This is a genomic window from Paenibacillus sp. OAE614 (genome assembly GCF_040546645.1).
In the GTDB taxonomy this organism is placed as follows: domain Bacteria; phylum Bacillota; class Bacilli; order Paenibacillales; family Paenibacillaceae; genus Paenibacillus_AQ; species Paenibacillus_AQ favisporus.
The window spans coordinates 2,953,736-3,069,078 of record NZ_JBEPOD010000001.1 but is presented as its reverse complement, the minus strand read 5'-3'; the positions used below and the strand labels follow the sequence as shown (position 1 = coordinate 3,069,078).

At 52.3% G+C, this 115,343-nt stretch carries 88 protein-coding genes and 3 pseudogenes (2 of these 91 running past the window's edge); 17 read left to right on the top strand and 74 right to left on the bottom strand.

Going from position 1 to position 115,343, the window contains the following annotated elements; translation table 11 throughout:
- The 12 genes from ABIE48_RS14145 to ABIE48_RS14090 form a co-directional block, all read right to left on the bottom strand.
- Nucleotides 1-132 carry the start of a FecCD family ABC transporter permease gene (locus ABIE48_RS14145; RefSeq protein WP_354519106.1) on the bottom strand. 948 nt of this gene lie to the left of the window's left edge, so 132 of the gene's 1,080 nt are visible here — the first part of the coding sequence; it begins with the start codon at nt 130-132; the stop codon falls past the left edge of the window.
- Nucleotides 133-360: 228 nt separating this feature from the next.
- Nucleotides 361-2,424 (bottom strand): glycoside hydrolase family 65, encoded by a 2,064-nt coding sequence (locus ABIE48_RS14140; RefSeq protein ID WP_192714176.1) that lies wholly within the window; start codon nt 2,422-2,424, stop codon nt 361-363.
- A 15-nt stretch (nt 2,425-2,439) separates the two neighbouring features.
- Entirely contained in the window at nt 2,440-3,984 is a 1,545-nt protein-coding gene (locus tag ABIE48_RS14135; RefSeq protein WP_192714177.1) for an extracellular solute-binding protein, read from the bottom strand.
- Between the two features lie 65 nt (nt 3,985-4,049).
- Nucleotides 4,050-4,916 carry a carbohydrate ABC transporter permease gene (locus ABIE48_RS14130; protein ID WP_145019638.1) on the bottom strand — a complete coding sequence of 289 codons (867 nt, stop codon included), beginning with the start codon at nt 4,914-4,916 and terminating at the stop codon, nt 4,050-4,052.
- On the bottom strand, nt 4,916-5,848 hold the full coding sequence (locus ABIE48_RS14125) for an ABC transporter permease (protein WP_260869159.1): 933 nt from the start codon (nt 5,846-5,848) through the stop codon (nt 4,916-4,918). The genes ABIE48_RS14130 and ABIE48_RS14125 overlap by 1 nt, the downstream gene beginning before the upstream one ends.
- A 192-nt stretch (nt 5,849-6,040) precedes the next feature.
- Complete coding sequence (locus ABIE48_RS14120) at nt 6,041-8,338, bottom strand: helix-turn-helix domain-containing protein (RefSeq protein WP_192714178.1); 2,298 nt, start codon at nt 8,336-8,338, stop codon at nt 6,041-6,043.
- 305 nt (nt 8,339-8,643) lie between these two features.
- On the bottom strand, nt 8,644-12,348 hold the full coding sequence (locus ABIE48_RS14115) for a DUF4450 domain-containing protein (RefSeq protein WP_192714179.1): 3,705 nt from the start codon (nt 12,346-12,348) through the stop codon (nt 8,644-8,646).
- Complete coding sequence (locus ABIE48_RS14110) at nt 12,338-14,608, bottom strand: glycoside hydrolase family 88/105 protein (RefSeq protein ID WP_192714180.1); 2,271 nt, start codon at nt 14,606-14,608, stop codon at nt 12,338-12,340. The genes ABIE48_RS14115 and ABIE48_RS14110 overlap by 11 nt, the downstream gene beginning before the upstream one ends.
- Nucleotides 14,609-14,619: 11 nt before the next feature.
- Nucleotides 14,620-15,912: a Gfo/Idh/MocA family protein gene (locus ABIE48_RS14105; RefSeq protein ID WP_192714181.1), complete on the bottom strand. Its 1,293-nt coding sequence runs from the start codon at nt 15,910-15,912 to the stop codon at nt 14,620-14,622.
- An 18-nt stretch (nt 15,913-15,930) separates the two neighbouring features.
- Nucleotides 15,931-17,052 carry a glycoside hydrolase family 88/105 protein gene (locus ABIE48_RS14100; protein ID WP_260869160.1) on the bottom strand — a complete coding sequence of 374 codons (1,122 nt, stop codon included), beginning with the start codon at nt 17,050-17,052 and terminating at the stop codon, nt 15,931-15,933.
- A gap of 251 nt (nt 17,053-17,303) precedes the next feature.
- A complete protein-coding gene (locus ABIE48_RS14095; RefSeq protein WP_145019655.1) occupies nt 17,304-18,527 on the bottom strand; it encodes a S41 family peptidase in 1,224 nt (407 codons plus the stop codon).
- Between the two features lie 8 nt (nt 18,528-18,535).
- Nucleotides 18,536-19,138, bottom strand: a complete 603-nt coding sequence (locus ABIE48_RS14090; RefSeq protein WP_145019658.1) for a TetR/AcrR family transcriptional regulator — start codon at nt 19,136-19,138, stop codon at nt 18,536-18,538.
- A 240-nt stretch (nt 19,139-19,378) separates the two neighbouring features.
- Between ABIE48_RS14090 and ABIE48_RS14085 the strand changes: the two genes are divergently transcribed.
- From ABIE48_RS14085 to ABIE48_RS14075, 3 genes and pseudogenes are all read left to right on the top strand, one after another.
- Nucleotides 19,379-20,860 carry a DHA2 family efflux MFS transporter permease subunit gene (locus ABIE48_RS14085; protein ID WP_192714182.1) on the top strand — a complete coding sequence of 494 codons (1,482 nt, stop codon included), beginning with the start codon at nt 19,379-19,381 and terminating at the stop codon, nt 20,858-20,860.
- A 153-nt stretch (nt 20,861-21,013) separates the two neighbouring features.
- Nucleotides 21,014-22,109: pseudogene (locus ABIE48_RS14080) on the top strand (cytochrome P450); the annotation flags it as partial.
- 170 nt (nt 22,110-22,279) lie between these two features.
- Nucleotides 22,280-22,519, top strand: a complete 240-nt coding sequence (locus ABIE48_RS14075; RefSeq protein WP_116230504.1) for a DUF362 domain-containing protein — start codon at nt 22,280-22,282, stop codon at nt 22,517-22,519.
- Nucleotides 22,520-22,612: 93 nt separating this feature from the next.
- Here the strand turns inward: ABIE48_RS14075 and ABIE48_RS14070 are convergent, their stop codons facing one another.
- The 10 genes from ABIE48_RS14070 to ABIE48_RS14025 form a co-directional block, all read right to left on the bottom strand.
- Entirely contained in the window at nt 22,613-25,081 is a 2,469-nt protein-coding gene (locus tag ABIE48_RS14070) for a family 43 glycosylhydrolase (protein WP_354519101.1), read from the bottom strand.
- Between the two features lie 115 nt (nt 25,082-25,196).
- Complete coding sequence (locus tag ABIE48_RS14065; RefSeq protein WP_145019667.1) at nt 25,197-26,957, bottom strand: glycoside hydrolase family 2 protein; 1,761 nt, start codon at nt 26,955-26,957, stop codon at nt 25,197-25,199.
- Nucleotides 26,954-28,987: an alpha-L-arabinofuranosidase C-terminal domain-containing protein gene (locus ABIE48_RS14060; RefSeq protein WP_192714184.1), complete on the bottom strand. Its 2,034-nt coding sequence runs from the start codon at nt 28,985-28,987 to the stop codon at nt 26,954-26,956. The genes ABIE48_RS14065 and ABIE48_RS14060 overlap by 4 nt, the downstream gene beginning before the upstream one ends.
- 59 nt (nt 28,988-29,046) lie before the next feature.
- Nucleotides 29,047-29,946, bottom strand: coding sequence for a carbohydrate ABC transporter permease (locus ABIE48_RS14055; RefSeq protein WP_354519098.1), 900 nt, complete (start codon nt 29,944-29,946; stop codon nt 29,047-29,049).
- Nucleotides 29,947-29,962: 16 nt separating this feature from the next.
- Nucleotides 29,963-30,925, bottom strand: coding sequence for an ABC transporter permease (locus ABIE48_RS14050; RefSeq protein WP_145019673.1), 963 nt, complete (start codon nt 30,923-30,925; stop codon nt 29,963-29,965).
- A 44-nt stretch (nt 30,926-30,969) separates the two neighbouring features.
- Nucleotides 30,970-32,541, bottom strand: a complete 1,572-nt coding sequence (locus ABIE48_RS14045; protein WP_145019676.1) for an extracellular solute-binding protein — start codon at nt 32,539-32,541, stop codon at nt 30,970-30,972.
- A 127-nt stretch (nt 32,542-32,668) separates the two neighbouring features.
- Nucleotides 32,669-34,342 (bottom strand): response regulator transcription factor, encoded by a 1,674-nt coding sequence (locus ABIE48_RS14040; RefSeq protein ID WP_192714185.1) that lies wholly within the window; start codon nt 34,340-34,342, stop codon nt 32,669-32,671.
- A gap of 2 nt (nt 34,343-34,344) precedes the next feature.
- The gene (locus ABIE48_RS14035) at nt 34,345-36,144 is read right to left on the bottom strand and encodes a cache domain-containing sensor histidine kinase (protein WP_192714186.1); all 1,800 of its coding nucleotides are present in this window, start codon (nt 36,142-36,144) and stop codon (nt 34,345-34,347) included.
- Nucleotides 36,145-36,517: 373 nt separating this feature from the next.
- Nucleotides 36,518-37,852, bottom strand: a complete 1,335-nt coding sequence (locus ABIE48_RS14030) for a sensor histidine kinase (RefSeq protein WP_192714187.1) — start codon at nt 37,850-37,852, stop codon at nt 36,518-36,520.
- A gap of 1 nt (nt 37,853) precedes the next feature.
- Nucleotides 37,854-38,540, bottom strand: a complete 687-nt coding sequence (locus tag ABIE48_RS14025) for a response regulator transcription factor (protein ID WP_192714188.1) — start codon at nt 38,538-38,540, stop codon at nt 37,854-37,856.
- A gap of 155 nt (nt 38,541-38,695) precedes the next feature.
- On the opposite strand from ABIE48_RS14025, the gene ABIE48_RS14020 reads away from it, so the two are divergent.
- The 3 genes from ABIE48_RS14020 to ABIE48_RS14010 all read left to right on the top strand — a co-directional run bounded on the left by ABIE48_RS14020 (nt 38,696) and on the right by ABIE48_RS14010 (nt 40,747).
- Nucleotides 38,696-38,905, top strand: coding sequence for an SHOCT domain-containing protein (locus tag ABIE48_RS14020; protein ID WP_306434095.1), 210 nt, complete (start codon nt 38,696-38,698; stop codon nt 38,903-38,905).
- 105 nt (nt 38,906-39,010) lie between these two features.
- On the top strand, nt 39,011-40,063 hold the full coding sequence (locus tag ABIE48_RS14015) for a DJ-1/PfpI family protein (RefSeq protein WP_192714190.1): 1,053 nt from the start codon (nt 39,011-39,013) through the stop codon (nt 40,061-40,063).
- Nucleotides 40,064-40,099: 36 nt separating this feature from the next.
- Nucleotides 40,100-40,747 (top strand): DUF2306 domain-containing protein, encoded by a 648-nt coding sequence (locus tag ABIE48_RS14010; RefSeq protein ID WP_192714191.1) that lies wholly within the window; start codon nt 40,100-40,102, stop codon nt 40,745-40,747.
- Between the two features lie 116 nt (nt 40,748-40,863).
- Here ABIE48_RS14010 and ABIE48_RS14005 read toward each other — a convergent pair whose 3' ends face one another.
- Entirely contained in the window at nt 40,864-41,412 is a 549-nt protein-coding gene (locus ABIE48_RS14005; protein WP_145019701.1) for a P-loop nucleotide/nucleoside kinase family protein, read from the bottom strand.
- A gap of 180 nt (nt 41,413-41,592) precedes the next feature.
- On the opposite strand from ABIE48_RS14005, the gene ABIE48_RS14000 reads away from it, so the two are divergent.
- On the top strand, nt 41,593-42,156 hold the full coding sequence (locus ABIE48_RS14000) for a restriction endonuclease (RefSeq protein ID WP_192715283.1): 564 nt from the start codon (nt 41,593-41,595) through the stop codon (nt 42,154-42,156).
- Nucleotides 42,157-42,246: 90 nt separating this feature from the next.
- Here ABIE48_RS14000 and ABIE48_RS13995 read toward each other — a convergent pair whose 3' ends face one another.
- The 9 genes from ABIE48_RS13995 to ABIE48_RS13955 all read right to left on the bottom strand — a co-directional run bounded on the left by ABIE48_RS13995 (nt 42,247) and on the right by ABIE48_RS13955 (nt 49,136).
- Nucleotides 42,247-43,059 (bottom strand): formate/nitrite transporter family protein, encoded by an 813-nt coding sequence (locus tag ABIE48_RS13995; protein ID WP_192714192.1) that lies wholly within the window; start codon nt 43,057-43,059, stop codon nt 42,247-42,249.
- On the bottom strand, nt 43,034-43,384 hold the full coding sequence (gene nirD / locus ABIE48_RS13990) for a nitrite reductase small subunit NirD (RefSeq protein WP_192714193.1): 351 nt from the start codon (nt 43,382-43,384) through the stop codon (nt 43,034-43,036). Before nirD ends, ABIE48_RS13995 begins: the two co-directional genes overlap by 26 nt.
- 14 nt (nt 43,385-43,398) lie before the next feature.
- Nucleotides 43,399-45,804 (bottom strand): nitrite reductase large subunit NirB, encoded by a 2,406-nt coding sequence (nirB, locus tag ABIE48_RS13985; RefSeq protein WP_192714194.1) that lies wholly within the window; start codon nt 45,802-45,804, stop codon nt 43,399-43,401.
- Nucleotides 45,805-46,038: 234 nt separating this feature from the next.
- Complete coding sequence (locus ABIE48_RS13980) at nt 46,039-46,524, bottom strand: VOC family protein (RefSeq protein ID WP_483312654.1); 486 nt, start codon at nt 46,522-46,524, stop codon at nt 46,039-46,041.
- A gap of 100 nt (nt 46,525-46,624) precedes the next feature.
- On the bottom strand, nt 46,625-46,879 hold the full coding sequence (locus tag ABIE48_RS13975) for a hypothetical protein (protein WP_192714196.1): 255 nt from the start codon (nt 46,877-46,879) through the stop codon (nt 46,625-46,627).
- 49 nt (nt 46,880-46,928) lie between these two features.
- Complete coding sequence (locus ABIE48_RS13970) at nt 46,929-47,387, bottom strand: DUF1572 family protein (RefSeq protein WP_354520633.1); 459 nt, start codon at nt 47,385-47,387, stop codon at nt 46,929-46,931.
- Between the two features lie 96 nt (nt 47,388-47,483).
- A complete protein-coding gene (locus ABIE48_RS13965; RefSeq protein ID WP_192714198.1) occupies nt 47,484-47,915 on the bottom strand; it encodes an NUDIX hydrolase in 432 nt (143 codons plus the stop codon).
- A gap of 321 nt (nt 47,916-48,236) precedes the next feature.
- The gene (locus ABIE48_RS13960; RefSeq protein WP_192714199.1) at nt 48,237-48,695 is read right to left on the bottom strand and encodes an NUDIX domain-containing protein; all 459 of its coding nucleotides are present in this window, start codon (nt 48,693-48,695) and stop codon (nt 48,237-48,239) included.
- Between the two features lie 45 nt (nt 48,696-48,740).
- Complete coding sequence (locus ABIE48_RS13955; protein ID WP_192714200.1) at nt 48,741-49,136, bottom strand: VOC family protein; 396 nt, start codon at nt 49,134-49,136, stop codon at nt 48,741-48,743.
- Between the two features lie 285 nt (nt 49,137-49,421).
- Between ABIE48_RS13955 and ABIE48_RS13950 the strand changes: the two genes are divergently transcribed.
- Nucleotides 49,422-50,333, top strand: a complete 912-nt coding sequence (locus tag ABIE48_RS13950) for an AraC family transcriptional regulator (protein WP_192714201.1) — start codon at nt 49,422-49,424, stop codon at nt 50,331-50,333.
- Nucleotides 50,334-50,436: 103 nt separating this feature from the next.
- Here the strand turns inward: ABIE48_RS13950 and ABIE48_RS13945 are convergent.
- From ABIE48_RS13945 to ABIE48_RS13910, 8 genes and pseudogenes are all read right to left on the bottom strand, one after another.
- Nucleotides 50,437-50,679: pseudogene (locus ABIE48_RS13945) on the bottom strand (isochorismatase family protein); the annotation flags it as partial.
- 310 nt (nt 50,680-50,989) lie between these two features.
- Complete coding sequence (locus ABIE48_RS13940; RefSeq protein WP_354519092.1) at nt 50,990-51,580, bottom strand: DUF3995 domain-containing protein; 591 nt, start codon at nt 51,578-51,580, stop codon at nt 50,990-50,992.
- 11 nt (nt 51,581-51,591) lie between these two features.
- The gene (locus ABIE48_RS13935) at nt 51,592-52,650 is read right to left on the bottom strand and encodes a hypothetical protein (RefSeq protein WP_186325839.1); all 1,059 of its coding nucleotides are present in this window, start codon (nt 52,648-52,650) and stop codon (nt 51,592-51,594) included.
- 166 nt (nt 52,651-52,816) lie between these two features.
- Nucleotides 52,817-53,476, bottom strand: coding sequence for a response regulator (locus ABIE48_RS13930; RefSeq protein ID WP_192714202.1), 660 nt, complete (start codon nt 53,474-53,476; stop codon nt 52,817-52,819).
- Between the two features lie 28 nt (nt 53,477-53,504).
- On the bottom strand, nt 53,505-54,965 hold the full coding sequence (locus tag ABIE48_RS13925; RefSeq protein ID WP_354519089.1) for a sensor histidine kinase: 1,461 nt from the start codon (nt 54,963-54,965) through the stop codon (nt 53,505-53,507).
- 232 nt (nt 54,966-55,197) lie between these two features.
- Nucleotides 55,198-58,110 (bottom strand): glycoside hydrolase family 3 C-terminal domain-containing protein, encoded by a 2,913-nt coding sequence (locus ABIE48_RS13920; protein WP_192714204.1) that lies wholly within the window; start codon nt 58,108-58,110, stop codon nt 55,198-55,200.
- A 133-nt stretch (nt 58,111-58,243) separates the two neighbouring features.
- On the bottom strand, nt 58,244-58,780 hold the full coding sequence (locus tag ABIE48_RS13915) for a stalk domain-containing protein (protein WP_192714205.1): 537 nt from the start codon (nt 58,778-58,780) through the stop codon (nt 58,244-58,246).
- On the bottom strand, nt 58,774-59,139 hold the full coding sequence (locus tag ABIE48_RS13910; protein ID WP_186325841.1) for a stalk domain-containing protein: 366 nt from the start codon (nt 59,137-59,139) through the stop codon (nt 58,774-58,776). The genes ABIE48_RS13915 and ABIE48_RS13910 overlap by 7 nt, the downstream gene beginning before the upstream one ends.
- Nucleotides 59,140-59,398: 259 nt before the next feature.
- Between ABIE48_RS13910 and rlmD the strand changes: the two genes are divergently transcribed.
- The gene (gene rlmD, locus ABIE48_RS13905) at nt 59,399-60,808 is read left to right on the top strand and encodes a 23S rRNA (uracil(1939)-C(5))-methyltransferase RlmD (RefSeq protein ID WP_192715284.1); all 1,410 of its coding nucleotides are present in this window, start codon (nt 59,399-59,401) and stop codon (nt 60,806-60,808) included.
- Between the two features lie 35 nt (nt 60,809-60,843).
- Nucleotides 60,844-61,551, top strand: a complete 708-nt coding sequence (locus ABIE48_RS13900; protein ID WP_192714206.1) for a DNA alkylation repair protein — start codon at nt 60,844-60,846, stop codon at nt 61,549-61,551.
- 80 nt (nt 61,552-61,631) lie between these two features.
- Here ABIE48_RS13900 and ABIE48_RS13895 read toward each other — a convergent pair whose 3' ends face one another.
- Nucleotides 61,632-63,338, bottom strand: coding sequence for an ABC transporter substrate-binding protein (locus tag ABIE48_RS13895; protein ID WP_145019749.1), 1,707 nt, complete (start codon nt 63,336-63,338; stop codon nt 61,632-61,634).
- Nucleotides 63,339-63,608: 270 nt separating this feature from the next.
- Between ABIE48_RS13895 and ABIE48_RS13890 the strand changes: the two genes are divergently transcribed.
- Nucleotides 63,609-64,478, top strand: coding sequence for an AraC family transcriptional regulator (locus ABIE48_RS13890; protein ID WP_192714207.1), 870 nt, complete (start codon nt 63,609-63,611; stop codon nt 64,476-64,478).
- 17 nt (nt 64,479-64,495) lie between these two features.
- Here ABIE48_RS13890 and ABIE48_RS13885 read toward each other — a convergent pair whose 3' ends face one another.
- From ABIE48_RS13885 to ABIE48_RS13860, 6 genes are all read right to left on the bottom strand, one after another.
- Nucleotides 64,496-66,007: a glycoside hydrolase family 43 protein gene (locus ABIE48_RS13885; RefSeq protein WP_192714208.1), complete on the bottom strand. Its 1,512-nt coding sequence runs from the start codon at nt 66,005-66,007 to the stop codon at nt 64,496-64,498.
- 269 nt (nt 66,008-66,276) lie between these two features.
- Nucleotides 66,277-67,275 (bottom strand): cation diffusion facilitator family transporter, encoded by a 999-nt coding sequence (locus ABIE48_RS13880; protein ID WP_192714209.1) that lies wholly within the window; start codon nt 67,273-67,275, stop codon nt 66,277-66,279.
- 168 nt (nt 67,276-67,443) lie between these two features.
- Entirely contained in the window at nt 67,444-68,106 is a 663-nt protein-coding gene (locus ABIE48_RS13875; RefSeq protein ID WP_145157374.1) for a hypothetical protein, read from the bottom strand.
- A gap of 100 nt (nt 68,107-68,206) precedes the next feature.
- Nucleotides 68,207-69,349 carry an NAD(P)/FAD-dependent oxidoreductase gene (locus tag ABIE48_RS13870; RefSeq protein WP_192714210.1) on the bottom strand — a complete coding sequence of 381 codons (1,143 nt, stop codon included), beginning with the start codon at nt 69,347-69,349 and terminating at the stop codon, nt 68,207-68,209.
- A gap of 98 nt (nt 69,350-69,447) precedes the next feature.
- Nucleotides 69,448-69,876 carry a GNAT family N-acetyltransferase gene (locus ABIE48_RS13865; RefSeq protein ID WP_145157372.1) on the bottom strand — a complete coding sequence of 143 codons (429 nt, stop codon included), beginning with the start codon at nt 69,874-69,876 and terminating at the stop codon, nt 69,448-69,450.
- A gap of 19 nt (nt 69,877-69,895) precedes the next feature.
- Nucleotides 69,896-70,246: an NUDIX hydrolase gene (locus tag ABIE48_RS13860; RefSeq protein WP_192714211.1), complete on the bottom strand. Its 351-nt coding sequence runs from the start codon at nt 70,244-70,246 to the stop codon at nt 69,896-69,898.
- Nucleotides 70,247-70,731: 485 nt separating this feature from the next.
- Between ABIE48_RS13860 and ABIE48_RS13855 the strand changes: the two genes are divergently transcribed.
- Nucleotides 70,732-72,036 (top strand): catalase, encoded by a 1,305-nt coding sequence (locus ABIE48_RS13855; RefSeq protein WP_354520631.1) that lies wholly within the window; start codon nt 70,732-70,734, stop codon nt 72,034-72,036.
- Between the two features lie 239 nt (nt 72,037-72,275).
- Here the strand turns inward: ABIE48_RS13855 and ABIE48_RS13850 are convergent, their stop codons facing one another.
- The 9 genes from ABIE48_RS13850 to ABIE48_RS13810 form a co-directional block, all read right to left on the bottom strand.
- A complete protein-coding gene (locus tag ABIE48_RS13850) occupies nt 72,276-73,412 on the bottom strand; it encodes a glycoside hydrolase family 88 protein (protein ID WP_192714213.1) in 1,137 nt (378 codons plus the stop codon).
- A gap of 109 nt (nt 73,413-73,521) precedes the next feature.
- A complete protein-coding gene (locus ABIE48_RS13845) occupies nt 73,522-77,724 on the bottom strand; it encodes a glycoside hydrolase family 2 protein (RefSeq protein WP_192714214.1) in 4,203 nt (1,400 codons plus the stop codon).
- Nucleotides 77,717-78,397 (bottom strand): hypothetical protein, encoded by a 681-nt coding sequence (locus ABIE48_RS13840; protein WP_192714215.1) that lies wholly within the window; start codon nt 78,395-78,397, stop codon nt 77,717-77,719. Before ABIE48_RS13840 ends, ABIE48_RS13845 begins: the two co-directional genes overlap by 8 nt.
- A 247-nt stretch (nt 78,398-78,644) precedes the next feature.
- Entirely contained in the window at nt 78,645-82,421 is a 3,777-nt protein-coding gene (locus tag ABIE48_RS13835; RefSeq protein ID WP_192714216.1) for an Ig-like domain-containing protein, read from the bottom strand.
- A 136-nt stretch (nt 82,422-82,557) separates the two neighbouring features.
- Nucleotides 82,558-84,066 (bottom strand): ABC transporter substrate-binding protein, encoded by a 1,509-nt coding sequence (locus ABIE48_RS13830; protein ID WP_192714217.1) that lies wholly within the window; start codon nt 84,064-84,066, stop codon nt 82,558-82,560.
- 39 nt (nt 84,067-84,105) lie between these two features.
- The gene (locus ABIE48_RS13825) at nt 84,106-84,990 is read right to left on the bottom strand and encodes a carbohydrate ABC transporter permease (RefSeq protein ID WP_089547239.1); all 885 of its coding nucleotides are present in this window, start codon (nt 84,988-84,990) and stop codon (nt 84,106-84,108) included.
- Between the two features lie 15 nt (nt 84,991-85,005).
- The gene (locus ABIE48_RS13820) at nt 85,006-86,040 is read right to left on the bottom strand and encodes an ABC transporter permease (protein WP_192714218.1); all 1,035 of its coding nucleotides are present in this window, start codon (nt 86,038-86,040) and stop codon (nt 85,006-85,008) included.
- 221 nt (nt 86,041-86,261) lie between these two features.
- Nucleotides 86,262-88,571, bottom strand: coding sequence for a helix-turn-helix domain-containing protein (locus ABIE48_RS13815; protein ID WP_192714219.1), 2,310 nt, complete (start codon nt 88,569-88,571; stop codon nt 86,262-86,264).
- Nucleotides 88,572-88,633: 62 nt separating this feature from the next.
- Complete coding sequence (locus ABIE48_RS13810; RefSeq protein ID WP_192714220.1) at nt 88,634-89,395, bottom strand: SGNH/GDSL hydrolase family protein; 762 nt, start codon at nt 89,393-89,395, stop codon at nt 88,634-88,636.
- 133 nt (nt 89,396-89,528) lie between these two features.
- Here ABIE48_RS13810 and ABIE48_RS13805 point away from each other — a divergent pair, with 133 nt between their 5' ends.
- Nucleotides 89,529-90,395 (top strand): helix-turn-helix domain-containing protein, encoded by an 867-nt coding sequence (locus tag ABIE48_RS13805; RefSeq protein ID WP_354519080.1) that lies wholly within the window; start codon nt 89,529-89,531, stop codon nt 90,393-90,395.
- A gap of 85 nt (nt 90,396-90,480) precedes the next feature.
- Here the strand turns inward: ABIE48_RS13805 and ABIE48_RS13800 are convergent, their stop codons facing one another.
- The 5 genes and pseudogenes from ABIE48_RS13800 to ABIE48_RS13780 form a co-directional block, all read right to left on the bottom strand.
- Nucleotides 90,481-90,864 (bottom strand): YkvA family protein, encoded by a 384-nt coding sequence (locus ABIE48_RS13800; RefSeq protein WP_116230544.1) that lies wholly within the window; start codon nt 90,862-90,864, stop codon nt 90,481-90,483.
- Nucleotides 90,865-91,109: 245 nt separating this feature from the next.
- Nucleotides 91,110-92,222 (bottom strand): hypothetical protein, encoded by a 1,113-nt coding sequence (locus ABIE48_RS13795; protein ID WP_192714222.1) that lies wholly within the window; start codon nt 92,220-92,222, stop codon nt 91,110-91,112.
- 100 nt (nt 92,223-92,322) lie between these two features.
- Nucleotides 92,323-92,457, bottom strand: a pseudogene (locus ABIE48_RS13790) (VOC family protein); the annotation flags it as partial.
- Between the two features lie 114 nt (nt 92,458-92,571).
- Complete coding sequence (locus ABIE48_RS13785; protein WP_192714223.1) at nt 92,572-93,804, bottom strand: RICIN domain-containing protein; 1,233 nt, start codon at nt 93,802-93,804, stop codon at nt 92,572-92,574.
- A gap of 253 nt (nt 93,805-94,057) precedes the next feature.
- Nucleotides 94,058-94,333, bottom strand: coding sequence for a hypothetical protein (locus ABIE48_RS13780; RefSeq protein WP_145945927.1), 276 nt, complete (start codon nt 94,331-94,333; stop codon nt 94,058-94,060).
- A gap of 162 nt (nt 94,334-94,495) precedes the next feature.
- On the opposite strand from ABIE48_RS13780, the gene pdxR reads away from it, so the two are divergent.
- Nucleotides 94,496-95,932, top strand: a complete 1,437-nt coding sequence (gene pdxR / locus ABIE48_RS13775; protein ID WP_145945928.1) for a MocR-like pyridoxine biosynthesis transcription factor PdxR — start codon at nt 94,496-94,498, stop codon at nt 95,930-95,932.
- A gap of 49 nt (nt 95,933-95,981) precedes the next feature.
- Here pdxR and ABIE48_RS13770 read toward each other — a convergent pair whose 3' ends face one another.
- Nucleotides 95,982-96,908, bottom strand: coding sequence for a VanW family protein (locus tag ABIE48_RS13770; RefSeq protein WP_192714225.1), 927 nt, complete (start codon nt 96,906-96,908; stop codon nt 95,982-95,984).
- Between the two features lie 185 nt (nt 96,909-97,093).
- On the opposite strand from ABIE48_RS13770, the gene ABIE48_RS13765 reads away from it, so the two are divergent.
- Together ABIE48_RS13765 and ABIE48_RS13760 are read left to right on the top strand one after the other, a co-directional pair.
- Nucleotides 97,094-97,540 carry a MarR family winged helix-turn-helix transcriptional regulator gene (locus ABIE48_RS13765; RefSeq protein ID WP_192714226.1) on the top strand — a complete coding sequence of 149 codons (447 nt, stop codon included), beginning with the start codon at nt 97,094-97,096 and terminating at the stop codon, nt 97,538-97,540.
- A gap of 64 nt (nt 97,541-97,604) precedes the next feature.
- Nucleotides 97,605-98,831 carry an epoxide hydrolase family protein gene (locus ABIE48_RS13760; RefSeq protein ID WP_192714227.1) on the top strand — a complete coding sequence of 409 codons (1,227 nt, stop codon included), beginning with the start codon at nt 97,605-97,607 and terminating at the stop codon, nt 98,829-98,831.
- 61 nt (nt 98,832-98,892) lie between these two features.
- Here the strand turns inward: ABIE48_RS13760 and ABIE48_RS13755 are convergent, their stop codons facing one another.
- From ABIE48_RS13755 to ABIE48_RS13725, 7 genes are all read right to left on the bottom strand, one after another.
- On the bottom strand, nt 98,893-99,573 hold the full coding sequence (locus ABIE48_RS13755; RefSeq protein ID WP_192715285.1) for a formylglycine-generating enzyme family protein: 681 nt from the start codon (nt 99,571-99,573) through the stop codon (nt 98,893-98,895).
- A 103-nt stretch (nt 99,574-99,676) separates the two neighbouring features.
- Nucleotides 99,677-101,128: a sensor histidine kinase gene (locus ABIE48_RS13750; protein WP_192714228.1), complete on the bottom strand. Its 1,452-nt coding sequence runs from the start codon at nt 101,126-101,128 to the stop codon at nt 99,677-99,679.
- The gene (locus ABIE48_RS13745; protein ID WP_192714229.1) at nt 101,125-101,838 is read right to left on the bottom strand and encodes a response regulator transcription factor; all 714 of its coding nucleotides are present in this window, start codon (nt 101,836-101,838) and stop codon (nt 101,125-101,127) included. Before ABIE48_RS13745 ends, ABIE48_RS13750 begins: the two co-directional genes overlap by 4 nt.
- A 93-nt stretch (nt 101,839-101,931) precedes the next feature.
- Nucleotides 101,932-104,130, bottom strand: a complete 2,199-nt coding sequence (locus ABIE48_RS13740) for a M1 family metallopeptidase (RefSeq protein WP_192714230.1) — start codon at nt 104,128-104,130, stop codon at nt 101,932-101,934.
- A 56-nt stretch (nt 104,131-104,186) separates the two neighbouring features.
- Nucleotides 104,187-104,555 carry a YxeA family protein gene (locus tag ABIE48_RS13735; protein ID WP_145019824.1) on the bottom strand — a complete coding sequence of 123 codons (369 nt, stop codon included), beginning with the start codon at nt 104,553-104,555 and terminating at the stop codon, nt 104,187-104,189.
- A 13-nt stretch (nt 104,556-104,568) separates the two neighbouring features.
- Nucleotides 104,569-106,500, bottom strand: coding sequence for an FtsX-like permease family protein (locus ABIE48_RS13730; RefSeq protein WP_192714231.1), 1,932 nt, complete (start codon nt 106,498-106,500; stop codon nt 104,569-104,571).
- Nucleotides 106,487-107,254 (bottom strand): ABC transporter ATP-binding protein, encoded by a 768-nt coding sequence (locus ABIE48_RS13725; RefSeq protein WP_145019830.1) that lies wholly within the window; start codon nt 107,252-107,254, stop codon nt 106,487-106,489. The genes ABIE48_RS13730 and ABIE48_RS13725 overlap by 14 nt, the downstream gene beginning before the upstream one ends.
- 236 nt (nt 107,255-107,490) lie before the next feature.
- Between ABIE48_RS13725 and ABIE48_RS13720 the strand changes: the two genes are divergently transcribed.
- Nucleotides 107,491-108,756: a helix-turn-helix domain-containing protein gene (locus ABIE48_RS13720; RefSeq protein WP_145019833.1), complete on the top strand. Its 1,266-nt coding sequence runs from the start codon at nt 107,491-107,493 to the stop codon at nt 108,754-108,756.
- 37 nt (nt 108,757-108,793) lie between these two features.
- On the opposite strand, the gene ABIE48_RS13715 is transcribed toward ABIE48_RS13720, so the two are convergent.
- From ABIE48_RS13715 to ABIE48_RS13695, 5 genes are all read right to left on the bottom strand, one after another.
- A complete protein-coding gene (locus ABIE48_RS13715; RefSeq protein ID WP_145019836.1) occupies nt 108,794-110,209 on the bottom strand; it encodes an MFS transporter in 1,416 nt (471 codons plus the stop codon).
- 77 nt (nt 110,210-110,286) lie between these two features.
- Nucleotides 110,287-112,092, bottom strand: a complete 1,806-nt coding sequence (gene uidA / locus ABIE48_RS13710; RefSeq protein ID WP_145019839.1) for a beta-glucuronidase — start codon at nt 112,090-112,092, stop codon at nt 110,287-110,289.
- 271 nt (nt 112,093-112,363) lie between these two features.
- Nucleotides 112,364-113,587 carry a cytochrome P450 family protein gene (locus ABIE48_RS13705; protein ID WP_192714232.1) on the bottom strand — a complete coding sequence of 408 codons (1,224 nt, stop codon included), beginning with the start codon at nt 113,585-113,587 and terminating at the stop codon, nt 112,364-112,366.
- 19 nt (nt 113,588-113,606) lie between these two features.
- The gene (locus ABIE48_RS13700) at nt 113,607-114,227 is read right to left on the bottom strand and encodes a TetR/AcrR family transcriptional regulator (RefSeq protein ID WP_260869164.1); all 621 of its coding nucleotides are present in this window, start codon (nt 114,225-114,227) and stop codon (nt 113,607-113,609) included.
- Between the two features lie 136 nt (nt 114,228-114,363).
- Nucleotides 114,364-115,343, bottom strand: the 3' portion of a protein-coding gene (locus tag ABIE48_RS13695; protein ID WP_192714233.1) for a glycine-rich domain-containing protein. Its footprint extends 79 nt past the window's final position; only the last 980 of its 1,059 coding nucleotides appear in the window; its start codon lies off the right edge, out of view — the gene reads right to left on this strand; its stop codon occupies nt 114,364-114,366.

Here is a 115,343-nt window from a genome sequence, read left to right as displayed (position 1 = left end):
CCTGAAAGGAATATGTACCTGTCCAATCGATACGGAAAAGACAGCGGATAATGCGATTAGAATAATCAAGATCAAAATCACTGCATAATAGCCGCTTCCCAACCTAGTAGTTGCTCCTTTCTTCGTATTCAAAAATTCACCTCCTATCGATGCGTACCGATGTCTGTCTATGTAATGATAATGATAATGATTATCATTATCGAATATATTAAGGCATATTCTTCCGCATGACAATCCCTAGTTGAAAAAATAAGTTGCAAAGAGCGCATGGAGCGCAAAAAAAGCTGGAGCCGTTAAATATTCGGCGCCAGCTCAGGCAAGCAAAATTTGGTATCGAACCGTATATGTACAGCATCATACTTATAATCGTTGCACTAGTCCCTCGTGCCGCACATTCCATGTTCCATCACCAGGAAATCCTGGAGCATGGGAATCAGGGCCCCCGATCCAGCCGGCAGCCATCAATGCTGCGGCGGAGAGCAGTCCACCGTTGCCCGGGAGATAGCAGAGCAAATTATCCCGCTGATAGTTATGGCCATTGATGAGATAGCTGTTTTTGACCTGATCCATCATCAGCATGTCTACGGCGAGTCCCGGTTCGCCGAGCCTTGCCGCGGCCATGGCTGCCATCGGGAAATCCCATCCCCACGATGTTTCCCATTTCCAGTCATCACGGACGCGGTAAAGCGTCCGAAGCATCGTCTCCCTGTCAACAAGCTTACCCGGTAATATGCCACATGCTCCAAGCATCGACGGATGGTCGATATTCGCCTTCTCGAACGTATCCGAGATCAGCTCGTGAGCTTCATATACACCTTGGACAGCATAAGGCTTCGACAATTTGGCACGCACATGCTCCCACTGCGGTTCAGGCGGGAGACCAAGCCGGCGGCGCCACTCCAAGGCAATGCCGAGCCCATGGAACCAATATTCCAGCTCAAACGTCGGATTCATCGTCCCATCGCCTCGATGGTTCTCCTGTGCCGGAATGACGGGCGGGCCCAGCACGTAACGGCTGCTTTCCTGCTCCCATACGGCATAGGAAACCATGAACCGGGCGCTTTCCATCACAATGTCCTGGTATCGCTCAAGCGTACGCTGGGTCGGCTCCGCCTGATAACAGAGTTCGGCCAGGTCGATCGGATGCGGCTGCTGCCAAATGAGCAGCGCACCGACATTGGATGGGCTCTGATCGCCTTCCGGTCCGACCATTTTCGGCCACCTTGCCCCTTCATACCCTTGCGATGCCGCAAGAGCACGTGCCTTGGGGAGGATTCGGCTGTACCAATCCATGCATTTTTGGAGCAGGTCGATCCTCCCCCACTGCGCAAAATGAGCGGCGTGCCACCAGTGCATCTCCAGATGAAATTTGCCGAACCAGCTGTTATACATCAGCCCGGTTTCCTGCGGAGGAAGCGAACCAGCGGAATGAAGCGCAGTCAAAAACTGCGACAGCACAACGCGCCGCTCAAGTTCTGATGCCCGGGGATCGCGGCTGTCCGCCAGTTCAAGCGCACCTCCGCGCTGCCAGAAGCCTTCCCAGTGACGGCTTGAAGCTTCGATGGTCGCGTTGATTTCTTCGCATACTGGCGGTTCATGAGGCGATAGGCTCACGGCAAACTCAAATCGTTCCAGCGAAGAGTCAGGCATAATACGGTAACTGTGCGGTCCTTCTTGAACCAAGTCCCCTTCAGTCCATGCCATTCTGAGGTGGTAGGTATCCTCGTCCATTATCCGCTCGATTTGCGCGCCCTGACGAGTTGCATTTCTGCTTATCGATGCATGCAGATCGGAGTCTCCCCAATTCAAGCCGATACTGCTCCCCCAGCCGCGGGCTTGCGGGTGGGGGGCCGGGAAGCGGACGATGATGGACAACCGTCCCTCTGCGATCAGCGGTGATTCGATCCGGATGCCGATCTGATCGGTATCCGGATGACAGGCCGTCACGACATGGACGACCTCTCCCCCTGCACGGAAACGGCTCGTAATGTTACCGTGCCACAGGTCGAGTGTCTGCTCAATGTCCTGGAGCTCATCGAGCTCGATCCGTTCTCCATCTGGAGAGCGCAGGTCGAGCCCGAAAACGCCAAGCTGCACACGATGCGGGTTTTGCCTCAGCCAATGAAAGGCTTCATCTTGTCCGGCCGCGTTCGTAGGATAACCTACATCTCTCCCATGCGTGTCGAATGGCTCCAGACGAAGCTGCTCCAGCGTGTGAACGTTCTGGCCTCCAGTGGAATGCCAGCCCCAATGCGATTGCGTTCCAAGCGGAAAGCTGTACGCGTCCGGGTAGCTTTGCATGCCAGTGATGTCCACCGTGTATGCCAGTTCCCCGTTACCGACCGAGAGCGGTGCCATTTTCTCTGGTTGGCGCAGGACGGGATTATGCCGGGAGACAAGCTTTTTGCGTTCAATCGGCTGCATGCCCGTTCCTCCTCGTTATTTTTGGTATTGTTTCACTTTGTCGTACCAGGCTTGTGCCCGCTTCGTCACTTCGTCCCCGCCGGATTTTTTCCACTTATCCACGAATTCGTCGAACTTTTCAATCGGCCACTCCCCGATCACGATCTTCGACAGGTATTCCTGGAACAGCTTATGGGATTGGATGTCAGGGTATCCTTCGTAGACGGACACCGGCATGCCATCGCCCGCGATGCGCCGCGCATCGGCGGTAGACGTCGCAAAGATATCCTTGATCATCTGCACGCGGTCCGCCGGGAAGGTTTGCTCGATGCGGACATCCATGGTCTCCTTCGTGTTATAGTTCAGCATGCCGAGGCCGATCGTGCGGTTATCGTCTGCAGGCAGCAATTGCTTCTTCCCGTCGACGACCTCATGCTGGATTCCTTCGATGCCGAACTGGACAAAATCCGCATTTGCCGGATCATAGAAGAAATCGAGCAGCTTGAGGGAAGCTTCCGCTTTATCCTCGGACACTTTCGGAATGAGCCACTCCGGTTCACCGACGCTTTTCTGCGTAACGAAGCCCTTGTATCCTTCCACGGTCGGCATCGGCATGCCCTTGATATTCACATCAGGCGCAAGCTTCTCAATCGCATCAAGCCGGCTATTCAAGTTCGCGGGAAGGTGGTACCAGCTGCCGACCAGGTTGTTGTTGATCTTCGCCGTCCATATTTCTCCTTTGTTCAAGAAAGTCTCGTTGTCGAGCAGTTTTTTCTCATACAGCTCCCGGATAAATTGGATGGCTGCTTTCATATTTTCGGTTACGCCTGCGTATTGCAGCTTGCCGTCATAGATATCCCACTCGGGCTTTCCTTCCCACATGGCGACGCCGTACATGCCGAACAAGTGGTCCATCCATGTTCCAAATTCCCGGCCCGTCGTCGGCAGCTCGTCTTTGGTGCCGTTGCCATTGGGATCCCCGTTCAGGAAAGCGGTCAGCACGTTCACATAGTCATCCTTGGTTTTGGGCATTTGAAGCCCCAGCTTGTCGAGCCAGTCCTGACGGATCATTGGCGCACGCTCGGGTATCATGTAAATTTTGGGGACGTAATAGATCTTACCGTCATCAGTCGCGGAGCGTACAATATTCCACGCCTCCTCCGGAATGCGTTCCCAAACGTGTGGCGCATATTTCGGCAGCAGTTCGTCCAGAGCCAGCGCACCGCCCTGGGAAATGAGCGTTTGCTCCACTCCGCCTACCGGACGCATAATGTCAGGCAAATCACCCGATGCGATCATGACGTTCATGCTTTCGACGGGATCGCCGCCGGAAGAGGTTGTGACCAGGTTGTACTGCACGCCGGTTTTTTCCGCGATATACTTTACATGCGGATCATCGCTTTTGGGCAGTTTTCCTTTTCCAAGGTGGGTTTTGTATACGTTTACAACAGTGTAGGGAGAATCTTTATCCCCAGCCCCCGAAGATCCCTCCCCCGATTTGCCGCCGCTGCATCCGGCGATCAAAGCCGTACCGGTTACCACGGTCAGCAGCAACCGCAGACTTTTGGCCCATGCTTTCATTCCGATCTCTCCTTTTCACTATAATGATGATTTAAATTCGTCTCGGCAGCTTGCTACGAGGGGCTCTACTCTTTCAAGGAGCCGAGCATCGCGCCCTTCACAAAATATTTCTGCAGAAACGGGTAAGCCAAAATAATCGGAGTCGCGGCAAATATGATCGTGGCCGCCTTCAGTGTGGTCGTGTTGTATCCAATGTTGCCCAGCATGTCGGCGACTTCTAGCGTCTCGGGTGTCATAATATATTCCCTGAGCTTAACCTGCAGCGGGTGCAGGTCCGAGTCGCGGATAAACAGAATCGCCCGCTGAAAGGTATTCCAGTATCCTACGGCATAAAACAGACTGACGGTTGCGAGCACTGGCTTGGACAACGGCATATAGATTTGGAACAATACGCGAAAATCGTGGCAGCCGTCGATCTGGGCCGAGTCTTCGAGTTCTGAAGGAATGCCCATGAAAAAGGTTCGGATAATGACCATATTAAACGTACCGATCACGCCGGGCAGGATCAGCGACCAGATTGAATCCAGAAGGCCGAGCGATTTGACTGTCATGTAAAATGGGATCAGCGGCGCGTTGAAAATCATCGTAATAACGATCCCGAACATCACATGCTTGCGAATAAGAAACTTGGCGTGCGCCAGCGGATACGCGGTAAGTACGGACAGCAGCACGCTGAGGAACGTCCCCACGACGGTAATAAACACGGTGACGCCAAACGACTGCCATAAATCCTGCCTGTGCAGGATATAGATCCACGAATCGGCCGTCCATTCGACCGGGAGGAGAAATACTTTTTTGGAGTCTGCGGCAACCGGCGAACTCAGCGAAACCGCCAGCATTTGCAGGAGCGGAGCAATCATCGTAAAAGCCGCTGCCGTTAGCACAACATAGTTGACGACGGTAAACAGTTTTTGACTCAGCGTTGTTTTCATCACCATAACCCCTGCTCTGTTTTTCTGGCTAACCTGTTAAAAATCCACAGCAATATAAATCCGATGATCGATTGGAACAAGCCGATCGTCGTCGTCATGCTGTACTGCCCTTGCAGGACACCGGCACGGTAAACGTACGTCTCGATAATATCCCCGACCGAATAGGTCATTGGTGTCAGCAGGTTAAAGATCTGCTCGAAGCCGAGTTCGAGAAAGTTGCCGATCCGAAGCAGAAACAGAACCGTAATGGTCGGCAGCAGCGAAGGCAGCGTGATGTATAACGTTTGTTTCCACCTGCTGGCGCCATCCACGACCGCTGCTTCATATAGATTCGGATTGATCCCTGCCAGTGCGGCAAGATAGATGATGGTTCCCCATCCGACCTCTTTCCAAATGCCGGAGATGACGACGATCGAGCGGAACATTTTCTCCTGCTGCATGAACAAAACCGGCTCATAGCCAAACCAGCCCCGAACAACGTTGACGATACCGCCTGTCGCAAGCAGTTCAAACACGATACCGCCAACAACGACCCAGGATAAAAAGTGAGGCAGATAAAAAAGGCTTTGGTACGTCCGCTTCATGACCATGCTGCGAATCTCGTTGAAGAGGAGCGCCAGCACGATCGGAGCCGGAAATCCGAACACGAGCTGGTACATGGCGATCAGCGCCGTGTTCCGCAGCACTTTCCAAAAATCGGGATAGGAAAAAATAAATTTGAAGTTGTCCAGGCCGACCCATGGACTCGCCCAAATCCCCTTCATGATCTGATAATCCTGAAAGGTAATGATGCTCCCGGCAAGCGGAACGTACTTAAATACGATGTAGAACAAAATGCCGGGCAAAATCATGAGATACAGCATCCAATGCTTCCTGACGTTTTTCAAATAACGGTTCCCTGATTCCCGCTGCCGGTTTGCCTGACGGGGCATCTCATGAGAATAAGCCATCCCCTTATCGACCGCCTTTCTTCCGAAATGAAACTTACGATAGCGCGCTTCTAAATCATACGGTCCACTGCAGGCTGCCGGCAATGAATCATTCGGTTTTGGCATGAGCAGATAAAGAAAATCCACCCAATTGAACGTTTCGCTCATCGGATGGAGAATTGGTTGATTGCCCGCTCAGACGGGAAACTTGTTATATTTCTTGTGCTCTCGGTATTTTCCGGGGGTAATGTCCTTCAGTTTGCGGAATACCCGGATAAAACTGTTCTCATGCTGATAACCGACCATTCGGGCGATTTCCGATAGCTTGTAATCCGTTTCGATAAGCAGCTCGCCGGCACGCTCGACACGAAGCCTTGTCAGATAATCGTGAATGGTTTCGCCCATCTCCTGTTTGAACAGTTGGCTGGCCAGGCTCACGCTGATTGGAACGGAGGCAGCGATTTCCTGTACGCCGATATTTCCGTCCAAATGGCGGTTCATGAAATCAACCATCTGCTGGACCATCATAAATTCTTTGCTGCCGCTCAAACTGCGGAAGTGGTCCGCAAGACGGCAGGCCTCCCTTTCCAGCAAAAGAAGGATCTCGCTGAGATCCAACGTCTCGAGCTCCAGTGCAACCTCCGCCTCATCCCATCCTGAACCGGATTTCATGCCATCCAATTTGAGCAGACCCTTCCGGATCGTCGCCAAAAATGCCAGCGCTTCGGAAGGTGACGGCTCCTGGTTTCCCAGGTGCTCGCCAAGCCGTCCGAGCATTCGGAGCGCCTGCTCGGTTGAACCCGACTGCACCGCCTCAAGCAGATTCGCCGTTTGGGCTGCATCCTGGATCGGTTCCACCGAATGTCCGGACATTTCGATTTCCCTATACGGAATGACTGTGCGGTAGCCGAGATAAAGACGGTAACGGACGGCAGACTGCGCCTCATAGAACGCAAGCCTCAGCTTCAGAATGTCATCGAAAGGCAGGCTGGCACCAATCGATATGTCCGTTCGCAGCATGCCCTGCACCATGCGTGTGGCATCACTAAGCCGATGCAGGAGATCAGGCTCCTGCCCATCTCGGCCGGATGCGTGCTGCACCAGCAGGGCAAGTTTATCTCTTCCGAGGTCAAGATTCACGCTGCGGTAATCGCTCGCAAGCAGTTCCTCCACCATATTCAGCATGGCGTATTTATACAGAAAACGGTCGTTGTCCGAAACGTTCTCCGCCCACGCCGTATACCGGTCGATCGAAATGACGATTACCCGCAGAGGCGCATCCGTCCATTCCTGAAAGTATTGACGCCAGCGGGATTCGATTTCCCGCTTCCCGGACAAGTTGCCCATCGCCACGTCCTGCACAAATTTGGAGGCGGCTTCCGTTTTCGTCAGCCGGATCTGCCGGGACAGCTCTTCATGCGACGTTAGCAGCCGGGAGGTAATACTTTCCAGCTTCCCGAAATCCGCTCCATCCTCGCTTCGTTCATAATCCGCCAGGAGCTTTCTCATTCTGCGAATCGGCCGGAACGAAACCGCGTGGATATGAAAAATAAGCCAGGCGCCGAGCACTAGTGTAACGAATGAAACGAGAAGAACGACCGTTCGGATCGTTTTCGATTTGGCCAGCACCTGATCCTGGGGCACGATGGAGACGTAATTCCACTGCGTGATCGGCGACGGATTATAGGTCAGCAGCAGCCGCCTGCCCTCATGTTTGAAATCACCATACAGCTTATCGCCAAGACGGCCGATCGTTTGATGGATCGCCTGCTCGTCAATCAAATGGCTTCCAAGCGCATAGACGAGATTTCCATCTTTGTCCAGAATGTATTGGGAGTTACTAATCGGCGAGACGCTGTTGAGGTGCATCTGTGAAAACAGCACGGAGCTGTTGAAGTTCATGGCGATCAGCCCTCGTGTCTTGCCCTGAATCACAATTTTACGGAAATAAGTCAGCTGGCTTCGTCCCTCATGATCCGAAGAAGCGGACAGCTGTCTTGATTTCACCAACATGGGCTGTTCCTTCAGCTCCTTTTCGACTCCGATCCAATCCGAGTCCGGAAATGTGCTGAACCTGGAGCTGTACCCCTGTGGATACGCAATGAAGCTGCGGGTTTCCATATTATATATGTATACGCTTTCTAAATAGGGCAGATTGACGACGATCGATTTCAAGTAATCGGTCAGCTGTTTAATGTCTCGCTGGGACGCCTGCGCCTCCTCCGTTAAATACCAGTAGACCCCGTTGTTGAGCGCCAGCTTGATCGCACTGCTGTCCGTGTCCTGGATGTAGCCTTCGATAAAGTTCATTTTATCGCTCAGAAGTTGATGATGCATCTCGCTAAGTTCACTTTGCAGCACTGATTTGGATGTGTAATACGAGGTCAGGCTGACTGCCAGAATGATTACAAAAACCGCAATCGTAAGGACAAAAACCAGCCTGGCCTGCGTCGTCGACAGCAGCGTCTTTGCCCAATTGGATAGCTTCGTCATCGTTGCACATGCCTCCCGACTAACTGTATGTTCTCCTAATGTTACCACATACGCCCCGAATTCAATGATATGAAATTGGAATTGCAGCGGATTTTTTGTAACCGCCATCATTTCGGTAAGGCAAAGCAGACTCCGTAAGCCCATTGCTAGATAGCTGGCTGCTGTAAAATTCACGCTGAACAAAGCAAAAAACCGGGCTTGCGCCCGGAAATTCACAGGATAAAGCGGCATGCCTGCCGGATTTACCTGCCGATGACCTATGACCCGAGTTATCTTGGGCTTCAGATTGGACTCCACCATTTGTTTTATCCCACAACAGTCAAACCAAGCACGCCGATGATGATATCGTTCGCTACAGCCCGTATTCTCACCCGGTCAATGTCTTTCGGCTTCACGGCGATATCCTTCACCTGCGCGTAAAGCGATCGGGCATAGATTTGGTTCAGCTCATGCCAATCCGGGCCCTCCGGTTCGGCATAGCTGTCATTCCAATGCTCCGAGTCACGAATATCGCCGATGCGTAAACGGCACAGCGGAACGGGCCCGTAGACAGCTCGGTCACAATCCCGCTCCGTCTCCGGTCCTTTCTCCATGGACCTGAAGTCCCGCGGAGCCAAGAGCGGATGGATCTCGGTTTCGCCGTCACGGTAAATGACTTCAATTTCCGCGTTGACGACGCCGCACTGCATTTGATTCGTATAACCGGTCAGCAGTAGATAGATCCGCCGGCCGCTGCTTCTAACAGGAAGCTCAATCGAGTCCGGAAACACGTCCCAACGGGAAGCAAAGGCACCGTTAGGAAGCTGCGGATCCCGCTGCTGCAAAAAAGATACCCCCGTTTCCGTCACCACAAGTCCGTTTTCGTTGACCTGGCGGCTTAGCAGCCGGTCGTTGATGAGTTCCATACCGATCGATCGGGTTACGCACCAATTGGAAGGAATTAAATGGATCGGGAGCTGCAGCGAGCAAAAGGGACTTCTCGGCGACAAATACTCCATACGGAACAGATCGCCGGCTCTTGCGTTAAAAGCCCGATCGATCGGAATATGGCGCAGCTCCTTCACACCAGCTGCAAGCTTAAGGGTCCAATCCGTGTACGAAGCTTCCGCCTCCATTTGTTCTCCGTCCGGCAGGGATAACTTCAACGGAAAGCGGTTGGTCCCCGGCAGCGGCTTTGCCCCGTTCATCCGAAATGTCAGCGGATCGGTGCTCTCCCCTTGCCGCAGAGCGATCGCGTAGGAGTCCTGCCCGAAGGACGCTTCGAATTGCATGTATTCCTGCATATGATTGGTGAACCGTACGCGGAACTCTTCATCTTCCGGGCTCCAGTCGACAGACCTTGTCTCGATAGGCGGCCGAACGTCGATATGGAGTGGCTGCCAAGAAGGCAACCCGTTCTGCAGAACGCGAACGAAAGCCGTATGTCTCCCCAAGGCATCCTGACGGACTTCGCCTTCGATCGCATCCTCCCCAGCGCCAATCGATGGATCCCGAAACACGCCTTGCGGATCGTAAATCTCCTTGGCCAGCATCCCTTCCGGAAGCTGCACCCTCCACTTCCGGCCAGCGGCAGCGGTAAGTACAGGAGGCAGCGCTGCGCGTTCGGTGCCTGCGTAGCGAACGATAACGCATACCTCCTTACCTGCCGGCAGCTCGATTCCGTTCACGATAAGATAAGGATGTCCGATGCCTGCTTTTAGCTCGAATGCGGTTGGCGATCCGTTTGCCTTGGCAGACAGCACGGCAGAGCGGGCCCTTAGCTTCACCCGCAGCGAAGCCTTGACGGATGACCGGAATACGTACGTTTCGGTCTGGTTTTCACGGATATAGCTGTATCCGATTTCCTCGGAACAAAAGGATGCTTGTTCCCATCCCTCTGGAAAATTAGGCGAAATTTCGTACCAGCCATGCTGCAGCTTTGCTTGTATGCCGTACAACCCTTCGGTCACCGTCCTGGCAAACATGCTGGATGTATCGGTAAAGTCAACGCTTTTGCCCTCGTAGACGCACATGAACGCTCCCGGGGTCACGTGGCGGGAGGTAGAGTCGTAAACGGCACCGAGCAACAGCTTATACCCCTCTTCCACCTGCCCGATTCGGTAAAAGCTCAAGGCCGCATGTAGAACATCCGCATAGTCGATGTCCCGAACGCTCCAAATGTAAGGTGCCCAATTGCTGTTCCATATGAGTTCACCGCAGCCTTCATCCGTCTCAATAGCAACGCGCTCAAGCACGTGCTTCGTGTACTGCAGCGTCTGGTAAATTTGAAAATCGTCCAAAATGCCGGATTCGATCGTGTGTACGATCGTCGGCAGACTGGCCGAAGGATGGACCAAATTAGCGCCGTATCCGTCCTGCGATTCCGCGATGTGTCCTTCCCGGACGAGCCACAGCCTCCCGTGCACCGCTTCGCGAATTTGCTGCGCGCGCCGGCGGAATGGCACCGGATCTTCGCCCAGCTGCCCGGCCAGCTCCGCAGCGCCTAAATGGGCGCGGTAATTATAAGCGGAAGCCAGGGCGCAGCCTGCTCCCGATGCGAATACGCCGTCGCTGGCCCAATAGTTGGCGTAGTTTTCGTACAAGCCGTCGCTGTCAGCGTCAAAGCACCGCTCCTCCCAAGCCAGATGCCGTTTCAGCGCGGGGTACAGCTTTGCCGCAAACGTCCGGTCGCCCGTCCATTCCCACTCCGTTAACAGCTGGTCCATGAACACCTGCTGCATATCGTATTTGGCCGTCCCTTCCATGCCTTTCGTGTAAGGAATCATCCCTTCACTGACGAAAACGCTGCGGCTGCTTTGCCTGGCCAGCCCGAATTCGGGATCGGGATCCGGCCGCCCGGTGCCTCCGGAACTACCTTTGAGCTGCATACCGATAAAGTGGCTGGTTTCTGATTGTACACGCTCATGCCAGCCGAGCTGAATGGGACCATACATGCTGCGCCAGCCCGACAACCGGCTATTCCAAGACCACGCTCCGTGAGCGAACACCGGGGGCAGCCAGGCCCCTTCCAGCGCGGCACAAGCGGTTCGGAGCGCTGCGTTCAAGAGCTCGCTCGGCGTATTGACTGTCGCGGTTGTCGCAACCTTTTCGTAACAGGCGGAAGCGTCCTGGTGCAGCTGCTGGGCTTCGGAAACCGTGAGAGGAGGGATCTCCTTGTCTCCGTAGCGAAGCACGATGTAATGGGATCTGCTCCAATCCGCCTCCTCTGCGCTTTGGAAGACGAGCAGCGGCCTCCTTGCAGACGGATCCAGATCCGGTAACGGATTTGCCGGCGAAGCACTACCGGATTCCCCCGGTCTCGCCTCGAAATCTTGTGGCGCCGATCCTGGATCCGAAGCGTTAACCGATTCGCCGTGAAACCACACCCGAGCTTCCATGGCGTTTATTACATCAAACGTGCCGGGCATTGTCGTTTGTCCTGTGATTCGGCCGCCCTTCATCCAACCGGCGGACAGCTCGAAGCCGCCACCGTACGCTTGGATCTTGTTCCCTTCGCAATCGGCCGGTTTCAGCTCCGTCACTTCCTGAGGCGTGTAGCCGGGGTCCAGCGTCCTGGCGTGGGTCTGCCCGGACGCCCCGCCGTATGCCGCCGTGACCGTTAATCCGTTCAAGCCACCGGGGGCGTCAATCTTTACCACCATGCCGCCTTCTGCCGCAAGCGGCATCACTTCAAGGCGCAGCATTCCCCGCGGTCCAAGGATCGGGTCCGTCATCTCGTAGACCATACGTGCCCCGTCATATCTGGCTTCGATCCGCTCGCATTGACGCAGCGGCTTTATCTTTCGACCGTCCCCGAGCCCCATCAGAAGCCGGCCGCCATCACCGGGCAGGAACATCATCCACTCGGGAAGGTCGCCCGCAAAGACGCGGAACCGTTTGCCGATATGCGGCAAGTAGGCACCGTACAACGCACGATTGTACACCTGAGGCCCGTTTACAACCCGGAAAGCCCCGTCCTTCGCCTGGTATGAAGCAGGGGTTCGGCCGGACAGATACGTTCTATTCGGCATGAGCGGCCGCTCCCTTCGCGGGCTCTTGCAAGGTGGCGAGATAAGTCCGGAGCCGCTTTGTTTCAATCCCAGCGAGCAGTACAATTCCGATGCCATGCGTATCGTTGAGCAGCCAGGACAGCCGCTCCTTGTAATAGAGCGGTGAGAAAGAATAGCCTGAGCCGCGGCAGACACCATAAATATTGCCGTGTTGATCGATGCAGTGCCGGGTCAGTGCTTCGAATCCGCGCAGCGCGGCATGTGCGAAACGGTCTGCATCCGGAATCCATCCCTGGCGGACGCCTTTGGCGAAGGCATAAACAAACATCGAGGTACAGGAAGTTTCCACATAGGAATCCGGGTCGGTCAGCACTTGATGCCAGAGCCCTTCCGCATCCTGCAAAGCTGCATAGCCGCCGCACAGCTCCCGGTACCACCGGAGCAGTTCGCTTCGCCGGGGATGATCGTCTGGCAGAACCTCCAGCAGTTCCGTCAGCGAAAACAGCACCCACCCGTTTCCCCTTCCCCAAGGAACGGTACACGGCTTGCCGAAACGGATGTTATAGACGTGATGCATAATGTTTCGCTCCGGCATGTACAGGCGCTTTCGATACAGCAGGAATTGCTCGGCAGCGTCGTCAAGATAATGCTTTTCTCCCGTCAGAGCAAAGTATTGGCACAGAAACGGTACGCTCATATACAAATCGTCGCACCAGATCGTATTCACCATCAATTCGCTGAAGCTTCGGAAGCGGTACAGCGTCCCGTCCTCCAGCCGGTCCTGCTCCTCCGTGATATAGCGCGCGATTCGTTCCGCCGCCCGCTCGGCTCCCGGGAGGGTCCGCTCCTTATGCGCCCGGAGCATGGTCGCTCCGAACGATCCGCAATCATCCAGGCTGTCGATAAGAGCCAGCTGATGGTTGGCTCCGGGCGCGCCGTGTCTCTCGGCATCCCACAAGACCAGTTCGTCGATCGCAGTGCATTGCCCGATATGGTCCGCAGCAAAATCGATGTAATCGCTGCGTCCTAGCTCTTTTCCGGTTTCAAGCAAACCGTACAGCGTCACCCCAAGCGGGTAGTTCCAACGACCGAACAAGCGGCTTTCTGCATATGGCCGTACCCGCATATTCGGCTGGTCCGTCCTCCAGAACGCGGCTTCCTGGCCCGTGCCGAGCAGCCGTTCGACTGATGCGGACTCTTCTGCGCCGGGAGGACGCTGGAATGGACCGGCGAACAGCCAGCAGCCCTCCATCCCTTCTACCGGATACGGTTTGATCCAGCGAACGCCGCTGTCCTTATCCAATGAATCGAACTCGAACCCCCACACGCTTCCTCGGCACGCCGACTGGACGATGATGTCATGGACGCCAATGCTTAAGGGGAAAGCGGCTGCAAAACGACCGGCGACCTGATTCGCTTCGCAGACTATCCGGCCATCAGCGAAGATGCGAAGCGTTCCCTCGCTGTTCCCGGACATCCTTACGGTGCCGTCGTAATCGGGTCCTCCGCAATTGAGCTTCGCCCAAGCCATTCCCGTCAAGCTCTTCCCGCTGCCTAAAATTCGTGCAAACGAGCCGGCCAGCCGCTCATTATTCGTCCATTCCCTCCTCGGCAGCCATTCGAGCCCTGTCTCCGCTTCAGAGACTGCTTCGTGGTCTTGGCCGGCAAACAGGATGACAATGTGAGGGTCCGCGGCTTGTACGGGAACTTCCTTGACGTTCCCCGGTATAAGCCGGTTCCGAACCGGCCCCGTATAGATCCAACCTTCCTGGCCATCCCTCTCTGCACTCGGCGCAAGAAAATGAATAGGCGCTCCTTTGATCGAACCTGTGCCAAAGACGGCGCCGCAGCCTGTGGCTGTTTTTTCAAATTCAAGGACAAACGAATTCCAGCCTTTGCTCAGCTGTCCGCGAATATCGGTACGGGTGTCCGGCAGCACGTCGTCACGATGATTGGATTCGAAGGCCAGCCGGCCGTTGATAAACAGCCTAGTGTGGCTGTAACAGCTGATCCGGAGGGGCTGGCTGCCCTCATCATCCGCCCACAATTTGGCCCATGCATAAACGAACTCTCCTTCCTTCAGGCTGGGGAGTTTGGCGTCGGCGTTCATATCGTATCGGTAATTCGGCCTCCGGCGAAAGCCTTCTGCGTTCATTGTTCTGTACACCGGTGCCTGCCGCGGATTTTCCCCGATGTACCGATTGGCGATGGTCGCCAGCACCTGTTCCTCGGTTGTCCATCCCCCTTGAGCGATCGCATTTTTTTCATCAACGTAGCCCATGGCAAACCTCCTTATCTGAATTTGACCAGGTCGTCAATATGAACCGCCTGTCCCGTCCGGATCGAGCGGTTGGCGGCAATTCCCGTCAAAATCGATTTTGCGCCGTCGATGTGGTTGGCTGCCCGCCGAAAACGGTCTTCCGCCGGGTCTCCGAAAATATCGCGCAGCAATGCCGGATCGCCTCCGCCGTGACCACCCGCGGCCAGCTCCACCTCAACGTCGTACGGCTGGCCGAACATCGGGATGACGCGGATCGATCTCGTTTTGACGGCGCCTTCCTGCGCTTTGTCTCCTCCCGCATTCACGTAGGATTGTTCGCCGACGGCCATTTCGATGCGACCTTTCGTGCCGTTAAATGCGATTCGGTAGCCTTCCCAAGGCATGTACGCATTTAGCGAATACGTCAGGATGGCATTGTTTTTGTAGCGAACGAGAACGCCCATTGTGTCTTCGATGCTGATCCCGTCGCTAAATACGCTCCGGTCCCGGATGTAGCCGTCCTCTTGCTCGGCATCCAAATACAGTGCCTTCAAGCTTTCGCTTTCATCCATATGAAGCGCGAACGGATCCTCCTTCGCGTTTGGGTGGCCGGTCGACCGGTCATAGAATGAGGTGACGCCGCGCTTCTCTGCGTTTTCCTTCCCATAGAACAGCAAATCGCCGAACGCAAATACCGTCTCCGGCTCGGAGCCGATCCAGAAATTGACCAGGTCAAAATGATGCGTCGATTTATGCACGAGCAGCCCGCCGCTGTTGCGTTTGTCCCTGTGCCAGCGCCGGAAATAATCCGCCCCGTGCTTCGTGTTCAGCAGCCATTCGAAGTGGACCGAAGTGACCTGGCCGATCGTGCCATCCGCAATCAGCTCCCTTGCTTTGGTATGATGCGGTGCATATCTGTAATTGAAGGCAACCCGCACGTTACGCCCGGTCTTTTGCACGCAGTCCAGAATTTGCTGGCATTTGTTCTCGTCGACCGTCATCGGTTTTTCCGAAATGACATCACAGCCCAGTTCCATCGCCCGGATGATGTACTGGTGGTGCGTCCGGTCGACCGTCGTGACGATGACGGTATCCGGCTTTTGCTCAGCGATCATACGGTCGAAATTACTCGCCGGATAGGTTGGAACCGGATGGCTTCCGTATTTTTCCTCAAGCAGCTTGTTGGCGTAATTCATGCGCGTCCGGTTCGTATCGCAAAAAGCAAGCAGCTCCGCTGTTTCCTTATATTCCGTTACCAATGCAGAATAAAAAAATTGAGATCGTCCTCCCGTGCCTACCAGCACGTACGTTTTTTTCTTTGGCATCGTCGTCATCGTCCTTTCCTACTCGATTGGCTGCTGTTCCAGCAGTTCGATTTCGATGGCAGCCATCAGAAACGCCGCCGTTCCTTTCGGATCGTCCTGCCTCGTCGGTTCGCCTATGTAATAGTCATATGAGCCGTCCCGATATGGATGCCCGCCAAGTCCCGCTACCTTGCAAATGCCGTTAAGGTGAATTTCCCCATCCGCTTCCGTAACGCAGTGGGTGATTAACCCTTCGAATCCCCGCTGTGCAGCTTGCGCCGCTTCATCCTGCAAATAGCCGAGACGACTGCCTTTGGCCAGCGCGTATACAAACATGGCTGAAGCGGATGTCTCCAAGTAATTACCCTCACGGTCTCTTTGATCCAAAATTTGGTGCCATAATCCGGACGATTCGTCCTGCACACGAATGACTGCTTCCGATAGGCGATGAAACAGACCGACAAGCAAACCCCGCTTTGGATGATTCAGCGGCAGGTTATCCAGGACGTCGGCAACGGCCATCATAAACCATCCCACGGCCCGCCCCCAGAAGTGGGGTGAACAGCCCGTATCCGGGTCCGCCCAGCGCTGTTCTTTGCTTTCGTCCCAAGCATGGTACAGCAGCCCTGTTACTGGATCCCGGGCATTTCTTTCCATCAGCTCAACTTCCCTTGCCGCTTCGTCGTACCAGAAGGTCTCGCCGCTTAAGGACGCATAGGACGTCATAAATGGTGCCGTCATGTAGACGCCGTCCAGCCACATCTGGAACGGATATATTTTTTTATGCCACAGTCCACCGTCGCTTGTTCGCGGATGACCTTTCAGCTGCAAAGCCAGCCATTCGATCGCCGACCGGTATTTCCCGTCGCCCGTCTCACGAAGCAGCGCGAACAGCGGCTTGCCGGAATTGATTTGATCGACGTTATAGTCGTTCAAGCGGTAGCCGCGAATGGAGCCATCCTCCTGAACATACAAATCCATGTTTGTTTTCACATAGTTGAAATACCGGATGTCGTCAGTTTTGCTCCACATTTTTCCCAACGCGGTGAGCAGGCAGCCGATTTCATAATTCCAGGACAGGCGCGAATAAAAAGGCAAGTCAGTAACCAGCGGGTAGCGCTCAATGAAAGAACGCGCCCATTTATCCGACCAGCGCTCCATGTACATCTCCCCTTTCTGAGATTCATCCTAGACGCCGCCATACCTTGACGGCAACCGTTCGAATCACCATCAAATAGTCCATTCCCATACCATGCGGCCGTCTGAAGGATCGGTTTATTTCCCGCAGATTCGGTTGATCTAAATGGGAGGCTGTCACCGTTAACCGAAAAGCCGCTGATCGGGTTTAAGTGCAGCAAAATAATAAAGGCCGGGCAATGTATGCCCGACCTTCGCTTTATTAGGAATGACAATCATGCATTTTTGATAACCTCAAGCGCCTTCTCCAGCGTTCTGTCCCTTCGTTGATACAGATCTTCTCTCCTCACCGGAACTTCGATATCAGGTGCGATGCCAACATTCTCAAATGGGTCCCCGTTTGGAAAATAGGAGCGGATGGCTCCGACCAACACAACGATATTGCCGTCATCGAAATGCTGAACGAGCGGCTGACCGGTTGAACCATAGGTCCTCTCTCCGATGATGATTGCTCTTCCGTTGTCAATAAACGGCATGGTAAAGTCTTCGGCTGCAGAACCGGTGAATCGATCCACCAAGATGATGACATTACCTTGGTAGGAGGTTTCAGCCGAAGGTTGCGTATAGTCCGGGTCAAATACGGAAAACCGATAATCCGTTGTAAAGGATATTTCGGCATTCGGATGCCGATGGTATAAAAACTCAGGATGGCGCGCCATCTCTTTCCACCACCGATACGGCCGGTTCATAAGTTTGTGCGTTAACCTTCCCGGCGTGCTCCCGCCGCCGTTTCCTCTCACATCGATGATGATCGATGAGGCGTGTTGATATTCCCCGATCAGCTCGAAAGCCTTCTCTTCAAATCTCGAATGGTTAAAGCTTGGAATATGTATATATGCCGTTTTGTCTTGCTGCAGCCATTTTCCTGATGTATCGCCATTGTTGTGATTGTTATAATCTACAGGTTGACGAGATAACGTAACCGTTCGAGTATTGCCCTGCTCATTCAACAGTTCGATGTCTGCCTGTTCCTTCATATAAAAATGCGAAAAATACACAGGTAGACGGCCAGCCATCATGCGCCAATCCGTAATCCCGGTCCATTGGCCCAACTCGTTCAGCCACTCGTTCATCGATTTGCCGGCAATGGCTACCACCATATCCCCGGGGTGGGTAAGCCCGGTGTCGTCTTCCTTTACAAGCCAAGAGCCATCCGACTCCAGCAGTGATAATGGAAATGCCCCGCCATGCGGGAACGGCGCCGCCCTGTCGATATAATTCGAATGAGCGTTACGAAGCTGTCCAAAATACCCCCACATCACCTTTTGAAAATCAGCCCGGTTCTCGGCCGCTGCGGCTTTGTCGAAAAACTCTTTTGCCGCTTCCCCCAATTCATCAGGTGTGATGGTTGCACTCTCCCAGTGCGCAAATGCTTTTTCGGTCATCCGGATCGTTTCCGATAAAATCAACAGCCGCTCTTTTAAAGATAATTCCTGCATCCAGCCATTCACTCTCCCTTCGTTTCAATCCGGCTGCGCGTCAGCAAATAAAACTGCTTGGCGAGAAAGGCCGGTGTGTACGGCATGTCATTGCGAAGCCAGGCTACAATCGTACCAATGAGGGCTGCCGATCCATGCCAGATGGCGATGTCCTTGGGTATGCCTGCTTTGTAACAAAAAGACTCGGTCCCCATCTCGTCGATTCTTGCCGAAATTAAATCGGTCAGCATATTTAACAGCCTTTCACTGAATATGGGCGCGCGCCGCGATCCCAAGATCACCTTGTAAAATTTGTGATGCTCCGCAATATGCTCCAAAAGCCGAAGCATCATGGACCAATCCTCTTCCTCGGTTGCCGGTTTTTCCGGCTCAATGCCCACGGCCTGCTTGAAATCTTCGATCATATCATCGGCCATTTTTTCCAGCATGTCGGGAATATCCCGGTAATGCAAATAAAAGGTGACGCGGTTAATGGTGGCACGTTCGGCGATCCGGCTGATGGACATTTTCTCGATATCCATCTCCTGCAGCAGATCGATAAAAGCATCCTTGATAAGCTGCCTTGTACGAAGCACTCTGGGGTCGGTCGGCTGTTTGGAAACGTCGGGCATTTTTTTCCTTCCTTTCTCCTGGCCTGCGTAATAGACAATTTATTAGCAATGTGCAGTAATTCTCATCACTAATCAACATTAAAACGATGAAACGAAAACTAATTTACATTTTTTGTGAAAACGTTGTTTGTAAGCTCCCACGGTTATGTCTATAATCTCATTTATACAATGTTAATTATCCAACACATTGTAAATTAAGTCTAGAGAGAAAAGAAAGGAAGGAGTAGATTGAGTCATCCTATGGACACAACCAGCAGTTCCGTCAAGAAGGGTCCGATTCTAATCATCATGATTCTGGGCGCCTTTCTCGCAACACTGAATCAGACGGTCATGAGCGTGGCCACCCCGGAATTGATGATTGATTTCAACATTTCGGCCACCACGGCTCAATGGCTGACCACCGGCTATATGCTGGTCAACGGAATCCTGATTCCGATTACGGCTTATTTTATGCAGAGGTTCACCACCCGCCAGCTGTTCCAAGCTTCGATGATGATCTTCCTCGTCGGAACTATCGTGTCCGCCCTCGCGGTCAACTTCCCGGTTCTGCTCACGGGACGCATGATTCAAGCAGCAGGCGCCGGTATCATCATGCCGCTGTTAACCAACGTGATTTTGGTATTGTTCCCTCCGGAAAAGAGGGGCGCGGCCATGGGGATGATGGGACTTGCCATCATTTTCGCTCCAGCGATCGGCCCGACGCTTGCCGGCTACATCCTGGAAAATTTCAAATGGCAAACGATGTTCTATGGCATGATCCCGCTTGCCGTTATTGTCATTATCTGCGGTTTTATTTATTTGAAAAACGTGTCGGAGACAGTCCGCTCCAAGATGGACATCATCAGCGTCGTTCTGTCCACAGTCGCATTCGGCACACTGCTGTACGGTTTTAGCCTGGCAGGGAGCCAAGGATGGTCCAGCTCCGAGGTGCTGGTGTCCATTGCCGTCGGCGTGATTGCCCTCGGGATGTTTGTATGGAGACAGCTTGTTTCCAAGAAACCCCTGCTGGATCTCAGGGCTTTCAAGTACGACATGTTCTCCCTGACCACGGTGATCAACATCATGGTTACGATGGTCATGTATGCGGATATGATGCTGCTTCCGTTATACCTGCAAAATGCACGCGGCTATTCCGCCCTGGAATCCGGATTGCTGATGCTCCCGGGGGCGCTTGTGATGGGACTGCTGATGCCCGTCACCGGCCGCCTGTTTGACCGCTTCGGCGCCAAATGGCTTGCCGTTGCCGGATTGATCATTACGATCGCAACAACCGCCGGATTCATCAACTTGACGGATCATACCACCTATGCGTATCTGCTGCTCATGTCGACGGGACGCCGGATCGGTATGGCACTGCTGATGATGCCGATTCAGACCGCAGGTCTCAACCAACTGCCTGCCCGATTAAACGCGCATGGAACAGCCATATCCAACACCGTGCGTCAAGTGGCCGGTGCGGTCGGTACGTCCCTGTTGGTAACGGTCATGTCCGACCGGACGAAAACGCATCTGACGGACATGATGGCGTCCGGCGGCGCAGCGGCGAATCAGAAGCAAATGGTACTTGAAGCGACCATCCAAGGAATTAACGACGCCTATGTTGTCATTATCGGTATTGGCATCGTCGGGCTGTTGCTCTCGTTCTTTATCAAGCGCACGTCCCGGAATATTGAGCATGCATCCGAAGCTGCGATCCAAAAAGGCGTCGTGAGTGAGGCCTAAGAGTTCGCCCATGGTCTTGATCCAACCGTTATAACCGGAAAGCGGACCTTTAGGCATAGGTCATTCGGTAGTGGTTCCTCTGACGATTATATGTTAATTTAACATATGTTAATTTAATTATATTCCAAATAATTCGAAACGGGAGGGAGTATTATGCAGAAGGAAATTATCTCCTTAGCTAAAATCACCCAATTTCGATCCGCCGTGGAAGAATTCAGCCCCTTTGAATGGTACAGGCACCACTTGGAACATGATCCGATCAGCTATAATGAGGAAACAAATTCCTGGAATGTCTTCCGGTATGAAGATGTAAAAAGAGTATTGAGCGATTACGATTACTTCTCCAGCGTGAGAGCACGGACGACGATCAGCGTCGGCGCCGATAATGAAGCCGGCCAGCATAATTCGGGACGGGTCGATCTCAGTTCGGATCCTCCGGAACACCGCAAAAGCCGCAGCCTGCTGTCGGCGGCGTTCACGCCAAGAAGCTTGAAGCTGTGGGAGCCGCGCATCCATGAGGTGGTCAGCCAGCTGATCAAGGACATGGGAGACGAACCGGTCATCGATATCGTCAAGAGCTTCTCCAGCGCGCTGCCCACCATCGTGATCGCCGACCTGCTTGGCGTTCCGTCCGAAGACCGCTTCTTGTTTAAGGAATGGGTCGATCATCTGTTCCTCCCTCTTCCGGCCGACAATGTCGAAGACGTTCAGGAGCTGAAGCGGCAGGCGGCCACGAATTACTACAACTATCTCTATCCGCATGTCATCGCCAAAAGAAGCCAGCTCACCGATGATATTATTTCCGATCTGATCCAGGCCGAGGTCGATGGCGAACGTTTGACCGATGACGAAATCGTCCGGATGACCATGTTCATTCTCGGGGCCGGCATTGAGACGACAAGCCATCTGCTGTCCAGCACGTTCTATTCCTTCCTGTATGATAACGATCAGATCTATGGCGAGGTCCAGGCGAACCGCGAGCTTCTTCCGAATACGGTGGAAGAAATGCTTCGCTACCGGTTCCACATGGCGAAAATGGACCGTACGGTGAAGCAGGATAATAACGTGCTCGGCGTGGAGCTTAAAAAAGGAGACGTCGTCGTAGCTTGGATGAGTGCTGCGAATATGGACAAGGAAGTTTTTGAGGACCCGTTCACGCTGAACATCCACCGTTCCAACAATAAACGGCGATCTGACCTTCGGCAACGGTCCGCATTTCTGTCTGGGAGCACCGCTGGCCCGGCTTGAAGCCAACATCGGCCTGGCGCTGTTCATGGACCAATTTGAGCGGATCGAGCCCGTTCCAGGGTTCAAGCTCGAAGATCACTTGACCCCATCCGCCGCCGGACAGACGCTGATCTCTTTACCGGTACGCGTGATACGCCGGTAGTAAGCATTTCATCGAAAGGGAGAGACCCAATGCCTTATGTGATTACTTCGGGATGTATTGATGAAAAAGCGGCAGAATGTGTGGACGTTTGTCCGGTAGACTGCATCGAGGAAGGTCCGGACCAATTTTTTATCGAGGCGGATATTTGTATTGAGTGCGGTGCTTGTGAGGTAGCTTGTCCGGTCGGAGCCGTTTTTTACGATACGGATGTGCCTGACGAAGAAAAACATATGATCCAAAAAGCGGAGGATTTTTATAAATCGAAATGATGCGATCATGAGAACAGCCTGCCGATCCGGAAATCGGCAGGCTGCTGCTGTTACGGAGAGTACACAGAGATCGAGATACCTTCCGGTTACGGCTTACGGCGAAACTTTAAAGTTATCGAAATGCGTATGCTTATTGGCCGTTCTGACGCCTGCTTTGCCATGCGTGAATGGGTTCAGACTGTTGTCCGTATAATCGATCTTCGGTTGGTTCATATCATCCACGTAAACTTTCATATTTGTCCCTTTCGTTACCACTTTCATATGGTACCAGGTGTTTGTCGCATAAGTCTGCGGCGCACTTTGGATAAATGTCCAGCTGTAACTCATCTTGCCGAGGTTAACCCCGCTTGTCGTCAAATAGGCATAGTACCCTTGGAAGGCGTCATAATTGTTTTGCCCCCACTCCGTGCCATGGGAAGGATTGGACACCCTGAAGAGCAATCCACCGTCGCCTCCAGCGTCGATCATTTTGACGTCGGCTTCGACCGTGTAATCCGCCCAGTTCGCGTCCCCGATCGTGGACTTGGCAGGTCCAGAGCTTCCAGCGCTGTACTCGCCGTTCTCTACGGCCCATGTCCCTTCAAATCGCGTCCACCCGTTGTCATTACCATCGTTAAAGTCATCGCTAAGCGCTGTGACTTGTGCGCTCTTATGGAACGTCATCCGTGAGAAATCGGCCTCGCCTTTGACGAATTCGACCCTGAGCTCCCTCTGTCCGGCGTTCAGATAAACTCCTTTCTTCGTGACGGTCTGCCAGTTATCCCAGTCCCCTGTGTTCGGCACGTCGATGATTCCCGTTACGTCCGTTGATCCGTCCCACAGGCGGACTTGAACGCCGCTCATCGTCGTGGCCATTCGGAAGTCGATATCGTAATAACCGCTTGATTCCACGTTGACTTTGTATTTATACCATTCTCCCGTTTGATTCCAGCCTAGGTTAAACAGCCCCTCGCTATTGAGACGAATATCGCCCGCGTCCGTGCGGTACGCGCCGCCGATATTATTCGCGGTCGTGTCATGATAGGCGACACCCTCGCCTCCTTTCATGTAATGCACCGCTTCGATCGTGCCTGGAACCGGTTTGTAAGCATCCCATGCACTGCTTCCGTTGACATCGTTACTGACAGCGACATAGCCGAAATCCGCATGCGTATCTTCCGTTAGGACACCTATTTTACCTCCGCCCAAATTGGCCGTCCGCGTCCCTTTCAGCATGCCGTCCACATAATATTTAAACGTCGTGCCGGATTTCTCGATACGAATGCTGTGCCATTTCGTGTAATCAAAACCTGCAGGCAGGTCGAACGTTTGCCACGCTTGATCCACACCGTTGATCCGGAAGGACGTCGCAAGGCGGTTATTTTTCGAGCTTAGCAGCGCTACGCCATAATTGTTCTCATCCGTATACGAGAAGGTGGCCCCGTATCTTGGGCTAGCGGAAGTGCCCCGCTTCATTTCTTTCGTATTGAATTCAGCCGTATAATCGGAAGCGCTGGATGCCGATGAAATCTGTTTGTACCAGGTCGTATCCCCGATCGAGTCCTGCCACATCAGCTCTTGATTGTAGATGCCCCAATGGCCGCCGTTGACATTGGTCCACCCGCTGCCGATCGATGTCCGGTCGAAGTAATCGTAGAATGTAGGCATCGCCGGATCCTGCTGCGGGGTTGTTGTCGGTCCCTGAACGATCAGCTTGGCGTTGTTCCAAACGATGCGGTCCATATTGAGATGACGGAGCGGACCAACTACGCCCGGCCCTTCCAAGTTGTGATACACGATGTAATGGGTGTCAAGGTTAGGGCCGACCACCACCGTATTGTGTCCAAGTCCCACGGTCGGGCCTTCCGTGCTGATTAACGCCGGATTAAGGCTGTCGGCAGCGTAACCGGACCGCGGACCTGTCGTACTCACCGCATAATCTACCCGGTATCCTTTGCTGAACACGTGATTGCCGGTATAAGTCATATAGTATTTGCCGTTCCGCTTGAAGACGGTCGCCCCTTCGGTCCAGCCTCCCATGCCGACGCCCGTAGACGAGCTCGCCCCGATCGAGGTCGGGCTGCTCATCGGTGCTGCATCGATGCGACCCTGCCCTGCATGATAGAAGCTGAACGATCCGTCGTCGTCGATAAAGACGTGGCCGTCGATCGTTTTACCAAGATTGCCGGTAACGACGTTGAACGGACCGGTAGGACTCGTGCTGCTGAGGACGTAATGTCCTTGGCCTGCCGGCGATGTATACATGTAGAACATGCCATTCCAATAAACGACCTCAGGCGCATAAGCGCCATGCGTAATCGGGTCCGTTGCGGCCAAACCCCGGTAGGACCAGTTCACCAAGTCTTTGGAGCTCCACACCTTAACGCCGTCATCCGTATCTCTTGTACTCACATACAAATAGTAATATCCGTTAAATTTCAAAACGTAAGGGTCTCCGAGTCCATACTGCCCCCATTCGTCAGGAAGTGTTCTCGGGTTTTGATAAGCAGAGGTTTCGGTGGGAACCGTGGTGATCAGGGAAAATGTAACCGCTACCATCATTAGCCATCGCAAGGATTTCACTATGATATTACCTCCCTAATTTGTACGATAGATTACGTTTTTCGTAAATGGATCTGATAACGGGAAGAGCCAAAAGAAATATGATTCTTTTGGCTCTTGGAGTATCGGCGTTCGGTTATGCCATATTGATCTGTTTAATTTTCTCGAGCGGAAATTTTGGTGTACGGTCTTCGTTCAGAATCCCGTTAATCTCCTGCTGTACATCAGTCAGCTGCGTATAGCAGTAGCCAACGATGGAATCGACGCTCTTGATCGCCATGGTCAATCCCTCGAACCGGCTCAGAAACTCCTCTTCAGTTAAGACTTGACGTCCGTAACCCCAGCCTTTGTCCGACCGGAACGCAATGCCGCCGTACTCGGTGATCATTATAGGCTGGCCGCGGTATTCATACCCTTCGGCAAAAGCGAATTTCCATTGGTTACAGGTCGTTTCGCATGTTAAGACAGCCTCCAGGTTCGAGTACCGCTTCATGAACCCGTCTCCATTTTCGACATAATCATGCAGCGTCAAAATATCGGATACGGTATGCTCCCAGCCATCGTTAGTAATAACCGGCCGGTACGGATCAATCGCTTTGGTCAAATGATAAATGCCCTCGGTGAACTTCTGCTGTCTTGGGTCGCGAAGAATCGATGCAATCCCCCAAGATTCATTGAAAGGAACCCACGTGATAATGCTCGGATGATTGTACTGCTGCCGGACGATCTCCAGCCATTCCTTCGTAAATGCCTCGACCGCCAGATCGTTGAATTCAAAGGTCGCAGCCATTTCAGACCATACTAGCAGACCTTTTACGTCGCACCAATAGAGGAAGCGGGCGTCTTCGATTTTCATATGCTTGCGAACACCGTTATAGCCCATCGCTAGCATGCTGTCGATATCTTCGATCAGGGCTTCCTCGCTCGGCGGTGTCAAATGGCTGTCCGTCCAGTACCCCTGATCCAGGATCAGCCTTTGATAGATCGGCACGTTATTCAGCAGCACCCGGCCATTTTCGATCGAGATTTTCCTCATTCCAAAATAGGAAAAGACGCGGTCCACCACTTGGCCGTCCAAAGTCAGGACAAACTCAACATCGTACAGATTCGGGTGCTGCGGCGACCAAAGGCATTTTTTCCACGGCCCGTTCGCCTCATGAATCAGATCGACTTCCACCGTCAGGCAGGGGCGGTCAATCACTAAACTCACCCGCTTCACAGGCTTGCCCTTCAATGTAACGATCGCCTCCAGCCTCAAATCGCCTGAAGTTTCCACCCCCTCCACTTGGTAATCGAAACGGACGATCGACCGGTCGACATCCGGTGTGATTTTGACTGTTTCCAGCCGCTGCTCTTCTACATATTCCAGCCATACCGTCTGCCAAATGCCCGTCGTCTGGACATAAAAGCATTCGAAGTTATCCTTCGTCCAGCGCTGTTTACCGCGCGGTTGGGTACAGCTGTCGCTGTCTTCTGCTTTCACCGTAATTTGGTTATCGGCGCCAAAGACCAAGTATGGCGTGATATCAAAGGAAAAGGCGGCATACCCGCCCTGGTGGCTGCCGGCCATCCGGCCGTTGATCCACACTTTGGCAACGTGATCGACGGCTTGAAAATGCAGGATGACCCGTTTTCCCCCGGCTTCTTTCGGGATATGTATCTTATTGTTGTACCAGACGTAAGGGTGGAACTCTTCGATCCCGATTCCGCTCAGCCGGGTTTCGTACGTAAAAGGAACGTTGATCTTATGCGTTTCAGCGAACGTCTCCTGCCAGCGTTCCTGTTCTCCCGCGTTATGGTCGTCGAATCGGAAATCCCACACTCCGTTCAGGCTCATCCAGTCGCCTCTGACGAACTGCGGCCTGGGATAATCCTTGATATAGCCTCTGGTTGTCATTTTGCCACTCCTGACCTTTGTTCTTTCTTGATTTCAATTGCATACACCGATGTTTTCCGTAAAGGATAACAGTCCTGCCAGGCGGAAACCGGAACGACACGGGGCACGCATTTGATGCGGTCCGGTTCGAAAACGGAGTTAATGTCTTCGAAAGAGTCGCCTGTGATCTCATGTAAAATAGTGTCACCGAAAGGTTCGAATGAGAGCAGGTCAAGCTTTGCCTTTACTTCATGCAGGCTGCGGTTCACGATCAACAAAGTGATGACGCTGCCGTCCTCGTTAATACCTGCGGTCACGTCCAAGTCAGGCACCGCATCAAGCCCGATGCGCGTCTGTTTAGGCGACTCCACGGCAAAGGTGCCGCACTCCGCATCCACCGGCAGGATCCGCCGGATGTCCCGGTTGGCGTACAGCTTTAACACTTCATAGGTCGGCGTTCCGTACACTGTAAGCGGCAGGCCGCTCCAGCCGGGCTTCTTGCCGCGGTATTGATCGGCGTAGTAATCGCCAACACGGATGCAGCCGCCAAGCCAACCGTTCACCAGATCAGAGAAACTGCCAATGTGCACCATATCGCTCCTGCGGAGCATTTCGTTCAGGTTGGCGGCGTTGGCGACAGCGGCCCCCAGCGTATGCTCATCCGGCAGCCCTTTGCGGACCGTGTTCGGAAAATACATGGTGTTGTACTCGGTGACGGCGAGCTTCACATGGCTGTGCTTCGGATTCGCGCGTATGAGTTCCTCCGCCTGCCGGATATCTTCACGGGTCCATTCTGGGAACGTAGCGATGGCTTTATATCGTTCCTCTGCCGGCGTATCGCGGTTCATCCCGAAGCGTCCGAAGCCGTGGTATAGATGCATCGTCAAGTAGTCGATCTGTTCGCCCGCAATATCGAGCACCGGCTTGTTCCATTCCGGGTCGGTATGCCCGCAGCCCAAGATGACGATGGACGAGTCAACCGCCTTCATCGCTAGCGCGAACGCCTTGCAGCGCTCGGCGAATGCATCGGCGGAGCAGGTTCCCACCTGCCAGTCGCCCCATACTTCGTTGCCGATTTCCCAATACCGTACGTTATACGGCTCGGGATGACCGTTCGCCGCCCGCAGCGCTCCCATCGGCGTGTCGATGCTTCCGTTGCAGTATTCCACCCACCGTGCGGCTTCCTCGGCCGTACCAGACCCGTCGTTGACGGAGATCAGCGGCTCCACCTGCAGCTCTTGGCAAAACCGGATAAATTCGTCTGTCCCGAAATACTTGCTGGTCCAACCGCCCCAAGCTTCGTTGTACATCACTGGCCGCTCCAGCACCGGACCCACGCCATGTTCCCAGTGGTACGCGCTGATGTAATTCCCCGAGAGCCGCATCATGCCCGCATTCAGCGGCCGGGCCATATCGATCACCTCGCGTTTCACCAGGCCGATGTTGTCCTCAGGAAGCAGGGATACGTGATCGAGCCACAGCATACCGGTGGAAACATGGTCGGTCCAGCGGGGATGGTCTGCCGGAACATAGACACGGATCTCCGCGTCGGCACAGTTTCTGGAGACGGGCAGGCTGGATTCGTATTCCTGCCAATTGTGGCTTTTGAGCTCCATCTTCACACGCCCAAGAAGCTCCTCGGTCCGCCGGTCCACCGCGTCCAGTATGATATAACGGAGCTCAACGGATGCGCGGGCGACAATCCGGACCGTGTAAGTCATCGGTCCCTTTAGCGCAGCGTTCTGTGCGATGCCAGCGTATGCCTCATCGTCGCTCATGATTCGGATGCGCTGAGCGCGGCCTGAATGTCTCAGTGCCGGCGCTTCCAGCGCATATTGCGTATTTCGTCCGTTCGTAAAGGGAAACCAGCTTCCCGATACGGCGCTCTCTCCGGTTTTCTCGCTTTCAAAATCCATATCTCTTAAGGGAAAGGCCAGCATCGCTTCCATATGGTCGCGAATATCTTCCACAAAATGCCCGAAGAGATAAGGGTTAACCGTATGTTCACCAGGCCGGCTGCAGTCGATTGTTATCGTCGCATTCGTTTGCACAATGTACCTCCATAAGTAAGATGTTATTAACCGCCGCCAATAAAGGCGTCTGCCCATGTCTATCCTTTAATGGAGCCAATCATGACGCCTTTGACAAAATGCCGCTGCACAAAAGGGTACATCATCAAAATCGGCAGGCTGGAAATAATGATGACCGCGTACTTGATACTTTCCGCAAGCAGCACCTTACTCTCCAGTCCGACGTTGCCGTCAACGGCGTCGGTCTGGCTGATCAACAAGATTTCCCTCAGGACAAGCTGCAGCGGATACCGACCCTCGTCGCGGATATAGATCAGGGCATTAAAAAATGAGTTCCAATGGCCGACGGCATAAAACAGCACCATGACGGCCAGGATCGGCTTGGACAGGGGCAGGATGATGTTGATCAACAGCCGCCAGTTCGAGCATCCGTCGATGTGGGCAGCCTCTTGCAGTTCCCAAGGGATACTGCTCTGAAAGTACGTTCTCATAACGATCAGGTTGTACGTGGAGATCGCTCCCGGAACAATCAAGGCCCACATCGTGTCCAGCATGCCCAGATTTTTGACAAGCAAATAAGTAGGGATCAGCCCGCCGCCAAAAAACATCGTAAGCGTAATGATGACCATCAGCATTTTCCGGCCGGGCAGGTCGGGTCTTGACAGCGGATAAGCCGCCAATATGGTCAGGATCATATTGACGATCGTGCCGACTACCGTATAAATGATCGTATTCATGTATCCCGTCCATATTTTTCCGTTATGAAAAATATTCGAGTACGCGTCCAAAGACACGCTTTTCGGCAGCAGCCATACTTCCCCGTTCAGCACTTTCGCCGGGTCGCTGAACGAAGCGCTGACCACGAAAATGAGCGGATAAAGCACGATCAGAATGATAAGCGATGCGATCGTATACACGATCGCATCGAACACCCGCTCATCCCTGGGTCTGCTGATCATAGCAGCAGCTTGTTTAGACATGGCGCATGGTCCTCCTTTACCAAAGGCTCGTTTCCGACGTTTTGCGTGCAAACCGGTTCACCAATAGCAGCAGCACCAGGTTAATGACCGAGTTGAACAGCCCGATAGCCGCGGTGTAGCTGTACTCTCCTTTGAGAATACCGGTCGTGTACACAAACGTGGAAATGACATCGCTCGCCTCAAGGTTCAAATTGTTCTGCATTAGTAATATTTTCTCGAATCCGATGTCCATGAAATGGCCGATGTCCAGGATCAGCATGATCACGATGACGGGAACGATTCCCGGCAAGGAGATATGCCACACGCGCCGCATCCGGGAGGCTCCGTCCATCTTTGCCGCTTCGTACAGCTGGGGATTAATCCCGCTGAGCGCCGCGATGTAAATGATGGATTGCCAGCCCATGTTTTGCCATATGTTCGAGCCAATGAAAATCGTTTTAAACCAGCCGGCCTCCTCCAGAAATCGGATTGGCGAACCGCCGAATGCCTCAATCAGCGAGTTGATCGGCCCCGTCGTAGGCGAGAGGAATACGTTCAGGATGCCTACGATGACGACGACGGAAATAAAGTGCGGAATGAAGGTAATATTTTGCAGCAGCTTGCTGAACGACTTGCTGCGAATTTCATTGACGATCAGCGCCAGCACGATGGAAATCGGAAAAGCGATCAGCAGCGAGAACAGATTAATCGATAACGTGTTCCACAGCAGCCGCCCGAAGTAATACGAATCGAAAAACCGTTCGAAATGATCGAAGCCGACCCAGCCGCTGCCTATAATTCCTTTGGCCGGGTTGAAATTTTTAAAAGCAATTTGCAGACCGTACAGCGGCCCGTAATGAAAGATCAAATACCAGGCGATCGGCACCAGCAGCATGAGATACAGGTCGTACCGCTTGACCATTTGAATCCATATGCGTCTCCCCCGTCTTGCGGAAACCCGGGATGGAGCGGCCGTCGCCTGGACTTGCGCGCTCTTCATAACCATCTACTCCTTACCTCATGACGAAATATCATCAAATTCGATTACTTTTCCATCTTGTCATAGGCTGCTTGATACATCTCCTGAAGCTTGTCGATCTGCATCTTTTTCAGCGTGGATTGGAATTCATCCCATTTATCGAAGCTGAGCGCACCGGCAATGAATTTCGTGCTTTGCTCTTCGTAATACTTGTCGATATCGTTCCGGAGGATGTTGACTTCCTGTGCCGTCTTCTCGTCGAACATCGGAGCCGCATAACGGACCTTCGGCATGTATGGATCCAGCTTCTTCTGAGCTTCCTGCACCTGAGGAGGATTGATATAAGAGGCTACCTTATCACTAATGAGGTGTGGCGCTCCTCCTCCTGCATAAGGTGTGATTTTTGGCTGGTTGTCGGTCTTCAGGAAGTCTTCTTTATAATATGGAATTCCGTCCTTCAGCTCATAGTGCTCGCCTTCTCGCCCGAACCGCAGCAGGGTCGATCCTTCGTCGCTGTAGAAATAGTCGATCCAGCGCATGGTGATTTCCGGATATTTATTGACGGACGAAATGGCGAAGGCACCAAAGTCACGCGGCACCGGCGCTGTCTGGGCCTGCAGCCGATCGCCGTGCGGACCTGCCGGAGGCGCAATCCCTACATATTGGTCGGCAATAGGCAGAAAGTTGTTGTTCGTCTGATCAAAGAAAAATCCGGCATTGCCCGAGCCCTGTTTGGCCAAATACTGTGCTTCCTTCTGCGAGAACAATTCCGGATCCAGAAGCTTCTCTTTGTACAGCTTGTTCAGGTACATGAGCATCTCTTTGTTCTGCTCGCTGCCCATCCAGATGTTGACCTTGTCGTTCTCCAGATTGATGTTATAGCCAAGCTGCTGATCGAGACCAAACGATCCGCTCATCAAGTTGACGACAGCCAGACCCGCCCGGGCGGTCATCGGAATTTCATCCTTCTTGCCGTTGCCGTTTGGATCCTTATCGCGGAAGGCCACCAGCACATCGTACAATTCGTCCGTCGTTTCGGGCTCTTTCAGGCCCAGCTTCTTCAGCCACGCCTCATTGATCCACTTCTTATCCGTACGGGCGGCTGCAAGCGTCACGATTCCCGGGATCGCGTAAATGTGGCCTTCCGGTGTCGTGATCGCCGAGCGGATTTCCGGGTACTGTTCCATCAGTGATTTCAGGTTCGGCGCATATTTGTCGATCAGGTCTTCCAGCGGAATCAATTGACCAACGGCACCATACTGCGTCGCTTCAAGTGGCGTAATGCCTGAGCGGTAAAAAGCGTCGGGCAGCTCATTGGACGCGAACAGCAGGTTTTTCTTCTCCTGGAAGCCGTCTGTCGGCGCTTCGGTGAAGTTTACATGCACATTGCTCATTTTTTCATAATCCTGAAACACCGGCATGTCCTTGAAAGGACCATTCAGCGGGGCAATCCGGGTGAACATGTTCAGTGTGACGGGCTCTTTAGTTAGCGGAAACCCGGTCTCATTCACCGTTGCTTCGGACGGCTCCGCCGTCTTTGCATCGGATCCCGAACCGCTGTTGGAGCTGCAGCCCGAGAGCAGTAAAGCGGAAACGAGCGCTGTGCTCAGCGCATATTTACCCCAATGTTTGTACATGATTCTATGACCTCCGTTTTTGTATATTTGGGAACAGTTGAAAGCGTTTCCCCTGGTGTATGTGAGTATTATAGTTCACCCGGCATGACAGCAAATTCTACTTATTTGACTATTTACTCCACATATTTTACGGTTTCGACCGCTGTCGTTCCGGACGGAGGCTCTCCACATAAGCATGCGGCGTCATCCCGGTCAGCTCCTTAAACACTTTGAAAAAGTAGTTATATGTCGTAAAGCCCACTTGGCTGCTGATTTGTTTGACCGAATATTGATCGCTTTCCAGCAGCTTTTGGGCCGCGTCGATTCGTATGCGGTTCACGTATTCCGAGAAGTTGCACTGCGTCTCCTCTTTGAATAAACGGCTTAAATAAGAGGGATTGAGCCCGATTGAAGCCGCCACCATTTCCAAGTTGATATAACCTTGATACCGCTCCAATATAAAATGGATAGCCTGCGAGACATGCCGGGAATAGCTGCCTCCAGCACGCTGACGCTTCAGTAAATTCAGCAAGGCGGTGAAGTAGGATCTCAGCCATTCCTCAAGCTCATCCATGCTGCCGATCCGCCCCAGATCGCGTCGCGACGGGAGTTCGGACATGACGGCTTCCGCTGCAGGTGTGGAAATGGACTTTTTCAGAGCTTTGTCGCCGGTGTGCAGCAGCTCGCTGACAATCATCTGCACCGCAGGCGAATGAAGCGGCTGATGACATACAGAACCGCAGACAGAGGCGATCAACTGCTGCATCCTTTCCTGGTCCAGACTTTCCAGGGCAAGAAGCAGCTGTTTCTGTTCCTCAATCGTCAGGGCAACGCGAAGATGCTGCACGTTCGGTCTTTCTTTTGCAGCAGGCTCCTTATGGGTCACATGTTCGGATGGTATCCCATTCTCCACGGCAGGAGAGGTATCGAGCGCCTTCTCGGCCGATCTGTAGCTCGTCCCCAGCTGCATCAAGCTAGCACATGGATGCCCAAGAGCATAGACAGATTTCAAATTCAGCATCAGCTCCAGCGCATGCTGAACTTTGCCCATCCAGCGGTGCGCCTCGCTGCTGCCAGCATGTTCGCTGCGCTCCTTGAACGCAAACACGACCATCAACCGCCCGTTCTCCACATAAGCGGCCGTACGTTCATGGATATCTCCAAGGCTCTGTTGCATCACATCGACCGCCTGCTGCACCAGACGGTTTGTTTGGCTGTCGCTGAACGACTCCGTCAGCAGCAGGAACGGGATGATCTGCAGTGCCGCTGCCGCATAACGGACAGCACCTGGATACAAGCCTTCCAGCCCGCCCGCAACCTCAAGGCTACCTGCCCCTTCCCCGTTCTCTCTCACCAGCTCGGCAATGCGGCTTCTGATCAATACGGGTTTCATCGTCTCCGCCATTTTTTTGCTCGCCAGCCTTCCTTCCTCCACCCGGTCTTCTTCCTGTAAGTCCTTAACGGCTTTGCCCAAAACGTTCAGCAGCAGCGCCTCATCAAGCCGGTGCTTGAGCAAATAGTCGACCGCCCCATTTCGCAAGCATTCGCGGACATAATCGTAATCGTCATAACTGCTGAGCATGATCGTCTTAACCGACGGATACCGCTCTCGGAGGATGCCTTGGAGCTCTACCCCGTTCATCTCCGGCATGTTCACGTCGATTATGGCGATGTGGGGCTGGGAATCCTCCATCATCCCCAATGCCTCGGTGCCGCTGTAAGCTTCGCCGATGAACTCGAATCCGTTCTCCTTCCAGTTGAATAACGTTCGAATGACATTGCCAATCAACGGCTCGTCGTCGATCAACAGTACTTTAAACATCATCAGACCACCTCTTCATCAGATTGATCGTTGTTACGAATTTGCGGAAAACGAATTTCTACCTTTGTATATAGTCCCGGCTCGCTATATAAGTTCAAACCATACGAATCGCCGAACATTCTTACGATCCGTTCGTTCGCATTGCGTACGCCCATGCTGCTGAAGCGTGACGGCGTATCCTCACGTCCCGCTGCTCCAAGAAGAGCGTCGATCTGGTCCTGCGTCATGCCCCGGCCGTTATCCGTGACTTCGATTCTCAGTTCTTGATGCTCCGCATAGACCCGAATCAGGACGAAGCCCCCTTCCCCGGATGGGCCGATGCCATGCATAATCGCATTCTCGACGAGAGGCTGGAGCATCAGTTTCAGCACACGGCAATCCAGCAAAGCGTCGTCTTCGATCTGCGTGTGCACCTCAATGGGTTCCAAATATTTGTATTTCACGATGGATATGTAGCTGTTCACATAGTCAAGCTCTTCGCGCAGCGTTAAAAATTCGTTGGAGTTCCCCAGTAAGCCCCGCATGAGCTCAATGAGCGAGCCGGATACTTCCTCGATATTAGGCACCCCGTTCAGCCTGGCCAAGTACTTGATCGTATTCAGCGAATTGTACAAAAAATGTGGACGAATTTGCGCCTGAAGGGCGGTCAGCTCGGCCTCCCGCTTCTTCTTCTCACTTAATCGGATGCCTTCCATCAGCCGTTTCAATTCGTCTACCATGCTGATGAACACGCGGTACAGCTGTCCGATTTCATCCTTTGAGTGAATCTCCGTTCGTGGAAACGACAGATTCCCGTCCTTCACCTGCATCATCATCGATCTGAGCCGCCGGATATTTATTGTGGTCCGCGAAGAAACCTGATGGGAACCGATCAGGATGACGATAAAGACGATGATCGATACCTCGGTCATCAAATTACGGATTCGCGTCGATTCGCTAAGTAACGAATCAAGCGGAATCAGTGCCAGCGTGCTCCAGCCCGTATATTCGGAATGGCGGCTGACCACGATGTAGGACCTGCCGTTGATCTTCTGCTCCACGACATCGTTATCTCCGGCAAGCTTCCCTTTGATCTGGACGATTCTGTCCAGCGGAGGCGCATAAGAAGACGGCGCAGACTCGGATTGATACACATAGCCGTTCTGCTCATCAAGAACATACAGCATGCTGTCCGCGGTCGGTTTGACTCCGTACGTTTTTTTAATAAAGTCATAGTCCAAGTCAACCATGACGATGCCGACCGTCTCGCGGTTATAGCGAATCTCGCGGCCGACGGTAATGGCATCCGCAGTTCCTTCCGGCTTAAAATACGCATGACGTGATCCGTTGTGCAGCATGTAGTTGAGCATCGGAGTACCCAGAACGCTCCGGTCCATCCAGGGACCGCCGGTAAAAAATACTTTTCCGTTCAGCCCGACGACCGCCATGCGGGAAATATAAGGCTTATATTGAATCAATCCGGATAAATACTCCGTAATCCGTTTCTGTTCCAGGAACCATTCATAACTAGGCTCTTCGTTTGGGCTCATGATCGTATTGATCACCGTGTTTTTATTGGTTACGACAACCGTGTTCAGCCGGTCGATCTCCTCGAGCATCACATTAAGTGATTCATCCGCCTGCCGGATGCTGTCCGAGACGGAAGTGACCGCGTTATGCTTGATCGTCTCGCGCATATTCACATAGACGATGGCAGTGACGGAGACGATGGACAGAAACGTGATCAGGCCGAAGGCCATAAAAATTTTTCCCTGGAAACTCGTTTGCGGCCACAGCCATCTTCGCAGCGTTGATAAATTCATATTATACCACCCTTATTAGTGTGCTTTAAATTTGTTTTATATGGCGATGGACTGGCAATATATATGCAAGCGCTTCCCAATCCTCAGAAAAAAATATTTGCTTGTTTCTCTAAGGCTACTGCTGGAAGAGATGGTAACACTTTGTACTTACGCAACAAAATGACAACTTTCCAATTGGAGCGGGGCTGCTTCTTAACGGGGGAAATTTATACATATTATATAAAGGAAAATAAAAAATTGTCGAGTCAACCTGACATATTGCCAAATTAGAACCAACCGAAAGAAATAGAAGCAGCTGCTTATACACAAAAAAAGCCGGCCGCCGAATGGCAGTGACCAGCCTATTTCAAAGTGTTATCCACAGTAAGCTCCATCAAGAAAGATGTGAGTCTGCAGCAGGAATCCAGCCCGTCAGCCTTGCGCCGCCCTGCGGATCGTTGCTTGCCGCGAGTTCGCCTCCATGCTGCCGGATAATTCGCTGCGAGATGGTTAATCCCAGGCCGCTGCCTCCGGTCGAACGGTTTCTGGACGCTTCCCCGCGGTACAGCGGTTCGAACACGCGCTCCAGCTCTTCCGCCGTGAACCCTGGCCCGCTGTCTCGGATCATAAACGCGATTTTCCCTTCTTTCTTGTTACATCGGACATCTATTGTACCGCCTTGCGGGGTGTGCCTCACCGCATTGTCCAGCAGGTTGCTCAGTGCGCGCTCCAGAAGATGCGCATCCCCGTTAACGATGCAATCGGCGGCTAGATGGCTGTTGATCACAATACTTTTAGGCCCGGCACTGGGACTCAAGCTGTCGATTGATTGCTGGAGCACGACCGGTAAATCGATTGGCGCCTTGTTCAATGGACGATCCCAATACTCCATTTTCGTAAAAGTAAACAGGTCTTCCACCAACCGATCTAACTGCGCCGATTGTTCCTTGCAAACCGCCACATACTTTGAAATTTTCTCCGGCGTTTGGGCAATGCCTTGCTCCAAGCCATCCAAATATCCCCTCAGGGCGAACAACGGAGTGCGCAAATCATGCGCGACCGCGGATATGACAAAGCGCCTTTCTTCCTCGAGCTCCACCTGCTTCCGGTATGATGTACGCAGCCCTTTTACCATCACATCAAATCCATCTCCTACTTCAGCGATTTCCGTAATTCTGGACTTCGGTAACCGCACCTCCCAATCGCCTGAAGCAATTTGCCTGGCGGCCCGGCTCATCTTCTCCAGGGGCTTCAGCAGGAACCTCCGCATCTCTACGCCAACGATGAAAAATGCGAGCAGCAATCCGGCAAACGCCGATATCATCGGAAGCGTATTGGACTTGGGCAGGTAAAGAATCACCCTCCCAAGCAAATGACCGTTCTCGATAACGGAGAACCGCTCGGTTGACCGCAAACCACCTTCACGCTCGGTAGACCGATAAATCTCCTCATCGGAATCGGATAATATGACCGCGTCCAGCTTGGTTTGACGCAGCTCGCTTTGCAGTTGACCCTGCCAATTCGGGTCCCGCCATTGGCCCGAGCCCATCTCAATCATGTGAATGGCCTCGTTTATATCTTTCTGCAGACTTTCATCGTACGGCTGGTTTGAGCCGATTTTTAGCGAATGGGTTTCCAGAAAGTTGGCTGCAACGAAAAATACCCAGGGCACGAGCGTGATCATAAATAAGCAGAGTATCGTAAATGTGCGAATGTGAAGTGTTTTCATCTTATCCTCCCTCGAAGCGATACCCTACTCCCCACACGTTGACCAGGTATTGCGGATGATTTGCATCAACCTCTATTTTCTCCCGGAGCCGGCTGAGATGAACCCGAATCGTATGCCGGTCGCCGATCCCTTCCCAAAACTTGGCGAGCAGCTGCTCATAGGAAAATACATGCCTTGGATGTTCGGCGAACAATCGCAGCAAATCGTACTCCTTCGGGGTGAGCACGATGCCGACCCCATCCACAAAAACTTCCCTGGTGGACAAGTTTAATTGGATCCGGCCGTAGTCAAGGACCCTTTCCTTCGTATGCTCCCGCGAAGCGGTGCGCCGCAGGACGGCTTTTACCCTGGCGACAATCTCTCCCGGAGAAGCCGTCTTCACGATATAATCGTCGCCGCCGAGCGTCAGCCCCCGAATCTTGTCCACGTCATCGCTGCGCGCGCTCAGAAAAAGGATCGGAACGTCGCTATCCGCACGAATCCGGCGGCATAAATCAAACCCGTTTTGTCCCGGCATCATAATATCCAGAATGATGGCGTGAACCGTATTCCGTTCGAACATGTCCCACGCCTCTGCCGTATCGCAGGCCGTGATCACACGAAAATTGTCATTCTCCAAAAAGTCCTTCAACAGTTCGACGATGCTGGGATCGTCGTCTACAACGAGAATCGTATGGCCTCCGCTCATGTACATCCCACCTTCGCATCTAGTTTATCATCTTTTTAGGGAAGAACTAACTGCCCTACCCATTTTGTGATGCAATGTTTATCGTTTTGTGACACTTTTATTTCTTCATTCGAGATATTCATTTGATAGGATGTTGTTCGTGAAGGAGGTTGACCATGGAAAACAGCAGTGTATACGTGTTTAGCGCTTTGTTTTGTATTACGCTTTTTTGTTTTTTGGCGGTTCGGATTTATTCCATTCGTCACAAGTCCGGTAACAGCCGCCGCCGGGAGGATGACATTGCCTGGATTCTCAAAAACCGGATGGCCAAAGGTGAAATTGACGAACAGGAATATAGCCGGCTTAAGGACTTGCTGACCAAATAACGATGATGACCCATAAGTACCGTTCGGCGATCGTGTCTCGCATAAAAACTCAAGGGGCTCAAGTTGAACGTATGGGCTTCGTCTTCAATGAAGGAGGATGTATCGATGTTAACCGTTCAAATCGTTCTTTTTGATGGCTTCGACCTGCTGGATGCCTTGGCACCTTATGAGGTTTTTTGTGCCGCGGCGATGATGTCCAATGATGCGCTAGAGGTGAAGCTTGTCACCGCTGAAGGAGCAAGAGCTGTGGCCAGCGGCACCCAGGGCCTGCCTATTGAAGCAGCCGGCAAACTAGATCCAAATCGAGCGGGGATTATTCTCGTTCCCGGCGCTGCAGGGGATGTCGAAAGCGACGGTCCCGATTCCGTCCCAGCCATATTGGCACGAACCGCAAATACCGAATTGACCGGCATGATCAGGGAAGCGCTCGGAAGGAAAGACATCATTGTCTCCACCGTATGCGGCGGATCCTTGGTTTTGGCCATGGGAGGCTTGCTGGAAGGCAGACGGGCCGTTACGCATCATCTGGGCATGGACGTTCTTGGCGCAACCGGTGCCCTGCCCGTCAAGGCACGTGTCGTGGACGACGGCAATTTGGTTAGTGGCGGCGGCGTAACGTCCGGGCTCGATGTTGCCCTGCATCTGGTGGAACGCGAGCTTGGCCCTCGGATCGCCCATGCGATCGAGGATCTGTTCGAATACGAGCGGAGAGGTATCGCGTGGCGGGCACAGGGAATGCTGCCGAACTCGGAAAAGACCGGAACAGACAAGGAATCGAACCTTGTGCTGAGTACTGAAGCGGTGAGCCCACCTTCCGCTCCGCCGCAAAACACATCCAGACATATAGAGTCCGTTTTCGACGGAGACTGGGATGTGACCATTGCAACGCCCGTGGGGAAAATGGATGTCAAGCTCTCCATCGCAACAAGCCATGGTGAAGTCCACGGAACGGCCACCCAAGGGGATGAAACGGTCAAATTTATGAGTCCCGTCATTCAAGGTAACAAGCTGACCTGGTCCCAGCAAGTGACCAAGCCAATGCGTTTAAACCTGAAATTTGATGTAACCGTCGATGGCGACGAACTGCACGGCACCGCCAAAGCCGGCGTGCTTCCGGCCTCCAGGGTCGTCGGCAAGCGCTTGAAATCAACTTTTTAACAATGAAATGAAGTGCTATCGGGGGTTGTGAATGAAGTGAACAAACGAAAAATCTTATATGGTGTGTTGGCCTCTGTCAGTATTTTGTTTATCCTTTACGCTTTATTGGATAATTTTATTATCGATCCCGGTGCGGAAGGCTTTTTAAGCCATAAAACCGGTCTTAAACGTGAAATTCACCTCCCAGCGTGGTTAAGTGTCATGCGCATACATGTTGCTTTTGCGTGCATCGCCATGGCGGCTGGGCTTGTCAATTTTTCCAACCGCATTTTTCAAAAAAGCCGCAAATTCCACCGGATCAACGGATACCTATATATGGTGTCGGTGCTTCTTGTCGTTATCACTTCCGGGTATATGGCCCCTTACGCCACCGGAGGAAAGGTGACGAGCATGGCGTTTAACGCGCTGAATTTAATGTGGCTGTTCATTACGGTGACGGCACTCGTTCAAATTAAGAAGAAACGGGTCATCCGGCACCGCAACTGGATGATTCGGAGTTATGCGTTTTGTTTTACGAACCTGCTCATTCATCTGATCACTTCCGTCCTTCAACAGGGCTTTGGGTTGGAATACGCTTTGAGTTATACCGTCGGCGTCTACGGCGCGATCGTGCTGCTGCTGATTGTTCCAAATATTCTAATAAGAACGATGAGGGTAACGCGAAAAATTACTGTTGATCTGTAATAAAAAATTGTGCTGAGATGAGAAGTACTAATGTTCTTCCTGTAGAGCTGCGAAAGGCTGCCGTGCGTACGGCAGCCTTTTAGTAATCCGATGAACAGACCAGCAGAATCTGCCGGCTATTGTTGCTCTATCACATTTTCTACTACGATTTCTCCTTCCCCCTGAGGCTCTTCAAACGAGTTAAGAAAATGGTTCAACGTCTCCTCGGTTATAGGAAAGGCGGCGTTCGCATCGAAACGTTGGCTCCGGACCTTGAGGCGCTTTCGCAATTCATCAGGGTGTACTTTTAAATAAATTAACTTCCACTTTCCTCCCGAATGTTCAATAAGCCGTTTATAGTCATCTCTCGCGGAACGGCTCCAAAAGCTGGAGTCGACCACAACCTGCTTTTTGTCTTGAACTAATGTTACTAGCTTTTTTCGCAAGCTTGCATGCGCTTCATTGAGGTATTCTCTGTATTTATCAACCGGATAATCGATTCCGTAACGGCCATGCGTGTTCCACACCTCCTCGTCAATAGAAAGACGGATGAATCCTTGTTCCTCCAATCTCTGGGAAAATGTGGTTTTCCCAGAACCGGCGATCCCGCACATGAGCACGACTAGAGCAGTGTCACGATCCCGTTCCCGATTCAACCATTCCTCGAAATACAACGTCTCGGTCATTTAGCAATCACACTCCATGTTTTTTATGTATTTACTTTACTCTCTAACGGTCGTGTTCAGCCAGCAAGTCATTTGAAATGACTTCCTTCGTTGACGCGATTTTGATATAGTGGATAGGAACAAACATTCGGATATTTGGAGGAACCTAATTTGCCTACTACCTTGGATACAACGACTATCATGATCGCCGGGCTGATTGCCCTGCTCCTCGTCCTATTCGTCATACGTTTGGTCAGAAACCGCAGAAAAAGGATCCGCCGGGAGGCGAATCCGCGCAAGATTACGATCAAGGATATCGATTTAATGGCGGACGGCTCTGAATTTGAGCTGTATCTCTTTCGGCTGTTTCACGAGCTCGGATATAGAGAAGTGTATCAAACGACAGCCAGCCGTGATTTTGGAGCCGACTTGGTATTTACGGATCAGAACGGACTAAGGAACGTCTTACAGGCCAAGCGCTACGGCAACAGCAATCCGGTCGGCATCGGCGCGGTTCAGGAGGTATATACCTCGATGCGTTACTATGAAGCTGATCGGGCAATCGTGCTGACCTCCGGCAGATACACCGAAGCCTGCCGCATCCTGGCGGCCGTGAACGGGGTGAAGCTGTTGGACAGGGAAGATTTGGAGGAACTGATCATTCTATTTAAAAGCCGCCGATACGATGAAGCAATGGCTATCATCGAGGAGCCTGCTGAGACGGAAGGGCCAACGTGGAAGCCAAAAGCCAAGAAAGCGACCTGATGGGGCGTACCGCGCTTTCTTGGCTTTCATTCCGCTGCACCCTTGGGGCTCTATAAAGGAAGGCTAACGGCGTTTGACTATTTCACATCATTAACTTGCAGACCTTTTGCTTTGCGGCAGAGTTTCGATCTCCACCTTCTCTTTATCTTTCGTCATATACCAATAAGCCAGACCTACGAACACGCTGCCGCCGACCATATTACCGAGGGTAACCGGAATCAGGTTTGCGGCCAGCCCTCCCCAGGTTACCGTGTCTGGATGCGGGATGAAGAGCGAGACCGAGAGCAGCGTCATGTTCGCCACACTGTGCTCGAACCCGGAGGTAATAAAGGCGAACAGACACCAGAAAATCATGACCAGCTTGGCGGTCTCTTCCTTCAGCTTCATGGAGCACCAGACGGCAAGACAGACGAGCGTGTTACATAAAATTCCCCGCATAAACAATTCCATAAACGGTGCATTCATTTTAACAGCAGCCGTGCTGTTGATGAATTCGGCCGTTCCCCCTTTCGCCAATCCCGTCCATACGAAGATCGCCGCGACCAGCAAGGATCCGGCAAAATTGCCGAGGTAGCTGTACAGCCATATTTTAAGCGTATCGAGCCAGGTCGTCTTCTTGTTCAGCGTGCTGACCACCATGACCATATTGTTGCCTGTAAACAAGTCCGATCCCGCCATCAGGACCAGACTCAAGGCGATACCGAAGCTGGCTCCCATGACGATCTTCATGGCGGGTGCGTGAACCGGCGCGAGCAGTCCGCCGATCGTAAAGATCAGTATGATGCCGAGACCAACGAACAAACCGGCAAGCATGGAGGATACAAAGTATTTGCCTATACTCCGGTTCATAAGGCTAACCTTGTTTACCCCGGCGGTTTCAACGATCTGAATGGTGTTTTTCATGCTCCTTCAGTCCTCCAATATAGACGTAACCTTCGATGACCGCGGTTTCGTAGGTCTGGATGCAGCCGTCGTCCGGCTTTTGCACTTCCCCTGTCGTCAGCGAAATTTTCCAGTCGTGCAGCGGACAAAAGACAAATTCACCTGACACAATCCCCTCAGCCAGCGGACCGTTCTTGTGGGGACACCGGTTACTTACCGCCCGCACCTCCCTGTTTGACAGCCGGAACAACGCAACCGACTCATCGCCAACGCGTACCTCCTTGCCAATCTGCGGCTTCAGCTCCTCCAGCTTCATCACTTTTATCATTTCTCTCGTCATGCTCATGCCCTTCCCTCCCCTTATGGTCTCTCCACGGTATACATCCGGCGGCGTTCTTCGTCTTCCAGCGCGGCCGACCATGCTTCGCGATACGTTGTTTTTGCATGCTCGAAGCGGTTGGCTAAACCGGCAATCTCCTGCTCATTGCCCAGCATTTGGCGCACCCAATCCGTGCCCATGCGCTTCACCCATGGGGCTGTGCGTTCGCCGTAAATGCCGGTTTCCCGGTACAGCTGTACGTAGGCTTTAGCCAACAGGATCACCTCATCCTCTGTCGCCACCGTCGTCAGGCTGTCGCATTCCCGGACCTCGGTGCCGCCGTTTCCGCCAAAATACAGCTGGTATCCGTTCTCCACGCAGACGACGCCAAAATCCTTCGTCAATACTTCGGCACAGTTTCGCGGACAGCCGGTCACGCCCATTTTCATTTTGTGCGGCGTATCGACCATCTCGATCTCCTGTTCCAGCCGGATGCCAAGCCCTAACGAGTCCTGAGTGCCGAACCGGCAAAATCTCGAACCGACACACGATTTGACGTTACGCAGCGACTTGGAGTAGGCGTACCCTGAACGCATCTCCAGTTCCTCCCAAACGTTCGGGACGTCTTCCTTCTGTACGCCGTACAGCCCGATGCGGCTTGCGCCCGTAATTTTCACCAGGGGCACGTTGTATTTCTTCGCGACTTCGCCGATGCGAATCAAATCCTCCGGTGTCGTCGTTCCGCCATACATCCGCGGAATGACGGAGAATGTGCCGTCCTTCTGCATGTTGCCTTCCATTCGTTCGTTGACATATCTGGATGCCTTATCGTCGGCATACGTCTCGGGATGCAGCATCCGCAAATAATAATTCAGTGCCGGGCGGCACTTCGAGCAGCCTTCCTCGGATGCAAACCCGAGCACGATACGCGTCTCCCTTGGCGACTGCAGACCTTTCTCGCGAATCGCGGCCACCACCTCATCGCGGGTAAGCTTCGTGCAGGCGCACATGCCTGCCGCCTTCTGCGCCGATGCGTCGAATTTGTCGCCCAGCGTATGCGCGAGGATCGCTTCAACCATGCCACGGCATTTGCCGCATGAGCCTCCGGCTTTGGTCACAGCTTTCACTTCGTCGAACGTGGTCAGTCCGTTCTCGAGAATGGCGCCGACGATGCGTCCCTTGGTTACGCCATTGCATCCGCAAATCGTTTCGTCCGCGCTGATCGACGCGACATCGAGTCCGCTGTCTCCCCCGGCTTTATGGAGCACGGAGGCACTCGTATATTCCTGAATGTCGGTGCCCTTCTTCAGCAGGCTGAACAGCCGGGTTCCGTCGGATACGTCCCCGTACAGCACGACACCGACGATGCGGTTCTCGCGGACCAGGATCTTTTTGTAGGATCCGGCGACCTCGTCCTGCACAACGATCGCTTTCGTGTCCGCATCCGCATGGATTTCTCCGCCTGAAAACAGATCGCATCCCGCTACCTTAAGCTGCGTGGACAACACGCTGCCCGCGTAACCTTCCGTTGGCCGGCCCGTAAGGTGGTCCGCAAGCACGATACCCTGTTCATACAATGGCGCCACCAGACCATAGGCTATGCCGTGGTGTTCAGCGCACTCGCCTACGGCATAAATTGACGGGTCCGTCGTCTGCATCAGGTCGTTGACTTGAATCGCCCGGCCAACCGCCAGCCCCGCGTCCCGCGCCAGCGCTACATTGGGACGGATGCCGACGGCCATGACGACAAGATCGCATTCGACGTTCATTCCGTCTTCAAATCGAAGCCCTTGTACTCTCCCGTCACCGTAAATTTCCGTTGTTTTCTTTTCCATCAGAAACTTCATGCCCTGGGCTTCCAGGTCCTGTTGAAGCAGCTTTGCCGCTGCCGCGTCGAGCTGCATCTCCATCAGATGGGGCAGCAAATGAACGACATGGACCTCCATCCCCTGGTTCATCAATCCGCGAGCTGCTTCCAAGCCGAGCAGTCCGCCGCCGATCACGACCGCCTTTTTGTATTGTTTAGCCGTTTCCAGCATCATTTTCGTGTCTTCAATGGTGCGGAAACCGACGACGCCTTCCAGGTCATGTCCTGGTACAGGTAAAATAAACGCGCTGGATCCGGTCGCGATAATGAGCTCGTCGTAGGGGACGACGGTTCCCCGGTCGGTTCGGACTTCTTTCGACGCTCGGTTAATCTCTACAGCCCGTTCCTTGGACAGCAAATGTATGTTATTGGACTGATACCAGTCCCAATCGTTAATCGTGATTTCTTCAAACGTTGTTTTCCCTTGCAGCACAGGGGACAGCATAATTCGGTTATAGTTGGGATACGGCTCATCCCCGATCATCGTTATCTCGTAGCGGTCGTGTTCCCGGCGGAGAATTTCCTCGATACACCGCGCCCCTGCCATCCCGTTGCCTATCATCACCAATCGTCTGCTCATAAACACGCCTCCCGTGCAACCTTGTGAAATTAATAACATTTATATCGTAACGGATACGGGAGGCTTTGCCTGTGAAGTAAATCACAGTGACTTTGTTAAAACAAAAAATTTGCGAAGGCCAGGAATTTTACGGCGTTATTGTGATGACCTCCAACCGTTAGAAGCAAAAGTGCAAAAGGCCACCCTGATGGATGGCCTTGGAACCTTCGTATTTTACGCGGGTAAGAATAACCTCTAATTTTCGTAAGCTTGCTGCAGCGTCTTTATGTCGATTTTCTTTTTCGTCTGGAGTATGGCTTGCATGACTCGCCCTGCTCTTGCCGGGTCGGGGTCACAGACCATCTCCGTTAAGTGGCTGGGGATGATTTGCCAGGATACGCCGAATTGATCTTTTAACCAACCGCAAACCTGGGCCTTTTCGTCTCCTCCCTCGGAGAGCTTATCCCAATAATAGTCCAGCTCCTCCTGATCATCGCAATGAACGATAAAAGATATGGCCTCATTGAACTTAAAATGCGGACCCCCATTCAGCGCGACGAATGACTGCCCTTCCAATTGAAATTCCACGGTCATCGCCGTTCCCTCTACCCCCCGGCTTTCCGGACCGTAGCGGGCAATTCTGCCAATTTGGGAATCATGGAAAATGGACGTATAAAAATTCGCCGCCCCTTCTGCATGAGAATCGAACCACAGGTTTGGGGTAATCTTGTGCAATTTCATTCGCGTCATACCTCCCGGCTATATTCATTCTATGATGATTGTAGCCTATCAGGGGAACCGGCGTTTCTTTTCGATTGCTTTGTTTCTAGTATTCAAGGCGCTAATCATGAGGTATACGCCATCCCCCTTGCACCCAGCTGCTGATCGATCGAACAACAGCGATGATGAATGAGATGAATAACAACCCGGAAGCTATATACCAAATAACGGCTTGAAAACGGTCAGGCTCAGGAGGCTCACCCACAGGACCTGTCTCGGGGATCATCGGATGCAGGCACAGATATCCTGCCCGTAACGAGCAGACTGCCGAGATCAATGATGAGATCGCAAGCAGCACCCATTTCATTTTTTCCATACCCTGTCCCCTTTCCGAAAAATGTACAGCACCACAGTTTCTGATCTCTTCAGTCCCAAGTTAACTCGCCTTTTCTCATTTTGGCAATATAAATGATCTGTCCCGTATGGTAGTGCACTTCTCTGAACATCGCCATCATCAGATTTAGGGCTGTCGTTTCGTTGTTCACTTGGCTGTATGTAAGCGGCGGCAGATGGAGGAAAGGCTGGGACATCAATTGCTCTGGCTCGGATTGTAGCTGTTCAAGATACAGAAGAATCATATCAAACGCGTCCTGTGCATGCTGATATGCCTCTTCTTTTGTCATCGTCAGTCCACGTTCGAATTCCTTATCTCGGTCCCGCTTGTCCGGAATGTTATACAGGATCGTCTCAATCCGAGAGTGGGCAGCCCCCCGAATATGCGCCACCAAATTAGCAATACTGTTGCTTTCCGGAGTCGGGTGCCAGGTAATATCTTCTTCCGACACTTGTTCAATGGCTTTAAGCGTCCCTCTTTGTTCCGATATCAGCTTGACCTCATGCTTTGGATAAATTCGAGTGCTAGTTCCATGTTCACACCTCTTCGTTTATTAGTCCGAACATTATGGATCTCCTACTGATCCCTATTCGATCCATTGTCTTGGCCCCACCTTGTGAAACAGCTCATGGTTTTGGGTATTGCGAAGTGCATCTTCGATCCGTCTGCATGTGAAATCACTAATGGGTCTAGGAAGTTCGTCTCTTGAATAAAATCCGCATTCTACAATTTCAGGCGAGCTTGACTGAGGCGCACGGGTATCTTTACTCGTCGCAAAGAACACAAAGTGATGAATGTCATAATCCGGATCGTAATATATGCCTGTTAAGTTCCCGATAAGCACTTCCATGCCGACTTCCTCAAATACTTCCCTTTTTGCGGTTTCCTGAGCCGACTCGTTCTCTTCCGCCTTACCGCCGGGCAGGTCCCAATTGTGTTTGCCATAGCTGTGTTTTACCAGCAGCACTCTTCCTTCTGCATCGAGAATTATTGCCGCAGAGCCAATTAACTTTGGCATGAACTCGCCTCCTTATGGGTATTGAATGATACTTAATAGACAGCAATTCATGAAGGTCTTGTTGTTTTTCCAAAATTCTCCTGCTTATTATACCAGAACATATATTCTGAATCATCCCTGAAAATAACTTAACCCTCATCAGAATTTTGCTTTCTCAAATCCACATAAAAAAAGAAGCCGCTCAGGCTCCCTTATCACTTTCATTTGTTAAATCACTCGATTTTCAGCAAATGAACAACCTCACCATCCCAAAGGTCATCGCTAACTTTCAGAAATCCCAAAGATTCGTATATATGACCTGCGGTTATTCACCTGAATCACTTAATTCACATCACCGAGATACCGTATGTTCATTTCATTATTGACTAAATGATGTCCAAGCGCTTTCGGATACATCCTGATGTGGTCGAGTTGACGAATATCCACCCATTCTACGCCGATCTGATCCGGGTCGGGCTGGGTTCCATCCATCTGTGCCGGCGCCTCCTGCGCAAGCGAGCAGACAAAATAAAACTCCACTTGATGAACGTCATGATCCCATGCTGCGAACTCATGATTTTTCCCGATGTACTCGCGCGCGTAAACAAGGTCCTGCACCTCAACTTGTACTCCAAGTTCTTCGATGCATTCCCTCTTGAGAGTCTCTTTCAGCACTTCTCCGTGCTCTTGGCCGCCGCCTGGGAATAGGTAGAAAAAACCGTCGTTATCCTTGTTTTTGGTTAGTAACAATTTTCCTTGCTGAATGATAATCGCTTTCGCAGAGTTTCTAATTGGCTTCATGCTAACCTCACGATTCTTAGATTTCTATGTGGTATGGATCAGTCTTTAAAATCCGTTATGTTGGACAAGGTCCAGCCGATTTCCATAGAGATCCTCGAAGACCGCCTCAATGCCCCATGGGACCTCTTTCGGTTCACTGAGAAAATGAACTCCGTTTGCCTTCATTTGTTCGTAATCGCGATAGAAGTCATCGGTTTGGACGACGAGGAATACGTGGTTCGCTGCTTGGGTTCCAACCCTGTCCTGCTTAGCCTCCGTGTCTGCCACCACAAATACGATGGCGGTTTGCGCATCCTTCGACGGAGCTACGGTGACCCATCTCATGCCGTTCCCGAAATGGTTGTCCGTTAACAGAACGAACCCTGCCTTTCCTGTATAAAATTCAATCGCTTCGTCAAAATTTTTAACCAGCAGCGTAACATGACCTATTTTTTGCTGCATAAATGCTCACTCCTCGTCGGTATATGGAAAAGCTCATTGGTCCTGAACCTTTTTTAAATTTTTCCTTCAGCCTTCTCCATGTTAACATTTTCGCATAACAGAAAAAAAGAAGAAGTTGACGGAATGAATCGGCTTCTCCATTTCATAAAAAGGAGGTTCTTATGATGATTCAGGAAAATGATCTGAAGCATCTCAGACGCAGAACAATTCACTCCATCCATTCTTGCCTGATGTCAGCTCCTTTGTTATTCTTACCGTATGTTTGAACAAGGAGGCGTACTGAAAATGGATCGAGAAATGCAACCCAACGGACTCGAACCCTATTTGTCTGAATTATCCGGGCGGCTAAATCAGCTGTTGCAGACGGATGGATTACATATAACAGAGATCCCGTCGCTGCACATGATGCGGGCCACGGCGAAGTCCGAACCTATACATAGCATGTATGCGCCTTCTTTGTGTTTCATTGTCCAAGGCGCCAAATCCGCGGCGCTTGGTCAAGAGATTTACCATTACAATCCGACCACGTACCTCGTGACATCCGTCCATCTCCCGATCAAAAGTGAGATCACCGAGGCATCGCCGGAGGTTCCGTTCATTGGACTTCACCTGGAGTTTACGCCGGATCAAATTCTGGATATACTGCAGCATACGGATCTGGCTTGGCCTGAAGAATCCGAGCCGGGAAGCGGCATATTTGTCGGCAAAACCAATTCCCAACTGCTTGATGCCCTGCTGAGGCTGGTTAAATTGTTCGACCAACCTGCCGAAATCCCAATTCTGGCTCCTTTGATTACACGGGAGATTCTCTTCCGAGTTCTGCAGGGCGAGCAAGGCCATTTGGTCAAGCAGTTTGCGGTGATCGGCAGCCAGGCGCACGCCATTGCGAAGGCCATTCAGCTCATCCATCGTGATTATTCCAAACCGCTTCGCGTCGAGGAACTTGCCAAGGAAGTAAATATGGCCGCGTCGTCTTTTCATAAACATTTCAAACAGGTCACGGCTCTGAGCCCGCTGCAATATCAGAAGCGGATCCGACTCCAGGAAGCGAGACATCTCATGATCAGTGAAAAAATGGGGGCAGCCGATGCCGCTTTCCAGGTTGGTTATGAAAGTCCTTCCCAATTCAGCCGCGAGTATGCCCGATTGTATGGTCTGCCGCCTAAAAGTGATTTGAAGCAAGCCTCTATCCAGTAAGGGGGTTCCCTCATTTCCATAGGTGAAACACAATCTGCGCCACAAGAACAGCAAGCCCCGATCTCGGTGAGATTGGGGCTTGTTCTCTTCATGAAGACCATATTTAATTAAGCATGTTAATGATTTGTTCGATGGTGCGCACCTCTCCGATTCGAGGAAAAATCGCACGGAACACATTAATCATGTTCTTCCTTCGTAGATGCGGTCATCGCGTCTTCGGCAAATACTTGGTGGTATCCATGCTGATAGGCTTCACGGGCTGTCGTATCCACGCCGATGGAAGTCGAGATACAGTACGGGACGATCGTATCGATGCCTCTTCGTCTTGAAGCTGCAAGTCGAGATCCGGAGGGCGTGCTGCATCAAAGTTCTGGACAGCCGGCACGGATGCTTCCATGTTCGTCCGTTACAATAATGGATGTAAAAAAAGCTGCTTACTGTTCATGGGGATTTCCACTTTTTTATTAATGTCATAAATTATTTATCTGATGAATCATAGAATCGAGGTAGAGAAAAGCCGCTAATCTAGCGGCCTTTGATGTGTAAACCCTCAACTTTCCTTTTTTGATATCAAAAACTCAAAATATCGGAAACTCCCAATACGATCGACGCAATGAGTAGTGAAGTCAGAAGCGATACGACCACAACAAATCGAATCACCCATTGCCGGAGTCTTGGCAGCATGACCCGGAAGCATGAGCATAGTACGCGGCTGCCAGTCCGCTTAAAATGCCCATGATCAGAAACCAGGGCTCGTAAAAGCAGAGGTCCCATATAGCAAGCCGGACTTTGTCAATAACGGCCCACCCTTGAAGCTCCAAGGGAATCGCCCCCATCAGAAACAGCGTCTTGGTAACGATCCCAGTTGTCCCATGAGCTATGAGCATGGCGGAGCTGAAAAGCGTGGGAATTAGAATGAACAGCCGCGGAATCCTTCTGTGCCTGAAATGAGGTACCCAGACGGGAAACGTGAGGCCCCAAGGCTTGACAAGTCCAAGCAGAATAAAGCCGCAGATCATGATCAACACACCCGCTCCATAGCTGGCCAGGCTAAACGCTTTGGGATCGGAAAGCTGTCCATAACCGCCAATGGTGCCGGCAGCGGCTTCATAAAACCGTACAAAAACGGCATAAAACAGCGCCCACCAGAAGCCTGCATACGCGGGCCAAACCGATCGCTTGGTAAAGCGTTCAAAGGCATTCATGTCCAGGGTCGTTGAAGTATCGCTCATCTGATCTTTGTTCATGTTCACCCCTCCTAAGGCCGATTGCAATATCCGCAAGCACCTCGGCGACGGTAATAGTATGTGACGGCAGCTACGCCGAGCGCCACTCCCCAAGGCACCCATAATATCATCGGGCCAATGCCCCCTTGAACGGCGTTCAAAGGGAAACCATCGAGTGGGATGAAGTTGAAGAGGATACCCAAATAAGCAAAACTAAAAACGACGCCAGCCGCAGTGACCGGAACGGCTACGAACAGGGAGGGAATGACCGCCAGCGATATGGGCACCCTTTTACCCCCTACAAATGGAAACCAGCGCGGAAACACTTCTCCCCATTTCTTGATCAGTCCAAGGGTCAACAGCCCGCCGCCAATGCATAATGATCCAAACACCCATTCCGTAACATAAGCCATCGGATTCATCCTAGGAAAGTCCCGTACGAAGCTTGAGTCGACCCCCAAAGGAATATTAAGAGCCCAAGCAAACCGGGAAACCGCATACGGAACAGGGGCTAAAGCGGCAATGACCGTTGCGATGCGCCCCAGCCTATTCATCAGCCGGTGATTCCCGCCTTCCGACCGTCCGCAATGCATGCAGGCACGAAGCGATTTACGCCGGTATCCCAATCCGGCAAAAGTCCACAAGAAAGCGCCTAATATGCAGTACAGTTGAAAAAGCATTTGCCCGGTGAAAGTGAATTTAAATAAAAAAGCGTAAGCCATGCTCATGATCAAACTGATATCTGGGATCAACAAAATTAACGCGATTGCGAATCCCCAAGCATAACCTAGAATTAGCCAGCGCGGTAGAATGCGGGTCGGTTCGCCATGCATGACAACACCGACAAATACGCCGGCAATGCAGATCATCACGAAAATCGCTCCTGCCGGGAGTTGGGGAATATAGGTAATCAGGGCAGAAAATATCCCCATGCTTCCGTGCTTAAAAGGATATCCGTTGCCGCCTAGCAGCCAGTAAAGATGAAGTCCCCCGTAGATCAGCGACCAGATCATCGCTGCACTTCCGATCCAAGCTGGCCATCGATTCAATAATCCGCCGATTCCCTTTTTCCGTCGAACAATCGCAGTCATCGCACTCACCCTTATCATGTATTTTTTGCAGACGCGAAGGTCTACAATCTTCTGCTTCGTTCATGATGATACATGAGGGTGCATGGTTTGAAACGCTTCCGGAGGACCGTTTCAACACCCGACCGGAGATCCGTTTACGGCAGGACCGGAACGTTCGTTCAGTGGTCTAGTTGGGCCGCATCAACCCTTTCTGCCAGGCAAACACGGCTGCTTTGGTCCGATCCAGCATATGGAGTTTGCTCAAAATATTGCTGACGTGGCCCTTCACTGTTTTTTCGCTGATGATGAGCTTCTCGGCAATTTCGGCATTCGACAGCCCTTCGGCAATCAGACGCAGCACCTCAAGCTCACGATCGCTTAACTCGGCAAAGGGGCTGGCATCCTCCCGCCGCGAATCCCGAATTTCCTGAACGACACGGGCGGCCACCCGCGGATGCATCATCGATTCTCCACGAACGGATTGTCTTACCGTTTCGACCAAACGGCCCGGTTCGATATCCTTCAGTATATAAGAGAGCGCCCCAGCCCGAAGTGCGGGAAAAATGTGCTGATCATCGTGAAATGAGGTCAACACAATAACCTGCGATCTTGGACTGACCTGCTTTACCATCTGGGTTGCTTCAACGCCGCCGATGCCAGGCATAACCAAGTCCATCAGCACGATATCGGGTACCAGTTCCCTGGCCATTCGAATGGCTTGTTCTCCTGAATCCGCCTCCCCAACGACCAGACAGTCCGGCTGTATTTTAAATAATGCGTGCAATCCTTGCCTTACAATCGCGTGATCATCGACAATCAGAATGGTGATCTGTTCCGATTCTGTCATTACGGCTCACTCCCACTTATGAAATCTTTCATTTTTCGAGACCTCCGCTTATTTCCTTCTGATTACCACGAGAATCGCATTGTGCTGTTATCAAGGTACCTTTGCCTGGTTCACTCCAAATGTCAAGTTTTCCACCCAGAGCCGCCATGCGCTCCTTCATGGATGAAAGCCCGACGCCGGGACGGATGTGCAGTTCATCAAAACCGCGTCCGTTATCCCGAATCATTAGCGTTATGGAATCGCTGCACTCCAAACGGATCGTCACTTCCCCTGCCCCGCTGTGACGGGCGGCATTGGACAAGGCTTCCTGGGCAATCCGATAGAAAGCTTCCTCGATGGCCGGTAGGGCCTCATTATCGCCGAGGGAATCAAATGCTGCCGTAATGCCGGTCTGCTCCTGCCAGGCACTTACATACTCCGAGAGCGCCCTGGGCAGATCTTTACCCTCCAATGCAATCGGCCGCAATTCCAATATAAGCGCATTCAGCTCCCTCTGCATATGGTCAATCAGCTTTTCTGCTTCCGCCAAATGCGATTTGGCGGCTGCTCCATCCTGTTCAATCAAGGATCTTCCGGTACTTACCCAAATGGAGACCGCAAACATTTGCTGCTTAATACTGTCATGCAGCTCCCGTGCCAGACGATTGCGCTCCTCGATCGCTGCCAAATCCTGCTGCGTCCGCATCAGCTGTTTGAGCTGTCCGGCCATATGATTTAGCCTGTGACCCAGCTGTCCCAACTCGTCACCGGCATGGTCCTGTACAAACACGGAGAAATCGCCTACGCTCCAGCGGTTCGCCGATGTGAGAAACTTGTGGATCCGACGGACGAGACTCCGAGATGTTACAATGCCGAATGCAATACCGACAATTGTGGCGCCAGTCAGAAAACCCAACAAACTGATACCGAAAAAACTTGCCGCATTCGGAATAAACTGGCTGATGCTTTGGGATGCGAGATGGATATGGCTCGCTTTGACGACTAGAACCGCCCGGACTTCAACGTGATTAGCAATTGGCGCCACGATATATACAGTATCTTTGACCTTAGCTGTGTAAGTCCTCATTGTTTTGGCCACAGTGGGCTCTAGTGCAGAGGCAGACTGGATATTCAGCCGGACTTTATCAGGCAATGGCAGCGATTGGCTCTCTTGCCCAATCTCACCGGAAACAGCCAGCAACTCGCCGTCAGGGCCAACCACCGCCGAATAACCTTGGAATTCAGCGCCGAATTCGGCTGGCCACTCCTGTAGGGCTTGATCAAGTTTGTTTTGGTTGATATATGGCCCGATGAAGCTTGAAACAGCATTTTGGGCAACCGTCCCAACTTGCATGGCAAAGACTTTGTTCGTATTCAGATTCACAAAAGCGTAATACCCCAAAACGGCAATCATCTCAAGCAGGATCATGACGACAATCGTTGTAAGGATATAAAAAAAAGTCAACTTCCACTGCAGCCGGTAAAAAGGCCCGGATTTGTTCGCTAACACGGCGAATCCCCTCTTCTTCAGATCAAATCATGTCGCACCCTCGGCTTCGGATAGGCGATTCGATTATAGCATGGAAACATTGACCAGTATATTGAGCACTACGATAATGAATCGACGAAAAAGGAAATAAACCCGTCTCAGACAAGACGGGTTTATTTCCAATGGAATCGAAATTTTTTCGGACTCAAGTCCATACATGGATGAAATCATTAACGTCGGGAATTGACGGCCATCATAAAAACTGGAAATGGCTGATCGACACGTGTCCTTTAATGACCAAATACACATTCTGACTTCCGTGTATTCCGCTCAGCTTGCAGGAATAATCCTGCCATGTCTGTAAGTCGCCTGAAGTTAGAGTTATGCGGCCTGCAGGCAGTCCTTCAGGATGATCCAGCCGCACTTCAACGACGGCATCCCCCGCTCCGGCCGCCCGGATTCGCAGCGTATCCACACCGCTCTCAAACTTGGCATCCTTGAAAGCGATCCATCCGGCTTGATCCTTCACAACGACAGCACTGCCGCCTTCCGTACACTCACCAATCAGAACGCCTTCGTAATCGTCGTAATTGATGGCTTTCGTTGATTGCGTGAGGTCACGCGGCGGAATGGTCTCCCCGTCTACAACCAGCTCGGCTGTCAGCGGCAGGTTCTCCGAAGAAGCGCCGGCCATCATCATATAGGTGCCGGTCTCGATGCAGTAGCGCTCGCGGGTAACATCCCAGATCGCCAGCTGATCGAGCGGAACTTCAAAGGACACATCGGCCGTCTCACCCGGTTGAAGCATCACTCTGCGGAATCCAAGCAGCTGCTTGCGCGGACGCTTGACGCGGGACCGATTTGCCCGGCCGTACAGCTGCACCACTTCCTCACCTGCCACTTCACCGATGTTGGTTACCCTGCATGTCAGACGAACCGTTTGATCCGTGCCCGCCGTAAGCTTTTCCTTCGCAAGCTGCAGCCCATCGTACCGGAAGCTGGTGTAGGACAAGCCGTGTCCAAACGGATACAGAGCCTCGCCCTCGAAGTATTGGTACGTTCTGCCGTGCTTAATGACATCATAGTCCATAAATTCCGGCAGCTGGTCGACGGATTTGTACCACGTCATATTCAGTCGTCCCGCCGGGTTGGTGTCCCCGAACAGCACGTCTGCCAAAGCATGACCCAGTTCCTGGCCGGCATGGGACGTGTACAGAACGGACGGTACATTCGCGTCCACCCAGTTTAGCGCGTACGGGTAACTGCCTACGACGACGACCACCGTGTTCGGATTGGCTGCATAAACCTCCTGAATCAGCTTCTCCTGCGATTCCGGAAGTGTAATGTCCGGACGGTCGATCGTCTCCTTGCCGTTAATCAGCGGATGGTTGCCGACGAACACAACCGCCAGCTCCGCTTCCGCTGCTGCTTCTTTGGCAGTCTGAAGCTTGTCCGTGACGATTTCCAGCTCGAACAGATCGGCATGGACGATCGGGGCATCCTCACCGGATACCTCGGCAGCACCTGCAACGTTGATCTCATTCGCAGTCTCCGACGCTTGGCCGTCACCAACCAGCAGCTGACCTGATTCGGCATGCACCGTCACCGGTGTACCGTTCCATGTTGAGAAGGTTACGCACCCTTGCCCATCCTCGGCAGGATGGATGAGGAAGACTTCTTTGGTAAACCACTCCCATATTTGTTCGGACGACGCTTTAACGATCTTATCGTCAGTTGTCAGGTAGCGGCCATTGTCTTCGGCGATCAAGGTGTGGCTTCCCCAGCCCCAATCCGTCATTTCAAACACAGACGCATCCAGAGCATTTTCGGTCGTTGCAGCCAGCGCAGCCTCTTCTCCGGCCTGAATTCGCACATACCGCCCGGTCTTTTTGGATTTAAGCCGAATCCGGTCCGTTCCCCCGCTGTAACATGTCTTGCCGTTCGTTCCTGCCCCGGAAAGCTTCTCTTGGATGCCCTCAAGCGGTGTGACGGCATAAGGGAGCGAGCCGCTGTACCAATCCCGGTACACCATTCCGGCGAGCGGCCCGATCACGGCCACTTTGTTCAGCTTGTCTGCATTGAGCGGGAGAAGCCCACGGTCATTCTTCAGCAGCACCATTGCCTTACGGGCGGCTTCCCGGGACAGCTCCGCATGCTCTGGCCGCAGGATTACGGATTCATCGATCACAGCATACGGGTTGCCCTCTTCAGGATCGAATTCGCCGAGCCGGAAGCGGACCCGGAAGGTATTCGTCAGTGCGGCGTCAAGATCGCTCTCGGCCAGCAGTCCCTCACGCAGCGCTTCACGCAGCGCATCCTTGATCACAGCCGAATCGTCCGTGATGCTGTCAATCCCGCCATCTTTAACGGAGCGGGCGACGGCCTCCTTATACGTATCCAGGTATCCATGATCGCGGACGGTACCAGTCACGTCGAAGGCATCGCTTACAACAAAACCGTCCATGCCCCACTCGTCTTTGACGATGGCTTTGACGTCAGGGCTCAGGTTCGCCGGCACGCCGTTGATGGCGTTGTAAGCCGTCATCATGGACTGGGCGCCGCCTTCCTTGAACGGAATCTCAAACGCTTTCAAATAATATTCCCGCATGTTGCGCGGATCAATGCTGACCGAAGCGTCACCCCGGCCAACTTCGTTATTATTCGCAATAAAGTGCTTCAAAGTGGCAACCGCTTTCAAGTATACAGGATGATCGCCTTGAATGCCCTGAATGAGCGCGGAAGCCAGTTTCCCGGTCAGGATCGGGTCTTCTCCGTAGGCTTCTTCTGTTCTGCCCCAGCGTGGGTCGCGTTCCAAATCGACGGTCGGAGCCCACAGGGTCAATCCGTTTACTTCGGGATTGCGGCGGTAGAACCCTCTAGCCTCATCACCGATGACGCTGCCGATTCGTTTCATGAGTTCCGTGTCCCACGTACAGCCAAGGCCGATCGGCTGCGGAAATCCGGTCGCTTCTCCCAGCCACGCCATGCCGTGGGCTGCTTCCGTTCCGTGTTTATACGCTTTCACACCGAGCCGCTCGACGGCAGCTTGATATTGAACCATCAGCTCCACTTTTTCTTCCAGTGTAAATCGGGAGACCAGGTCTCTCACTCGTTCTTCTAAAGGTAAGGATGTATTCTGAAATGGATAGTCGGTCTGTGCTGGCATCGTTATCATCTCCTTCAGGCGTATTTTAAGCCATATCGGTTTCAGGAGATACCCGGATAATTAGAGGCGTTTTCATATAGAATTCATAGAAAGACTTTCCGTTTGATCACGATGAGGAAAGATTCGTATGTTCCTAATTCATTGGTGCGTATTCGGCAAACCCCGTCGTCAATGTTCTTATGCGGATGTCGACGCGCTCCACCTTCCAAGCCCCTCCTATCCAGATGAGCGTAACGGTCCGATCCTCAATGTATTGATCCTCTCCCGTCAGCCCGTTCCCTAACGGAGCCGATTGTGTAAACGTGGCGGCAGTTTTGCCGGTATATTCGGGCAGGGTTACCGGATCTTTATAGCGGCCGGCTGCCTGCAGCCCTTGATCATGAATCAGCGTACGGATGAAGCGTTCGGTAAAATAGGGTTTGTAATGTGCGCTCACGTATTTGGCGTCCAGATTTTGGACTTCGTTTAGCTTATCCGACAACAACTTCATGCGGGCGGAGGTCAGTTTTTGGGTACCCGGCATAGAAATAGGGGATGGTGACGGTTTAATTTGGATCCGGATTCCTTCCAGCTTCGCCGTGGCAAGCTTGGACGGCCCATCCCACTCAACTGTAGCTCCCAGTGCTGCTGCGACAAATTTTAATGGGACATAGACACTCCCATTCAACACTTGGACGGGAGCTCCCATATCGGCATGCTCGCGATGCGGCAGGTCCGGATATTCAGGAAATTCTCCTCTCGATGGGGTGTCCACGATGGCCCGCTTGAAATTTGCAGCCAGCCGAATGGTAAGATCGTTTTTGCGATAACCAATTCCTTTTCTGCAGGAAACCATTCTAGACGGGCTCCCAACGGTTCGATTAGAGGCCGGACCGGGACGAGGAGATGTCCTTGGTTCCATTCTGCATTTTGAACTGCTACCGACGGTGGGCCTGCTGCGGCTTGTGCAGATTCATTCATCGCAAATCCCATCATTTCTAATCCCGTTGTGGCCATCGTTATCCATAATAATAATTTCAGCTTTTTCATATGAAACAGGTCCCCTCTGCTGCTTTTTAAGATATAAACGCTGCCCAACAGGAAATGTCACGAAAAATGCAGAACCCGGCGGCGGAACATGGCATTCCTACCTGGCCGCGTGGTATAGTGAAACGAAGAACAAGCGATGGAGTGTAGAACGAACATGAATGAACGAAAACATCCCAATAACAAACGACAGTCCCAAGCCGGGACTCATTTATATCGAAAGGATGCAGCTGCTCGCAAAAGCTTTCGCAAAAATGAGCCGATGAAGCAGACGCCTGGCTCTGCCCGCGATCATGCCGATGAGCTTCGGACCGGCGACCGCATCGTCGTGACCATCAAACGTTTGGGTATTAACGGTGAGGGCGTAGGTTATTATCGGCGGAAGGCGGTTTTTATCGACGGAGCGCTGTCCGGTGAAGTCGTCAAGGCCGAGGTAACCGAAGTGCAGCCTAAGTTTATCAAAGCGCAGCTTACAGAGGTGGAGAAACGATCTCCCCACCGGATTGAACCTCCCTGCCCGGTTTTCGGCGTATGCGGCGGCTGCCAGATTCAGCATATCTCGTATGAAGGACAACTGCAGGCCAAAACGGACATTGTCCGCGAAGCGTTCAACCGGTATGCCGGTATCGACCAGCTCAAGCTGAAGCCGATCCTGGGCATGGACCACCCTTGGGGATACCGCAACAAAGCCCAGCTGCAAGTAGAACGCCGAAACGGCGAAATCATAGCGGGGCTGTATGAAGCCGACAGCCACAGCATCGTGGATATCAGCGGCTGTCCAATCCAGCATTCAAAGGTGAATGAAGCCGTGGAGAAAGTGAAATCCGTGCTGGAAGAACTGCGCATCCCGCTGGCCAAAGAAAACGGCAGTAAAGAAGGCGTGCGTACGATCGTGGTGCGTCACGGCTTTCAATCCGACCAGCTGCAGGTGACATTGGTTTGCGCAAACAGCAGCCTTCCGCGTCAGGACGATCTCATCCGTCTGCTCAGATTGTCTATCGACGGATTGGCAGGAATCGCCCTGAACGTCAATCCGAAGCGGACCTCGCTGATCTTCGGAGACCGGACCATCACCATATGGGGGGCCGATTCGATGCAGGAATCCTTGAGCGATTTGGAATTCTCCCTATCGCCGCGAGCGTTCTTTCAGCTCAATCCGCAGCAGACCGTGAAGCTGTACGAATCGGTCCGGGCAGCTGCCGGCCTGACCGGCCGCGAGACGGTCATTGATGCTTACTGCGGCACCGGCACGATCGGACTCTGGCTGGCCCCGCACGCCAAGGAAGTCCGTGGGATCGAGACGATCGCAGAAGCTGTTGAGGATGCCAACCGGAATGCCGAGCGCAACGGCCGTCATAACGCCAGCTTCCATGTAGGCGAAGCGGAGGATTTGCTCCCGCGATGGGTCAAAGCGGGACTTCGCCCGGACGTCATCGTCGCCGACCCGCCGCGAACCGGACTAGACCGCCGCTTCCTGGAAACCGTTCTGAAAACGAAGCCCAACCGTTTCGTGTATGTATCCTGTAACCCTTCCACATTGGCAAAAGATAGCAAGGTGCTGATCGACGGCGGTTATGAGCTCCAGTGGGCCCAGCCCGTGGACATGTTTCCTCAGACGAGCCATGTGGAGTGCTGTTCGCTGTTCGTTTGGAACGGCAAAAGCGGAAAATAAATGCGGCAACAATTTGAAGAAGGAGGTGTCAATGCATGGATTTTAACGAGGTCATGCAGGAACTTGAATCTCTCGGCAAGGAACGGCTCAAGAAGCAGTATATGTCCAATGGAGCACACGAACCGCTTTTTGGCGTAGCGACAGGTGCCATGAAACCCATGGCCAAGAAGATCAAAATCGATCAATCGTTGGCTGAGCAGCTGTACGCCACAGGAAACTATGACGCCATGTACTTTGCCGGCATCATTGCCGATCCGAAAGCGATGACCGAAGCGGATTTTGAGCGTTGGATTCAGGGGGCCTATTTTTATATGCTGTCCGATTACGTGGTGGCGGTAACCTTGGCGGAAACCGATATTGCGCAGCAAGTCGCCGATCAATGGATCGCAAGCAGTGAGGAGCTGAAAATGTCGGCGGGCTGGAGCTGTTATTGCTGGCTTCTAGGCAGCCGGCCGGACGCTCAATTTGACGAAAGCAAACTCGCGGATATGCTGGAATTGGTGGCAAAGACAATCCACGAATCTCCGGAACGCACAAAATCGGCGATGAACAATTTTATATACACGGTTGCCGTATCCTATTTGCCGCTTCATGATAAAGCGGTCGAGACTGCAAAAGCAGTCGGTCCGGTAGAAATGAAGCGCGATCCTAAAAAAAGCAGCATCCTAAATGCTTCGGAAAGCATTCAAAAAGCGGTGGATAAACAACAGCTCGGCTTTAAACGCAGATATGTAAGATGTTAATTGCAGATATGTAATCTATTAAACGCAGAAGATGCACAGAAGGAGCTAAAGACTCCTTTTGTGCATCTTTTTATGCGCGTTTATTTACCGCTCCACAGCTCCACTCTCGCTTTGACCAGCTCCGTATATTGCTTTTCCATCTCCACGGCGCCCGCGTCGTCGAGCTCCTTCAGCATGCCGTCAAAGATCGCATCGAACTGCTCGGGTTTTGCCAGAACGGCTTCCGGGATCCGTTTGCGGATAATATCCTGCGTTTTCTGATAAATCACGTTATAATTGCCGTCCTGCGGAGCTGCAATATTCCAGGCAGCACCCCACGGCTTTACAGGAAATTCCTTGCTCGATGGGAACAGGTCTTTCCAGGTGGTTGCTCCGTAGGCCTCAAGCGTTTCCTTTTCAGGCTTGGTGTATGAGGCGATAATTTGTTCAGGAAAATTCGTCGTATAGTAGTTTCCTGTGGCGTCCTTGACACCGTCACCGTAGTGAGCCGACATGTTTCCGTACAAGCCGATCCCGGTGGTTTTCGTAAAGTTGGCATTATCATTCACTTTCTTATCCAGCACTTCTTGGGGAATAACCCTTTTGCCATCCACCACATTATAGTGCTTGCCTTCAATCCCCCAGTTGATCAGGACCTGTCCTTCATCCGATGCAAGGAAGTCGAGGAACTTGATCGCCCGTACGGGATCTTTGCACGCGGTCGTAATGCCAACGCCCCAGCCGGACATAAATCCGGTATCCTGGAAGTTATGATCCTTGTACTCTTCCGACATGGTCACCGGAAAATGGGCGTAGGTGCGCTCCGCCTTCCCGCTGGACTTCAGGGCATTCTCCGCATCCGCATATCCCCATTTGGCGTCAATCAGGCCGAGGACGCGGCCGCTGGCGATTTTGGACTTATACTGATCGCTCTTTTGGACAAACGTTTCTTTATCCAGCAGACCCACATTGTACATATGGTTCAGCCAGCGGAAGTATTCCTTTTCCTCCGGCCGCTTATAGTGCAGCTTGGCTTCAAAGGTGTCCGGATTAATGTAGTATTCACCGTCGTCCTTAAGTCCGGTAGCATACACTGCGGGGTTCGTGACCGTGATCATGATTCTCCAGTCATCGGCGTCCAAAGTTAACGGAATGGTCGGCTTGCCGTCAATGGTGGGATGCTTATCCTTGTACTGCTGGAGAACGTTTTCAAAATCTTTGACGGTTCTGACTTTCGGGTAACCCAGTTCCTTCAGCACCGCATTTTGGATTTCAAAGCCGCTGCCGGCGTCAAAGTCCTGCTGATCAACAGCCGCGTTACTTGGTATGACATAGATAGATTTGTCGTCGTTGCTGTATGGCAGGCGGTTCATATACTTGCCATATACCTTTTTCAGATTGGGTGCATACTTGTCGATCAAATCGGTCAAGTCGATCATGGCCCCGGCTTCCACCAATTTGTCGACATCGCCTTTGCCGTAAATCAGATCCGGATAATCACCGCTCGCCGCCATAAGCGATATTTTATCCGCTCCCGCGCCAGATACGGCGTATTCCGCATCCAGGGTCACCCCTGTCCTTTTGGTGATCTCTTGGCCAACCTCATCCTGCATTTTGTTCCAGTTCGGGCTCGCGTCCGCCCCAAAAAACGAAAATGTGATCGGGCTCGTATCGTCCGCTTTGGAGTCCTGCGTGCTGCCGGCCGAATCGGCTGGCTTGCCATTCCCTGAACTGCTGCACCCTGCCGAAATGAACAGCATGCCGGCGAGAAGAAGCAGCCCGAATTTTTTCCCAACTGTACCTGTCATGGTCATGTTCCCCCTTATTTCTGTTAAGAATGCGTTTGCATTTTTGGGTTTAGCAAAGCTGATTGACTTTAGCTCTCCCGGTTATCCTTCCGTATGTGCGTGAAGTAAAAACGTTTTCGGAAATATCCTTGAAAAACATCCCTCCTCTACCGGTTTCCGGTTTGGTTAATAGCAATTGTAATTCGTAATCTACAAGCAAACCTTGATTTTTAAGTCGCGGTTATAGGATGATATAGACATCAAACCATACTTTTTCGGGTGGGATCCTCCATGAGCATCAACGTGTATTTAAACTGGTTTACAACCGACGAGCAGTTTCCGTTTTTCATCCAGTATGGAGGTCATGACGAAGACATGCAGCTGCATAAGCACATCGACTTTTGCGAGCTGGTGATCGTACTGAACGGACATGCTACGCATATCGTCAACAACGAGGCTTCTTTTATCAAAAAAGGCAACGTGTTTGTTATTAATGGCGGCACGCAGCATGCCTACAAGGATCCGTACGATTTTAAAATTTGCAACATCATGTTTAAGCCCGATATGCTGAAATATGCCGGCCCGGATTTAAGGGCTTCTCAAGGATTTCAGGCGCTTTTTATTTTGGAACCGCTTTATCGCCATCTGCATCCTTATGAAAGTAAACTCAATATTCCGCTGTCCAATCTCGAACATATGGCTTCGGTCATTTCCGATATGATTGACGAATACCACCATCGGCACCAAGGTTATCAGACGATGCTGGCGTCACGGTTTATGGAGCTTGCCGTATACTTTTCCAGGCTCTATGAGCACCAGGATCAGGGCGTCGAGAGCAATCTGATGCATTTGGCAAATGCAGTATCCTATATCGAAGACCACTATCTCGAACCGGTGACCCTGGAAGAAATCGCGGATAAGTCCCGGATTTCCGTACGGCACCTGAACCGGATCTTTCGGGCATATTATCAGACGTCGCCGATGGCGTATCTTCAGCGGCTTCGCCTGGAACGGGCATGCATCCTGCTCAAGCAGACGAACCTTTCGATCACCGAAATCTCATACGAATGCGGGTATAACGACAGCAATTATTTGACACGCCAGTTTAGAAAAACTTACGGCATGACACCCAAAGCATTCCGGAAAAGCGTGCAGCCGTAAGGGCTGGAGCACCAGCGTCAGCCAACCGGATCATACTCGAACCAATCGAACGACGCAGGAGCAGGCTCATCATAGGCAGATACCGCGTACATCGCCACGAATACCCCGGTGAATCCCCCGGCCACTTCCGTGGAAAGCAGGTGGGTCTCCCCCCAGCCGATTTCCGTCAGTTCTGCTCCCGGCTGCCTGTAATAAAACAGAAATTTGTCAGGCTGTACCTCGATCTTCAACTCCAGAGGCCCTGCCGGACATACATGTTCTTTCTCCACGCTTAAGGAACCGACAGTGCGCCGAAGCCGTATCTTCTTGACTCCATTTCTTGACGTAACGGCAAGATCATAGTGATACTTCTCATTCATATAAACGGTTAACCCGGCTTCTTCCCCGTCTCCGACTGGTTCATATTCCATGGCTGCCGAAATATTGCAGGTAAAATGGCACAGACGGCGGCCAACAAACGCCGGAGAGCCGGTGTCGGACAGCGTCGTCCGATTTCCGCGAAGTTCCAGGTGCCCTGGCCGCCGCTCCAAAGACCAGCTACCAGGAGCGGGATTACGCAAAAAGGTCCACTCCAGCTGAAGCTGTGAGGCGTCAAAGTCATCCCTTGCCGGCTTACCGTCCCAGCGGACGGCAGGCAAATTCGGCGAGTCCATAACGGGTTCGATGTGTCCGCCTGCTCCGATGATCGGCCAACCGTCCGTCGTCCAGGTTACCGGCGCAAGCATCACTTCCCGGCCGAGGTGGTGGCGCATCGGATAGGACGGTGGCCGGATCCCCAAACAAACCGCCCACCAGCTTCCATCATGAGCTTGTACCAGATCGGCATGACCTGTAGCATGGATGGTGCTCTTCAGGCTCCGGTTCGAAAGAATCGGATTATACGGGCAAGAATCATAAGGTCCATAGGGATCGTTGCTTCTGGCGATCGTCACCATATGTCCGAACTCCGTTCCGCCTTCGGCGATCATCAAGTAATAATACTCCCCGATTTTGTAGAGATGCGGCGCCTCGGGATGCGACCCTCCGGTTCCCTGCCAGATCAAGCGGCTTTCTGTGAGCATCTCACCGGTTTCCTTATCGATCTCGCACTGATAAATCCCGTCTCCCTCGTCTCCCATTCGGGTCGACTGGAAATACACACGGCCGTCCTCATCGAAAAACAAAGATGGATCGATCCCGCCCTGCGCAACGGGTATCGGATCGGACCAGGGTCCGGCTGCTTCCACACTGGTCACATAAAAATTCCCGATCCCGCTAACATTGGTCGTTGTCATATAAAACATACCGTCATGGTAGCGGAGGGTTGGCGCGTAAATGCCGCCTGAGCTGCCTGCACCCGCCAGCGGCAGCTGCTGCTCGTTCGTCAGGCAATGCCCGATTTGCCGCCAATGCACCAAATCTTTGCTGTGAAAAATAGGCACCCCCGGAAAATACTCGAATGTGCTGGTGACCAGATAATAATCGTCACCGACCCGGCAGATGCTGGGATCCGGATGAAACCCTGGAATGACGGGGTTGGTATACTGCATCGATACTCAGCTCCTAATCGTGATGATTCCACATTTGACTCTATGAGAGCGGTTACGCCAATTTGTTCTGGGTTCACCCGGCTCTGTCCATATTCTAAACGGTTGCCTGCAGTCAAACCTTGATGATCAAGTCAGGAAAATAGCATGATCTAGACATTTAAGCCACAAGATATGGCACATTTGACACCCAGCCATCCATCCGGATTCGTGCAGCCCAATACAAAAAAGCCCGCATTCTGCGGACTTTTCAAATATCTTAATTCTAGCGATTACGAAAACTCATTCAAATGCTCCGGCGTCCAATTTTTCACACCGTTATCTTCGATGATGCCCAATACGACATCCGATATATCCGGATCCGAGCTGAGCTGGTCCTGGACGCGGAACTTAATATCATCGGCATCGGCCAGCGACAGGCCGCTCCGAAGTTCGATCATCGTATCCACATGATAGTATCGGCCTTCCTGGATAATCCGCAGACCGTTGATGTCGGTGACGTCCTGATCGGACAAGATGATGGAGGACACCTTCTCCGCCACGTCGCGCGGCGCAGCCACACCGATTAGTCCGACCATATTATCATAGCCTACACGAAAAGCCACGGCCACCATCAACACCCCGATGATGACGGTCACGATGCCGTCCAGTGCTTTAAAGGCTGTAAATGTCGTGACGACAACAGCGACAAGAGCCAGAAACGCACCGGTGACCGCTACCAAATCCTCATAAAAGACCAGCCGCGTCGGAGGTGCTGAGCGTGATACATGCTTGAAGGACATAGGGATGAGTGAGATCCCGGAGGCCTCAATCCTTGCTTCTCGGGCAATTTCCTTCATCACCTTAAATAAAATCGCGCCATCGATCACCAGGTTCAGAATAAGCGCACCCACGTTAATCCAAAAAGCTCCGCCCGCTTTGGCCGGATGATGAATCAAATGCCATCCTTCCCGAATCGTTTCATAAGCCATAATCGTCACCACAATGACGGCGACCATGCAGAAAATGTTGATCACCCGGCCGAATCCGGTCGGAAATTTACGGTTGGGCTTTCTTTCCGCAAGCACGCTTCCGGCAAACACAAACCCTTGGTTTACACAGTCCGCAAGCGAGTGCATCGCCGATGCAAACATCGCCCCGCTGCCGCTCAAAGCGGCCCCCACCCCTTTGGCTGCAGCGATGACCGCATTGCCGAGCATAGCGATCGCCGATGATTTGTTTCCCTTTTTGATGAGTGCCAGCCAAAGCTCCCGTTCCTGCTGCTGCGCCATCTTTTGCCTCCTGCTTAAGAATCCGACATGTTTGAATATGTTCTTACGATGGGAAAAATAGCCGGATTTTATGCAGTTTAATGGGAAATAAGACGATGTTTATTGGTTGCTGGGCAAACGATAAACCAAGAAAAAAAGCCCGCTATCAAGCGAGCTTTCGAAAAAAAACTAATCCACGCCGATCATGAGCCCGGTATCTCCGGGATCTTTCAGCCAAATGGACGAGATCGCCCATTGGTCATCAGCAGGTCCAAAACCCTTCTCAATCGTGAGCATTGCTTTGCCTGTGCCTTCCACGCCTGCGGAAGTCACCAGCGGGTAATCGAAGGAGATTTGCACTTTGCCGTCCGACAATGTCTTGGTAGTCGTATTGGTGACCGTGCCCATATGAGGACTGGAACCCCCGGTAACCCAGAAATTGTCCTCAAACTGCTGTTTGGTTTTGGCCTGCAGCGCGGGAGTCATCACCGCGTACTGCATCGGTCCGCTGCGCTTCTGGACACCGCGGATCCAGGTCTTGGCGGCATCTTCCGGCGTATCGGCCTGCAAGGCGTTCATGAAGCCGCTCACCTGCTGGGAGAGCTTGCTCGCCTCGGGCAATGACACATGAATGCCGTCGCTCTTGTACTCCACTTCGCCTTTCAGCTGCTCCACGATGGCCCGCAGCGAGACCATGGCGGTTCCGTTTTCGATTTTCAATTTCATAAAAGTATTGGCGAACTCCGCCCCATTGATAAAAATCCGCGGCCCGGCCGACACCGCCAGCGCAGAGCCCGACAGAATGACAAATGCCGAACTCGCCGCAATGAACACCTTCAACCGTTTCTTCATGGATCATTCTCCTTTATATACGCCATTGGAGACGTATTTATATGTATAGATGTCATTTCTATTGTAGAAGAATGGCGCTCCATGAAGGGTTACGTTCGGGTTACGATTCGGTTAACGAACCCTCATCAATGGCTTTGCGGATATCGTAATCGTGTATGTCGATATCAAGCTCCACGCCTTGCGCCAGCTTAGCTAACTGATAGCCGATAAAAGGCCCCATCGTCAAGCCGGATGCACCGAGCCCGTTCGCCGCGAGCAGGCCACTCCAGCCCGGAACGGCACCAAGCACCGGCAAAAAGTCGGATGTAAACGGGCGGAAGCCGACCCTGACTTCCTGAAAGGTGCCGTCCGCCAATCCGGGCGCCATGGTTAATCCTTTATTCAAAATCTCCTGCATGCCGCCTGCCGTCGTTCTTATATCGTAGCCTTCCACGTCATTTTCATGAGTTGCCCCGATCACGATCTTCTGCTCGTCGAAAGCAAGCAAATACTGATCCGAAGGAGGCATGACGACTGGCCATGTGCCTGTATCCTCATGATTCTCGAGCTGGAGATGCATGATTTGCGCCTTTTGGTAACGGACGTTAAAGCGGACACCGAGCGGCTGCAGGAGCTGTCCCGCCCATGCACCTGCACAGATGATCGTGCGGTCCGCCGCATATTCGTCGGGTCCGACCGATACTCCGCTCACCCGGTTCCCGTCCGCCAGAAGCTTCGCATCCCCGTGAATCACAACGGCCCCGTGCCTTTGGGCAGACCGAATCAAAGCGTCACGCAGGGCACGGCCGTCGACCCGGGCGGCGCCGCTGATCCGAACCGATTGATAGCCCCTCTCCAGCAGCGGAAAGCATTGATGGGTTTCTTCTTCCGAAAGCCGGGTAATACCGCCGATTTCTGGCGCATCCGCTTTGCGCTGCAAAGCCCGCTCCTCCATCTTCCGGATTTTCTCCGGGTCCTGGTGGACGCTGAGGGCACCAACCTTCGCATAGCCCGTCTGAGTCTCGCCTTCCGCTTCCAATTCCTCGATTAACCCGGGATAAAAAGCCGCCCCTGCCTTGGCGAGCCGGTACCAGGCCTGATTACGGCGCTGCGACAGCCATGGGCAAATGATGCCCGCGGCGGCATCCGTCGCCTGTCCTGGATCTTTACGGTCGATGAGAAGGACGTCCGCGCCCATTTTTGCCAGCTGATAAGCCGTCGATGCTCCCAGGATGCCTGATCCGATGATGATATATTTCTTCATAATTACATTCCTTTCTTGATGCCTGTTACCCCATTATAGCGAACACTTCTCTTACAGAGGAAATTCGGGCTGATCTTTAGGTTTTCCTGAATGTACTGTTACAAATATTTTTTAAAGCCTTTGCTGACAGAGCCGTCATATCCTTCGCGTTCGAAAAATTGATGGGCCCGGACTCGTTTGGAATGGCTGAGCAGCATGATTTTGTGACAATGCAGTGATCTGCAATGTTCTTCGGCATATTTCAGAAGGGATTGGCCGATATTCTTGCTGCGGTGGTCCTCATGAACGACGATGTTCTCGATCAATCCATAGGGCAGGGTCCCATGCATGGCTTGAAGACAGATGTTCAGCGTAAGCGTTCCTAGCAATGCCCCTTCCTCTTCATAGACCAGCAGAAAATTGGCGGGATCCATTCTGATTTTTTCGATCTGGTCTTCCAGCACATTCATTTTCTTGCTGTTCGGCACCAGCATTCTGTACAAGTTACTCAGTTGTTCCCTATCTTTGGATTCCGCTTCACGGATCATAATATGTTCTCCCTCCGATCTATCTGACGGCTCTATTTTTAATATGTTTGACCCCTGTCGTATGATCTAAATGTCTGATTTCCGAAGCAACAAATTCAGGAATGACGGTATACTGATCAAGTTCATCGATATCGATCCACCGGTTGACAAATCCATCTTCCATGCCTTGAAATTCTTCAACATGATGATATATGGAATGATCTCTTGGCAAATTCACAAGAAAAAACATCCCCAGCTCGTGAACCTTACGATCCGGAAAGTCTATAAAATTTTCGATTATCCATAAAAGCTTACGGTCATAGATTGGTGCCCCATATTCTTCCATCATTTCACGTTCTATCGTTTCCTCTGTGGTTTCACCGAATTCCACTCTGCCGCCGGCCGGGTATAAACCACAATTGATTATGTTCTGCTCTTTGCATCAGTATCTTATCTCTATGGAGGATAATGCAAGCAGCCCTAAACTGAAATGTATTTGTACCGGTCTCAAAAGATATCATCATGTTATTTCATTCCCCACCCTTGATAATAATTTATAAAGTTTCTTTTGAGAGGCTTATTTATGACATTCCAGCTAACCTATAAGCGACTATATTTCGATACACAGCGCCGCGAAACCTGCAGTGACATATGGATGTCCACTCATATTTTCATTGGTAGTCCGCATAAACCATATAGGAGAGAAGTCATGAATATGGAGGTTAAGGAATGAACGATTCCCATCACAACGGTGCTGCCCCTCAGACTGGCAATACAGCGAACCGTGAACCCAATTCAGCGGTTCCAAATCAGGGGAACGACAGGCCGCATAGCGTTAACCAGTCCTTACCATGGGCAGAGGATCTGCCGGCCGCGATGCACTCGCAGACGGTTGGCGAACGTGGGCCTGTCCTGGAACAGGATAACATTTTGCATGAAACGCTGGAAACCTTTGTACATAGCAAAATCATTGAGCGTCCCGTCCACGTAAAAGGCTTTGGCGCATTCGGTTATTTTGAGACAGTGCATTCCATGACCGACTATACGATGCTCAGCTTTTTGCAGACGCCCGGTCAGCAGGTTCCCGTCACGGTTCGCTTTTCCCTCGCGGTCAGCAATAAAGGCACACCGGATACTTCGCGCAATGTACGCGGGTTTTCCACCAAGTTTTACACTGAACAGGGGGTATTTGATTTGTTATGCAATCATATCCCCGTCTTTTTGGTTCGAGATGCCGTCCGATTCCCGGAATCGATCAAGGCCTTTCTTCCCTCGCCGAAAAACAACCTGATCGATCCCGAACGCTTCTGGAGCTTTGTAGCCAGGGCGCCGGAATCCACCCATTTCCTCGTTTGGCTCTACTCGGACGTGGGCACGGTGAAGAGTCTCCGTCATATCAAGGGTCACAGCGTGAGCACTTACGTGTGGAAAAATGCAAAGGGCATGCGTTTTTATGTAAAATACCACTGGATGCCATTAGCCGGCGAGCAGTACATCGATCGGCAGGAAGCAGCCCGGCTGGCGGGTGAGAACCCGGATATTGCCGGTCAGGATCTGTACGATACCATTGCCGCAGGCAAGACCGTGGAGTACGGGCTGTATGTGCAGCTGATGAATCCCGATGATGCGGCGCATCTTCCGTTCGACCCGTTGGATGATACCAAAGTATGGGACCAGCAGCAGTACCCTCTTCGTCCGGTCGGCCGCCTCGTATTGAATCGTAACACGGACAATTATATGGGACAGGTCGAAAAGATTGCCTTTTCCCCGTCCAATCTGTTGGAGGGAGCCGAATTGTCGGATGATAAAATGCTGCAGGGCCGCGCCAACATTTACTGGGATTCCCAGCGCAGGCGGTTAGGCCCTAGCTTTCGCAGCATACCGATCAATCACCAGGAGAATTGGTCTCCGGCTTCCCTGGTGACCAGCGGAAATGGCAGATACGTGGAGGGCAAGCTCGAACGGACCGACATCTCCAAACCGGATAATTTCACCCAGGCCGGGGAGTTTTACCGCGCCATTTCACCAGTACAGCAGGAGCACTTGGTGGATAACCTAGCAGCTGATTTAAAAGGAATATCCCATGAAACGCAGCGGATCGTATTAAGTTACTTGTACGAAGCATCTCCGGAGCTGGGTGAAAGGGTTGAGCGGCACATTGGTTTGAAAGGAAAAGGCTGAGACTGAACAAGGAATCATTTCGAGGATCGTTTCGGGTATGCCATACGTCTGAGTTTGGTAGACGGGAGGGGGGATACGTTCTTTAACGTGTCCCTTCTTTTTGTGCTCAGCAGTCTATCTCAGCGAACTTTTGTCGTTCAGCGGAAACAGGAACAGCATGAACAATGGCAAATGGCGGCACAATGGCCGCCACCTTAGATCGTACTCCATTATCGTTTACATTGATTTCGACCCAGCGTTTAGAGCGACCTTTCGTACCAATACCCGGGCGAGCGGCCATCCAGACGCATCAGTGCTTCAAGGAAAAAATAATCGCCCCAAATGACGAAATCATCCGGCGAAATTCCCCCTCTGACAAAGTAGGAGCCATGCCGCAGGAACCCCTCTTCCTCCGTGCTGCCGGTCGTAAAGTAACTGTTAGCCATCGAGACGACGGACTGCTCCGCAAACTCCTGAAAAGATGCACGCTCAGGATCCGAAGCATCCAGATGCTCAGCCAGCTCCAGCATTCCGCATGCCGCAATGGCCGAAGCAGAGCTGTCCCTCGGTTCACCCTGCTGCTGCGGGGCGTCAAAATCCCAATAAGCCACAAGATCCTCCGGTACGTGATCTATAAAATACCGTGCCAGCTGCTTAGCCGTGTCTAAGAAATACGGCTCCTTCAAATAACGATAGGCAAGCGCGAAACCGTAAATGCCCCAAGCCTGCCCGCGAGACCAGGTGGAACCGTCCCTGAAGCCCTGATGCGTACCCCCGCGGATCGAATCACCCGTTTGCGGATCGAAGTAGAACGTATGGTATGATGATCCGTCCCCCCTTACGAGAAATCTCCGGCTCTTGTCCGCATGAATGCGGGCGATCTCGGCATAGTGAGGGTCCCCGGTCTGCTCGGACGCCCAATACAGAAGCGGAAGATTCATCAGGCAGTCGATGATGATGCGCCCGCCGTTTTCCGGGTCCCCTTCCGGACCCCACGCCTGAATGATTTGTGCGGATGGCCTCCATCGTTTTAAGAGCAGGTCGGCTGCTTGCAAGGCTGTTTGCCGGGCATCTTCATTCTGCTCGACAATCCAGCCTGCAATGGCGGACAGAGAATACAGGAAGCCGATATCGTGGTGCTGCAAGTGACTTTCCTGCTGCAGCCTCTCCTGAAAAGAACGGACACTTTGGACCGCTGCTTGGTGGATATCCGGATCTTTACCGTATTCGTAACTCAACCATAAAATGCCGGCCCAGAAGCCTTCCGTCCAATCGGTATGATTCACCAGCTGATATTTGCCATCTCCGTGGCTGACATGCGGAAATTGGCCTTGAAAGCGGGCGATGTTGGCTTTCGTGGTTAACAGCGTTTGCTCGATCGTTGCGCTCCAGTTCATAACAACCTCCTGAAAAATGATGAAATAGGGTCTCTGTGTTGGATCTATGGGATGAAGCCCCCTATAAAGATGCAGTTAAACCTATTCGGCAGCACGCCTGCGTACCTGCCTATTTCGGCTCGACTTCGTCCAGCGTCAGGCGGAACGCCAGATCCTTCATGTACGTACCGTCCCGATTCAGGAAGGTCATGCCGAAAAGAAGGTCTCCCGCTGTCCCGCGAACGATGGCGATGAACCGGTTCAGCCCGCCCTTCAGGATGATTTCCTGCTCAGGCCTCGAGACCTTTTCCCCGTTTATATAAATCTCGAACCACGCCTCGGTGTTGATCCGCAGCTTCCCCTGCCGCATCTCGTTTTCCTTCCCGGACACCAGGATGAAACAGCTGAGGAACCATGGCGTGTCTCCAGCGTCCGCTATGCGAAGCATGCCGTCATCCGGGCGCCGTTCCTTCTTCTGCATCCATCCGTACAAGCCTTCGCCCAAATTGTTCAACGAAAATTCGGGGTCCGCGTGATAAGCTTTCATCGCTTCGTAATCGACATGCGGCGGACAAGGCAGGGCCATCACCGCTTCCACAGCCCACTGTGCATCTCCCTTCTCGCTCGTAAGCAAGCCGTCATCGAAGGCAGCTCCGAGATTGGCGAGCAGGCGCGAATACAGGCGCAGCGCCTTGTCGCTGCCGGGATCGGGCAGCAGCTGAGAGCATACCACGCTTCCATCGCCAATCTTGGCTTCGATCACGAATGCCCCTGCGGGCACGGCCTTAACGCGATTCAGTTCCACCAGCGCCAAACGGCTGTACTCCGCCGTGTAGCCGTTCACGAAGTAGTCCTTCCAGGCGGTGCCTTCCACGCTGCGGCACAGCACCTCCGTTCCGGGTGCTTCGATCTTGTGGCTGGCCAGCACCCGGTTGACCACGTCGCGCGGCGACAAGAATACCTTGTCGTAACCGAACAGGTCAACCGGGCTGATGCCGCGCATGGCGGCGCCGTCATCCGCCGCCAAGTGATACGCCTCGTGCGGCGCTACCCGCACGGGGCGGTCCAGCAGGCGCGCCAGCGCCGCCTGCTGCGGGGCTTCCGCCGGCAGGACGAGCACGCGTCCGCCGGCTTCGGCGTGGCGCCGGACGGCCTCGGCCGCGCCCGGCGCCTCAAGCAGGCAGGCTTCGGCCACCAGCAGGCCGAAGTCCTGCCCAGGCGGCATGGCGGCATGCCGGCTATGCCCGCCTGCGTCCGGCGCCGGGGCGATGCCCTGCGCCGGCCCCCCTGGCGCGGCGGCAGTGCCCGCCGACGCGAGAAGCGGCGCTGCTTCGCCAAGCGCCGTGTAGTTCAGCCGCAGCTTGTCGAGGAAAGCTGCGGCCGCTCCGCCGGCGCGTACCAGCGCGGCCGTGCGGGCGGTTTCGCCTGCGCCCGCGACATCGGCTCGCCCGGCGTAGGCGATCAGGTTCCGCAGCAGCAGGCAGGCCTGCGGAACGCGCGCGACATTCGCCATCAGATCGAGCTGGCTCGCGATAAACATGCCTGTGCCGCTGCGGTATTCCAGCAGCGGTGACCACAAGTCTCCACCGTCTCCGAAATCGCCTGCACCGCATTCGAGCAGCAGCGTAAAGTCGCCGATGACCGACTTTTCAAAGGCCGCATGAATGATCGGCAGCGGTCCTTCTTCCCGCAGCTCCTCATGCCAGAACATTAAATCCTCATCGCCGATTCCCTTCAGAACCGGATGGCAGTAGCTTCCTGCATGGGCGCGGATGAATGGCCTGCGCGACAGCGTCAGCTTGCCGAGCGACAGCTGGTTTTGCTCCAGCAGAATGAGACGGCCGCCGCGTTCCACGAATGCCTTCAGCAGCGCCTCCAGCCCGCCGTCCGCATCCTCGGCATAGGTGCCGATGATGAGTAAGCTGTCCGCCGGCAGTCCGGCCAAGCTTTCCCGCTCTATTACTGCGCATTCAGGGATCATCCGGCAGATCATGTCATATTCGCCGGCCGGCCCCCAAAAGAATGCTTCCCGGCCGACTTCTACCGCTTCGCTGCGCAGCCGGGCTGATACCAGTCTGTATTCGATACGCAGCTCATGCACAAGCTGCCCGTCATGCAGCAGCTGCGCGGTTAGCTCAGCCCGTTCTTCTGCATCCACAGATTCCGGGGTCCATTGCAGCGAGATGATTTGGTGCTCAGCCGGAGCTTGGCGGAAGTCAAAGCTTTGCTCGTGAACCAGCCTCCCTCCCTGCCTGATCCTGCATTCCACCCGGACGTCCTGTGCGGCAAGCGTATCGTTGTACACGTCGAAGCTGCGGTGAACCGGTGCATCATCGTAAAAACAGTGATTGTATTCGGCCGCGATGATGGTGGCCGGCTTGAATGCGCTGGCCATGATGGCAAAGGCCGGATTTGGAGAATAAGCCGGATACTCTTCAGGCAGCAGACCGTTGTTCAAGGTCAGTGAATAGGCAGGGATCCGCTTCGGCTTGACGCCGGGCTGGCAAAGCTCGCCGGGACCGGTTGGCGGTAAAATTACGTCGCGGTCAGGCATAGCCCGCATGAAATAATGCGCAAAGTTAAAGGTCGAAATGCCGGATACGCCCTGGCGCCGAGCGTATTCCACAAACAGCCGCTCCTTCTCGGCAAGTCCGGCCGTGCTCTCATCTGTCCCGCAGTAGGCTCGCAGTCCGACATACATACTGCTGTTCTGCGGGCAGATGTACCACCACCCGCCATGCTCGCCGAACGTCAGCGGAACGTCACGGTCCCACTGGCCGATCGTGCCGTCGATATTGTAATGGCGGCTCTCCACCTCCGTATCTTCTTTCGATAGAAGACGGTTGTCTCCTTCAGCAAGAATCGGCCGCGTCGGATCCAGCTCGCGGATGGCGGCCATCAGGCCGGGAATATGCGTTTTTAAACCGTCGCGCCCGTCGACCCAGCGCATCTCATTCTGTACGCTCCACAAGATGACGGACGGGTGGTTTTTGTCCCGCTGCACAAGGCGGCGGACATGGTTCCGGCAGTTTTCCAGGTAAGCCGGATGGTCTGACTGCATCGATTTGCCCGAGCCGTATATCGCGGTTTCATCCACGATGAGCATGCCTTCTTCATCGGCGATGCGCACGTAGTCCTCAGGGTACGGCTCGGCATGCAGCCGGATGCTGTTCACGCCGACGGAGCGGCACATCCGGTACCAGTTCCGGATGTAGGCTTCCGTCTGCTGCACCCCGCCTTGAAAATGCCAGGAATCTCCGCGCAGATTGACCGGAATGCCGTTCAGGACAAACTGCGGTCCTTCGCACCAAAACTCCCGGAACCCGAACGTAATATGACAGCGGTCGATGACCCGCTCATCCACTAGCAGCTCAAGCTTCGCCCGATAGAGGAATGGGGAATCCGGACTCCACTGATGGGCGTCCGTCCAATCCAGTATGAAGGAGGCACGGTATGCTACCCCGTCCCGCTCGTTTTCGCACAGCCTTGGCAGCTGAATAACGGCACCGTCAACAGGAACGGCCGCTGCACTCGCTGCAAGAACCGGATTTGGAGCCGGATGAGTCAAGGATGCTTGGGCATACTCCACATGATGCTCATTCCCGTTCAGCACGCCAAGCTCCCGTACGACAAGCCTGACCTGAACCGTATTCTGCTCCATTTCTACCGAATTGTGCTCTATCTCGGTGGAAGCTCCTCCGGCAATCGCTTGCACTTCCAGTTTCCCATCCCGGACAGACGTGCGGATGGTGACGTCTTCCAGAGATAATTCCGGATAGCTCTCCAAGTAAACATCCTGCCAAATGCCGCGGCAAACGGTGCCGAACCAGGAACCGGTAAGGCCGGTCACTTTTTGCGATCCGGACGGAAGGGTCACGCGATCAAAGCTCCCGCAAACGACGTGCAGGTGGTGTTCACGATCCGTCTGCACCCGGGACGTAATATCCAGCCTGAGCGGCAGGTAGCCGTCCTCCCATACGGCGATTTCCTCCCGGTCCAAATAGATAACGGCCTTTTGCATAATGCCGTCCAGCCGCAGCACGATTCGCTGTCCGGCCATGTGGTCTGGAAGCCGGAAGCTCCGGTGCAGCACGCCCGCCTCGGCGGCGTCCCATTCCTTCGGATAATCGTACAGATCCATCGGGACGTATTCATGTTCGGGAATGTCTCCGAATGACCGGCCGAATCCCTGCTTGTAGGTCCGCCTCCAGCTGGATGGGACCTGAACTTTATGCTGATCGTATACGATGTTTTCCGGCAGGCTTCGGCACCGGGGATGATCATACAGCGGCATGAAATCCCAATCTCCGTTCAGACATAGCGAGTTACGCATGTTGTGCACCCCTTCTTTCGGCCGGGCAGCGCACTTCTAGCACAAGCATCAGCTTGCGCCAAATGTCCTGCCCGTCAGGAGCCCCCTTCCACTTGATAAAATGAGGCTCCATCACCTCTGCCCAATTTTCAGGCTTCAACGACGTTTTCAACCGGCCCTCATAGGGCGCAGGCATGAGCGTCTCCGGAAGCTCCGAGTAGAAAAACAAAACGTTCTCGTGCATGCCGATCATGCCGTACTTATCGCCGTCCCCCGGCTTTTCCTCCTGGTATTGGTAGTGATAATATACATAGCTTGCCGTCTGCTCCGGCTTTAGCAGAGCAATTCTTCCATAAGGCGTGCGTTCCTTATAGAGACGGGCCCACTGCGAATTCGACACAGGGTGCTGGTAATGAAAAATATCAGTCATCGGTACCCAGCGTCTCCCCGGTGCGCCTCCCGGCCATTCTGCAAGTCGCTGTCCGGTTTCATCCAGCAAGCTTTCCGGGAGAATCGGCGTGTCCAGACATTCATAATATAGAAACAGCTGTTCTTGATCGGCAAATAGGCTTAGATTGGCGACCTGAAGCCGCTCCATCGCATCAGCAAGCGAATGCTCTCGTTCCTGGGCTCGAAAAAAAGAGCTCGGACTGCCTTCTCCGTCCCAGACGGCTCGAAATAAACATCGAATCATGTTGTCCCTCCTTGAGGTGGTTTTTGGTTTTGCCGTGCTAAAAATCTTTGGGTATCCGAGAATCGCGCTTATCCGTGAATTTCGCGCTGCTCACATTTAGCACGATTTTGCCATGGAAGGTATACCGTATTGTCCTTGAATAGAATTGAATTGAACCTCTTGATTGCTGCACCGGACCTGGAATTGTAAAAGCGCCCCCTCCATGCAGGGAGAGAGCGCCGAAGAAACCCTTAAACACCAGTAAGCTTTAAGGCACTACCGAGAAACGAATGTTGTCGAACAGCATGTAATCGAATCCGCTCACATAGAAACCGACTTTGCCGGAAGGTTTATGTCCCGGATCGGTGCCGGACAGCCTCAGTTCCCCGTTCACATAGAGCTGGATGTCGCCGTCTTTGACGACCGCCTTGACGTCATATTCCGTATCCGGCTGCAGGTCTTGCGTAGGCAGCGCCTCTTCCTTGATCTTCTGCCAGGCGGTGTCGTAGAGCATCCATGCCGAGGTGCCGTCAGACTTTGTTTTGTAGCCGATTCGCGTGGAGCCTGCGGTGTCCTGGCGGTCAAAAATGTACAGCACCCCGTCATTTGGCATAACCGCAGGCGTCTTCAGCTTGAATTCAAGCTGGTAGGACGAGAAGTTTCGATCCAGCAGACCGGTGGCGCCGTTTAAGATTTTATAGCGGCGGTTCCCGTCCGGATCGGCTGCTATACTGCGATTAGGATCGACTGGCCAGCCGTTTCCTCCAGATTCAAAATCGGTCTCATGCATGACGTTCGAGACGGTGACCGCGATATCCGCCTTGATCATTGGGTTTACCTTGGATACGGCCGTGATGACTGTTTCGCCCTCGTACACGGCGCTCACGACACCCATGTCGTTCACTTCGGCCACCGCAGGATTCGCGGATTGCCAGGTCACATCCGTATCCGGCGTATCCGCGGGATCAAATGTCAGCTGGAGCTGCTTGCTCTCTCCGGCAGCCAGCCGAACCTGGTTATCCGCCGGGATCATGCCAGCAAGATCTGTAGTCAGCGCCTTGAACTGGATGTCATCGAACAACATGTCGCTGACGTTGTTAACGTAGAACCCGACTTGACCCTCCGCGTTATGTCCCGGATCGGTGCCTTTCAGCCGGAACCCGCCGTTCACGTACACGCTGATGTCGCCGCCCTTGACGAGCATTTTGACGGCATATTCCGTGCCCGGCTTCAAATCATGCTCAGGCATCTTAACTTCCTTCAGCACGGACCACGCCGAGTTGTACAGCAGCCATGACGATGTTCCGTCCGCCCGGGTTTTATATCCAATACGGCTTGAACCGCTGCCCTCCTGGCGGTCGAAAATATACAGTGTTGCATTTTCGCCGATGGTCGCCGGCGTCTTCAGTTTGAAGGTCAGCTCATAATCGGAGAACTTTTTGCTGCTCAGCGCGGACGCGCCGTTAAGTAACTTGTACCATCGGTTTTCATCCACTTTCACGATGCTCCGGTTAGCATCCACCGGCCATCCATTTGCACCGGATTCGAAATCGGCGAAGTCCATAATGCCGTCGCCGGCTTCAACGGTTACATTTACTGAAGCCGTCAACTGCGGATTTTCCACAGATGCCACAGTGATCTCGGTTTGGCCGACAGACTGTCCGGTAATAACGCCGGCGTTATCGACCGTTGCGATTTCCGGATCGGCGGATGTGAAAGACAGAGCCGGATGATCTGCGTTCCACGGCAGGACCGCGGTTTGCAGTTTGACCGTTTTCCAGCGGTCGACCGTCACATCGTCGTTGTACACGGCAACCCCCTGTACAGGATGGCTGTCCTGACCTGTGCTGGTGCCGGCTCGGCCGTTAATGCCGATTTCTCCGAATGGGATGTTGGGAAAGCCAGGTATGGCGCTGAATACAGCCGCATCCGGCCGCAAGGACAAATCTCCGTCCGCCAGGTCCACAAAGCCCGGATCCTCCGTCGTAACGAAGTTATTGGCATACTGAACCAGCCCGAATTTGTCATACGCTCCGTTGGCATTGGTCGTCGTGCTGCGTGGAATAGTCGGGTTGTAGATGACATTGCCTTGGAACGTGTTCGTATCGGGATAATAACGGTTTTCTGTAAAGAAGTTGGCCAGCTCTGGATACTTGGTCAAATAAGGCGTTCCGACAAAATCGTTGTTGGCGGCGAACAGCGCCTGCCATTTGGGCATGTAGTTTTTCGGGATTTGATTGTCCGGCTGATCCCCAAGGTAGATGTCCGCGTAATCATACGGAACTTTACTGTCTACGAAAATATTGTTGCGGGACAAAATATGTGTGCCGCCGTTGTTTTTGATCGCCGAGTTGCCCATTTTGTAGAAGATGTTTTCGTCGATCTGAAGCCCCATGGTGAAATTGTCGGGATAGACACCCTCAACGCCGGCCTTGCTTTCTCCAATATTGTGAAAATAATTCCTTCGGATGACGGTACCCCGCTGCTGCGGTGTTTCGCCCGCGTTCATGTAAATAGCCCCGAGATCCGAGAAGGTTTTGCACACATCGTATATGTTGTTGTACTCTACGACATGGTCGTTGCCGAAGATCAGCACGCCGGGATGAGGCGCGTCATGCAGCTCGTTATGCGCCATACGGTTGCCGACCCCGGAGAGAAGAACGCCCGGATTGTAAGCTTTATGGTAATAAGCAAAATCATGAATGTGCGAATTTTCAACGACATTGTTTCCCGGCTGCAGGGTCGTTTTGTCGCCGCCTGTCAGTGTGACCGCGGTCCCGCCGATATGGTGGATATGCGTGCTGACGATGGCATGATCCGTTCCCGGCACGCCCTGAAAATCATTGTAGTAGAACCGGCTTTGCGTATTGACCAGCACGCCGCTGTTCGTGAAGTTGCGGATTTCGCTGTTCAGAATACGCACGTGGCTGCCGCCCATAATAACCGCTGCCGAGTCGCGTCCATCTTCCATGACCAGCTCGGAAAAGTCGATGTACGAAGCGTTCAGCGCATTGATCATCGGCGTTTTCAGCATCGTAACCTCGATCGTCGGATTCGCCGCTGTAAATTCGGCGTTCGGCAAAAAGTACAGCTTTCCCGCCTGGCGGTCGATGTAATACTCGCCCGGCATATCGATTTCTTCCAGCAGGTTTTGCGCAAAATGAAAATCCGGATACCAGTTTTTGAGCAGGCCGCTCATCTCTCCGTAGCGGAGGGTGATGGTTTTGGCGGCTGTGTCAATGGAGGCGATTTTGTTGTAGGACCATTCCCAGCTGTAGCCGAATATTCCGTCCAGCCAAATATCGTCCGCCTGGGTCCAGTACTGGGGCCGGTCATACGAATAGGAAAAGGTTCCTCCGCGCGTATGTACCTCCCCGTTCGGATCTTTCCGCGTCGGACCCGGATCGATGATTTCATCCATCTGTACCGTCCCTTGGTTCGGCCATCTCGCTAAAGTCATTCCCTGCCCGTTGACGTACAGCTCCATCGGCGGAACTTTGCTCAGATCGTTGGCAAGATAGTAGCCGTGGCGGCTTTGCTCGCCGTAATCGGTAATCCCCTGGCCTGCCAAGTCGGCCACCAGCACTTTTGGTCTTGCCTCGGGACTGATGATCCGGTTAAGAATCGCTTGATCGGTGACTGGTGTGAAGGCGGATTTTTCAATGCGTTTCGATCCGGACACAGTCACCTTTTCGCCCGGATAAGCCGTATACCTAATCGGCTTCCCGGCTTCGCCGGAGTCCTGATCGTTCAAATCAAAGCTGCCTGATCGTTCGTACCGCCCCTCACGCAGATACACCGTCACGCCGCCGGGGGGCAGGCCATCTTTCGCTTTCAGCTTCCGGATGGCATCCCTTGCCTTCTCCAGCGTTTTAAACGGATGGTTTTGGGATCCATTATTCGTGTCGCTGCCAGTTGTGGCTACATACAGCGATTTTCCCGTTGGTTTGGCGACGGCTTCCTCCGCTGCAGCTGGCGGCGGAGACGGGGTAAACGTGATCAGCACGATGGCTGCGAGAACCGCGAGCAACCGTTTTTTTGCCATGGCTTCTCTTTCCTTTCAGCATGGATTAGGGCCGGCCCCGGTCCCGTTGTATGCTTCAAATGAAGCCGCCCATGACAGCAGGTTTCTCCCCGTTATCCGTGCGCCGCTTGCGCTTCTCTGCCTTTAAATGAACTTCTTACTTTTTCAACCCCTTGTCTTTCAGGAATTGTTCAAACTGTTTCTTCACCTCCTCCACATACTTATCCTCGCCCGCTTCCTTCAGCTTGCCGTAGAGCACCGGCCAGGTTTCGTCAAAATCAAGCGTCCCGGTCACAAGTCCGCGTTTGTATTCGCCCCATACCGCGTTCAGGTTGGCGATCTCCGTGCTGACCGGCTCCGAATTGAATTTGAACGCCCCGACCGGATTGATTTCGGCTGTTTCGTTGATCTTCTTCGTTTCCTCCCAGACGTTCTCCGGCTGGCCTTCCTTCAGATAAGAATTGAATACGCTGCCGAACACCCAGTCCATATTCGGTTTATATCGGGAATCCGGGAGTGCGCTAATGTATTCGCCGGACTGCTTCTCGTAATGAACGCCTTCCAGGCCGTTGCAGAGCAGATTGTACAGCTCCTTGTCGGTGTTCACGAGATTCAGCAGCATCATGGCCCGGTCCGGATTCGGCGAAGTGCGGCTGATCGATTGGTTGGTGGTCGCCGAATAACCGTTGGAGAACCAGTTGCTGAGCGGGATGATGACCACATCGTGTCCGCCGTTTCTCGCCTTGACTTCAGCTTCGACGCCCGGTTTCAGGACGATATGATAATCCACCGCGATCTTGCCTTTGAAGTCGCCCGATTTTACGGTCGCCGCATCCTTGTAAATGAAACCTTCCTTGTACCATTTGCTGGCCAGGCGGAAATTGTTCAGCTCCTCTTCCGGATAACGTTGAAGCGTATAGGTCGGGTCATCCGTCTTGATGTAGAAGTGGTCATCGAGCCCCGGCACGATCCAATATTTGTCGTCATGCACCTGCGGATTGATATAATCAGTGCCGAAGATACCGAACGGGATCATATCCGGTTCGTTGTCCTTGATCTGCTTCAGGAACGGTTCAATGTCCTCAATCTTTTTAATCTTCGTGGTGTCCAGTTTATACTTGTCGGCAAGCTCCTTCAGCACGATAAATCCATAGCGGGAACCGTTGATCTGCTGGTTGGGAATGCCGTAGATCTTGCCATCGACGGACAGGCCGTCCCACATCACCTGCGGCACATCGGATTTCAGCTCCGGCGCGTATTGATTCAGCAGATCGTCAAGCGGCTGTATAGCTCCTTTGCGTACCAGCTCCTCCGGCTTCAGCATATAGCCGGTCCAGAGAATGTCGAACTTCTCGCCTGCTGCAAGCACGGTGTTCATTTTCTGCACGTAGTCGCCGATAGAGACTGGCATCAGCTTGACGGTAGCGTTGATCTTTTCTTTGACGATTTTGTTGACTTCGTCCTGCACTTTCTGCTGATCGGGCTGGAGCTGGGACAGCGGATAATACCAGGTCAGCTCGACGGGTTTCAATCCGCTTTCGTTCTTCACATCCGTTGATCCGGCCGATTCTCCACCGCCGTCCGCGCTTTTTCCTCCGCCGCATCCGGCAAGGACGGTCGCGGCCAGCAGGATAAACGCCAGCACCCCAAACCACTTTTTCTTCATCTGTGTGACCTCCTGTTTTTATAATTGCTTGCGTGTATGTTAACCCTTGAGGGAGCCAACCGTAAGCCCTTTCACGAAAAACCGCTGGAAGAACGGGAAGATGATCAGCATCGGTCCGCCGGCCAGCACGGCGATCGCCATCCGGGCGGAATTGTTCGGGAAGCTCGCCAGGTCGATACCCAGCTGCGTCGCAAACTCGGTATTCGTCGTGAGAAATTCAATGCTGTTCAGCGTCCGGACCAGCAGCAGCTGCAGCGGTACCTTACCCGGATCGTCGATGTACAGCATCGCGTTAAACCAGTCGTTCCAATAGGAGAACGAGATCAGCAGGCCCAGCGTTGCCAATGCCGGCGTGGACAAAGGGAGAATGATGCGGAAGAAAATCCGGAATTCCCTCGCCCCATCCATTTTCGCCGATTCGATGATCTCAAGCGGTATCTTAGACATGAAACCTTTCATGACCATGATGTTGAACGGCGACAGCAGCACCGGCAAAATGAGTGCGAGCAGGCTGTCTTTGAGGTGCAGGTACTGGGTCATTAGAATATAGGAAGGAACGAGTCCCCCGCTGAACAGCATCGTGAAAAATACGTAAAAGGTCGTCATCCGGTTGTAGCGGTAATCCGGCCGGGATATGACGTAAGCGGTCATCGCGGTCAGCAGCAGGCCGACGAGCGATCCGATCACCGTGACGGTGATCGTAACCCCGTATGCCTGGATCATCACGTCCGGGGCATCCAGCAGATAGCGGTACGCCTCCAGGCTGAACGATTTGGGGATGAATTGATAGCCGTCCCGGGACAATGCCTTCTCATCCGTAAGCGATACGGCGATGACGAGCAGAAACGGCAGCACGACTAAGACGGACAGGATGATAAACAGCAGGTTGATCAATACTTTCGACAGCTCCAATGTTTTTGTCACCTTTAGGTCACCTCCTTACCATAAAGAATGGTCGGGATTGATTTTGCGCACAATGCCGTTGGCCAGCAGAACCAGTACGAAGCCGACAACCGATTGGTAAAAGCCCGTTGCCGCGGACATGCTCACGTTCCCGATTTCCCGCAGCGCGCGGTACACGTAAGTATCGATAATATCGGTGGATCCATACAGGAAACCTGAGTTGTTCGGAATGAAGTAGTGCAGACCGAAATCGCCGCGGAACATGTTGCCGATGGACAAAATCAGCAGAATGATGACGAGCGGCGACAGCAGCGGAATGGTGATCTTGCGGGCCATCTGCCATTTGGTCGCCCCGTCGATCCGCGCCGCTTCGTAATATTCTCCGTTGATCCCCAAAATTCCCGCGAAATAGATGAGCGTATTGAAACCTACGGCCTTCCATAAATGAACCAGAATGAGAATGACCGGCCACGGCGCCGCGTTCTGATACCAGCTGACCGGATCCATCCCAAACGCTTGCAGCGTCCGGTTGATCAACCCGTCCGCATGGTTCAAAAAAGCATACGCGACGTAACCAACCAGAACCCAGGACAGGAAATGCGGCAGAAACAAGGCGGTCTGATAGAACTTGCTCCATTTCTGCTTGATTTCGTTCATCAAGATCGCAAGCAGCAGTGCAGCCACGGTGGTCACCAAGATGTAGGCGGCATTGTACAGCACCGTGTTGCGCGTAATCCGCCAAGCCGTATCGGTAGAAAACAAATACCGGAAATTATCGAGTCCCACCCATTTGCTGCCGAAGATGCCCAGATCGTACCGATAATTTTTGAAGGCGATGATGAGCCCCACCATCGGAATATAGGCGAATATCAGCTTATACAATATTCCCGGCAATGAGAGCAGGAACAGCTCCCGGTTGTTACGGAAATGGCGCAGCTCGTTCCGGATGATCGATTTTTGCTTGCGCTGCTTTGGCGGCACGTCCGGCGAGGGTAGCAATCCGGTTTGTCCGGGTTCTGGCGCCACCCGTCTGTTTTCTGCGTCACCCGCCAGAGAAACCTTATTCAACATATCGTAAGCCCCTTTCCTCCTTTGCGCTCTGCCTGGTGTCAGGCTTTGCACGTCTAACGATAACGTAAAACCCTTACTGCTGCGTACTGTACAATTGCAGGATCACTGTACTGGCGGGCTGTATAGATGCCGGATTCCTGTATTTACAGGCCTGCAGCCGTTCTTGGGCATGCAAAAGACCCGCCAGGGAAACGGTTCTCCCGTGCGGGTCTTCATCAGGTTCATATGCTTCTCTCTATGGCTGATTTCAGGCGGTACTCCTTGGGTGTGGTTCCGTATCGGCGTTTGAACAAGCGGTAAAAATAGCTTTCGTTGCCGAAGCCCACCTTTTCCATAATTTCCACTACGGTCAGCTCCTGCTGCTCCAAATACGTTCGGGCACGGGCCAGGCGGGTGGCATTAATCTGATCGACGACCGTCGTTCCTTCCTGTGCCTTGAACACCTGCCCGATGTAAACCGAGCTCATCTTCAGCATGTCGGCAATCCGCTGCACGTTGAGATCCGGATCAGCAAAATGCTTGTCGATAATTTCTTTCACGGTATCGGCAAGCAGCCTGTTTTTGTCTTCACGCCCGTTCCGCCGCTGTTCGAATACCTCGCGGACGACATCGAGCAGCACCGTTTCGATTTCATCCAACGTTTCTTTCTCGAGAATGCGCCGGTTGATGGCCTGAACGTTGACCGATACCGGGTTCAAATTATGATGGTTCATCTCTCCCAGCGTATTGCTGAGCGTAACCGCCAGATGCAGCAGCGCAGAGTACATATTCTCGAAGCTGAATCCGCCGATCAGCTCTCTCCAGCTCCGGATCGCCTGCTCCGTCTCTTCCAGATCGCCGCTCTTTAATCCTTCCGTCAGGCGCCGCTCCAATTCCTGCGGAATGCGGAACGTATCGTTTGCCTCGCAGCTTCGGACCCGTTCCGGCTCTAGGACCGCACCTTTGCCAAAAACCATGCGGTAATTGGCGTGGCGGACAGCCAGGTTATAATGCGCCGTGATTTCGCGGTAGTCTTCAAACGGGTCGCTGAGCGTTACCGTGAAGGTAACCCGATAATATTGAAGGATGGTTTGTTGAAGCTCCCGAAAGCGGTCGGCAAGCATGGCTAGATCCCTGGATTCGCCGCCGACGATAAAGACGAGATGCCCGCTTTTCATATCTGCGGCTTCGCAGGATCCGTGTTTGTGGAGCAGTTCCTGGCCAATATTAGCTATGGCGAAATACAGCAGCGATTCTGCTTGCGATCCCTGGCCGGGGGCAAGGCTCTGTACGTCGTCAATCTGGACCAGAGCCAGACGGAGTCTTGATGGATACGCGATATCGAGCCCGTACTGCTCCCTGATCCGCCGAAACTCCAGTTCGTGTACGCCTTCGCTGAGACCGATCAGGCTGCGCAGGTGATAGACCTTGGCGATGTTCCACTGGGATGCCCTCTCCTGCTCGAGCCCTTTCAGCTTTCCGATCATTTCCGTAACGTTGGCTGCAATGACCGACAGCTCATCCTTCGCAGGGGGAGCATCGCGCCGCTGCGGCGGAACGAGCGTCAGGAGTTGTCCGACCGGTTTATACAGCCGAAGCGAAAATAACACGGACAGCAGCACAGCCAGGACCGCAACGGACAGCGTCACGGCCATCTCCGTCCATTTCATCTGCCGGACGCTGCCGAGCACGTCGTTATAATTCTGGAGGCTGACGATTTGCCAGTTGTTCAGTCCTTTGCTCAAATACGTCACCTTGTATTTATGCGAACCGTGCTTATAGATAAAAGAGTCCAGCGTACTCCCGGTAGATGGGATTCGCGAAAGCAAATCCTTTTTGACGCTCAGCCCCTCCGGCAGCGACCGGTCGTTGGAGATCAGCATGCGCCCGTCACTGTCAGTCACGAACAGCATGTCGTTCTCCCGCTCCGCGACACGATTAAGCGCTTTCACGTTATCCAGCATCCATCCCGGCTTGACGGTCAAAATCAGGACATTATCATTTACGGAACCTAAGGACGGTCCGTCATAAATGAAGAAGGCGAACACATCGATCCCTTCATTTCCCCCGTCCAGATCCATCGGAATCAACTGGAGCTTCGGCAGGTCGCTGCGGGACGACATATAATCCCCCAGCCTTTGATACAGCAGCCTGTTGTCCATATCATGGTTGAGCGATGAGAAAAACCGGTGCTGCGCCCCGTTGTAAAAAACAGCAGCGTGGAGATACGGAGACGCTGCGACGGTCTGATTCAGCCGCTCGATCTTCAGAATGCTCTGCTTGTAATCCGCTCCGGATTTCAGTGCGATCAGCTCTTCGTCGTTGTACAAGGATACCGCCAGGTCCTTGACGATGCCGTTCATGTTTTCGATGTTATAGTTAATTTGGGTCAGCAGCTTGCGGTCGGCTTCGTTCTGAAGGCTGAGCACTTTGTCGCGTGCGAAGGCGTTCATAAATAGGGAGGCCACCGCCAGCGTGGCGACTACGAGCATAAAGCTGAGCAAGATCCGCTGTAAATATTTCCGCGTTCGCAGCATTTGCAGCAAGTTCATCGTACCTCTCTCCCTCCCAATTGTTGGAGTGACCTAACTATAATCCGGTTGATTTTTAGGTGTCAATCCGTTTCTTCAGCAAGCGATCTCGAAATCGCATCCACATCGGGAATAACACCGGGTGCCGCGCCGAACAATTCCTTGAGAAGCGTACGCGCCATAACCCAGTGCCCGGCACGGTTCGGATGAATACCGTCCCCCGAACGATAAGCAGGATCCAGTGCTCTGTGTTCCTTTGTATGGTCCAGCAGCGGACTGTGTAAGTCGATGATCTGGTCGGCCACATCACCCGCAGACAGAAGCCATGCGGAATATTGCTCGAGGACGCGGTCATATTCCTGGAATGGTGTGAGATAGCTGAAATCCGGTGCGCTTTCGGGCAGAAGCTCGGCGTTCATGGAGGGTGGGTCAAACGGCGGCGGCGTCATGAGCACCACTTTGGCTCCTGCCCCTCTGCTGCGTTCAACTAGACGAAACACCCCCTCTTGATAGGCAGCAAAACGATCCTCGGAGTAAGGATGGTAAATCCCGTCGTTCATACCGTAACAGGCGGCCACGATCCCGGGCGATACCGTATCCAGCGCGTTCCGAAGCCGATCGTGCACGCAAGGGCGCGGAAACGGGTGTGCCGCCTCACTGAGTCCCGACACGGTTTCGCTGGGCACACCGCATGGAACCAGCTTCATCTCCATCGTCGGCCGGTGCTGACGGAGCCAAGCTTCGGTATACCGGATATAATGACCGCTGGCCGTAATGCTGTCCCCTAGAAAAAGAATAACCGGCTTCACGGGCTGATTCGTCCTTTCATTCCACCATAAATCCATAGGTACCTCCCCATTGACATTCTATAAGCCGATGACATTTCGATCTGCCATGCGTCGGCCCGTAAACTTAATGGTAGCGCGGTACGCCGCTCTTCGCCTTGACGATGCCGACATTGTTTAGCATAATATGGACATGATGACCAGACTGTTTGCCACGGACATCGGGCTCGAACCGGGATTTACGTTCCGCATCCAGAAATGTCCGCTAACGCACGAATATTTTGTACATAGCCACGATTTTTCCGAACTCGTCGTCATTTTGCAGGGCAGCGCCGTTCATATCATTGAAGGGAGGGAATACCCCGTTACAGCCGGCCAGGTATTCTTGATTCACAGCGGCGTATCCCACGGCTACAAAAACGTCGACGGGATTGAATACATCAACGTCATGTTCCAGCCCGAGCAGCTTCTGCAGCTATCCGAGCTTAGGCTGCTTCCGGGCTTTCAAGCGCTCTTCTACATTGAACCGTTTTACCGCAAGGAAATGAACTTCAAGGGCATGCTTACGCTGAACGAAGCGCAGCTGCAGGAAGCGACAAAACTGCTTGACCTGATTTTAACCGAGTATGAACTGCAGCCGCAGGGCTATCGTCTGATGATTCGCTCTTATTTTACCGCTCTCGTCGGCCTGCTCTCCCGCTATTATCAGATCGGCAGCGGAGCTGATGATAACAAGGCGCTGCGGATCGGTGAAGCCGTCACTTACATTGAAGAGCACTTTCTCCAGCCGATTACCCTGCAAGCGATGGCCGACAGAGCCTACCTGTCCACCCGCCAGTTTCAGCGCGTCTTTACGCGCAACTATCACACAACACCGATGGATTACGTCATACGCAAGCGTCTGGACTATTCCTGCACGCTGCTTCGCCATCCAAACCTGTCCATTTCCCAGGTTGCACTCGAAAGCGGCTTTCGGGACCAGAACTATTACGCCCGCCAGTTCCGCAAGGTTTACAACTGTACGCCATCCGAGTATCGGGAGAAGCTGCAGGATTCATAAATACGGGGGAACGGCCATGGTTTAAGCAGGCCGATTGGGCGGGCGATCCGAATCCAGCCGGAAGGCCCTGCTGTGAATCAGCGGGTTACATCAAACGGTTGTACAAGTAAGTCAATACTGCTGCCAGTACAGCAGCCCATAATAAAATAATCATGACACCCGCAGCCCAATTCACCGGTTTCCCTTGGTTCATGCGAGCATCCGCTTTCTTTTTGGCATCCTCAATGACCTCACCAGGCATCATTTTTATAGCGGCCAATACTCCCAGCGGAATCAAAACCAAATCGTCCGCATAACCAATGACGGGTATGAAGTCCGGTATTAAATCTATGGGGCTGAATGCATAGGCAACGACGCACATGGAAAACAGCTTTGCATACCATGGCGAACGTTTGTCCCGATAGGCGTAATAGAGTACAAATACCTGCCTTTTTAATTGTTTGGCCCAAGCTTTCAGCTGTTCCATCATGTCTTCCATTCTCCCCTTGGCTTGTTATGGCTCATTGTATGATCTTCATATTAACTTGCTGCAAGACTTGCCTTATGTATTCTTCGCCGCCTTAAACTGACAAACCTTCCTACACTTATTCACGAATCGACACCATGAGAAGGAGATTCTCAGCAGCAGCAGCCGTCCTCTATGCTATCATCATTTCCAGTCCTACGAATTGGAATCACAACGGGATATGGACATGATGCATTCAGCTTCGGCGATCAACGCAGCGTCAGCAAGAAATCGCTGAACTCTTCGGCGTTCCGAAACCGGTTGATTTGTACTCCGCGGCTCTGAAGATGCTGCTCCAGCTGCGAATCAAGCTGTTCAACCGCCTCTTTCAGGGGGATGAAATCCTCCTGATTCAGTAATCCGATTAAATCTGGAAAGCCTAGTTCCTTATACAAGGTTAACTCTTCCTCCCCGGCGCACAAAGCCGACGGCCAATACCCTTTCTCGGTGAAATAGAGAAAACGGGATACTTCTTTCTGCACGCCGACCGCCCAGAAATAGGCTGTAGGGTAGTCGCTTGATTCACAAGCGCTCACTACCTTATCCATAATCCCTTTCACTTCTTCATAGAAGCCCTTCATCCGGCCAGGATAATCTGGACCGCTGACGTCTTTCTCTTTCTGCTGCAAAATGAGACGAAGCGTACCCTGGGTCAATCGTTCGCAGGCTTCCCGGATTTGAAATCCCGAACAAGAGGAGAGAATCGTCTCCATCGTCTGCTCCAATGTTTCCGGTTGTATAGGGAAGTTTCGGATTTGCTCCCTGTTTTTGCCCCAGCCTTTGGTGTAGTATGTATGATTAATTAATGAAAGGCTCTCAAGGTTTAAAATAAGGATCTCTTGGGCTTCATAGCGAAAAGAGACCAGATCATCCATAGAGTTCATTTTGCTTAAGTTGTAAAGGTGTATATAAGCTTCCTTCAGCCTCGATTCGGCTTTATGGAGCCATTCCAAGCGTGCCCGGGCTTGGTCAGCAATTTTGCTGCGAAGCCGGAGAAACCGCTCATGATCTTCTTCGGACCGCACATACAATAGCTTGCAATCCGCGATGATCGATACATTCAGTTCTTCGAAAGCGGCGATTCTCTCCGCACGTTCCCAGCTGATCGGCCAAAAATCAAAGCTGATCCCGTTCACTACAAACTGCAAACTATGACGGAAACCTTCCGCGTTCGCCGGTATAAAGAAAAAATCGAGATCGGAACGCTCCGTCGCCGTTCCTTGCGCGCGCGATCCATAATAGCCGATCAGAGAGACGTCGTCCGGAAAATTCGTTGAGATATGTTGGACCATAAGCTCGGCTACTTCAAATGGATTGAACATCTGAAATCCTCCTCGTTCAGGGCTTGCGTTGCATACTCCCTTCTTGCGAAAAGAGCGACGGATCGTTACCATCGCCCCTTCATCCGGCCGTGAGCGGCCGTTATTTTTTTTCCATGACCGCAAAGTAATTCGCTTCGTCATCCGCAAAGTTAAACACCCTGCCGGTAAGCAGCTCAACGATTTCACCGACGGTGATCTGTTTATCAGTAAAATCGCGATACAACGCATCCACATTATAGCACGCCCATCCACCGAAATTTCTCATCGATTGCCAAGACTTTAGCATTTGTTCCGTTTCAGTCTCGTAAACACAAACAAGCAGCCCATATGTGGACTGCTTGTTTGAGCCTTAATTGATTTTGGTCAAGGCCCATTTCTGGGCGTCCGTTCCGTTATCCGTCCACTGCTGAACGGCCGCGCCATCCGCCGTGGACGAGCCGGACACGTCAACGACGAGTCCGTTTGCTTTGGAAACCAGCTTATAATACCCTCCGCCTACGTCGACAATGCTCCACCTTTGCGAGTTTGTCCCATTATCATCCCACTGCTGCAGTTGGACGCCGGATGCCGTTGACGAATTCGGAACATCCAATACTTTGCCGCTGTGCACGGCAGTAAGCTTGTAATAACCGTCACCCGTGCTTTCGATCCGGAATTGCTGGTTGGTGGCGGTATAATTCGTCCACTGCTGGATTTTGGCTCCGCTGGCCATGGACACATCAACGACATCCATTACTTTTCCGCTCGCCTTGGAGGCCAATGTATAAACTCCGTTGCTGATTGCGCTGGACTGGCCGTTGTCCTGATATACACGGACGTAGTCCACGAGCATTTGAGCTGGAAACGGCGTCGAATCGTTCGGAGCCCCCGGCCAGTTGCCGCCGACCGCCAAGTTCAGGAGCAGGAAGAACGGCCGCTGAAATTCCTCGGTATTTCCGGTGCCGTTCTCAATATAAAATTCATTGAACTGCTGTCCGTCAACGAACCAGCGGATATACTTCGAATCCCATTCGACGCTGTACACATGGTATTGGGAAAAATCGAGGTTACCCGATACTCTGCCGTATTCCGCATGCCCTCCCGCATCCCAGTGAACAGTGCCGTTAACATAAGGGTTGTTATTAACCCGCTCCATGATGTCCGTTTCCCCACTGTACGGCCATCCGACCGTGCTGATGTTGCTGCCCAGCATCCAGAACGCCGGCCACAGCCCTTGTCCGGAAGGCAGCTTGATCCTAGCCTCTATTTTGCCATAGGTAAAGGATTTCAGGTTTTGCGTTTTGATACGTGCCGAAGTGTAGTTCATTCCGCCGTATGATTCTTTTCTTGCCGTAATCACCAGATTTCCTCCGGTAACCTGCAAGTTCTGCGACCGGTCCGTATAGTATTGAAGCTCGTTGTTTCCCCATCCGCCGCTGCCCGTGCCGATCTCCGGCGTCCAATTGGAACGGTTCAGCGCGGTTCCGTCAAATTCATCGCTCCACACCAGCTTCCAGTTCGGAGCCGCACTCACCTGTTTGACAGGAAATAAAGCAATCAAAAGACTGACCATGATGATTCCGCATAATCCTTTTTTCAGCATCTTGTTCCCTCCTCATCAAATTGGGAAAACGTCACAGACACTATAAGGAAAATCAGACCTGCATCATTAAAGAGCCCGCCTTTGGGACATTAATCACCTCGCTTTATGCATGGTATGGGACAGCGACAGGGAAATCTAGAAGTCTCAATCTACTAAAGCAAGCGCTTACATTGCTAGTATATCCGGTTTGGATAACATTAACAACCTTTATTTATATTTATTTACAATTAATTCATCATTTACCTCTATTTATTCACTTGATCAAAATCACAATAATTATAGCTGCCGCAACGATGCTAATTACGTAGAAGCCTAGAAGCCTAAACCATTTTTTGCCCGTATCCTGGAAGTATTGTGGATTTTGTTCTTTATTGCTTTGGGATTGTCCAATTCTCATCGTTGCGAAGAGTCCCCATATTAATACGATCACGGCAAAAACCATCAGCCAGACCATGCTGTTCACCCGCCCGTCAAGTAGATTTGTTGCAGTTTCATTATAATCACCATCGGACGTGAACACACCAGCCAATGCAATCGTTCCCTGACCATCCATTTCACTAAATGGAACGGGCCGTGTTCATGAAAACGCAAAACTTTCAGTGAAAAAAGACGGAAATCGTTAAGCGAATAAGATATATTGGAAAGGATGATAAAAATGTGTCGTAATTGTTGTTCGAGGAAGTGAAAACGGATGTGGGGTCTTGACCGAGAAAGTAAAAAACCATTATATCAGCAAATCGCCGACCACATCGAGCGGCGAATTTCGTTTGGGGAATTTCCGCCCGGCAGCCTGCTCCCTTCAGAAAGGAAATTGGCTGACCAGATCGGTGTAAACCGGAGCACGGTCGTACAGGCTTTTGCGGAACTCCGTTCGCTCGGGATCATCGAAAGCCGTTCCGGCAGCGGAACTCGGGTGAGCCAATTTAAGTGGGGTGCTTCACCGAAACATACACCAAACTGGAACAGGTATGCCGAAGGCGGGAGCTTTCTTCCGAACCTTCCATTTCTCCGGAGAATTCGGGAAGCTCTGAGCCTGGATCCCTCCCTGGTCGATTTTGCAAGTGGAGAACTTGCGGCCGATCTGGCCCCGACAAGCGAAATCAGCGAAATCATGAGCAGCCATCAGTATGCATCGTATTTGGGATACGACAACCCGCAGGGATATATCCCGCTCCGGCAAGCTCTGGTTCGATATTTGGCCGAATACCGCGGGGTTCAGGCGACGGAATCATCCATCCTGATTACATCCGGGTCTCAGCAATCCTTATTTTTAATTACGCAATGCCTGCTGTCCCCAGGCGACGCCGTTGCTATAGAGGACCCATCCTATTATTATTCGCTGCCGATGTTCCAGTCGGCGGGACTGCGGATCTTCCGGCTCCCCGTAGATCAGGACGGCATGAGGCCGGAAGAAATTCGTGGACTGTACAAAAAACACCGCATCAAGATGATATTTACGAATCCGAATTTTCAAAATCCTACCGGTACGCTGCTTGCCGACGAACGGCGCCACAAGCTCCTTCAAACCGCAAGCGAGCTCGGACTGCCGATCATTGAAGACGATCCTTACAGCCTAACCGATTACGAAGGCTTACCACGCATGCCTTTAAAATCAATAGATACGTCCGGGTCTGTCATTTACATCGGATCCTTCTCCAAAATCGCCGCTTCGGGACTGCGGATCGGTTGGATGGTTGCTCCGAATTCCGTCGTGCAGAGATTGGCGGATGCCAGGCAGCAGATGGATTTTGGACTTAGCGTCATTCCCCAGCAGGTGGCGGCGCAGTTTTTGGAATCGGACTTTTTTGAACCTCATCTCGGCCGCCTGCGGACAAATCTGATGTATAAGCGCGATCTTCTGATCGAAGCGCTGCGGAAGGAACTGCCGGGGGAGATTCAATTCCATATTCCGAAAGGCGGTCATCATTTGTGGTGCAAGCTGTCCGAACCAGTCAACGACGCGAAGCTGCTGGAAGCAGCGATCCGGAACGGTGTCGTATTCGTGCCTGGCAGCGTGTACGGTTCGGATGCCGGATTCGTCCGGTTTACGTTCGCGCGTGCAAAGACGGAATGCATTGGACAAGGCATCGCCGGATTTGCCCGTGCGCTGCACAGCTTAAGGAATTAATTTGTTCCGTGTTTGGACTATGAAAGCTGCTTTAAGGCAAGCCTGTGGTCTAATTTTTCTTCTGATGGCCGGGGCTTTGACTTGCGGTGATGTCGCGCACCTCTTCCGGCAGATGATGAGATATGCTGGGGACCTTTTTCGGGAAGTATTCGATCACATCAGACGACAATATGGACACAGCCATGCTGCCGCCGCCCGCAAACGCGCGAAGAAGGACCGGCTGGTTGTACGCGTTGTCAAAAACAAAATCCGGTCCGCCCCAGCTTACGGTTGCATCTCTGCCCGATGGTACATAGGGAACGTGACGGCTGTGGGAATATCGCTGAACGATCTTCAGCCCTGCGCGATCGGCGGCATTAAACAAGGTGGAGGATACCTGACAGATGCCGCCTCCTACGCCTTCAGATAGCTCGCCCCGCACAATGACGGCAGCCCTGCGGTATCCTCTGCCGGTCGTTCGTATGCCGACCACCCGGTTAAATGAGAACCGTTCACCAGGAAAGATGACCGTACCGTCAATCGCTTCGGCCGCCAGAGCAATATTATGCGAGCGGTCTTGGTTGCCGGCGTTGTAGTAAGTAATATAATAACCGATTTGCTTCGAACGCAAAGACGCGAGCAGTTCCGTATCGACCTTCGGATATACCGGGTACTTCGGAACCTCAATCGTGGCCGGCCCGTTCGTTTCGTACAGATACGCATAATATTTCATTAAAAAAGCCCTACGGTCGAGCTTGTATCCGTTCTTCCCCTCGACAATGCGCCCCCCGGCGTCAAAACTGGCGTTTTGCGCTTCCTTATAGGTTTTCCGGTCCAGTTCGTTGACCCACGCATTATATTGTTCCTTGTCCAGTAAAGGAAACACCCCCAAGCTGTGCGCGTCACGATTGAGCACGGAGATGGTTTTTCCTTCATGGGTGACCGTAAGCTTGTCCTGTGCCTGTTCTTGATCTGCGGTCGGATTATGCAGCAGCATAAACAGGAGGCATGCCGCGGATGTCCATCTCAAGCCTCATCACTCGTTTCATCATGGTGTTTGGAGCAGATCCTGCTTTCATCCTGCTATTATGATGCGATTCCACGGATATCATTCACTTCCATTATTCAAGCATCTTCATTTTTATATTAGACATTTATATAAGTTATTAATATAATAAAGGCATGAAAAATAAACATGTTTCCAAAGAACTGGACATCGCCGATTTCGTCAAAGTGATTGAAAGCTTGACCCGAATCAACATCCGCCTGCCTTCCATTGATAAGCTGAGCTTTACCACATTGTCGGTACTGCACACACTGACACTGAGCAGTCCGATGCGCCTGACGGAGCTGACCGCCACGGAGCAGGTGACCCAGTCGGCGATCACGCAAATTGTAACCCGGCTGGAGCGGGATGGTCTCGTAGAACGAAGATCCGATCCGAATGACGGCCGCGTAGTTCTCGTACATATTACCCCGCAGGGAGCTAACGTGATCGATTCCCGGCGTCTGGAACGGATCAGTCGGATTGCCGGTTTCGCGGAAAACCTTACGAGAAAAGAGAGTCAGGCGATAGCTGACGCCATCCCGGCATTGAGGCGGCTGGTCGAGATTGCTGGCGACGCGTAGCGGATGTTGCGCTTGAATCGTTCGCCCTATCGTCAGTTCCAAATCACGTCAGAGGAGGATAACTATGACCCATGCCGAATTTCCGCTTAAAGCAAGTCCCATCCATGTTTCCGAGGAAGTGCTGAACGATCTGAACCGTCGTCTTACCTCCGTCAGATGGCCCCTGGATGCAGGGAACGAAGACGGTTACTACGGCGTACGCCGCGATGAACTGAAAGCGCTCGTCGAATACTGGATTCACGAATTCGACTGGCGTAAATCCGAGAAGGCGATCAACGCCTATGAGCATTATCAAGTCAAAGTCGACGGTGTGCCTGTCCATTTTATGCGCAAGCCTGGAGTGGGGCCAAACCCAGTTCCCCTCATTTTGTCCCATGGCTGGCCATGGACGTTCTGGCATTGGTCTAAAGTGTTGGATCCGCTCGCGGACCCGGGGGCGCATGGAGGTGATCCCGCCGACGCTTTTGAGGTCATCGTCCCTTCGCTGCCGGGCTTCGGCTTCTCTGCTCCGCTTCCCGACCATCCGGACATGAACTTCTGGAAGATGGCCGATCTGTGGCACACCCTCATGACGGACATTCTCGGGTACGAAAAATATGCTGCTGCCGGATGCGATGTCGGCGCGCTGATCACCGGTCAGCTCGGGCATAAATACGGAGCCGAGCTGTATGGTATTCATATCGGTTCGGCACTCAAATTGGACTTCTTTAACGGGGAACGCGCCTGGGATTATGCCGGCGGACGTCCGATTCCGGAAGACCTGCCTGAGGAGATCCGGAATCAATTGTTGGAGTTGGACCGCCGCTTTGCTTCGCATCTTGCCGTGCACGTTCTGGATCCCGGCACACTCGCTTACGGGCTCAGCGATTCACCTGTCGGCATGCTAGCTTGGATTCTTGAACGCTGGATCAAGTGGAGCGACAACAAAGGCAGCATTGAACAGGTGTTCTCCAAGGACGATCTACTGACGCACGCCACGATTTTCTGGGTCAATAACGCCATCGAAACATCAATGCGCGTGTATGCCAATAACAATCGGTATCCATGGGAGCCCTCCCATTCACGCCTGCCTGTTATTGAAGCACCGACCGGCATCACTTTCGTGGGTTATGAAAATCCGCCGGGGGTGACGACCGATCAACGCGTGGAGCATTTTCTCAAGACCGACCGCGCAGCGTGGTATAACCACGTCAATATTACTGCCCACGATGAAGGAGGCCACTTTATACCGTGGGAAGTTCCTGAGCTGTGGGTTCAAGATTTGCGCCGGACCTTTCACGGCCGCCGGTAACCGAAGAAGGACCGCCCGCAAAGGGTGGCCCTTCTCTTATGATTTGTATAGGACAGGCAGCTTATCCGATTGGCCGATGCCCATCTCCGTTACGGGAGAATATCGAGCGGGCCAGGCGAAATCCGAGGTCGTCGATCTGAAACGTCGGGTGGCTGCGCCGGCGGCATGTCGCTCCGCAGCCCCTTGCTTCTTCCGCCCAGCTGCCTCCCCTGAATATGCGGTAGGATCCATACACCTCTATGTCATACAGATCCCAGCACCATTCCCACACATTTCCCAGCATGTCGTATAGCCCCCACGCATTCGGCAGTTTGCCTCCGACTTCATGCGTCATGCCATCGGAATTCTCCTGGAACCAGGCGACTTCTTCTAATTCGCCGTACCGGTAGCCTTGAGAGCCTGCTTTACATGCATGCTGCCATTCGGCCTCCGTAGGCAGACGATAGCCGTCCGCTTCCCGATTCCAGACGACAAGCTCGCCCTCATCGGCAATCTCATAACAAGGCTCCAGTCCCGCTTGCCGGGACAGCGTATTACAGAATGAGACTGCTTCGTACCATGATACCCCTGTGACTGGTGCTTTCACACGTTCGTGCGTACGGGTTTTATGCTGCAGCACGGCGTCGTAGAATGCATTCGTTACCGGGACGGGTGCCATGAAAAAGGCATCCAGCTTGACGTTCCATGATCTTTTAACCCTGTCATCCCTAAGCGCAACGTCTCCCTCTGGAATACGCATCATCGGATATTCGCCTAGACTCGTCATCCATTCAGCCAACTTCAAACTCTGCCTCCCATGAATCTTGACTCTTTATCATTCATCAAATGATATAGGAATCTTTATCTTATAGGATCTCATCGGATTTGTGAACTTCTGGAAGCGGATGAAGTCTAATCTCGATCTTCGTTCCTTGATGGAGCTCGCTGGTGACGCGGATCTCTCCCCCATGTGCATCCACGATATCATGCGCGATGGCCATCCCCAGTCCTGAACCTTTATGCTTCTCGCCCGTATGGGTGCCGCGGTAATAGCGGTCAAAAATCCGGTCCAGTTCCTCTTTGCGGATGCCTTTCCCATGATCTTCTATGATCATCGTCACCGAATCCGCCGTTTTCTCAACCCCAACCTCAATGACTGTATCCTCTGCATTGTGAACCATCGCGTTGTATATTAAATTGCTGACGGCCCTGCGAATGAGGAGGTCATCCACTTTTACCTGAATGGTCTCTTCACTGTAGCTGAAATCGATGTTCCTGCCGCTGTATCGGGGATCATTCAGCACGTCGATAATTACGCTGCGCACCAGGCTGACCAGATTGACGCTCTTCAGGTTAAGCGTAATATTTTTGTTTTTAAGGCGGGTGGACAAATTCAAATCTTCAATGACGTCTTTCAAGTAGTGGGATTTCTGTTCGATGATTTCCGCGTAATCGCGCATTTCGCCGGTCGTAAACTCATAATCCTTGTCCCTCATCATTTCGGCGTATCCTTGGATCGAAGCCAGCGGCGTTTTGATATCATGCGTGATGTTCGCGATCCACTCTTCCTTCATGCGGTCCAGTTTTTTACGTTCGGCCTCGCTGGCTTCCAGCTCCGCGCTCAGCAGGTTGACATGATGGAACACGTCTTTGTAAACCCCTTGGGGCTCGTAATGAACCCCATATTTTTTGTGGGCGAGCTGCTTGATTCCATCGATCAGCGTATGAAGCGGCCGGGTCAGTTTTTTGCTGAACAGATAAGCGATGCACAGCGCAATAAATCCGTCGACCCCAATGACGGCCAAGCTTCCGATTTTGAAAAAATGCACCACGGAGCGAATATCGTACGTTAAGACGTTGCGCTCCAGATAAGTATTTTTAAAACCGATTAAGTAGCTGTAGCGCTGCTGTTTGCCCTGCTTTTCCCCCACAAAAACGGTCGACATGAGCTCTTTTTCCATATACTTGTAGGTCTGAACCATATCCATCGGCGTATATTTGGTCTTTGCATCCGGGGGTACGTGGTAACCGTAGACCTCCCGACCGTTCTCATCCAAAATTTGGATCCAGGCCTGGTTACGGTCAAGAAGTTCCTTCCCTTCACCTGTAATGGTCATCCCCGAATCGGAGAGGATCACTTCTTTGCCAAACGACCGGGTAATCAAATCCGGATTATTCTGTTTGCTTTGAAAAGAAAAATGGGGAAAGGCAAACTGGTTTAAATAAAGACCGGTCACAACCACGATATTCATGAAAATGACGATGACGACGATAAGAACTACAGATACCAGGTATCTTCCGGTGAGCCTCCATTTCATCGCTTCGCGCCCTCCAGCGCCAGCTTGTACCCAAGACCCTTCACTGTGACCAAATACTGCGGATTGGAGGGATCGTCTTCGATTTTTTCCCGGAGCCGCCGAATGTGCACCATCACGGTATTGTCATACCCGAAAGAATCTTCGCCCCATACCTGGTCATACAGGCTTTCTTTGCTGATAATTTGGTTCGGGTGCTTCAGCAAGTGGGTGAACAATCCCAGCTCTTTCGGCTTCAGCTCGATGATTTCACCGTTTTTCTTCAGTTCGATTTTTTGCTCGTCAAACACAAACGGGCCTGCTTGCACGAGATGCTCTTTTTCCGCATCATCAGAGGCAGCCTCCTGCCTACGAAAGCGGGCTTTGATCCGGTATGCGACTTCCTTCGGGCTGAACGGTTTGGTGATGTAGTCGTCGCCACCGATGGCAAACCCGAGTATTTTATCGATTTCCTCCGTCTTGGCCGATAGGAAGAAAATCGGTACATTCGAAACGCTGCGGATTTGCTTGCAGACGTCATAGCCTTCTCCGTCCGGCAGCATAATATCCAGGATGACGACGTCGGGGCGTTTGTCCTGAAACTGCTCCCAACCTTCTTTCGCGGAAAAAGCGGCAAACACATGCTCGAAGCCTTCCTTCAAAAGAACGGTTTTCAAAAGCTTGACGATATCTTCCTCATCATCGACGATCAGCACTTTCTGACTTTGCGGCATACGATCAGTACCTCCTTTCTTCATCATTTCCACCCTGACATCTACTATAACTCTATTTTCAAGTCCACGTCCTCATTTGAAACGCTGCCCGTCTTATTCCTGCGGGAAAAACTTAGCCAACGGGTTGGCGGTTTTCCGGTCCGACGTGATTTTGCCTGACGGATCCATGGCATAATATTGGTAGAAATCCGCGCTGAAGCTGAGTGCATTCAGCATCTGAGCAGAGTAAATCTTCATAGCCGGTTCGCTGAGCGCCTTTCCGTTCCAGAATAAGTGCAGCAGCAGACGGTTTTGGTTGTAAGGATGCTTGACGATATAAGCGCCTGAAGCTGCTTTTTGTCCCATCAAACTCGTCCAGTTCAGACCGATCAGCATTGCGTTTTGCATGATACCGGGCTTCAGCGCCTGGATCAAGCCGTTCGACCCGGCGCTGCCGATGGCGATCATGTTGCTGGCGGCCAGCTCCTTCTCCATTTGCTTCTTGAGTACTTGACGCTCTGTAATGACGTCGGCATGAATTCCCATCAATTGCAGGGAACCCTGCAGCTGCTCCAGCATCGATTGCTCCTGGTTGTGTGCGCTGTCGTCGGCCCGGTCGCTCAACACGATCGTAAGAGGTTCGCCTTGAAGTGCCTTATCCACGATACGGCTCATCGTTTCCTCCTCAAGATCGGGTATCTGGGTCAGGGACGAGTGATAGATGCTCTTGAACTGCTCATGCCAATACGCGGCTTCTTCCGCCTCGGACAGCCGGTATTCAGATTTTAATGTAAAATTCGGATCATGCAGCGCCCGGTCCATTTCCTGCCGTGCATCATTTCCGAGCGTATCCTGAATCGTCTGCAGCAGACCGTCGATCGTGGCATTTTTATATTCAAAGCGTTTGAAGTATTCCCTCATGAACGCATCGAATTTCTCCTCGCCCACCGTACGGTACAGCTGGTAAATTGCTTGACGTCCTTTTCCGTAAAAGACCGGATTCTCTTCATCTCCCGCATTTGCATTGGTTGAAGCGATCGGTTTGTCAATGGACGACAAGTCATCCATCTGGATTGATTTGAATCCGCCAAGCGCATCGCCTCGTTTTTCCGCAAAATATACTTTGGAGAAGTCGGCAAATCCCTCGTCCAAAAACGACTCTGTCTCCGAATTGTTGCCGATCAGGGCATGGAACCATTGATGGGCGATTTCATGCACGAATACGTCATCATGCGCCGGATCGCTGTTCTCCGCAATTTGCCCCATTTGAATGACCCGGGAAAATTCGACGGCAACCCCCTTTACATAGGATTCCGCAATTCGGAATTCCGGATAAGGGTACTTGCCATATTTTTCGTTAAAAAAACGGATCGCATCAAAAGCAGCGTCGATGTACTGATCCACGAGCTTTTTCTTGTCCGGCATATTATCGAAATAATAATATTCAATCGTCAGGCCGTCACGTGTCACGCTCTCCACCTTGTAATTCGGGCTGGCAAAAAAGACGAGCTCCCTGGTGTTAAGCACAGTCGTGGTAATCACTTTTCTTCCCGGCTCCTCAGGAACTTCCTGTGAAGTCATGGTCCCTGGCATCAGGATTTGATAAGAGTCGGGTACATTCAAATGTACTTCAAAATCCGAGGAGTCATAATAATCGGTTTCGAAGGTTTTGCTGTACGGCGTCTTGTCCCATTGATGCTTGCTTTCGTCATAGACCGACGCGGCCGGGAACCAATGCGCGCCGTTCACGATATCTTTGTAGTACGACAGACGCTGCATTCCGTACGGGATTTTGACGTCAAAGGCGATTTGAATTGTCACCGATTCGCCTGGTTTCAAACCCTGCTTCAGATGAACGGTCAATGCCTGGTTACTGTTCGTAAACTCCGCGGATTGGCCGTTGACTGCAGCGCTCCGGATGTCGATCCCGCCCAGAAAGTCTTCCGCCTTCTTCTGCGGATTCTCCTTCCGGATCTCCTCATTATTGCGCTCAAACATCGACGTTTGGGTCGCTGTGGATCGGTTCGCGTCGGCAAATGTGTGGAATACGATCTCCTGGAGCGTATCCTTGGACAAGTTCCGGTAGGTGACCGATTCGCTTCCCTGAATACGCATTGTTTTCTCGTCCAGCCGCGCGTTGATCTGATACTTAACCGGAGCATGAACCTGTGCAATTTCGGCGGATGAGGAAGCAGGTGCTCCAGGGGCGGCCAGCAACTGAGATGAACCTGCGATGGGGCAAGCTGCCAGCGTCAAAGCCAGCGAATACGCCAGCGCTTTTTGGGATACGGTTTTTAAAGTCGTGCGATACATCGGATTCTCTCCCTTTAGTAAGTTTTACTGAATAAATCGTGGTTCACGCAGAGAGATTAGTTCCCCGCACCGTCCAGCTTCTGCTTCGCTCCTTCCGGCAGCTCATCGGCCTTCACTTCTTGATAGGAACTGACCTCATCCCCTTTTACATAAATCCGCAAATAAGCGTCTTTGCGCAGTTCCTTCTGTGCCGTAAAAGTCAGAGCTTTTTCTTTCCCGCTTGGATTATAGCCATCCAAGGTGTATTCGTAGTAGACGTACTTCTCCCCGTTGTCCGATTTGTCTTCGAAACGTTTTCCGTCTTGGTTAATCTGCACATAATACTGCTGCGCGCCGAGGCGGTTCAAATTTACGTTTTGGATGAATACGACGAATCCGACCAGTACGATCAAAATGACCGCTATTGCGATGAGTCCTTTTTTCATTTCAATCCACTCCTCACTTTACATTCGTAATGATTTTGTAGTAGCTGTTGACGGTCAGGAAATAATAAACGAGATAAATGCAAATATAAATGCCCATGCAGCTGACGACGGGAACGACCAGGCTGGTCATCATCAGATTCGATAAGGCCGATAAGGCCACGGCGCAGTGGGCAATGCCGGCTGCAAGGGGCAGCGCGAATACAAACAGCACCTGCTTGGCGACCGATTTGCGGATTTCGCTTTTTTTGACGCCGATTTTATGCAAAATCAAATACCGGGCTTTGTCGCTGCTCGCTTCCGTCAGCTGCTTGAAATAAATGATGCTGCCCGTCGCCGCCAGAAACACGAGCCCAAGGAACCCGCCCATAAAGATCATCAGTCCGGTTGACTCCATTCCCCGTGCATAATCACTATAGAAGCTCGCCAGGCCGGCGGTCTCCGGCAGTACGCTGCTCAGCTGTTTGGTCAGTTCCTTGGCCTTGTCCTGATGCGTGATCTCGTATGCTTGGACGGTCAAGGATTTGGCTTTGGGCTGAAGCGCCGCGAACAAATCGTCACTGACGACCAAGGTGGAATAGACGGTCCCGAGGTTCAGCACGCTGTATGTTTTCAATGCGGTAAAATGGATCTGTTCATGGATTCCCTTTCCAGTCAGCACAATGGTAGAACCTTCGTATGCCGGTGAAATCCCCTTCATATACCCAGGCTCCAGAGCCGCGGCATCGCTGCCTTGAAGGCTGAGCACTTCGTCCCGTCCTTGCAGCTTGGCCAGCTTGTTGAAGGAGTGGTTCGATATCACCGTAAACGTCTGATCATTGGAGCCGGCTGTTTGCCCCAGTCCCGTTGTGTCGGCATCCACCTCAAGCAAAGGAATGGATTCATGGTAGATCACCTTGTGACCCGCAGCTTGTTCGATGGCCTGATTCGCTTCGTTCTCTGCAGCTTTGTCTCCCCCGATGAACATGTAGCTGTTCGGGTTCGCCAGCGCCACATTGATCCGGTTATTGTAATAAAGGCTGTATGCCGTTCCGACCGCCGTCAGCGTCGTTGCGCTCAGCACGGCGATGATCGTCAGCGTGCGTGCGTTCCCTTTCATCCGGTACAAAAGCTGGGAAGTTCCAATCAGATTCAGTCCCCGCCAATAGCTTCTTTTGCGTTTGCGGGCCAGCTTCAGCAGCGTAACGGTCAATGTGTTAAAGAGCAGATACGTGCCAAGAATAACCGAAACGAGGATAACCAGCGGAGTCACTAGCACACCAATCGTCTTCCATGCCTGTGACGTCAGCATGTTTTGCAGCGCAAGCCAGTAGCCGAAACCAACAAGCAATACGGAGAGAAGTGCAATCCATACCGATGACCGCGGTTCCTTCTCCCGCTCCTGGTCCGCCCGGAACAGCTCGATCAGCTTGAACCGATAAATCAGGCGGTAGCCTTGAACCGACGTGATCAGCGTAATGATCAAAAACACGGTAATCGTATCCAGGATAGCTGCCGGCGAAATGGCAAAGTTCGGCATTGCGTCGTAACCCATTACGTTCATCAGAAGCATGACGAAAAAACGGCTGAGCAACGATCCGAGCGCAATCCCGACGAGCAGCGCCAGGCCGCCCATCAGGAAATTTTCATAAAAGAGCATGCGGCCGATCTGCTTTTTTCGGACGCCGAGTAATGAATACAGTCCGACTTCCTTTTTGCGCTTACGCGTAAAAAACGAATTCGAATACCAGATAAAGATGGCGACGAAGACGATCAGGACGACGGCCGCTCCGCTGAACGCCGAGCTGATTTTCGGCGACCCGTCCGATGCCGATTGAATGGTATGATCGTACTTCAACGACACAAACGTAAAATAAATAACGATGCTGAAAATCATCGATGCAAAATACAGAAAGTAATGTTTGAAGTTATTCCGGATGTTTTTGCCGGCGATATTAAACAGTGTCATCTTCCTCACCTCCAAGCGTAGCCAGAACCTCAAGTATCTGGCCAAAAAACTGTTTTCGTGGTAGATCATCCTTACGGAGTTCCATGAACAGCCGGCCGTCGTTGATGAAAATAACCCGCTTGCAGTAGCTCGCCGCATTCGCATCATGCGTAACCATCATAATGGTGGATCGATTTGCCTGATTCAGCCGGCTCAAGCTTTCCAGAAGGCGGGTGGCCGACTTCGAATCGAGCGCTCCAGTCGGCTCGTCCGCCAGAATCAGGCTCGGATTGGCCACGATCGCCCGGGAAGCCGCTGCCCGCTGCTTTTGTCCGCCCGAGATGTGGTACGGGTACTTATCCAGGATTTCACGGATTCCAAACGTGTCGGCAATCTCGTTAACCCGCTGTTCGATCTCCGCCGCCGGTACTTTGGACAGGGCCAGCGGTAGCAGAATGTTTTCCTTGACCGTGAGCGTATCGAGCAGGTTATAGTCCTGAAAAATAAACCCGAGCTTATTCCGGCGGAAATCGGACAGCTTTTCTTCATTCATAGTCACGATGTTGTGCCCATCAATGATGATTTCCCCGGAAGTCGGCGTGTCGATCGTCGAAAAAATGTTCAACAGGGTGGATTTCCCAGCACCGGAAGGTCCCATGATGCCGACATATTCGCCCTCTTCGATGCTAAGGCTGATATTGTGCAGTGCCGTATATTGGTTTCCTTTGGTGCCAAAGGTTTTATTGACGTTCTCCGCTTGCAGTATCGTTTTCATGAGTATCTCCTTCAATCGGGTTGTATTCGTTCCTTATCGCTTACATCACTTATGTTAAATCCCGAACCTTTCAGCATGTTAATCCCAACCTTACAGGAACCTTAAATTGATAGAAGGTGCAACAAAACGGAGAACCTTGTCGCGTCCTCTGTTGGAGGCATGCATATGAAAACCTTGTTGATTGGAAGAAGCCTTTACCGATAAAATATATAGAGATCAACTTTGGGGTGAAGAATATGCACAGCAGAATGGCCGAGCTGCAACAAATTTTCCGTTTCGCACATGATTACTCGAATATGGATACGGTATTTACCGATCCGTCCCGCGGGATTTGCTGGGAGTTCATGTACAGTCAAATCCCCGATGCCCTTCAGCCTTATTTCAACAGCATGAGACCGATCCTCAATCCAGGCGATTCCGATTCCGAGCCCAGCATTAAACTCCATTCAACTTCTTTTCGATTGAACTTCATTTCGGTTCATTTCTATGCGGATGGGACAAGCCTTGGTAGCCTCATCGTGGGCCCTTTCCTTCTGGACGAGCCGTCCGTATCCAGTTTGAATACCGTATTACTTGAACATCATCTGCCTATCACCCTTATGCCCCTGATCGAGCAGTACTACTTGTCCCTGCCATTAATCAGCTCGGATAAGACCGATCGTCTCGTTGAGTTTCTCTGTTTTCTTTCGTCCCATTTTCATCAAAGGAAACAGCAAATCCCACCGAAAACGATCCAAATCGATGTTCAAACCGAATTCGTTAGGCTGCCGGATACCGTCAAAGAGAAAACCGATGAGGCTATCCTGACGATCAATGATCGATACCGGACCGAAAACAAGCTGCTGTCCGTCATCGAGAACGGCAGTATCGAGAAGTTGGAAGCGATGCAGGAAGAACTGGCGATCTTCGGCAAACTGCCGGACCGTATCCCCAATAATCCCTTACGCTCGCGCAAAAACCTTGCCTTCGTCACCAATACGCTGCTGCGGAAAGCTGCGGAGCAAGGCGGCGTTCATCCGGTGTATATCGACAGCATTTCCGAGAAGTTTGCCATCCAAATTGAAAAAACAACCTCCATCCAGCAATTGTCAAACTTGCACGACAAGATGCTCTACGAATACTGCGAAACCGTCCGTAAACTCTCTCTGAAATATTACAGTCCGGTGATCCGCACAGCGATCGAATATATAAGGCTGCATCTCGCCGAGCCCCTCCGGCTAGAGGCAATTGCGACTGCGGTTCATGCCAGCCCATACGATCTGTCGAGGCAGTTCAAGAAAGAGACCGGGCAGCCCCTTACCTCATACATCAACAGCCTGCGAATCCGGGAGGCGCTGCAAATCATCCGCAGCGAGCCAATCTCCATCACGGACATTGCGCAGATGGTCGGTTTCAGCGACGTCAATTACTTCACGAAAGTGTTCAAGCAATTGCAAGGGGTTACGCCGAGCGATTACCGTAAAACGCAGCAGCGCAAAGCAGCAAAAAAGCCACAGACTTGAATCTAAGTCTGCGGCTTTTTTCCTTTTTTGGAGCATGCTATTTCGGCAGGGCTTCCGTTTTCTTCTTTAGATCGGCTGCAAGCTGCAGTGTCCGTGTTTTATTCAGCGGATACAAAAACACCACAATCAGGAAAATGGCCGATAAAATGACTGCCGGAACCAAAGTGGACAGCGTGTAGATGCCATGCAGGGTGGCTGGACTCTGGACGTTGAGCTTGGCATCGTATCCAACGGCCGCAATGGCAAAACCACCGAGTCCGCCGGCAATCGCCTGCCCGACCTTACGGGCGAAGGAGTATATGGAATAGATCGTTCCGTCCTCGCGAAGTCCCGTCAGGAACTCATGATAATCGATCACATCCGTAACGAAAGCCCAAATGACCAGATTAAAAAACGCGTAACCGAACATGGCGACGGCAAGGAGAACGATAAACGCTTGAACGCTCAAGCCCGGCATCGCATACATGACTGCATAGACTGCAGCTGCAAGCAGTATTCCGGCCGATGCGGTTTCCTTTTTGCCGAATTTGGATACCAGCGGTTTGACAAGAGGCATCGCCACAAAGACGGTAGCTGCTTGGAGGAATCCCACCAGGCTTAGAGCCGCCGCGCTGTGAAACACATTTTTGAACAAATACACGTTGACAGCACCGACCAGCATGAAGCAAATCATAAAAGACAGGGAAGCCGCCAGAATGACGACCAGCGGTTTATTGCGAAACAGCCCTTTTATCGTCCTGGCGAGATTGGCTTTATCCCCCTGAACATCGGGATCCACAATCCGCTCGACCGATAAACGATAGCAGGCCATGTAGCAAGAAAGCGAGAGGATGCCGAAAATGACCGCCGCCAGCAGAAAGCGGTTGGCATTAGCTTGATTATCCACAAATATGATGAGCGGACCGGCGACATTAATGATCAACCCCGCGAGGGAAGCACCTAGCGTCCTGAAGGTGGATAAGCTCGTGCGTTCCACCGGATCGTTCGTAATGACGGATGCCATGGAGCCGTATGGAATGTTGACCGTGCTGTAGAATGTCCCCCACAGGATATAGGTCACAAACGCATATGCTTCGTAGAATCCGGTGGACATGCCCGGGAGATGAATGAACATAAGCACGCCCATTGCCACGAGCGGAAAGGACATTCTCAAAATCCACGGCCTGAACTTTCCCTGCTTTCCCGATTTTCGGGTATCGATAAATCTCCCCCAGGCCACGTCGGCTACAGCATCCCACAGCCTTGCAATGAGGAACAGGCCTCCGACCAATGCCGCACTCATGCCGAAAATGTCCGTGTAATAGACCATCAAGAATGAGCTGACTAGAATAAAGAAAAAATCATTGCCGAAATCACCGAACAAATACCCGAACTTGTCTCGAATCCCGAATTTTCGCGTTTCCTCCCGGACGATTAATTTCTCTGCCGTCTTCAGTCCAAATTGTGGCTCCATGTGATCCCCCCGAAACAAAATGTTCAGTATGATCCAATCTCCAAATTCGTATGCCTGGGGCAAACGAATCCCGCACTCTACATTTTTTCTTTATAGTAGAAATCGGGGATGCCTAACCAGCGCTTGCGCAGTTCGTGCGCCGCAATTTTAGGCTTGCGGTCACGGGTAAAGATGCCCTTTTTGTTACCTTGTACACGAATGATGCCCTGGCTGGTGGCGAAATCGGCAAAGTTCCAGACTTGTTCGCCGGCAAAATGACGGAACTCGTCAAAGACTTCATGGTATGCCTTATAAAATTCCGCTTGAAACTCTTCCGTAAACATAACCGGCTCAACATCGTGAAAACCGGTCACCGTGTCGGCGCCATATTCGGTCATCAGAATCGGCACGTCCGGACAACGCTGCGTCCAGGCGTTCAATTCGGCCCGAAGTTTCGCTTGTGCTGCGTTCAGGTCGCCGCCGTCCACATACCAGCCGTAATAGCGGTTCAAGCAGATCACATCCAAGAGATTGGCGACCTTGTCCTTGTCAGGCGTAGCACCTAAATGTGTGACCAGTGTTACTGGACGGTGCTGCGGGTCCAGCTCTTTCAGCAGCCGGATCAATGGTTCGAAATATTCATTCGCCCCTTCCTCTTCGGATGCCGGCTCGTTAGCGACGTTCCACATGACGACCGAAGGGTGGTTTTTATCCCGTGCGATCAACTCCCGAATGACTTCTTGATGGTGCTCAAAAGTTTGCAGCTCCTGCCAGGTGCTTCTGCTTCGCGGGCCGCCAGACAACATCACCATGAAATTCAAGTGCAGCCCTACCGCAGGCACTTCATTGATCACGACCAGCCCTTCTCGGTCCGCAAGGCGCATTAGCTCCTCCGAATATGGGTAATGGGCCGTGCGGAACGAGTTCGCGCCGATCCATTTCATTAAATGAACGTCCATGGCGTTTACGGCTTCGTCAAAACCGCGGCCATGGATCGGAGCATCCTCGTGTTTGCCAAAACCCTTAAAGTAAAACGGCTTATTATTGATCAGGAATTTCCCGTACTTCACCGCGACGGTTCGGACTCCGAAAGGCTGATCGTATACATCCATGATCTTGTCATCATCCAGCAGTTCGATGCGAAGCGTATACAGATACGCATGCAAGGGCTCCCAAAGGTTTACGCGGGATATCGACAAAGTTCCTGATGCACCGTCTCCGGCAGCGGCAACCTCACCTTCTTCATCAACGATTTTCACTCGGATCTTTACTCCGCAGGATGCCTTGACCTCATATTTCACGATTCCAGAATCGCCATTCGTTTCGGTGACAATGTCTACATCTTGGATGTACAGCTGCGGAGTCGTATAAATTTTGACCGGACGCTGGATTCCGGCATAATTAAAAAAGTCGAAATTGGGCTCATTGCACGCTTTTTTCCCCATTCCCGGAATTTCTTTTTCATAATGGAATCCAACCGGGAGCGTGGACTGATCAACGATATTGTTGACAGCCACGTTTAAACGGTTTGCGCCTGCCTGAATGAAGCGGTTTATCTCTGCTTCAAAGGGCAGGAAGCCTCCCTTATGCTCCATGACGAGTTCTCCGTTCAGGTATACCTTCGCCGCATGCGTAACTGATCCAAACCGCAGTACGATCCGCTCGGATGCAAGCAGGTTGGGCACGACGATGTCCCGTTCGTACCATACCCAACCGATATGATTCCTGATCTCAGCCAAAACGCCGATATCGTTATAAGAGGCGGGTACGGGCATGGTCATCGCTTCGAATAGTCCGGACCGGTACCACTCCTCCTGGAATCCGGTGCCTTTGTCAAGCTTGAACTTCCAAATTCCATTTAAGTCGATGATACTTCGGGTTGACGTTACGATTGGATACAACATATCTAGTGATCACTCCTTTTCAGAACCATCCTAAATGAAAGCGCTTTTTATTTCTCGTAAAAATTTGCTCGTAATCGTAATATTCTAAAATAAGTTTGTATGGTACGCTGGATTGTTGAATGAATAATAGGATGATCACTGTGGTATTACAGTTGATTCAGTGCTTACGGATAACAAATTGAACCACCAGAAAGGCGATGCATGAGAAACGGATTCCAAAATATAAAAAGTCCGCATTCCGCGGACTTTTTCCCTAACATGGATATGAAATTTAAAAGCTGACGGGAAGGCTGACCAATGATCGGAGCGTGCTGTAGTGATATGCCAGGTCTTCCGGTTTCACGTCGAGACGCAGGTTGGGAAAGCGCCGCAATAGCGAGCCGAACGCGATTTGTCCCTCCATGCGGGCAAGGGGTGCTCCCAAGCAAAGATGGATTCCTCTGCCAAACGCCAAATGATCGGTTTCTTGTCGTGTGATATCCAGCCGCTCTGGCACGTCGAATCGGCTTGCATCCATGTCCGCTCCGGCCAGCGAAACCATAACCATCTCGCCTTTTCGAATGAGTGTACCATGGATCTCGATATCTTCATCTGCAACCCGGCCCGTAATCATAACCGGACCCGCATACCGGAGCAGCTCTTCAACCGCAGCCGGCAGAAGGGCCGGATCCTCGCGAAGCAGCTGAATTTGTTCTGGATGCTGAAGCAGTGCCAGGGTTCCGTTGCCGATCAGATTCACGGTCGTTTCATGTCCTGCCGTAATGAGCAGCCAAATGGTAGAGAGCAGCTCGTTCTCGTTAAGTTTATCGCCCTCGTCATATGCCTGCAGCAAACCGCTGATAACATCGTTACCGGGCCGCACCCTTTTTTCGGAAATCAAAGATTGAATGTAATCAATAAACTCCTGAAGGGCTTCTTGAACCAAGTTTGCTTGGTCGGGGTTCAGCGCGCCTTCGGCCAGCTTGTGGGTCCACTCGCGAAATCGCGCCTGATGATGGCCGGGGATTCCCAGCATCTCCGAGATTACGATGATAGGCAGCGGATAAGCAAATTCAGAAATGAGTTCCATCTTGCCCCGGCTGACCACCTTATCCAGCAGCTCGTCGGCGATTTGTTGGATGCGCGGGCGCAGATCCTCAATCATTCGGGGCGTAAATGCTTTGGAGACCAAACGCCGGAGCCGGGTATGGTCGGGTGGATCCACCATGAGCATATTAGGCATGCTTTTGAACCATTCGAGCAATTCATTGACGGAGCTTTTCTCAGGTGAAGATTGTTGCTGTGAAGCGAACTTTCGCCGGTCCGAAAGGAACCGGGGATCTTTCAAAATCGCTGAGACATCCTCATACCGAAAGGCTATCCAAGCTTCACCCATGCCAAAAAAGTCGTCAAGCCGGTAAAGTCTTTCCTGACGATTGACCAGTTTTTGGTAAAACGCGTTGAAATCACGCATCGTTTCCGGTGCCACTAAATCACTGCTAGTGATGTCTTTCACGGCCGCTCACCTCTTCACTTTAGTTTTCCATACCGTATCGGATCATGTCACAAAAAGCTTCCAATTCCTCCATAAGGCTGCGGGTATAGGCTTCGTCAATATGGCTCATCCCCTTCGTCTCATCCAGAAACTTCATTTCGAAATGTCTGGTTACGGACATGACGAGCTCGAATGCATACGTTCGATTTACGCCTTCGCGAAGGGGAACCTTGTCAAAAAGCTGTGCCAACATCGCATTCCGGGCTTCGCTCACCTGGCCGTACTTATCCTCGATTTCCTCCTTCAAGCCATCAGGTGTGGCATAAAATGCCTCATATACCAACTTCCATTCATCCGGATGCTCGCGAAAATAACCGAGTTTCGCACGGCTTAACTGAGTGATGGCTGTAAAAAAATCAGCATGTTCCGTACTCCACTCATCATAATGGATGCCGGTTCGGACCTTCTCAAAGCAGTGGTCAACCAAGCTAAGATACAGTTTCTTCTTGCTCGTGAAATGATGAAAGATCAAAGCTTTGGAGATCCCGGCAGCAGCCGCCAGCATTTCCGTTGAAGTGTTCTTGTAACCGTTGCGGGCAAACACAGTTAAGCAGGCTTGCAAAATTTTCTCCTGTTCGTAGAGCTGTATCGGCAGTCTCATCACCTCTTCTCGAGTATGCTGACCAATTGGTTAGTAAGATCATACAGGATGCTGACCTGCTGGTCAATATAAATGACAAAAAAATCCACCTGCAGAAAGCAGAAGGATTATTTGAAGGTACGGAGGTACAGGTTTCCTAGTCTCCTCCCCCTCCACAGGAACTGCAGGATGAGGAGCTGCACGAGGACGAGCTGCAGGAAGAATCGCTGGACGAACTGCAGGAGGAACTGCCGGAATCATCGCCGCTAGGGCTGTCACTGTCCGGAGATGGGTCTGAATCGTCCACCCCTGGATTGGTCGAAGGATCGCTGTCTGAAGGATTCCAATCGCCCGAAGGGTTGTCATCATTCCACGGATCCGTATCCATGGCCGTCAGAAACAGAATGGAGCTGAACGGATCTACCGTCACCCCGTTCTCCTCACTGCGGCGGATGCCGGTGGATTGACCTCGGCCGCTTCTGGGCGGCAAAGGACGGCTTGCCCTCAATGTGCCGGGTTTTGCTGACTTGACGTCACGATAATGTTTTCGGATCGAGCCGATGATGGCCAGTTGAATGGCTTCGATTGCGGCATCGGAACTGCTCTGAAAATATCGGCTGCGGATCTCTTGATCGAGTAGATTGTCGAAGGTTTGAAAGAACTCTTCGTCGATTTTAAATTGGAAAAACGGATTCAGAAGTGCCTCGTTTGCCGGATAAATGTGAAACAGCATGCTGTAGATCAAATCATACCGTGCCCTCTCTTCTTCCGGCAACTTTTTATCATTCGTGTAGGCCACGTTAGGTTGATGATGAATAAACCGTCCTGCGAATGTAGTGCAGAAGCGATCATAATCGCGGGTAAACATCAGCATTTCGTGCCAGATCAGGTCGGCATCTTTACTGAACATGGGAACCTGCTTGAGAATCGCACACATGAGAAAGAACCTCTTCACTTCAAGCAGCATCCATTGATACTGGGTTTGGCTGATGGAATGACGCTCTATAACCCGCTGCTTTACGTGCTCCATATAGTCCGTTCCCAGCGCGTTCTCCAATCGTATGACGAGATCGGATAAACCTTGTATCTCTTTATTGATGCCTATGTATGGGGGTATGGGTGTATCAAACCCGTGAC

Excerpts from the sequence above, each read along its gene's own strand:
- ABIE48_RS14140 (WP_192714176.1), bottom strand. The coding sequence starts at position 2,424 with ATGCAGCCGATTGAACGCAAAAAGCTTGTCTCCCGGCATAATCCCGTC.
- ABIE48_RS14135 (WP_192714177.1), bottom strand. The coding sequence starts at position 3,984 with ATGAAAGCATGGGCCAAAAGTCTGCGGTTGCTGCTGACCGTGGTAACC.
- ABIE48_RS14130 (WP_145019638.1), bottom strand. The coding sequence starts at position 4,916 with ATGAAAACAACGCTGAGTCAAAAACTGTTTACCGTCGTCAACTATGTT.
- ABIE48_RS14125 (WP_260869159.1), bottom strand. The coding sequence starts at position 5,848 with ATGCCCCGTCAGGCAAACCGGCAGCGGGAATCAGGGAACCGTTATTTG.
- ABIE48_RS14120 (WP_192714178.1), bottom strand. The coding sequence starts at position 8,338 with ATGACGAAGCTATCCAATTGGGCAAAGACGCTGCTGTCGACGACGCAG.
- ABIE48_RS14115 (WP_192714179.1), bottom strand. The coding sequence starts at position 12,348 with ATGCCGAATAGAACGTATCTGTCCGGCCGAACCCCTGCTTCATACCAG.
- ABIE48_RS14110 (WP_192714180.1), bottom strand. The coding sequence starts at position 14,608 with ATGGGCTACGTTGATGAAAAAAATGCGATCGCTCAAGGGGGATGGACA.
- ABIE48_RS14105 (WP_192714181.1), bottom strand. The coding sequence starts at position 15,912 with ATGCCAAAGAAAAAAACGTACGTGCTGGTAGGCACGGGAGGACGATCT.
- ABIE48_RS14100 (WP_260869160.1), bottom strand. The coding sequence starts at position 17,052 with ATGGAGCGCTGGTCGGATAAATGGGCGCGTTCTTTCATTGAGCGCTAC.
- ABIE48_RS14095 (WP_145019655.1), bottom strand. The coding sequence starts at position 18,527 with ATGCAGGAATTATCTTTAAAAGAGCGGCTGTTGATTTTATCGGAAACG.
- ABIE48_RS14090 (WP_145019658.1), bottom strand. The coding sequence starts at position 19,138 with ATGCCCGACGTTTCCAAACAGCCGACCGACCCCAGAGTGCTTCGTACA.
- ABIE48_RS14085 (WP_192714182.1), top strand. The coding sequence starts at position 19,379 with ATGGACACAACCAGCAGTTCCGTCAAGAAGGGTCCGATTCTAATCATC.
- ABIE48_RS14075 (WP_116230504.1), top strand. The coding sequence starts at position 22,280 with ATGCCTTATGTGATTACTTCGGGATGTATTGATGAAAAAGCGGCAGAA.
- ABIE48_RS14065 (WP_145019667.1), bottom strand. The coding sequence starts at position 26,957 with ATGACAACCAGAGGCTATATCAAGGATTATCCCAGGCCGCAGTTCGTC.
- ABIE48_RS14055 (WP_354519098.1), bottom strand. The coding sequence starts at position 29,946 with ATGTCTAAACAAGCTGCTGCTATGATCAGCAGACCCAGGGATGAGCGG.
- ABIE48_RS14050 (WP_145019673.1), bottom strand. The coding sequence starts at position 30,925 with ATGAAGAGCGCGCAAGTCCAGGCGACGGCCGCTCCATCCCGGGTTTCC.
- ABIE48_RS14045 (WP_145019676.1), bottom strand. The coding sequence starts at position 32,541 with ATGTACAAACATTGGGGTAAATATGCGCTGAGCACAGCGCTCGTTTCC.
- ABIE48_RS14040 (WP_192714185.1), bottom strand. The coding sequence starts at position 34,342 with ATGTTTAAAGTACTGTTGATCGACGACGAGCCGTTGATTGGCAATGTC.
- ABIE48_RS14035 (WP_192714186.1), bottom strand. The coding sequence starts at position 36,144 with ATGAATTTATCAACGCTGCGAAGATGGCTGTGGCCGCAAACGAGTTTC.
- ABIE48_RS14030 (WP_192714187.1), bottom strand. The coding sequence starts at position 37,852 with ATGAAAACACTTCACATTCGCACATTTACGATACTCTGCTTATTTATG.
- ABIE48_RS14025 (WP_192714188.1), bottom strand. The coding sequence starts at position 38,540 with ATGAGCGGAGGCCATACGATTCTCGTTGTAGACGACGATCCCAGCATC.
- ABIE48_RS14020 (WP_306434095.1), top strand. The coding sequence starts at position 38,696 with ATGGAAAACAGCAGTGTATACGTGTTTAGCGCTTTGTTTTGTATTACG.
- ABIE48_RS14015 (WP_192714190.1), top strand. The coding sequence starts at position 39,011 with ATGTTAACCGTTCAAATCGTTCTTTTTGATGGCTTCGACCTGCTGGAT.
- ABIE48_RS14005 (WP_145019701.1), bottom strand. The coding sequence starts at position 41,412 with ATGACCGAGACGTTGTATTTCGAGGAATGGTTGAATCGGGAACGGGAT.
- ABIE48_RS14000 (WP_192715283.1), top strand. The coding sequence starts at position 41,593 with ATGATCGCCGGGCTGATTGCCCTGCTCCTCGTCCTATTCGTCATACGT.
- ABIE48_RS13995 (WP_192714192.1), bottom strand. The coding sequence starts at position 43,059 with ATGAAAAACACCATTCAGATCGTTGAAACCGCCGGGGTAAACAAGGTT.
- nirD (WP_192714193.1), bottom strand. The coding sequence starts at position 43,384 with ATGAGCATGACGAGAGAAATGATAAAAGTGATGAAGCTGGAGGAGCTG.
- nirB (WP_192714194.1), bottom strand. The coding sequence starts at position 45,804 with ATGAGCAGACGATTGGTGATGATAGGCAACGGGATGGCAGGGGCGCGG.
- ABIE48_RS13980 (WP_483312654.1), bottom strand. The coding sequence starts at position 46,524 with ATGAAATTGCACAAGATTACCCCAAACCTGTGGTTCGATTCTCATGCA.
- ABIE48_RS13975 (WP_192714196.1), bottom strand. The coding sequence starts at position 46,879 with ATGGAAAAAATGAAATGGGTGCTGCTTGCGATCTCATCATTGATCTCG.
- ABIE48_RS13965 (WP_192714198.1), bottom strand. The coding sequence starts at position 47,915 with ATGCCAAAGTTAATTGGCTCTGCGGCAATAATTCTCGATGCAGAAGGA.
- ABIE48_RS13960 (WP_192714199.1), bottom strand. The coding sequence starts at position 48,695 with ATGAAGCCAATTAGAAACTCTGCGAAAGCGATTATCATTCAGCAAGGA.
- ABIE48_RS13955 (WP_192714200.1), bottom strand. The coding sequence starts at position 49,136 with ATGCAGCAAAAAATAGGTCATGTTACGCTGCTGGTTAAAAATTTTGAC.
- ABIE48_RS13950 (WP_192714201.1), top strand. The coding sequence starts at position 49,422 with ATGGATCGAGAAATGCAACCCAACGGACTCGAACCCTATTTGTCTGAA.
- ABIE48_RS13940 (WP_354519092.1), bottom strand. The coding sequence starts at position 51,580 with ATGAACAAAGATCAGATGAGCGATACTTCAACGACCCTGGACATGAAT.
- ABIE48_RS13935 (WP_186325839.1), bottom strand. The coding sequence starts at position 52,650 with ATGACTGCGATTGTTCGACGGAAAAAGGGAATCGGCGGATTATTGAAT.
- ABIE48_RS13930 (WP_192714202.1), bottom strand. The coding sequence starts at position 53,476 with ATGACAGAATCGGAACAGATCACCATTCTGATTGTCGATGATCACGCG.
- ABIE48_RS13920 (WP_192714204.1), bottom strand. The coding sequence starts at position 58,110 with ATGCCAGCACAGACCGACTATCCATTTCAGAATACATCCTTACCTTTA.
- ABIE48_RS13910 (WP_186325841.1), bottom strand. The coding sequence starts at position 59,139 with ATGAAAAAGCTGAAATTATTATTATGGATAACGATGGCCACAACGGGA.
- rlmD (WP_192715284.1), top strand. The coding sequence starts at position 59,399 with ATGAAGCAGACGCCTGGCTCTGCCCGCGATCATGCCGATGAGCTTCGG.
- ABIE48_RS13900 (WP_192714206.1), top strand. The coding sequence starts at position 60,844 with ATGGATTTTAACGAGGTCATGCAGGAACTTGAATCTCTCGGCAAGGAA.
- ABIE48_RS13895 (WP_145019749.1), bottom strand. The coding sequence starts at position 63,338 with ATGACAGGTACAGTTGGGAAAAAATTCGGGCTGCTTCTTCTCGCCGGC.
- ABIE48_RS13890 (WP_192714207.1), top strand. The coding sequence starts at position 63,609 with ATGAGCATCAACGTGTATTTAAACTGGTTTACAACCGACGAGCAGTTT.
- ABIE48_RS13885 (WP_192714208.1), bottom strand. The coding sequence starts at position 66,007 with ATGCAGTATACCAACCCCGTCATTCCAGGGTTTCATCCGGATCCCAGC.
- ABIE48_RS13880 (WP_192714209.1), bottom strand. The coding sequence starts at position 67,275 with ATGGCGCAGCAGCAGGAACGGGAGCTTTGGCTGGCACTCATCAAAAAG.
- ABIE48_RS13875 (WP_145157374.1), bottom strand. The coding sequence starts at position 68,106 with ATGAAGAAACGGTTGAAGGTGTTCATTGCGGCGAGTTCGGCATTTGTC.
- ABIE48_RS13870 (WP_192714210.1), bottom strand. The coding sequence starts at position 69,349 with ATGAAGAAATATATCATCATCGGATCAGGCATCCTGGGAGCATCGACG.
- ABIE48_RS13865 (WP_145157372.1), bottom strand. The coding sequence starts at position 69,876 with ATGATCCGTGAAGCGGAATCCAAAGATAGGGAACAACTGAGTAACTTG.
- ABIE48_RS13855 (WP_354520631.1), top strand. The coding sequence starts at position 70,732 with ATGCACTCGCAGACGGTTGGCGAACGTGGGCCTGTCCTGGAACAGGAT.
- ABIE48_RS13850 (WP_192714213.1), bottom strand. The coding sequence starts at position 73,412 with ATGAACTGGAGCGCAACGATCGAGCAAACGCTGTTAACCACGAAAGCC.
- ABIE48_RS13845 (WP_192714214.1), bottom strand. The coding sequence starts at position 77,724 with ATGCGTAACTCGCTATGTCTGAACGGAGATTGGGATTTCATGCCGCTG.
- ABIE48_RS13840 (WP_192714215.1), bottom strand. The coding sequence starts at position 78,397 with ATGATTCGATGTTTATTTCGAGCCGTCTGGGACGGAGAAGGCAGTCCG.
- ABIE48_RS13835 (WP_192714216.1), bottom strand. The coding sequence starts at position 82,421 with ATGGCAAAAAAACGGTTGCTCGCGGTTCTCGCAGCCATCGTGCTGATC.
- ABIE48_RS13830 (WP_192714217.1), bottom strand. The coding sequence starts at position 84,066 with ATGAAGAAAAAGTGGTTTGGGGTGCTGGCGTTTATCCTGCTGGCCGCG.
- ABIE48_RS13820 (WP_192714218.1), bottom strand. The coding sequence starts at position 86,040 with ATGTTGAATAAGGTTTCTCTGGCGGGTGACGCAGAAAACAGACGGGTG.
- ABIE48_RS13815 (WP_192714219.1), bottom strand. The coding sequence starts at position 88,571 with ATGAACTTGCTGCAAATGCTGCGAACGCGGAAATATTTACAGCGGATC.
- ABIE48_RS13810 (WP_192714220.1), bottom strand. The coding sequence starts at position 89,395 with ATGGATTTATGGTGGAATGAAAGGACGAATCAGCCCGTGAAGCCGGTT.
- ABIE48_RS13805 (WP_354519080.1), top strand. The coding sequence starts at position 89,529 with ATGATGACCAGACTGTTTGCCACGGACATCGGGCTCGAACCGGGATTT.
- ABIE48_RS13800 (WP_116230544.1), bottom strand. The coding sequence starts at position 90,864 with ATGATGGAACAGCTGAAAGCTTGGGCCAAACAATTAAAAAGGCAGGTA.
- ABIE48_RS13795 (WP_192714222.1), bottom strand. The coding sequence starts at position 92,222 with ATGTTCAATCCATTTGAAGTAGCCGAGCTTATGGTCCAACATATCTCA.
- ABIE48_RS13785 (WP_192714223.1), bottom strand. The coding sequence starts at position 93,804 with ATGCTGAAAAAAGGATTATGCGGAATCATCATGGTCAGTCTTTTGATT.
- pdxR (WP_145945928.1), top strand. The coding sequence starts at position 94,496 with ATGTGGGGTCTTGACCGAGAAAGTAAAAAACCATTATATCAGCAAATC.
- ABIE48_RS13770 (WP_192714225.1), bottom strand. The coding sequence starts at position 96,908 with ATGCTGCTGCATAATCCGACCGCAGATCAAGAACAGGCACAGGACAAG.
- ABIE48_RS13765 (WP_192714226.1), top strand. The coding sequence starts at position 97,094 with ATGAAAAATAAACATGTTTCCAAAGAACTGGACATCGCCGATTTCGTC.
- ABIE48_RS13760 (WP_192714227.1), top strand. The coding sequence starts at position 97,605 with ATGACCCATGCCGAATTTCCGCTTAAAGCAAGTCCCATCCATGTTTCC.
- ABIE48_RS13755 (WP_192715285.1), bottom strand. The coding sequence starts at position 99,573 with ATGATGCGTATTCCAGAGGGAGACGTTGCGCTTAGGGATGACAGGGTT.
- ABIE48_RS13750 (WP_192714228.1), bottom strand. The coding sequence starts at position 101,128 with ATGAAATGGAGGCTCACCGGAAGATACCTGGTATCTGTAGTTCTTATC.
- ABIE48_RS13745 (WP_192714229.1), bottom strand. The coding sequence starts at position 101,838 with ATGCCGCAAAGTCAGAAAGTGCTGATCGTCGATGATGAGGAAGATATC.
- ABIE48_RS13740 (WP_192714230.1), bottom strand. The coding sequence starts at position 104,130 with ATGTATCGCACGACTTTAAAAACCGTATCCCAAAAAGCGCTGGCGTAT.
- ABIE48_RS13735 (WP_145019824.1), bottom strand. The coding sequence starts at position 104,555 with ATGAAAAAAGGACTCATCGCAATAGCGGTCATTTTGATCGTACTGGTC.
- ABIE48_RS13730 (WP_192714231.1), bottom strand. The coding sequence starts at position 106,500 with ATGACACTGTTTAATATCGCCGGCAAAAACATCCGGAATAACTTCAAA.
- ABIE48_RS13725 (WP_145019830.1), bottom strand. The coding sequence starts at position 107,254 with ATGAAAACGATACTGCAAGCGGAGAACGTCAATAAAACCTTTGGCACC.
- ABIE48_RS13720 (WP_145019833.1), top strand. The coding sequence starts at position 107,491 with ATGCACAGCAGAATGGCCGAGCTGCAACAAATTTTCCGTTTCGCACAT.
- ABIE48_RS13715 (WP_145019836.1), bottom strand. The coding sequence starts at position 110,209 with ATGGAGCCACAATTTGGACTGAAGACGGCAGAGAAATTAATCGTCCGG.
- uidA (WP_145019839.1), bottom strand. The coding sequence starts at position 112,092 with ATGTTGTATCCAATCGTAACGTCAACCCGAAGTATCATCGACTTAAAT.
- ABIE48_RS13700 (WP_260869164.1), bottom strand. The coding sequence starts at position 114,227 with ATGAGACTGCCGATACAGCTCTACGAACAGGAGAAAATTTTGCAAGCC.